The organism is Streptomyces sp. NPDC059169, from assembly GCF_042755225.1.
Taxonomy (GTDB): Bacteria; Actinomycetota; Actinomycetes; order Streptomycetales; family Streptomycetaceae; genus Streptomyces.
This window is the reverse complement of record NZ_JBHZCF010000003.1, coordinates 320512-432214: the sequence shown is the minus strand read 5'-3', so window position 1 is coordinate 432214 and position 111703 is coordinate 320512. Positions and strand designations below refer to the sequence as shown.

Below are 111703 nucleotides of genomic sequence, written 5' to 3'. Positions count from 1 at the left end.
CTCTCCGCGATCGAGGAGGCGGTGAGGGCTGTTCCGCCGGGACTGGCGGTGACCGCCGTCATGGTCATGGACGAGCCGGACGAGTTGGCCCCGTTGGCCCGCCTCCTCGTTGCGGAGCTCGCCGGCTTCGTCCGGGAGGCGTTCCCACGGTCGGCGTGGCCGCGACTGCGGGTCGTCTGCGACAGCACAGGGGCGTTCGCCGCCGCGGCGGGCGCCACCTCGCTCGGCGACGACACGGAGCTCGCCGTCCGCATCAGCGAAGGTCGGGTGGTCGCCCGGGCGGAAGGGTCGGGGGCGTGTCACGCCGCGGCGTCGGCGGCGCTGAGCCCGCGACTCGCGGTGCACCATCAGATGTAGCGGCACGGCCGTTCTGCACCCCGTGCGCGCCCGCCGGCGCGTGAACCGTCGCGCCGCCCCGCACCGGCGCGACGCCGGTTTCGGGTCCTCGGCGGACCGCCGGCCGGCGTCGACGAACCCCGCGCGGTCATCACGGCGGCGTCCACCGCCGCGTACGCGGCGGAGGGGTGCCGCGGGCCGCGGGCCGGCAGGCCGTCGGTCATCACGGGCGCATCCCGCGCGCTCGGCGTCGCCTCCCCGCCGGGCGGGCGCCTTCGGCACGCGCGTTCGCGAACCGGCGTCCCACAGGTCGACGTCCGGGCCCGGACGCCGGCACGCAGCGGCCCCTCACAGAACCTCGCTGTCCAGGTCGAAGAGGTCCAGCAGGGCCTCGCCGTCCGCGTCCAGCGGCGATCCCTCGCCCGGCAGGGGCTGCTCCGCCCAGATGATCTTTCCGTCCGTCGTGTAGCGGGTGCCCCATCGTTCGGACATTTGTGCGACCAGGAACAGTCCGCGACCGCCTTCGTCCGTCGTCGCCGCGTACCTCAAGTGGGGCGATGTGCTGCTGCCGTCGGCCACCTCGCACGTCAACCCCTGGTCGTGCAGCAGGCGCACCGTGATCGGCTGGGATCCGTACCGGATGGCGTTGGTGAGCAGCTCACTGAGGATCAGCTCGGTCCCGAAGGACAGGTCCGTGAGCTGCCATTCCGCAAGTTTGGCGACCGCCGCGGCCCGCATCCCCGCGACGGCACTGGGGTCGGACGGGACGTCCCATTCGGCGACCCGATCGGGTCCGAGCGCCCGGGTGCGGGCGATGAGCAGGGCCACGTCGTCCTTGGGGCGCGCCGGCAGCAGAGCGTCCAGCACGTCCTTGCAGGTCTCCTCCGGCGTGCGGTCGGCTCGGGAAAGCGCACTGCGCAGCAGTTCGATCCCCACGTCGATGTCCCTGGTGCGGTCCTCGATGAGCCCGTCGGTGTAGAAGACGAGCCGACTGCCCTCGGCGATGTCCAGCACCGCGGTCTCGAACGGCATGCTGCCCAGGCCCAGCGGCGGGCCGGCCGGGAGCTCGGGGAACTCGACGGTGCCGTCGGGACTCACCACGGCCGGTAGCGGATGGCCCGCGCGCGCCATCGAGCACCGCTGGGTGACGGGGTCGTAGATCGCGTACAGACAGGTGGCCCCGGTCATCGCCGGACCCTCCGAACTCCCGTCCAGGCCCGCCTCGTCCTGGTCGATCCGCCCGACCAGGTCGTCCAGGTGGCCGAGGAGCTCGTCGGGCGGCAGGTCGAGCGTCGAGAAGTTGTGCACGGCGGTGCGCAGCCGCCCCATGGTGGCGGCGGCGTGCAGTCCGTGGCCGACGACGTCCCCGACCACCAGCGCCACCCGGCTGCCGGGGAGCGGGATCACGTCGAACCAATCGCCGCCCACGCCCGACTGCGCGGGCAGATAGCGGTGCGCCACCTCGACCGCGCTGTGCTCGGGCAGTACACGGGGCAGGAGGCTGCGCTGCAGGGTGACGGCGAGCGCGTGCTCGCGCGTGTAGCGGCGCGCGTTGTCGACCGACACCGCCGCGCGGGCCACGAGTTCCTCGGCGAGGGAGAGGTCGTCCTCCTCGAACGGCCCGGGTTTCTCCGACCTCCAGAAGTTGGCCACACCCAGCACCACTCCGCGGGCCTGGAGCGGGACCGTGATGAGGGAGTGGATGCCGTAGTCGACGATCTCCTTGGTGCGCTCGGGGTCCTGCGCCCGCCAGCCGAGCGCCCGGGACAGGTCGGTCACCACTTCGGCGCGACCGCTGCCGAGGCCGCGCGCCTGCGGCGTGGAGGGGAGGAACTCGATCAGCCTGCCGAGCTCGTACAGCGGGTGGTCGCCCCGGATCCCGCTGACCGCCGTCCGGCGCATGTCCGCACGCGAGCCGTTCGGCTCGTCCCCGCGGAGGACCGGGTCGGCGAGGTCGACGGTGACGTAGTCGGCGAAGGAGGGGACGGCGACCTCGGCCAGCTCCTCAGCCGTGCGCGTGACGTCGAGCGTCGTCCCGATGCCCACCCCGGCGTCGTACAGCAGCTGGAGCCGCTTGCGCGCCACCTCGGCCCGGCCGGTGAGCGCCTGGAGCTCCGTGGAGTCGCGGATGGTCGCGACCGTGCCCATCGGACCGCCGGGACCGTCGGTCGGCCGCTGGTTCACCACCAGCATCCGGTCCCCGGCCGCGTACACCTCGTCCGTTGCCGCACGGCCGGAGACGAGCAGTTCCGCAGTGGCGGGGTCCAGCCCGCGGAGTTCGCCGACGGGCTTGCCCTCGGCATCGGGGGCCAACTGCAGCAGTCGCCTCGCCTCGTCGTTGGCCAGGAGCAGCTTGCCGTCGCCGCCGACGATGACGACGCCTTCCCGCACTGCGTGCAGCACCGCGTCGTGGTGCTCGTACATGCGGGTCATCTCTTCGGGCCCGAGCCCGTGCGTCTGCCGCTTGAGCCGTCTGGTCGTGAGGGCCGTACCCGCCGTGGCCAGGGCGAGGCCGGCCGCCCCGGTACCGAGGATCACGGGGAGCTGGTGGTTGACCGCGCCCGTCACGTTCCGCACCTTCAGCCCGGCCGACACCAGGGCGACCACCGTGCCGTCGGTGTCCCTGACCGGTACGACCGCCTGCACCTCGTGACCGAGGGGTCCTTGCACGCTCTCGAGGATCACCTTGCCCGCAAGCGACGGCTCGATGGTGCCGACGAAGCGCTTTCCGATCCGCTCCGGAAGGGGGTGCGTGTAGCGGATCCCCTTGGTGTCCATCACGACGAGGAAGTCGACGCCCGCCGCCTTGCGGGAAGCCTCGGTGATCGGCTGCAGCACGCGTGACGGATCGGGCGAGTCCAGGACGTCGATGAGCCCCGGTGCATGGGCGAAGGTTTCCGCGACCGCGACCGAGCGGTTCCTGGCCTCACGGTCGAGGTCGTGCCGCGTCTGCAGGACGAGGGCGAGTATCGCCCCTATGACGAGCAGGACCACGACCGCCACCTGGAGGATGAATACCTGCCCGGCGACGCTCCTGGGGCGCTTACCGATCAGTGGCCGAACCGACACGCCCCGCAATCGGTCGAAGCGCCTGATCACGTTGTCCTTTCTAGCACCGCTTGGCCCGATCGGGCCATACGCCGCAGAGGCCGGTTACGGACAGGAGTAGGTGAAGTCCACCGCGGCACGGTGCGGGGTGGGGGAGGTGACCCGTAGTTCGGCCCGGGCGGGGAAGCTGCCCTCGCCGTGGAAGGTCCAGGACAACCGCAGCTGGGCGCGGGTCTGGCCCCGGGCGAGCCGCTCGTGCAGGTCACCGGACGTGGTTCCGTCGTTGCGGACCCAGTGGTAGGTGAGGCCGCCGGGCCGTCCGTCGGTGTCCACCAGGCCCGTGATCACCGCCGTACCGTCACAGTCGGCAACCGAGGGGGCCACCGTCACCGCCACGTTCCGGACCGTGGGTCCCGGACCGAAGCGCTGCCACAGGAGGAGGCCGACGACGGCGATGAGGACGACGGCTGCCAGGGTGTAGCGGCGTAGACCGGCCAGTCGGGACGGGCGTCGCCCTTCTTGGACCAGGGGGGTGTTCCCGGGGAGGGTGCCGTGCCAGACGGTGGCCGCCTCGTCCCGTTCGTGGCGTGCGCGGACGACCGCCGTGACCCCCGGGCCGAAGCGGAGCACCGTGCCTTCGACCACGTCGGGAGCCACGTCGGCGACCGTGGTCGCGTTCACCGGGCCGGGGACGGTGCTGCGTGGCACCGTTTCCTCGCGCAGCGTCCTGCCGGGCGGTTCCGTCCCCAGCCGCAACGTTCCGCCGCCCGGCTGTCCGTCCTCACGCAGGGTGACGGGTTCGCCCGCCGGCTGTTCGTCCTCGCGCAGGGTGGTGGTGTCCGTCGGAGCCGACTCCTCGCGGAGCGTCTCGGAGACGGTCTCCCCGTCCGCGGCCGGACGCTCCACCCAGTGGCTCGCCAGCACGGTCGCGCTGTAGTCGTCCTCGCGTTCCCGCTCGGAGCCCGGACGCTTCGTCAGGGGAACGCCTGCGTCGCTCATGTGATCGTGCACCTTCTGGTCAGGATGTCCTGCTGGGAGCCGCCGTTCGCGGCCGTCGGTGACGTGCTCGCCGCGACCTTCCAGTAACAGCCGTTGCCCCGGAACGTGTGCTGGACGGTGACGGTGTAGTGCGTCGCTCCGCTGCGCAGGATGCTGTCGCTGCCGTCGCCGGCACCGGCACCGCCCTTGGTGTCACCGGTAGCCCAGTTCAGGGTGAGGGTCACCGGGCCCGTCCCGTCCGTGGCGATGTCGACGGTAGCGGTCGCGATCGTCAGACCGATCTGCCGCAGCGAGGTGACGTTCACGGACGTGACGCCCACGACGGGTGGCTTCGTCGTCGACGGGGGTGCGGAGGTCACCGGTGGTTCGGGCGACGTGGACGTCGGTGTCGCAGGCCCCGGGCTCGCCGTGGGCGGCGTGGGCGTCGTGCCCGGCGTGCTCGTCGCCGTCGACGGGGACGGCGACGTGGAGTCGGAAGGGGACGGCGACGGCGACGCTCCCGTCGACGGTGGGACGCTCCCGGTGGTGCTCGGAGCAGCACTCGAAGGTGCTGGGGCCGCGCTCGTCGGGACCGCGCTCGTGGTGGCGACCGCCTCGGCCGTCGTCCGCGCCGGCGCTTCCCCGGCGGCCTGGGCGGCCACGGCCAGCAGGAGCCCCAGGACCAGTGCGAGCGCGGCGGCGGAAAGCCCCGCTTTGCCCGGGGCCAGGGACCGGAGCCAGGCGCGGCGTCCCAGCGACGTCGTCGCCTGCGCGGACACGCCCGCGGGAGGGACAGCCGCCGAGGGGAACAGCAGCGGCAACAGCGCCGCGAGTGCGGCGAGTTTCCGCTGTCCCCGCTCCTCCCAGTCCGGTCCGAAAGCCGCGCAGGCGATCTGCTCCAACTCGGCGACGAACTCCTCGGCGTCCACCGGTCGCTGCTCGGGGGTCTTCGCGAGGCCGCGCCGTACCAGCGGACGCAGCTGCTCGGGGACGTCCCCCTCCGGCACCGGTGCGCTGGTGTGCTGTACCGCCAGCTCGGCGACGTTCTGGCCGGTGAACGGTTTGCGACCGGTCACGCACTCGAAGAACGTCGCCGTCGCGGCGTACACGTCGGCGGACGGGGAGGCGGGCTCCCCGCTCCACTGCTCGGGTGCCATGTACGCGGGGGTTCCCGCCACCCCCGGTGTGTCGCCACGCCCCGCAGCGATGCCGAAGTCGACGAGTTTGGACGACCCGTCGGGCGCCACCAGGACGTTCTCCGGCTTGTAGTCCCGATGGACGACGCCCGCCCGGTGTGCTGCCGCGAGCCCCAGCAGGGAGCCCTTGAGGACCACCAGGGCCGGTTCCGGGTCGGTGCGCCCCTCCCTGGCCAGGAGCGCGCGCAGCGCGACGCCGTCGACGAGCTCCATGACGATGGCCGCGCCTTCCGGTGCTTCCACGTACTCGTACAGGCGGACGACATGAGGGGTGTCGAGTTCACCGAGCAGCCGTGCTTCCGCCCGGAACACCCGGAGGAACGCCTGATCCGCACGCAGTCGCGCCGCGAGGTACTTGACGGCCACGGCCGTGCCCGTGGCGTCGTGCACGGCGAGTACGACCCGACCGCTGCCGCCTGAACCGAGCTCCCTGGCCTCCGTGTATCCGGGGACCACCCACGCACTCATTCCGCCCCCTCGGCGACCTGGCCCGCTGCGCGCGGCGGGCCGCCGCGCGCTCGCATTGTCCCCACAACAGACACACTTTCGCCATGGCCGGTTCCCGGCGGACCACCGTGTTGCGTACACCGAACGGCGTCCCGGTGTACGACCTCCCGGGCGCGGCCCGGACGGCACCCCTGCGGCCGGTCCCGCCGAGAGCGTTCCGTGGGCCCTCCGCGGTGCCGGCAGGGCCGGCCCCCGCTGCGCGGGCCGGCGGGCCGTGCTCCTGCGCGAGGTGCCCGGCGCCGTCGTTCCCGTCCGCGCCGCGCTGTCCGGCGATCCGGTGTCGGATCGTTCGATCGCGCCCGTCGGGCCGGGCTCCTAGGCTGGAGTCCCGGTGCCACCGTGGAGGTGCCCCATGGCCCGCAACCACCACTTCCACCTCGATCAGGGTCAGCACTCGATCGCCGTCAACGTCGGCCCGGGCCGGCACGGGGGCATCGAGCTCCTGGTCGACGGCAAGGTGATCGCCTACCGGCGCGAACACGGCAAGGGGACCACGGTGCTGAGCGGAGAGCTGCCGGACGGCCCGGCACGCCGCTTCGTGGTCCGCGTTCACCAGCCGCACCTCGTGCGGATGAAGCCCGGATGCACGCTGGAGCTGGACGGCGTGGAGCGGCCCATGCCGGAGCGGTACGCGGCGTTCTGAGCGGCCGGGCGCTCCGCCACGGAGCTGCCCCGTGCGCGACCGGCCGGCCTCCGTGGACGGAGCGCCGCGCTCCATGGGCGGGTCCGGTGCCCGGCGAAGGGGACGGGCGGCCTCTCTTCCCGTCTTCCGCCCCGGTCCTCGACCGCGCCGTCACGACCGGTGGCCTCGTCACCGGCGCAGCCGCGTTCGCTCAGCACCGACACCGCCGTGCCGGCCGTCTCCCTCGAGGGCCGCGCCGCCGATCGGTCGTCCCGGCGGTCGCTTTCGAGTGACGCCGACGGCTCCGCTCCGACCGGGGCGCGCGCGGGTGGCCGACGATCGCAGGCGGCCGGACCCCTCGCCGGCCGCAGCAGCCGCAGCCGGTGGAAGGCCGCCATGCACATCCTGCTCGTCGCCAGCGCCTACAACAGCCTCACCCAGCGCGTCCACGCGGAGCTGCGGGACCGCGGCCACGCCGTCTCCGTGGAGACGGTCACGGACGCCGCGGCCGTTCGGCAGGCCGTGCGCCGACACGGGCCGGAACTCGTCATCGCACCCATGTTGAAGACCGCGATTCCCCGTGACGTCTGGACCCGGCACACCTGCCTGGTCGTCCATCCGGGGCCCGTGGGGGACCGCGGACCGTCATCGCTCGACTGGGCCATCCACGAGAACGCCCGTACCTGGGGCGTCACCGTCCTACAGGCGGTCGAGGAGATGGACGCCGGGGACGTCTGGGCCACGGCGAACTGTCCGCTCCCGCCGGTGGGCAAGAGCGACCTGTACCGCAACGAAGTCGCCGACGCCGCGGTCACCGCCGTGACCGTGGCCGTCGAGCGGTTCGACTCGGGCGCGTACGCACCCACTCCGCAGGGCGGTCCGACGGACGCGGGGGACATCCGGGACCGTCCGTACTTCCGCCAGGGACGACGGCGCATTTCCTGGCAGGACGACTCCACCGCAACGGTCGTGCGCAAGCTGCGCGCCGCCGACTCGCAGCCCGGAGTCCTCGACGAACTGCTGGGCGGCGAGTGGTTCCTGCACGGGGGCCACCCGGAGCACCAACTGCGCGGTCGCCCCGGGCAGTTGTTGGCCGCCCGCGCCGGCGCGATCTGCCGTGCGACGGTGGACGGCGCGGTGTGGATCCCCGAAGTGCGCCCGCGTCGCGCCCCCGGGGGGCCCGCCACGTTCAAACTGCCCGCGACCGTGGCCCTCGCGGGCTGCCTGCCCGCCCTACCGGAGCTGCCCGCACCGCTCAGGCCCGACGAGCACCGCCGCACTTGGAGCGACATCCGGTACCGCGAGCAGGGACCCGCCGGGCTGCTGTCGTTCTCGTTCCCCGGCGGCGCCATGAGCACGTCCCACTGCCGGCGCCTGCTGCGGGCGTACCGCTTCGCGTGCTCCCGGCCCACCTCGCTGCTGGTGCTCGGCGGGGGCCGGGACTTCTTCTCCAACGGCATCCACCTGAACGTCATCGAGGCGGCGGCCGATCCCGCAGCCGAGTCCTGGGCGAACGTCAACGCGATGAACGACCTGGTGGAGGCCGTCATGACGACCACCGACCGGCTCGTCGTCGCAGCGGTCGGCGGTAACGCGGCAGCGGGCGGCGTGATGCTCGCCCTGGCCGCCGACGAGGTGTGGTGCAGGGCGGGTTCGGTGCTCAATCCGCATTACCGCCGGATGGGCCTGTACGGATCGGAGTACTGGACGTACTCCCTGCCCCGCAGGGTGGGCGCGGCGACGGCGGCGCGTCTCACCCAGGAGGCGCAACCCATGACGGCGGCCGCCGCGCGCCGGATGGGGCTGGTCGACCACGTCGTCGACTGCGCCCCGCAGGAATTCACTGCCGAAGTCACTCGAATGGCGGCACGGCTCGCCCTGTTCCCCGGGATCCAGTCCCGCATCGCGGCGAAGAAGGCCGAACGCGACCGGGACGAGGGCGTACGTCCGTTGGCCGTCTACCGGGAGGAAGAGCTGGCGCACATGCTCCGAGCCTTCTCCGACCCGAACGCTCCTTACCACGCCCTGCGCCGGGCGTTCGTCCACAAGGAGCCACCGGGCGGCGCCCGGTCGGACCGCGGCCCGGTGGCAGCAGAACCGGCCGCCTGTTAGCAAGAAGACAAAGACCCGCATACGGGTCTTTGTCGTATACCTCCCCGGGAGACCTCCACATGGATGCAGCAACGCCGACCACGGTCGACGCCGCGGCCTCGTCCGGCGCGGCGGGCACGGACGAGAAGCCGATCCACGTCCTCTGGATCAACGCGGGTCTGAGCTGTGACGGTGACTCGGTCGCCCTCACCGCCGCCATGCAGCCCAGCATCGAGGAGATCGCGCTCGGCGCGCTGCCCGGCCTGCCGAAGATCGCCGTCCACTGGCCGCTGATCGACTTCGAGTGCGGACCCGTCGGGGGCGCCGACACGTTCATCGAGTGGTTCTTCAAGGGCGAGCGCGGCGAGATCGACCCCTTCGTCCTGGTGATCGAGGGCTCCGTGCCCAACGAGTCGATCAAGCAGGAGGGGTACTGGTGCGGCTTCGGCGACGACCCGGAGACCGGCCAGCCCATCACCACCAGCGAGTGGATCGACCGGCTGGCGCCCAAGGCCCTCGCTGTCGTCGCCATCGGTACCTGCGCCACGTACGGCGGCATCCACGCGATGCAGGGCAACCCGACCGGCGCGATGGGCGTACCCGACTACCTCGGGTGGGACTGGAAGTCGCAGGCGGGAATCCCCATCGTCTGCGTGCCTGGCTGCCCCATCCAGCCCGACAACTTCGCCGAGACGCTGACCTACCTCCTCTACCAGGCCGCGGGCTCCGCCCCGATGATCCCGCTGGACGACAAACTCCGGCCGGCCTGGCTGTTCGGCGCCACCGTGCACGAGGGGTGCGACCGGGCGGGCTACTACGAGCAGGGGCAGTTCGCCGAGAACTACGACTCGCCCACGTGCCTGGTCAAGCTGGGCTGCTGGGGCCCCGTGGTCAAGTGCAACGTTCCCAAGCGCGGCTGGATGAACGGCATCGGCGGGTGCCCGAACGTCGGCGGAATCTGCATCGCCTGCACCATGCCCGGCTTCCCCGACAAGTTCATGCCTTTCATGGACGAGCCGCCCGGCGCCAGGTTCTCCACCACCTCCAGCGGCGCGTACGGCGCGGTCGTCCGCCGGCTCCGGAACATCACGGCGAGGACCGTCGACAAGGAGCCGAAGTGGCGGCACACCGGCGAAAAGATCACCACCGGCTACCGGCCCCCGTGGCCGCGCTGACCGGCCTGCAGGACACCGACCCACCACCCGCGTGAAATCCGCAGAAGGGCACCGCACACACGATGGCACCGAAGACGAAGACGGCCGGTGACGGCACCGGCCTGGTGGAGATGTCCTGGGATCCGATCACCCGGATCGTGGGCAGCCTCGGCATCCACACGAAGATCGACTTCAAGCAGAAGCGGGTCGCGGAGTGCTACAGCACCTCCTCGGTCTTCCGCGGCTACAGCGTCTTCATGCGGGGCAAGGACCCGCGTGACGCCCACTTCATCACCAGCCGCATCTGCGGCATCTGCGGCGACAACCACGCCACGTGCTCGGTGTACACGCAGAACATGGCCTACGGGGTGAAGCCCCCGCACCTCGGAGAATGGGTCATCAACCTCGGCGAGTCCGCCGAGTACATGTTCGACCACAACATCTTCCAGGAGAACCTGGTCGGGGTCGACTACTGCGAAAAGATGGTGCGGGAGACCAACCCGGGTGTCATGGAGCTCGCCGAGCGCACCGAAGCGCCCCACGCCGCGGAACACGGCTACCGCACCATCGCCGACATCATGCGGTCCCTCAACCCCCTCGAGGGCGAGTTCTACCGCGAAGCCCTCCAGGTCAGCCGCTACACCCGGGAGATGTTCTGCCTGATGGAGGGGCGCCACGTGCACCCGTCCACGCTCTATCCCGGTGGTGTGGGCACGGTCGCCTCCGTCCAACTGTTCACGGACTACCTCACCCGCCTGATGCGCTACGTGGAGTTCATGAAGCGGGTCGTTCCCCTGCACGACGATCTCTTCGACTTCTTCTACGAGGCCATGCCCGGGTACGAGGAGGTCGGCCGCCGACGCGTGCTGCTCGGCTGCTGGGGCGCCCTCAACGACCCCGAGTACTGCGACTTCACCTACGCCAACATGACGGACTGGGGACGGAAGATGTTCGTCACCCCGGGCGTCGTCGTGGACGGAAAGCTGGTCACCAACGACCTCACCCAGATCAACCTCGGCATCCGGATCCTGCTGGGCAGCTCGTACTACGAGGACTGGGAGGGGCAGGACCAGTTCGTCACGCACGACCCGCTGGGCAACCCGGTCGACCCGCGCCACCCGTGGAACCAGCACACCATCCCCGCCCCGCAGAAACGGGACTTCGACGACAAGTACAGCTGGGTGATGTCCCCCCGTTGGTTCGACGGCAAGGAGCACCTGGCGCTGGACACCGGCGGCGGTCCCATCGCCCGATTGTGGTCCACGGCCCTGTCGGGGCTCGTCGACATCGGCTACGTCAAGGCCACCGGGCAGAGCGTCGTCATCAACCTGCCCCGGACCATGACCAAGCCCGAAGCCACCTTCGAGTGGAAGATCCCGCGCTGGAGCAATGCGCTGGAACGCAACCGCGCCCGAACCTACTTCCAGGCGTACGCCGCCGCCGTTGCCCTGCACTGCGCGGAGAAGGGCCTGGAGGAAGTGCGCGCGGGACGCACCCAGACCTGGGAGAAGTTCGACGTGCCGGACGAGTCGATCGGCGTCGGTTTCACCGAGGCGGTGCGCGGGGTCCTCTCGCACCACATGGTCATCAGGAACGGCAAGATCGCCAACTACCACCCGTACCCGCCGACCCCGTGGAACGCGAGCGTGCGCGACAGCTACGGCACACCCGGCCCGTACGAGGACGCCGTGCAGAACACGCCGATCTTCGAGGAGAACCCGCCGGAGAACTTCAAGGGCATCGACATCATGCGCGCCGTGCGCAGCTTCGACCCCTGCCTGCCGTGCGGCGTCCACATGTACGTGGGCGGCGGGAAGACCGTGAAGTCGCTGCACGTTCCCACCGGACTGAGCGGCCTCGCCGGATGAGCGCGACGACCGCGGAGGAGGCCGGCCGCCGCGTCGAGGAGATCCTCGACCGGCTGGCCGCCTCCGGTGACGACCAGGCCCGTTCGCAGGCCGAGGAACTGGTGCGGGTCCTGATGGATTTCTACGGTGCCGGCCTGGCGAGAGCCCTCGAATTGCTCGGCCGACCCGCCGCGCGGGAACCCGGTGGCGACCCCGTCGCCGCACTGCTCGGGGACGAACTCGTCGCGGGTCTGCTCGTACTGCACGACCTGCACCCCGAGGACCTCGACGCCCGCATCGGGCGCGCCCTGCACAGCATCCGCCAGCATCCCGTCGAGGAGGTGGGCTTCGACCCGACGACGGGGGTCCTGCGGCTGCGGACCTCCGGTTCGGCGGGATGCGGTTGCCCGAGCACGCAGGAGACCGTGCGGCGGGCCGCCACGGACGCGGTGGCCTGCTTCGCGCCCGAAGTGACCGGAGTGGAACTGGAACCCGCCGCGGCCGCGGGCGAGCCGGCGCTCCTCCAGATCGGCAGCGGCCCGCCGCGCGGCTCGGCGCCCGGCCGGCCCTCGGCCACGGCCCTGTGAGCGCGATGCCCGCCGGGCCGGGCCGGACGCGCCCCGCCCCGGCCCCGCGAGGCCTGCGCCGCTTCACGGCACCCCACCCGCCCCGCGAGGAACGGTGCGAACTGTGCGGTGCGTCCCTCCCCGACGAGCGCCACAAGCACCTGGTGGACACCGAGAACCGGGCCCTGGCCTGCGCCTGTGACCCGTGCGCTCAGCTCCTGGACCGGCCCGGGGCGTCCAAGGGCCGCTTCCGTGCGGTCCCGGGCCGCTTCCTGACCGATCCCGGGCACCGCATCGACGCCGCCACCTGGGAGCGGTTGGGCATCCCGGTCGGCGTGGCCTTCTTCTTCCGGAACACCGCGCTCGACCGGCTCGTCGCGCTCTATCCGAGCCCTGCCGGAGCGACCGAGAGCGAACTGGAGCCCTCGTCCTGGCAGGGGGTGCTCGACGGGACCCACCTCGCCGCGCTCCTCGAACCCGACGTGGAGGCGCTGCTGTTGCGGCGCGCGGACGGACGCACCGAATGCCACCTCGTGCCCGTGGACACCGCCTACGAACTGGTGGGGCGGATGCGACTGCGCTGGCAGGGCTTCGACGGGGGAGCCGAGGCCCGCGCCGAGCTCGACGCCTTCTTCGACCACGTACGCCGGCAGGCAGAACCGCTGCGGGAGACCGGGTCATGACCGAATTCGGCTTCACGTGCACCGGGGTACGCGCCGATCCGTACGCGGCGGGCCCCACGCTGGTCTTCCGGTTGCGCATCACGGCTTCACCGGGCACCAGGGTCCACGCCCTCGCGCTGCGCTGCCAGTTGCGCATCGAGCCCGCCCGGCGCGGATACGAACCGGACGAGGCGGCGGGACTCAGGGACCTGTTCGGCGAGCGCTCCCGATGGGGCAGCACGCTCCACCCGATGCAGTTCGCCCAGGTCCCCCTCATGGTCACCGGCTTCACCGGAGAGACCGAGGCCGACCTGGTCGTGCCGTGCACGTATGACATGGACGTCGCCGCGACCCGTTACCTCCACGCGCTGTCCGACGGCGACGTACCGCTTCTCCTGCTCTTCTCCGGCACCGCCTTCACCGGGCAGGGCGGATTCCACGTCGAGCCGGTGCCCTGGGACCGGGAGGCCGCCTGCCCGATGCCCGTGAAGACCTGGCAGGAGATGCTGGAGCAGCACTTCCCCGGCTGCGGATGGATCCGACTGCCCCGGGACACCATGGACGCGCTGCTCGCCTTCCGGTCCCGCCGGGCCCTGCCCTCCTGGGAGGCCGCCGTGCGGGAACTCCTGGCGGCAGAGCCCGTCCGGCCGTCCGACGCAGCGGACGAGAGGACGACGGCACCATGACGACCGCCACCTTCTCCCCGGAGACGGAAACCCGGCTCGCCACCGCCCGCCAGGTGGCGGACGCCGTCCTCTTCGAGGGCTACGTCCTCTACCCCTACCGGGCCTCAGCCGCCAAGAACCGGCTGCGCTGGCAGTTCGGCGTGCTCGTGCCCCCGGCCTGGACCGCCGTCTGCGAGGAGCACGATTTCCAGCACACCGAGTGCCTCATGGAGCCCAAGCCCGGGGCCGTCCTCGCCGTGGAGGTGCGCTTCCTGCACACCCAGCGGCGGACCGTCCAGCGGGCCGGTGCGGACGGGCGGTTCGAGACCGCGTCCGAGCTGCACCTCGACGACCGCGTCATCGTCCCGTGGGACGAGGGAGTGGAAGAGCGCGTCGAACTCGCCGTGCCCGTAGCCGAGTTGACGGGAGACGGCAAGACGTTCCCGTTCAGCCGCGCGGCACGCGAGGAGACCGAGCCGGTGGTCGACTCGGCGGGCCGCACCGTGGGCCGGCTCGTCCGTCGCCGTGCCGAAACCCGCGGCGTGGTCAGGCTCTCCGCGCAGGAACTCGAAGGTCCCTACCGTGTGATGCGGTTGACCGCGGTCGTGGAGAACACCTGTGACTGGACGCCGGAACCGCCTGCCGACCGCGACGCCGCCCTGCCCCACTCGCTCGTCGCCACCCACCTGCTGTTGTGCCTGGACGCCGGGGCGTTCCTGTCGATGACCGATCCGCCGGAGTGGGCCAAGGGAGCCGTGGCGGCATGCCGGAACCTGCACACCTGGCCGGTCCTCGCGGGCGAGTCCGGCACGACGGACCTCGTGCTCTCCTCCCCGATCATTCTGGAGGACCATCCGGCGATCGCACCGGAGAGCCTCGGGGAGCTGTACGACGCCACCGAGATCGACGAGATCCTCGCGCTGCGTACCGCGGCACTCACCGAAGACGAGAAGCGCGAGGCCCGCGGCACCGACGAACGGGCCGCGGCCGTCATCGACCTGGCCGACTCCATGCCCCCGGAGGTGCTGGAGCGGCTGCACGGCGCGGTGCGGGGTCTGCGCGAGGTCACCGGCCCGGGACCCGCCGGACAGGTCACCGAGCGTCCCGCGACCCCCTGGTGGGACCCCGGGGGCGACACCGGAGTCGATCCGGAACACGACCGGGTCGTGGTGGACGGGGTCCCGGTCGGCGCGGGCAGCCGGGTCGTCCTCCAGCCCGGTCTGCGCCACAGCGACGCACAGGACCTCTTCCTCCGGGGGTGCAGCGCCCGGGTCGAAGCCGTCCTGTACGACGTCGACGGGGCCGTCCACCTCGCGGTCACCGTCGAGGGCGACCCCGGCGCCGACATCCGCCGCGAACAGGGCCGCTTCCTGTACTTCCAACCGGACGAGGTCACCCCCCTGGAGGACGAATGAAGCGTCCCGTGCAGGGCCCCCGGACGCTGGTCGCCGGGATCGGCAACATCTTCCTCGGTGACGACGGCTTCGGCGTCGAAACCGTGCGCCGGCTCGCCGGAGAGCCTCTGCCGGACCACGTCGAGGTCGTGGACATCGGCGTCCGGGGCGTCCACCTCGCCTACCAGCTGCTCGACGGGTACGACACGGTCGTCCTCGTCGATGCCACGGCCCGCGGCGGTGCCCCGGGAACCCTCTACGTCATCGACGTCGGCGCGGTGGGCGGTGCAGGCAACGGTGAGCCGGGCGCCGCACCCATCGACGGTCACCGGATGTCGCCCGACGCCGTGCTGGCCCTGCTCGGGACTCTCAGTGCCGGAACGGGCGGCACCCCGCCGCGGAGGATGCTGGTGGTGGGGTGCGAACCCGCCGACGTCGAGGAGGGGATCGGGCTCAGCCCGCAGGTGACCGCCGCGGTGCCCGAGGCCGTGCGACTGGTCGCCGACCTGGTGCAACACGAAGCCGTCAGATGAGGAGAAGACCATGATGAAGACCGTCATCGGCCTCACCACCGCCGCCGCGGCGTGCGCGGCCGTGGTGAGACTGTTCCCCGACCTCAGGCGCTACCTGCGCATCCGCATGATGTGACGGAGCCTTGGCCCGGGTGCGGACGCGGCCCGGGTGCGGACGCCGCGTGGGAGCGGCTGCACCGAACGGCGTACGCAACCGCGTGCCGTCGGCGTGCCGGTCGACCTCGCCCCCTGACCCCGCCCTCTAATGGGGTCGGGGCGGGCCGACCGCCGCGCAGGACGGAGACCCATGCACGAGATGTCCATCGCGCTGGCCGTCGTCGACCAGGTGGAGGAAGCGGCACGTTCCCACGGCGTGTCCGCGGTGCGCACCGTACGCCTCCAGGTCGGTGAACTGGCCGGGGTGGTGCCCGACGCGCTCGGCTTCTCCTTCGAACTGGCCTGCGCGGGCACCGTTCTGGAAGGTGCCGAACTCATCACGGAGCCCGTGCCCGGCCGGGCACGCTGTGCACCCTGCGCGGACGAGTGGGCCGTCGGCATGCCCCCGCGGCTGCGCTGTCCCGTTTGTGGTGAGGCGACCGCCGAGCTGGTCGCGGGACGTGAGCTGCGCATCACCGGCGTCGAGTGGGAGGAGACGGCGGTGGACCCCCGCATCCGCGACACGATCCCCGAGGAGAGCTGACCCATGTGCCGAGTCGTCGACCTGCAGCAGTCCGTGCTCGCCAAGAACGACGCGACAGCCCGCACGCTGCGCGCCGAACTCGCCGCCCGAGGCACCACCGTCGTGAACCTCCTGTCCAGCCCCGGCAGCGGGAAGACCGCGCTGCTCGAAGGTGAGCTCCTCCTCGCGGGAGAGCGGGGCGTACGGGTCGCCGCCCTGACGGCCGACCTGGCCACGGAGAACGACGCCGTGCGGCTCGCCCGGTCCGGTGCACCGGTCAAGCAGGTCCTCACCGACGGCCTGTGCCACCTGGAAGCCGCGATGCTCGCGGGCCACTTGGACGGTTGGTTGCCCGGGGACATCCAGCTGCTCTTCGTGGAGAACGTCGGCAACCTCGTCTGCCCCGCCTCCTACGACCTGGGGGAATCGCTGAGGGTCGTCCTCGCCTCGGTGACCGAGGGGGAGGACAAGCCGTTGAAGTACCCCACCGCGTTCGGCCTCGCCCAGCTCGTGGTCGTCACCAAGACCGATCTCGCCGAGGCCGTCGGCTTCGACGAGACGGCGTTCCGCGCCCACGTCGAGCAGGTCAATCCCGGCGTGGAAGTGGTCCTGACCTCCGTACGCACCGGTGAGGGCAGGGGGGTCCTGCTCGACCGGGCGACGGCCGCGGCCGGGGGAACCGGCGTGCACGCGCCGGTCATGGCACGGTCCCGGTCGTGACCGTCCCGCAGCCGGAGCTCGTCGTCACGAAGGACGTCCAACGGCGCAGGGTCACCGTACGGGGTGTGGTGCAGGGCGTCGGGTTCCGCCCCTTCCTCTACACCCTGGCCACCGGACTGGAGCTCGCCGGCCACGTGACCAACACCGGTGACGGCGTGGTCGCCGAGGTGGAGGGGACACCGCTCGCCGTGGCCCGCTTCTGCGCGCGCATCACCGAAGAGGCGCCGCCCCTGGCCCAGGTCGAGTCGGTCCACGACCAGGAGGTGCCCGCGATCGGCGGGAGCGGATTCACCATCGTCCCCTCACGGACGGACGGCCCCGTACGCACCCTGGTCTCCCCGGACACCGCCACCTGTGCAGCCTGCCTGACCGAGCTCGCCGACCCCTCCGATCGCCGCCACCGCCACCCCTTCATCACCTGCACGCACTGCGGGCCCCGCTTCACCATCGTCACCGGCCTGCCGTACGACCGCGACCACACCACCATGGCCGACTTCCCGATGTGCCCCGAGTGCGCCCGGGAGTACACGGACCCGGGTGACCGCCGCTTCCACGCCCAGCCGGTCGCCTGTCCCTCCTGCGGGCCCCGGCTCCGACTCGTCGTGGCACCCGCCGCCCCCGGGCTCCGGCCCCGTGTCGTCGTCGCCGCGGACCCCAACGACCGCAGCCTGTCGGGGCCGCTCGTCGAGGACCCCGTCGCAGAGGCACGGGAACTGCTGGCCGCGGGCGCGATCATCGCGGTCAAGGGACTCGGCGGCTACCACCTGGCCTGCGATGCGACCGACGCGGCGGCCGTGGAACTGCTGCGCCGCCGCAAGTCCCGCGGCGACAAGCCCTTCGCCCTCATGGCCCGCGAGATCGAGCACGTCGAACACCTCGTCCACATCGGTGACGCAGAGCGCGACCTGCTGAGCGGCAGCACCCGCCCCATCGTGCTGCTCCGGCGCCGGACAGTGCCGTCGGTACGCCCCGGAGCGCCGGAACCGGCGCACGCCGTGGCTCCGGGCAGTCCCGACCTCGGCGTCATGCTGCCGTACACGCCGCTCCACCACTTGCTCTTCGGCCTTCCCGGCGAGGAGGGGCCGGCGCCCCACCTGCTCGTCATGACCAGCGGGAACATCGCCGGGCAGCCGATCGTCACGGATGACGACGAGGCCCTGGACAAGCTGGCCCACCTCGCGGACGCCTGGCTGACCCACGACCGTCCCATCCACGTCCCGTGCGACGACTCGGTGGTCCGCGTCTGCGACGGAGAACCCCTCACATTGCGCCGCTCCCGCGGCCACGCACCGCTGCCCGTCACCCTGCCGGTACCGGTGCGGCCGGCCCTCGCCGTCGGCGGCGACCTCAAGAACGCCTTCTGCCTCGGGCAGGGCCACAAGGCGTGGATGTCCGCGCACGTCGGGGACATGGGCGACCTGGCGACCCAACACGCCTTCGCCTGTGCCGAGGAACAGTTGGAGACGATCACCGGGGTGCGGCCGGGGCTGTTCGCGGCGGACAGCCACCCCGGCTACCGCTCCGGTGCCTGGGCGCAGGTCCACGCCGCGGACCGGCCACTCGTCCGTGTCCAGCACCACCACGCGCACGTCGCGGCGACGATGGTCGAGCACGGACTCGACGGCAGCCGCCCGGTCATCGGGGTCGCCTTCGACGGCACCGGCTACGGCGAGGACGGCGCGGTGTGGGGCGGGGAGGTCCTGCTGGCCGACTACGACGGGTTCGTCCGCCACGCACACCTCGCCTACGTGCCGCTCCCGGGGGGCGATGCGGCCGTGCGGCGTCCTTACCGCATGGCACTCGCGCATCTCTATGCAGCCGGGATCGACCCGAGCGGGGACCTGCCCTGTGTCGCGGCCTGCCCCGCGGACGAACTGCGCGTCCTGCAAGCCCAGCTGACGCAGGGACTGAACTGCGTCCCCACCTCCAGCATGGGCCGGCTGTTCGACGCGGTGTCCTCCTTGGCCGGCATCTGCCACCGCGCCGGCTACGAGGCGCAGGCGGCGATCGAACTCGAAGCGGCGGCGCTGAGCGCCCTCGGCGACGACGCCGGCAGCTACCACCTCGCGCCGGGCGGTCCCGGAGCCGACCCCGACGCCCCCCTCACGGCCGATCCTGCACCACTGATCGCCGCCGTCGTCGACGACGTGCGCAGGGGAACCGCCGCGCCCCTCATCGCCGTGAGGTTCCACCACGCGGTGGCCCGTCTCGTGCACACCGCGTGCACCACCGCACGGGAGCGGCACGGGCTGGAGACGGTCGCTCTGACCGGGGGAGTGTTCGCCAACGCCCTGCTCTCCTCGGCCTGTGCGCGGGCCCTGCGGCAGGACGGCTTCACTGTGCTGCGCCACCACCGCATCCCCCCGAACGACGGGGGACTGGCACTGGGCCAGCTCGTCGTCGCCGCGCGCACCGCCGGCGGGGACCTCGCCGGCCCCACGGGCGAACCGGGGGGCCCTACGGCGGACGGAACCGGATGAACCGGTGCGACACGAGACCACGACAGCGAGGAGGAACGCATGTGTCTGGCGGTACCCGGCAAGGTGCTGGCCGTCGAGGACCGGGACGGTACCCGCATGGCCACCGTCGACTTCGGCGGGGTGGTCAAGGAGGTGTGCCTGGAGTACCTGCCCGACCTCCGGGTCGGTGAATACGCCATCGTCCACGTGGGGTTCGCCCTCCAGCGCCTCGACGAGGAGTCGGCCCGGCAGACGCTGGAGCTCTTCGAGAACCTCGGCATGCTCCAGGAGGAGTTCGGCGACCCCTGGGAACTGGCGGCGGCCGAGGCGGGGGCGGACGGGCCCCCCGCGGCACGGGAGACGGGCGACGGCGCCGCGGAGGGCGCGGCACGGGAGGCGCAGCGGTGAAGTACATCGAGGAGTTCCAGGACCCGGCACTCGCCGAGCGACTGCTCGACGAGATCCGCGCCACCGTCACCCGGCCGTGGGCGCTGATGGAGGTCTGCGGCGGCCAGACCCACACCATCATCCGGCACGGCATCGACCAGCTCCTCCCGGACGAGGTCGAGCTGATCCACGGTCCCGGCTGTCCCGTGTGCGTCACCCCGCTGGAAGTGATCGACAAGGCACTGGAGATCGCCTCCCGCCCGGAAGTGATCTTCTGCTCGTTCGGCGACATGCTCCGCGTCCCCGGGACCGGCCGCGACCTCTTCCAGGTGCGTGGGGAGGGCGGCGACGTACGCGTGGTGTACTCACCGCTCGACGCCCTGCGCGTCGCCCGTCGGAACCCCGACCGCGAGGTCGTGTTCTTCGGCATCGGCTTCGAGACCACCGCACCGCCGAACGCCATGACGGTGTACCAGGCGCGCAAACTCGGGATCCCGAACTTCAGCCTGCTGGTGTCGCACGTGCGAGTGCCCCCGGCGATCGAGGCGATCATGCAGTCGCCGAGTTGTCGCGTCCAGGCATTCCTGGCCGCCGGGCACGTGTGCAGCGTGATGGGGACCGGCGAGTACCCCGAGCTGGCCGAACGTTTCAAGGTGCCCATCGTGGTCACCGGATTCGAGCCGCTGGACATCCTCGAAGGCGTACGCCGGACCGTGTTGCAACTGGAAAGGGGCGAGCACACCGTGGACAACGCCTACCCCCGCGCGGTCAGGCCGGAGGGCAACCGCGCCGCACAGACCATGCTGGACGACGTCTTCGAGGTCACCGACCGCGCCTGGCGCGGTATCGGCGTCATCCCCGAGAGCGGCTGGCGGCTGTCCGCCCGGTACCGGGAGTACGACGCCGAACACCGCTTCTCCGTGACGGACATCGACACCCGGGAGCCCGCCGCCTGCCGCAGCGGGGAGGTCCTGCAAGGACTGCTCAAGCCCCATGAGTGCGAGGCGTTCGGAACCGTCTGTACCCCGCGCACGCCCCTCGGGGCCACCATGGTCTCCAGCGAGGGCGCCTGCGCCGCCTACTACCTGTACCGGCGGCTGGACCTGACGGCCGCGACCCTGGAAGGCACCCCCGTTGTCTGAGACCACCCGAGCGCCGCAGCGCGGCGAAACCGTCCCCGAGGCACAGTGCGCGACCGGTGTCCCGGAGAGCACGGCCCCCGTCGGACCGGACGTCCTCGCCTGGACGTGCCCCGTCCCCGTGCGCGAGCAACCACGAGTGGTGATGGGGCACGGGGGCGGCGGGGCCATGTCCGCCGAGCTGGTCCGTGACGTCTTCGCACCCGCCTTCGGCGGCACGGCGCTCGCCGGACTCGGCGACTCGGCGACGCTCGAACTGGGCGGTGCGCGGCTGGCGTTCTCGACGGATTCCTTCGTCGTACGCCCCCTGTTCTTTCCCGGCGGCAGCATCGGCGACCTCGCGGTCAACGGGACCGTGAACGACCTCGCCATGAGCGGTGCCCGTGCCGCCTACCTGTCCTGCGGGTTCATCCTCGAAGAAGGTGTCGAGCTGGAGGTCGTCACCCGGGTGGCGCAGGCCCTCGGCGCGGCCGCCCGCGCGGCCGGAGTGGAGGTGGCCACCGGCGACACCAAGGTGGTGGAAGCCGGTCACGGCGACGGGATCTTCATCAACACCTCGGGGATCGGCCTCATCCCGGCGGGCGTCGACCTGCGGCCGCAGCGCGTCGTCCCCGGCGACGCCGTGATCGTCAGCGGTCCGATCGGGGTGCACGGCGTTGCGATCATGAGCGTGCGCGAGGGGCTCGAGTTCGGGGTGGAGGTCGAGAGCGACTGCGCCGCCCTCGGCGGACTCGTCGAGGCGATGCTCGCGGTCACCACCGACCTCCACGTGCTGCGCGATCCGACGCGTGGCGGTCTGGCGGCGGCGCTCAACGAGATCGCCGCGGCCTCCGGCACGGGTGTGGTCATCCGGGAGCGCGCGGTCCCCGTCCCACCGGCCGTCGCCAACGCCTGCGCGGTCCTCGGCCTCGATCCGATGTACGTCGCGAACGAGGGCAAGTTGGTCGCGTTCGTCCCCAGGGAGCACGCCGACGCGGTCCTGGAGGCGATGCGGACCCATCCGCTCGGCGGGCAGGCGGTGCTCATCGGCGAGGTCGTCGAGGACCACCCGGGGATGGTCGTGGCCCGCACCGGACTCGGCGGTACACGGGTGGTGGACCTGCCGCTGGGCGAGCAATTGCCCCGGATCTGCTGAAGCGCGCCGGGCGGTACGCGCCCCGCACCGTGGTCGTACGCCAGGCGCTGCCGCGCGTCAGACGGTCCGTCGCCGCGACGTCCCGCCCCGTCCCAGCCGTCGAGGCACACACCGCAGCGCAGGGAGGGCGCGCAGAGAACGGCCGTCGGGCTTCCCGGTGTCGCCCGTTGCGGCCGACACCGGGACCGGGCGTCGTCGCCTCGCCGCGGAACGACAACGACGAACCGTGGGGGTGGCCGGATCTCCGTACGCACAGGCCATGGGCCTCCTCACCGGGGCAGGATGAGTCCCGTCACGACGGCGTGGGGCACTGCCGTCGGATCCGGCGCTTCCGTGGTGTCCTGACCGGACCCGGCGAGGGTGTCACCCGATCGCCGGAGCGTCCCCACCTCGGTGTTCGTCCGCGACCGTCTCACGCACGACCACACCCTGCCCACGGACACCACGGCGGGTACCAGGGCGGAGCCCACGGCGGGTACCACGGCGAGCGCGAAGCACCACGCCAGCGGAAGTCCGCCGATCAGGAGGCCGACCGCAGCCGTGCCGCTCGCCGATCCGGCGTTGATCGCCGTGTTCACCCAGGCGCCGGCCTGGGTGCGCGTCCCGGGAGCGGCGACCTCGTCCGCGATCAGGTAGGCCGTGGTCATGGCGGGGGACACGAACGGTCCGGCGAGCACCATGACGACGGCGAGGACCCACGGACCGGACGAGAACCCGGCCGCCGCCAGGGCGAGCCCCGAGGCCGTGACGAGCAGGGGCAGACGGTCCCGGGCCGGCGTGCGCCAGGACACCGCACCATGGGCCGGCCCGCCCGACACGCTCCCTGCAGAGAGCGCGGCCAGGATCCAGGGGACGGCTCCGGACCGGTGCCGGTGTTCGGCGAAGGCCACGACCAGCAGATCCAGAGCTCCCAGGCAGACCCCCGGCGGACGGTTCGGAGCGCGCCCGCTGCAGCGGTTGCCGGCCCGCAGCACCGACCGGAGCCTCGTGGCCTTCCTCTAGAGTGCTCCCGTCCCCCGCGCGTACGTGGCACCGGCCCGGCACGCATCGACCCTGCCCACGGGCACCACCGAGGAGCAACCGTGACCGACCTGGCGTCCACATCCGAGCAGCAGGACATCGCCCGGGACCTCCAGGTGAGCGCGTCCTTCGACGCACTGCGGGAGATCGAGCGCCGGGTGGCCTTCCTCGCCGACCAGTTGACGGCCACGGGACTGCGTTCCCTGGTGCTGGGCATCAGCGGGGGTGTGGACTCCACGACCACGGGCCGGTTGTGCCAGCTCGCGGTCGAGCGGGTCCGTGCCACCGGGCGCGAAGCCACGTTCTTCGCGATGCGGCTCCCGTACGGAGCCCAGGCCGATGAGAAGGACGCACAGCTGGCCCTGGAGTTCATTCGCCCCGACCGGGTCCTGACCGTCGACGTGCAGTCCGCCAGCGACGCCGCGTTGGAGGCGGCGCTCGCCGCCGGGACGGTCTTCCGCGACGCGCACCACCAGGACTTCGTGCACGGGAACATCAAAGCCCGACAGCGCATGATCGCCCAGTACGCGGTGGCGGGGGCGCATGAGGGCCTCGTGGTGGGCACCGACCATGCTGCCGAGGCGGTCTCCGGCTTCTTCACCAAGTTCGGCGACGGCGCGGCCGACGTGGTTCCGCTCACCGGTCTCACCAAGCGGCGGGTGCGTGCCGTGTCGCAGGTCCTGGGCGCGCCGGCCGAGCTGATCTGGAAGACCCCGACCGCCGATCTGGAGACGCTGGACCCGGGCAAGCCCGACGAGGAGGCGCTCGGGGTCAGCTACGACGCCATCGACGACTTCCTGGAGGGCGACCCCGTGGACGGGGCAGTGTCCGCGGCCATCGTCCGACGCTACCGGCTCACCGAGCACAAGCGGCGGCTGCCGATCGCACCGTGATCCCTCGGCATCGGGGTCTGCACGCGGTACCGTCCTCCACGGCCGTCCGGGGAGCGGCATACGGTCTGCTCCGGGGGAGGTCGACGGCCGGACGTTCCGTGCCGGATCACCGCGGGGCCGCGACGCACGCCGCAGCGCAGACCGCCTGCTGGAAGGGCCGCCTGCTGGAACGCCGTCCACGGATGCCGTCCACGGACGCCGTCCACGGACGTTCTGTGCGGCGGGAAAGGGCATGAGGGGCGAGGCGGGGACGGCGGGTGCAGACTGCGTCGGACGGTACTCCACTCGTCGCGTGCGACGTCCGCTCGTCCCGGGCCTCCGCTCGTCCCGGGCCTCCGCGCGGCCGAGGCAGCCCAACACACCCGTCCCCGGCCGAGCACCGCTGCGGTCCCCCGTGCGTGCTTCCGGGGCGGCCCCGACGTCGACACCCGCCCCGCCGGTCCGTGGGGTGTGGCAGGATCGCGCGGTGACCTCCAGACCCACCGGGACGGACCGCCTGCGCGACCTCGCGAGGTTGCGCCGCGTCCGGGACCGGATCGACCGGGACTACGCACAGCCACTGGACGTCGAGGCGCTCGCCCGCGGCGTGCACATGTCCGCCGGTCACCTCAGCCGTGAGTTCCGGCGCGCCTACGGGGAGTCGCCGTACAGCTATCTGATGACGCGGCGCATCGAGCGCGCGATGGCGCTGTTGCGTCGCGGCGACCTCAGCGTCACCGAGGTCTGCTTCGCGGTCGGCTGCTCGTCGCTGGGCACCTTCAGCACCCGCTTCACCGAGCTGGTCGGGATGCCGCCCGGCGCGTACCGGCGCCAGGCGTCCACCGCGTCGGCGGATATGCCGCCGTGCGTGGCGAAGCGGGTGACGAGACCGATCAGGAATCGAGAAGCACCGGTGCCGGGCGACACCTAGCATGACCGGCATGAACGTCACCATTCACGCGAGTTTCCTCCCCCATGACGACCCGGACGCCTCCCTGGCGTTCTACCGCGATTCCCTCGGCTTCGAGGTTCGCAACGACGTCGGACACGGCGGGATGCGCTGGATCACCGTCGGCCCCGCCGGGCAGCCCGAAACGTCCGTGGTCCTCCACCCGCCGGCCGCCGACCCCGGGATCACCGACGACGAGCGCCGTACGATCGCCGAGATGATGGCCAAGGGAACCTACGCCAGCATCATCCTGGCCACCCCCGATCTCGACGGCTTCTTCGACCGGGTGCAGGCCGGTGGTGCGGAGGTGGTCCAGGAGCCGACCGATCAGCCCTACGGAGTCCGTGACTGCGCCTTCCGCGACCCGGCAGGCAACATGGTCCGGGTCCAGGAACGTCGCTGAGCGGCCCTGCGCTCGCGTCCGTGAGGCACCCACGACCGTCCGTGAGCCGCCGCACGGCTCCCTGGCGGCACTGCCTCGGAGCCCTGGGGACCGCGCGCGCGGAGGGGGTGAGCCCGCGCGCCGGGACGGGTGGTGCCGTTCGGTGCTCGAACGGCGATCCCCTGGCGGATCCCGGTGAACCGGACGTCCGGCCGCGAGCACGCACGACCGGCCCGCCGGCGCCGGCGCGCGGACCACCGGCTACCCAGCCGCCCGCCGCAGTCGGGCCCGCCACGAGACGCATGGGATGTCCGACCGCGAGCTGGCGGGGAACGGGGGTGGCTCATCTGACTCCTCGGCCGGTCCGGTCCGGAGACCGAACCGCCGAAGAGCGCCCGGACGACAGGGCGATCGAGCCGAGTGCGCCCCTCGGAGCCGACCGGACGGCCGTGACCGGCGCCTGACGGCCGTGGAGCAGCCGGGCGGGCACCACGGTGACCCGCACCGACGCACGACGACCAGTCCCAGACCCGGGTCCGCCCGCAGCCGACGCGATGAGCAGGGCGGCGCCCGACGCGGACGACGAACGCTGCCCGCGCAGCAGAGGAGAGACGATGAGCATGGCCAAGAGCACGGACACGCAGCCGCCGGCGCCGCACGTCGCAGACGCCCACGACATGATCCGCGTGCACGGCGCGCGCGAGAACAACCTCAAGGACGTCAGCATCGAGATCCCCAAGCGCCGGCTGACGGTGTTCACCGGCGTCTCCGGCTCGGGCAAGAGCTCGCTGGTGTTCAACACGATCGCCGCGGAGTCGCAGCGGCTGATCAACGAGACGTACAGCGCCTTCGTCCAGGGCTTCATGCCGACCCTGGCGCGGCCCGAGGTCGACGTCCTCGACGGGCTGACCACCGTGATCACCGTCGACCAGCAGCGGATGGGGGCCGACCCGCGCTCGACGGTCGGCACCGCCACCGACGTCAACGCGATGCTGCGCATCCTCTTCAGCCGACTCGGCACCCCGCACGTCGGCCCGCCCAGCGCATACGCCTTCAACGTGCCCTCGGTCCGGGCGAGCGGCGCGATCACCGTCGAGCGCGGTGCCAGGAAGGCGGTGAAGGCCACCTTCTCCCGCACCGGCGGCATGTGCACGCACTGCGAAGGCCGCGGAGAGGTGTCCGACATCGACCTCACCCAGCTCTACGACGACACCAGGTCGCTCGCCGAGGGCGCGTTCACCATTCCCGGCTGGAAGTCAGACAGCTTCTGGACGGTGCGGGTCTACGCCGAGTCGGGCCTCCTCGACCCGCACAAGCCGATCCGCGAGTTCACCGAGAAGGAGATGCACGACTTCCTCCACCGGGAGCCGACCAAGGTGAAGGTCGAGGGGGTCAACCTGACCTACGAGGGACTGATTCCCAAGATCCAGAAGTCGTTCCTGTCGAAGGACAAGGAAGCGATGCAACCGCACATCCGGGCGTTCGTGGAGCGGGCGGTCACCTTCACCACTTGCTCTGCCTGCGACGGTACGCGGCTGAGCGAGGGCGCCCGGTCGTCCAAGATCAGGGGGATCAGCATCGCCGACGCCTGCGCGATGCAGATCAGCGACCTGGCGACCTGGGTACGCGGTCTCCAGGAGCCGTCGGTCGCGCCGCTGCTCGCGTCGCTGCAACAGAGCCTCGACTCCTTCGTCGAGATCGGTCTCGGCTACCTCGCGCTCGATCGGTCGGCGGGAACCCTGTCGGGCGGCGAGGCCCAGCGGGTGAAGATGATCCGTCACCTCGGATCGTCGCTCACCGACGTCACGTACGTCTTCGACGAGCCCACGGCCGGTCTGCACCCCCACGACATCCAGCGGATGAACGACCTTCTGCTGAGGCTGCGGGACAAGGGCAACACGGTGCTCGTCGTGGAGCACAAGCCGGAGACGATCGCGATCGCCGACCATGTCGTCGACCTCGGTCCGGGTGCAGGTACGGCAGGCGGAGCCGTCTGCTTCGAGGGCACCGTCAAAGGGCTGCGGGCCGGCGGCACCGTGACGGGGCGCCACCTCGACGACCGGGCCGCGGTCAAGGAGACGGTCCGCAAGTCCACCGGCACCCTGGAGATCCGCGGCGCCTCGACCAACAACCTGCGCGACGTCGACGTCGACATCCCGCTCGGGGTGCTCGCCGTCGTCACCGGCGTGGCGGGATCCGGCAAGAGCTCGCTCGTGCACGGGTCGATCCGTGCCGACGCGGGTGTGGTGTCGGTCGACCAGAGCCCGATCAGGGGCTCCCGGCGGAGCAACCCGGCGACGTACACCGGGCTGCTCGACCCGATCCGCAAGGCGTTCGCGAAGGCCAACGGCGTGAAGCCGGCGCTGTTCAGTGCCAACTCCGAGGGAGCCTGTCCCACGTGCAACGGCGCGGGCGTCGTCTTCACCGACCTGGCGATGATGGCCGGCGTCGCCAGCACCTGTGAGGACTGCGAGGGCAAGCGGTACCAGACATCGGTGCTCGACTACCACTTGGGCGGGCGGGACATCAGCGAGGTGCTCGCGATGCAGGTGACCGAGGCCGAGGAGTTCTTCGGTACGGGCGAGGCGCGCATTCCGGCGGCGCAGCGCATTCTCGGTCGCCTGTCCGACGTCGGGCTCGGCTATCTCACGCTCGGCCAGCCGCTGACCACGCTGTCCGGCGGCGAACGACAACGGCTCAAGCTGGCCACGCACATGGCAGACAAGGGCGGTGTGTACGTCCTCGACGAGCCGACCACGGGTCTGCACCTCGCTGACGTGGAGCAGTTGCTCGGGCTGCTGGACCGGCTCGTCGACTCCGGCAAGTCGGTCATCGTCGTCGAACACCACCAGGCGGTCATGGCGCACTCCGACTGGATCATCGACCTCGGTCCCGGTGCAGGCCACGACGGCGGCGAGATCGTCTTCGAGGGCACGCCGGCCGAGCTCGTCGCCGCCCGGTCCACCCTGACCGGCGAACACCTCGCGGCCTACGTCGGCACCTGACGTCCTGCGTGGGCGGTCCGGCTCCACGGCGTGACCGTGGTCCCGTCCGAGGCGCCCGTCCTGCGCGACCACTGCGGTCTGCCGGGGGGATCCGCGCAGGTGTCGGCTGCGTGGTGCGGCGGAGGCGCGTGGCACGTCCCATGAAGAAGTGCGCGATCACCCCGAGCTGGATATCACTCGAAAAGCGGGTAAAAGTCACATAATGGCCATCTAAGGGGTGAGTCTGCGCGTGGCAGACCGCAGAGGAGGGCGTTATGGTCCGGGACGAGGTATTCGAGCTGGTCTTCGCCGGTGCAGCGGCGGGGGTGCCGGGTGGCGAAGACGCCGTCGTGGTGCACCGCACCGACCGCAAGGGGGCGGGTGGGCATCCGATCTACGCCGACGACACGGGCATCGTGCAGGCGGAGATCAGCGACCGGGGTGAGGTACGCATGATCGCCAGCGGAGCGCACCAGCAGCCCCCGGCGGGTGTGGAGGTCCGCCCCGTCGTCCAGCCCTGACCAGCTGGACCAAGCCGCCCCGGCCTGTCCCGGCGGGTGGCGCCGGGCCGCTTTCGGTGCATCCCGATGCGGCAGGTCCCCCCGGGGAGCGGACTGCGCCGCAAGGGCACCTTCCCGGCGTGCCGCGGGTGAACCGCCGGGCGTCGACGACCGCCCGCGCCGCGGTTCCGCGGCGAACGGGGTGTCGTCGGCGTCGAACGGCGGGCCCCGCGGCACGTTGGAAGTCGATCGCCGAGGACTTCCCCGACCGGCTGGAAGGGACGGCCGTCGTGGATGCCGCCCACCGCGGCTCGTTCGCGGCCGGGACGTCGGGCCGGTCGGCTCGTCGCCGCACAGATCGGGTTCGCGCCGTCTTCCGGTGATGGAGTCGGCGAACGGGGGCGAGGCCACGACCGTGCTCTCCGCCCCGTTCGGACGCACGGCGGACTGTTGGCGACGCGCTTTCGGGTAGGCGAGGGCACATGCCCTTCAGATTCGGCGCAGACGACGCGGCGGCCCAGCACGGCCACTGGTTCGCGCGGCTGCACCGGCGCGTGCGCACCTCGGTGGCCGGGATCGTGTGGAATCGCGGCCGCGAGATGGAGCTGATGCACCGGGCCATGGGATTCGCGGCACTCTGCTTCCTGACCCTGGTGCCGCTGCTGGTCGTGGTCGCCGCGGCCGACCCGGCGAGCGGCCAGGGCTTCGCCAGGTGGCTCGTGCAGGGCCTCGGAGTGTCGGAGGTGTCCCAGGAAGAGGTCCAGGAGCTCTTCGCCCGCCCGGGGCAGGCCCTGCAGCGCACCACGGCGCTCGGTCTCGCCGCACTGGCGGCCTTCGGTGTGACGTTCGGGTCAGCCGTACAGACCGGGTACGAACGGGTGTGGGACTTGCCCACGGCGCGCTGGCACACGATGTGGCGCCACGTGGTGTGGCTCGCGGTGCTCGTCGTCGCGCTGCTGCTCTTCGTCAACGCGCCCCCGCCGAAGGAGTCGTCGGCGGGGGACACGGCCCTGGTCGCCGTGGGGGACCTGGTCGGCACCTTCCTGTTCTTCTGGTGGTCGCAACGGTTGTTGCTGTGCGGGCGGATCCGCTGGCGCGCACTGGCCCCGGGGGCCGTGCTCACCGCTGCGGGAATGTTCGGGTTGCGGATCTTCTCGCAGTTCGTCTTCTCGCCGCTGATCGCCGCCAACGCGGGTACGTACGGACCGATCGGGACCGTGCTGGTCGTCCAGTCCTGGCTGGTGGGCGTGGGGTTCGTGGTGTACGGCGGTGCGCTGGTGGGGCGGCTGTGGCACGAGCGCCAGGTGCAGCGCCGGCTGGAGCTCATGAGCTGACACCTGGGGCGCTCCGGGCCCGGGGCAGGCCCCTCCCGCACGCCGGCCGTGTCGTCGCGTGCCGCCCCCTGCCGCCGGGCGCTTCAGGAGCGGTACGTGACCACGTCGAACGCTGGATGGCCTTCCGTGCTCACCGGCTCCCGCCGCCGGACGCTCGCCGACGGCCGTCCAGCACGGCCCGGCGAAACTGCTCGCCGCCCGGGGCGACGACGGCACGTCGCTGTTCGCCGGGTACCGCCGGGCCTGGGCCACCCGTGCGGAGGAGCCGCAGGCGGGCTCGCGGACCGGGCGAAGCGGCTCCCCGGGACCGTCTCGTGGACCTCGGCCAGGGCTCCCGGGGAGGCGATCCCTGGGCCCCGCACGCCGTGGTCGACCGCACCCGCTACCCGGGCCGGGACCCGGCCCCTTCGGCCCCGCTCCCGGCTGAGACGGCCTGGGCCCCGGCTGATCCGCACGCCGTGCTCCGGGCCGGGGCGACTGCTCCACCAAGCGGTCGGCCCGGCCCGGAAGTATGATGAACGACGGATTTTGCAGGGTACGAGCCGATGCACCTCGGAGAGGCCCATGACGCGGCGTCGCCCCCCGCGGTCGGCGAGCGCTGACGACCTCCTGGCCACCCTCGGGTTGCTCACCGCGCAAGCGCGGGAAGGGGCGGAACTGCAGCGCGCGAGGGTCGACCTGGCCGAGGCACTGCAGCGCGAAATGCTCCCGGCCGCGCTTCCTGCGCTGCCCGGTCTCCAGGCCGCGGCCCGGTACACACCGGCGCGCGACGGCCTGGACGTCGGCGGCGACTGGTACGACGGCTTCGTGATGCCCGACGGATCACTCGCCTTCTCGATCGGCGACGTCCAGGGCCACGACGTCGAGGCCGCCGCCTTCATGGGGCAGATCCGCATAGGGCTGCGGGCCGTGGCCCTGGCGGCCACCGATCCCGGCGAGGTGCTCTCCCGGGCCAATGACCTGCTCGTTTCGGTGGCCCGCGAGCTCTTCGCGACCTGTACGTTCATCCGCTTCGACCCCCGCACGTCGACCCTGGAGAGCGCACGAGCCGGCCATGTGCCCGCGGTCTGGGCGTCCCCCGAAGGCCGCTACGGCACCGCGCAGGACGAGGGCGGGCTGCCCCTCGGCATCTATCCCGGCGAGGTGTACCCGGTGTCGACGCGCCGACTGGACCCGGGCGACGTCTTCGTACTGCTGACGGACGGGGTGATCGAGGGGCCGACCGTGCCCATCGAAGTGGGTCTGGCGTACGTGGCCAGGCTGGTCGGGGCGGGTGCCACGGCAGACGCGGACGCCGGCGAGCTGGCCACGGAAATCATGAAGGCCGCCGAGTTCACCGGGCACAAGGACGACGCCGCCGTCCTCGTGCTGCGCCGCGACGCGGCGGCCGGCACGGACGGGGCCCACGGCCAGGGCGCCCGACCGCAGGAGTAGTGCCCCGTCTCCCGTCGTCGAGCGTGTCACGAGCTGCGTCGGACGACGTGACGTTGTGTGATGCTGGGGTGCGCACCCTGGAACTCCGGCAACACGGCACCGTGGTCGTCCTGATGCTCGCCGTCGCCGTCGCCTACTTCATGGCGGCGCAGATCGGCCTCACGCTCCAGGTGGTGATCGAGGGCGCGGTCGTCACCCCGCTCTGGCCGCCCACGGGCATCGCCCTGAGCTGCCTCCTCTGGTTCGGGATCCGGATCTGGCCGGGAATCGCACTCGGCACCTTCTTCGTCATCCTGGCCATCAGTCCGCTCCGGGCTTCGGCACTCGGCATCGTGGCGGGCAATACCCTCGCGCCGGTCTGTGCCTACCTCATGCTCCGGCGCGTCGGGTTCCGCACCGAGCTCGACCGGCTGCGGGACGGGCTCGCACTCGTCTTCCTCGGTGCCCTCGCCGGGATGCTCATCAGCGCGACCGTGGGCGCCGGAGTGGTCGTCCTCTCGGGTCAGCTCGCCCCCAGCAGCTTCTGGCCGATCTGGTCGGCCTGGTGGGTCGGGGACGCGATGGGCGTCCTCGTGGTGACGCCGCTGTTGCTGATGTGCCGGACGTTCGGGGTGCCCCGTGGCGTCAGGCCGGCCCGTTGGGTGGAGGCCGGATGCCTCTTCCTCACGGTCGCCGTCGTCTCCTTCGTGGTGATGCACAGCAGCGTGGCTCTGCTGTTCCTGGTGTTCCCCCTGCTGATGTGGGCGGCACTGCGCTTTCAACTCCCCGGTGCGGCGCCGTGCGTGCTGATCGTGTCCGTGCTGGCCATCCACGCCGCCACCGAGCGAGCCGGACCGTACGCCGACCACGGTCTGTTCGCCGTGATGGGTACGCTCCAGGCCCTCAACGGGGCGGCGGCGCTCACGGGACTGCTGCTCTCCGCGATCGTGACCGAGCAGTACGGCGTCCGTCGCAAGATCGAACTGGCCTGCATGGAACTCGCGGACGTCGTGGAGCGGCTGGCGCCGGGCGCACCCCGGCGCTGGCCACCACGGGAGGACGAGGAGCCCTGAGGGACGTCAGGCCCACGGGGCGAAGCCCACGGCCTGGCCGCTCCCGTCGCGTTGCACCTCCAGCATGCCGACGACCGCCGATCGGTCGATCGGTCCGTAGACGTGGGGGAAGAGGGTGCCGGGGGCGACACCCGGGGGCGGGACCGAGCCGGCGGGCTCCCGGCGAACCGGGGCGAGGAGCTTGCCCTCGTCGATGAGCAGCGCCATCAACGGGCCGGTGGTCTCACGGTAGAAGGCGTTGACGACGGCGAGCGTCGTCCGCTCGTCGGGCGAGCAGTGCACGAAGCCCTCCGCGGCGAGCGAGGCGGGCGCGTACGGGCGTTCCGGGATGGCGAGCCAGTCGTCGAGCGGTGCCACGTGAATGATCATGATCCTGTTATAGCTCCTCCGAGCCGCTGCCCCGCGGGGACGTAGCGGCGTCTCAGACCGGGAGCACGGTCACGCCCGCCTCCGTGAACCGGGCGACCGTCGTGTCGGGCACGGCGGCGTCGGTCACCAATGTGTCGACCTGTTCCGTGGCGCAGATGCGGGCGAAGGCGCGCGCCCCCAGCTTCGTGGTGTCGGCGGCGACGACGACGCGTTGCGCGCGCTCGCACAGCAGCCGGTTGATCGCGGCTTCGTCCTCGTCGTGTGCGGCGGCGCCGTGCACCACGTCGAAGGCGTCCACGCCCAGCACCGCCACGTCCATGGTGATCTGGCCGAGCACGCCGTCCGCGAGCGGCCCGATGAGTTCGTAGGACTGGGGTCGGGCTACCCCGCCCGTGACGACGATCTTGAATTGGGGTCGGATCGCCAGCTCGTTGGCGATGTTGAGCGCGTTGGTGACGATGGTGAGCGCGGGGGACCCGGACGCGAGGTCGGGGCGCGCCGCCAGCGCACGGGCGACCTCGGTCGTCGTGGTTCCTCCGGTGAACCCGACCGTTTCGCCGGGCGAGATGAGTCCGGCGACCGCCACACTGATGCGCTGTTTCTCCGCGGCGCGCCGGGAAGTCTTGTAGCGCAGCGGGAGTTCGTACGAGACCCCGTGCACGACCGCGCCGCCCCGTGTGCGCACCAGCATCTGCTGCTCGGCCAGCTGGTCGAAGTCGCGCCGGATGGTGGCCGCCGAGACGTCCAGGGCCGCGGCGGCTTCCTCGACGTCCAGCCGGCCCCGCTCAACCAGCAGTTCCAGCAGCGTCTTCCAGCGCGCGTCGCGCGACATCGACCGCTCCCTTCCTCGGATCCCGGAGCTGACCCTAGCGCACGCCACACCACCAGGGATGCTTGAAGTTGCTCGAAAGTCGACGTTAACTTGCAGAAATGCGCACTCAATGGAGAGGGTGGAGCGGACATGAGTCATGTCGGCAACGAGCTGGCGAGCCAGCCGGAGTGCTGGGAGAAGGCAGCGGAACTCGCCGGCGTTCAGGGGGCGGTGCTACCGGCGGCCGGCGAGCGGGTGGCGTTCGTCGGCTGCGGCACGTCGCTGTTCATGGGACAGGCGGCCGCCGCGCTGCGTGAGTCGGCGGGGCAGGGTGAATCGGACGCCTTCGCGGCCTCCGAGTTCCCCGCAGGCCGCCATTACGACCGGGTCGTGGCGCTGACCCGCTCCGGTACCACCACCGAGGTGCTCGAACTGCTCGGCCGGCTGCGCGGACGGACGCGCACGACCGCGATCACGGCCGACCCCGCCACCCCCGTGACCACCGTCGCCGACGACACGGTCGTCCTGGACTTCGCCGACGAGGAGTCCGTCGTCCAGACCCGGTTCGCGACGACGGCGCTCACCCTCGTGCGCGCCCACCTCGGCCTGCACGGTGACGGTGTCGTCGAGGACGTCCGTGACGCCCTGGCCGAGCCCCTGCCCCCCTGGCTGGTCGGCTGCTCGCAGGTCACCTTCCTCGGTCGCGGCTGGACCGTCGGTCTCGCCCACGAGGCGGCGCTCAAGGTGCGTGAGGCGTCGTGCTCCTGGGCCGAGGCGTACCCGGCGATGGAGTACCGACACGGCCCGATCAGCGTCACCACGCGGGGCACGGCGACGTGGATGATCGGCGACGCGCCGGCGGGCCTGGCCGACGAGGTGCACGCCACGGGCGGGATGTGGGTGGCCGGAGGCCTCGACCCCCTCGCGGAGCTCGTGCGGGCCCAGCGCCTCGCGGTGGCCGTGGCGCAGGCCCGCGGTATGGACCCGGACCGTCCGCGCCACCTCACCCGGTCCGTCATTCTGGCCGGGGCGTGACCGATGCCGCTCGCAGAGACCGCGGCCCTCGTCGCAGCGGCAGCGGCGGAGCGCCGCGCCGTGGCCGCCTTCAACATCATCACGCTGGAACACGCCGAAGCCGTCGTGGCAGGAGCCGAGGCCGCCGGGGCCCCGGTGATCCTGCAGATCAGTGAGAACGCGGTGAAGTACCGCTACGGGCGCGTCCGTCCGCTCGCCCGTGCGGCGGCCGAGGCGGCTGCCGTTGCCGATGTTCCCGTCGCGCTCCACCTGGACCACGTCACGAGCGACCCACTGCTGCGCGCGGCGGCCGGTGCCGGGTTCAGCTCGGTGATGTACGACGCGTCGCACCTGCCGTACGAGGAGAACCTCTCCGCCACCCGCGCCGCCGCCGCATGGGCGCACCGCAACGGTCTGTGGGTGGAGGCCGAGCTCGGGGAGGTCGGCGGGAAGAACGGGGCGCCGCCCCTGGACGCCCATGCTCCCGGGGCGCGCACCGAACCGGAGGAGGCACGGGCGTTCGTCGAGGAGTCCGGCGTGGACGCCCTCGCCGTCGCCATCGGTAGCGCGCACGCCATGACGACCCGCACGGCCTCGCTCGACCACGGACTGCTGGCCCGGTTGGCCGGGACCCTCGACGTGCCGTTGGTCCTGCACGGCTCCTCGGGCGTACCGGATGCGGAACTCGCCGCCGCGGTCTCGGGCGGGATCGCCAAGGTCAACATCGGGACGGCGCTCAACCTCGCCATGACCGGAGCCATCCGCACGTACCTGGCCGCCAACGCCGACGCGGTGGACTCCCGCGCCTACCTCTCGGCGGGGCGTCTGGCCATGGTCGACACGGTCACCGCACTGATCGGGGTCCTGCGGGCGGAGGATCCGGTGCCCGCGGTCGGCTGACGCCCGGACGGGGTGCGGCAGGCGGGCGCCGGGCCGCACCTCCTCCGGAAGGACCTGCCGCCAGCGAGCGGCGAACCAGGCGACGAGCCCGAGCAACCGGTCGGTGGTCTTCAGGGCTCGGTGACGGACGGGAGAGCCGGCGGAGAGAAGGGCCCGCGATCGGTGCGGCGCGGATGCTGCCTCCGTCCCGCCGCCCGTTGACCCGGGCCACCCCTGTGCCCGCAGGCGTAGAACCGCCTACCGCGCGACAGCCGGAACTTCCGGGCGGGGGTCGACCGGCGTGAGCACGCTGAGACGGTTCTCGATCGCCTGGGCTGCGGCCAGGCAGAGGTCTTCTCGGAACGCGCGCCCGATGATCTGCACGCCGGACGGCAGTCCGTCGCTGACCCCGGTCGGCACGGCCACCGCGGGAACGCCCACGAAGCTGGTCACCGTGCACAGGCGCATGCCCGAAGCGACCCGCTCGTGTCCCGCTTCGTCGCGTGACTCCAAACCCGGCTCGACGGGCGGCTCGGTGAACACCGGTCCGAGCAACAGCGGGTACGCGTCGAGGAACTCCGCCCAGGAGCGGCGGATACCGAGCCAGGTCCCCATCAGCTTCGTGAGCTCTTCGGCATTCGCAGGAGGACTCTTCTCCATGGCCATCTGGATGTAGCGGTCTCCGCCTTCGCCGAGCAGCTTCCGCACCACTGGCCAGGTCGGCGTGAATTCGGTCACGGTGATCCGTCCGTATGCCTCGAGTGCCTCGTCCAACCGCGGAACGTCGGCCATCTCCCGCACGTCGTACCCGGCGTCGCTCAGGGCGTCGGCCGCGGCCGTGACAGCCGCGCGGACCGTGGGATGAACACCGTGGCCGCCGGGGTCGGTCACGACCGCGACCCTGACCGGCCTCGGCAGCGGCTCGCCGTACAGGGGTACCGGCACGGCCCGCGGGTCCCGCGGGTCGGTCCCGGCCAGTGCCTCGTATGCCAGCCGCAGGTCGGCGACCGTGCGGGCCAGGGGGCCGTCGGTGACCAGCATTTGTGAGGCCGGTCCCGGGTCGTCCGGGCCGAGGACGCGGTGGTCGGCGGGGAACCGCCCGGTGGTCGGCTTCAGCCCCGCCACGCCGCAGAACGAGGCCGGGATCCGTACTGAACCGCCGGAATCGTTGCCGAGACCGAGCGCGGCCATGCCGGTGGCGACGGCCACGCCGTCGCCACCACTGGTGCCACCGGGGGTCCGGCTCCGGTCCCACGGGTTGACGGTGTCGCCGAACAATTCGCTCCGGGTGTGCATCCCGGCCAGGATCAGGGTGGGCATGTTGCTGTGGCCGATCGGAATGGCCCCGGCCGTGCGGAGTCGTGCCACCGGGAGAGCGTCCGTCGATGCCACGTGGTCGCGGAAACGTGACGTTCCGAGCGTGGTCGGCACCCCTTCCACGGCGGTGGACTCCTTCACCGTGAACGGCACGCCGGCCAGCGGCCCGAGTGCTTCGCCCGCTGCCCTCCGTCGGTCCGTCTGCGCCGCGGCCTCACGGGCTCGTTCGGCCGTCAGCTGCGTGACGGCGTTGACCTGTGGGTTCACCTCAGCGATGCGTTCCAGGTGGCTGTCGACCAGTTCGAGGGCCGATATCTCGCCGCCTCGAACCGCTTCCGCCTGGGCGGCTGCCGTCCTTGCCCACGGGGTGTCATGCCTGATCATCGTGCTCCCTGTCCACCTGCCGAAGAGTTGGTGTCCGACCATACCCGGGAAGCGATACGATCGTATCGAAATAAGGAGGTCGACCGCGCATGCCCAAACAGGTGGACTACGAAGGCCGACGCCGCCGGATCGCCGAGGCCGTCTGCCTCCTTGCCGACGAACACGGGGTGGAGGGGGTGAGCATGCGTGACGTCGCCGCCCGCGCGCAGGTCTCCCTGGGCGCCGTTCAGCGCTGCTTCCGCAGCAAGGAGGAGATGCTCCTGTTCGCCGTCGACCACGTCGGCGAACGCATCACCGAACGCATGAAGGCACGGCTGGCCGCAAGCCCGGCCCAGTCGGTCGCCACCGCCCTGGGCCACGCGACCAACGAGATCGCCCTGCTCCGCGAGGAACACCGCACCGAAGCGCGGATCTGGCTCGCATTCGTCGCCCAGGCCACCGTCAACGAGTCACTCGCCCGCCCGCTGAGGAACAGCTACGCGGCCCTCCAGGACCTCCTCGCCCGCCTCATCACGGAGGCCGCCGAGGAAGGCGCCGTCGACGGAGGCACTGCACCGCCCAACCCGCAGGGCGAAGCTCGAACCCTGCTGGCCCTAGCCGACGGCCTCACCACCCACGTACTCATGGGCCACTTGACCACAGAGGAAGCCGAGGAAGTCCTGCACGCGCACCTGCTCCGCCTCTGGGAACGCCTCGGTAGCGCCCGCCCGTGAAAGGCCGTCCGGCAATGATGGTGCCCATCGCCTCGCGCGTGCCCCGTCGGCTGCACCGAACTGCCGGGTGTCCGCGGGCAACTGTTGAGAGCGGGGTGCACCTGGCAGTGCCCGTCCGGCAGACGCCCGGTCCCACACCGGGGCCCGGTGCCGCCGACACGGCCGAACCACCCGCGGTCCCTACCGGCGTCGCGGCGTGATCCGGGACACACTTTCCACGCAGCCCGTCGACCGCGGGCGCCGGGACGCGCTTGCTGGTACGGACGCCCGGACCACCGGGAGCCACGAGCCGCGAGCCGCGACGCCGCCGTACCCCACCGAACCGACAGGATTCCCATGGCTCTCATGACCTTCCCGGCCCTCCGGCGCAGGGGCGGGCTCGCCCTCGCCGGCGGGCTGGCCGCCGCGCTCCTGACCGGCTGCACCGGCTCCCCGGACGAGTCGGGCTCACCGGGGCCGTCCGGTGCGTCCGGCAATCCCGCGGGCAAGGGCGGTCCCCGCTCGGCCGTGCTCCTCGCGGACGCGCTCAGGACCGCGCTGATCACCGAGACCGAGCTGCCCTCGTACCAGGCCCAGGACATCAGTCCGTCGGAGCGCCGTCCCGAGACCGACCGCGCGGAGTGCAGCCCGCTGGCCGAGATGACGGCATCGGGTGCGGCCCGCACCCCCGAGGCGGCGGACTGGGCCAGCCGCTCGTTCCTGTCGAGCGGCACGCCGGGGCTCACCGTGACGGTCAGTCTGTTCTCGTACCAGGGCGAGGGCGCGCGCACGACGCTGGCGAACGTCCGCAAGGCACTGAAGGCGTGTGCCAACGGCTTCTCGACCTCGGGGAACACCGACGGCGGGACCGTCAAGTACGTCGACGTGAAGAGCGAGGACGCTCCGGAGGGAGGGGATGAGGCGGTGGCCTGGACCATGACGGGGACGACTCCGGGCAACGCGATGCCGGTACACCTCACGGCGGTGCGGCAGGGGAGGAACGTCGCGGTTTTCTTCGCGCTCAACCTGCTGGAGCCGAAGGAGGCGCAGTTGCCCGATGACCTGCACGCCCGTCAGGTCGCCAAGCTCGCGAAGGCGGTCGCGGCGGCGGGGAAGTCCTGACCGGGGCCGGTGGCGAGCGCCGTCGCCCTCGCCGTCGAGGCCCTGCGAGGTTCCGTGCTGCAGCCCGCGGGCCCGGCCCCTGCCGCTCTGAACGGCCCGGCGGGGCGCACGCCCGCACGTCAGGGGCTCCGGGGTGCCTGAAGGCGACATCACCGAGGGATGCACGTGGTTGGCGGAAAGTGATAGGTGTTGCTCAACTGGCATGGGGATAAGTCTGGTTGATCGTAAGATCTGATTGCTCCCGGTCGCCGGGAGAGCCCGTGTGTGCTCTGGAAGGAATGCATTCTCCGTGGTCGCGATATCCCGGAAGGCCGTGTCATGGACGTGCTACTGAGCGCGGGCTGTGGCGTGGCCGCCGCGCTGCCGCTGCTCCTCTGGGCGCTGCACCTGCGCCGTGCGCTGCGATCCGAACGCGCCGAACGGGCCCGCGCGGCACGGCTGGCGACGGCTCGCGGCGCGGAGGTCCTGCACCTGGCCGCGGCGCGAGTGCCTGCCATCGCCGAGCGGTTACGCAGCGGTCGACGGCTCGACACCGTTCCCGGAGCCCTCGGCCCGCAGAGCGAGATCGGGGAGGATTTCGCCCGGGCGCTCGACACCGTCGTCACGGCGCTCGGCTCCGACGAAGCGGTGCGCAGGGAGCGGGCCCTGCGCGACTCCGTCCAGTCCGCCTTCGAATCGGTCGCCCGCACCATGCACGCCATGGCCACCGTCCAGCAGCAGGTGCTGGACCACGTCGAGCGGTCGATCGAGGACCCGCGGCTGATGGCCGAAGTGATGAAGGCCGACCACGCCGCCGCCCAGATGACCCGCAAAGCCCAGACGCTGCTCGTGATGTGCGGGATCTGGCCGGCACGACGGGAGACCCGGCCGGTGTCCCTCTACGACTGCGTCCGCGGCGCCCAGTCCCGCATCGTGGAGTTCGGACGGGTCGAGGTCCACGGCGGACAGACGCTGCACGTGGTGCCTCCGGCAGTCGAGGGACTCATGCACGCCATCGCCGAACTCCTTGAGAACGCCACGGTGTTCTCCCCGTCCAGCACCCACGTCGTCGTCACCATCAGGGAGGTGGGCGCGGGGGCCGTCGTCGAGATCGACGACGCAGGGCTCGGCATGCCGCCCGACGTCCTCCAACACGCAACGGCCCAGCTCCGCGACGACCTCGACCTGACCCGGCTCGGCGCGGTGCCCCGGCTCGGGCTGGCCTGCGTCGGCCGGTGGACGCGGGAGCTCGGCTTCAACGTCGAACTCACGGGAGCGTCCGCGTACGGCGGCACACGCGCCGTCACCTTCGTGCCGCACCGACTGCTCACCGAGGCGCCCCCCTCCGCCGCTCCTCCGCAGCAGATCGCCTCGGCTGCGGCTGCACCGCGGGCCGCGTCGCACCAACCGCTGCGTCCTACGACGGACACCGTCGAGCCCGCGCACGAGCCCGCCGGCGCCGTGCCCCCGGCCGCCAGGGACGACACATGGGCAGCCGCTCCGGGAACCCTGCCGCGGCGCCGGAGCCGGCGTGCAGCCCGTGGCCCAGCCGTGGACGTGCCCGCGCCACCGCCCGCACCCGGTGACACCTGGACCCCGGAGGCCGCCCGCGCGTCGATCGCCAGCGTCGTCTCCGGAACGCGGCGCGGTCGCGCCGCCCTGGAGGACACGTCCCTGCCCGACGACACCGACCACGACGGAGGCCGGCCGTGACCGGAGCCATAACGAGACTGCCCGACCTGGGATGGATGCTCCGCCCGCTGACCGAGATCCCGGGGGTCCGGCACGCCGTGGTGGTGTCCGAGGACGGACTGCGGCTCGGCCACGCCTCCGCCGAGAACCTCGAAGGGCCCGTCGCCCGGCTCAGTGTTCCCGAAGCGGAATCGCTCTCCGCCGCGTGCGCGGCCATGACGATGACCGGACGCTCCACCGCGGCACTCCTGTTCGGCGGCGGCGCCGGCGTGCGCCAGTTGATGCTTGAGTCCGACCACGGGTTCGTCCTGTTCACCCACGCCGGGGTCGGGGCGCACCTGGGCGTCGCCACCGACGCCGGGGCCGACGTCGGTCTGGTGGCACAGCAGATGCAGCTCCTCGTGGCGAAGATCGGCGCGCACCTGAGCGCACAGCCGAGGGACCCAGTGGATCCGTCCTCATGACGGACCGTCCGCAGGAGAGGACCACCACCCGAGCGGTCCGCCCGTACGTCATCTCCCGCGGCAGGTCGGGCGCCGGTGGGAACCCGCTGCCCTGGGAAACGCTGGTGATGGCCGCGGACACCGCCGTGCCGGAGTCCCTCCAGCCGGAGCACCGCACGATCCTGGCGCACTGCCAGGGGCTGTTGTCGGTCGCCGAAGTGGCGGCACACCTGGGGCAGCCGCCGTCGATCCTCCAGGTGCTGCTCGCCGACCTCCTCGACTGGGGGCTGATCCTCGCCCGACCGCCCGTCCCCCCGGCCGAACGTGCCGATGTGAGCATGCTGAGAAAGGTCCTCCATGGCCTCGAAAGCCGTCTCTGACGCCCCGGTTCCCGGTGCGTCACCGGCCGCGTCCGCGCCGGCCCCACCGTCCAGCGGTGCTCCGGACGGCAAGTACCTCACTTCGGGCGTCGCCGGCGCGGCGAAGATCCTCGTCGTGGGCCCGCTCGGCGTCGGGAAGACCACGCTCATCGGGACCGTCTCGGAGATCCGGCCGCTGTCCACCGAAGCGGTGATGACGCAGGCCGGCGCGACGGTCGACACCGGCGGGGAGCGGTCCAAGACCACGACCACCGTCGCCCTCGACTTCGGCCGCATCACCCTCGACGGCGAGCTGGTGCTCTATCTGTTCGGCACTCCAGGGCAGCAGCGCTTCCTGCCGGCCTGGCGTGACCTCGCCAAGGGCGCTCTCGGTGCGCTCGCGCTGATCGACACCCGCGACCTGGCGGCCTCCTTCGACGCCCTCGGCAACCTGGAGGACCTCGACCTGCCGTTCGCCGTGGCGGTCAACGTGTTCCCGGGCAGCCCCCGGCACTCCGAGGACGACCTGCGCACCGCTCTCGACCTGCTGCCCAGTACACCGCTGGTGGCGTGCGACGCCCGAGACACCCGCTCCTCGGTGCGAGTCCTGATCGCCCTCGTACGCCACCTCATCGACGCCGCCACGGAGTCCTCATGACGCTTCCGCACGCCGGTACCGGCCCCGGCGGGCGATGCCCGGCCGCCACCGCCCTGTACGGCCCGCACCTCGACGGCGACGCGATGCCCGCGCTGTACGAGGAACTCCGCAGCGCACACGGCCCGGTGGCACCGGTGGTGGTCGCGCCGGGCACCGGGGCCTGGCTGGTGCTCGGGCACCGCGAACTGCTCCGAGTCACCCGGGAGGAGCAGGACTTCTCCCACGATCCGCGCCGCTGGAGCCTGCTGCGGGAAGGGAGGGTCCCCGCCGACTCACCCATCCTGCCGATGGTCGGCTGGCGGCCCGCGCTGCTGTACGCCGACGGGCAACAGCACCGGCGCATGCGGGCAGCCGTCTCCTACGCGCTCGCCAGGATCAACGGGCACGAACTGCGGCGCAGTGTACGGACGGCGGCCGAGCAGCTGATCGCCTCGTTCGCCGAACGCCGCAGGGCCGATCTCGTGCCGCACTACGCGCGCAGGCTCCCGATGCTGGTCATCACCGGACTGCTCGGCCTGGACGAACGCACGGGCCGGCAGCTCGTCCAGGACATCGCCGGCACGGTCGTTGCCAACGCCGACTCGGCCGGTGCGAGCAGGCGGATGGGCGCGACCCTCCTCCAACTGATCGAGGAGAAGCGGAGCAGGCCGGGCAACGACGTGACGTCGGCCCTGCTGCACCATCCGGCGCGGCTCACCGACGAGGAAGTCCTGCACAACCTCGTGGTCATGTTCGTCGCGGGGAACCAGACCACCGTGAACTGGATCGCCACGACGCTGCGCATCCTGCTCTGCGACCCGGCGTTCCGCTCCTCGCTCACCGGAGGACACCTCACCGTCGACGACGCCCTCGACCTGGTGTTGTGGCGCTTCCCCCCGACCCAGAACTTCCCCGCACGCTACGCGACGCGGGACCTGCACTTCGGCGGCCAGGACATCAGGGCGGGGGACATGCTGATCCTCGGGCTGGCCGCCGCCAACGCCGACCCGGCGGTGCTGCCGCCGGACGGCAGTCCGATCGCGGGCAACCGCTCCCACCTCGCCTTCGGCGCGGGCCCGCACACCTGCCCCGCCCAGGACCCGGCCAGACTGATCACGCGTACCGCGGTGGACACCATCAGGCACCGGCTGCCCGATCTGGAACTCGCCGTGGCCGAGTCCGACCTGTCCTGGATCTCGTCCCCGTGGAGCAAGGGTCTCGCCGCGCTCCCGGTCCGGTTCACCGACCCGCAGCTGCCGCGCGTACCGCGCCCGCCGCAGCCGCCCCGTGCAACACCATCCCCGTCAGCGCGAGCGACAGGAGGCCCACGTTGAACACGTCGTCTACCACCCCCCACCGGATGGACCCGGCCGGGGGATGCCCGCACGCGGACAATGCCCGGCTGCTCGCGCAGGGAGCGGTCACCCCGGTCGTCCTCCCCGGCGACGTGGCCGGGATGGCCGTACTCGGTCACGATGCGCTCAGGGAGTTCCTCGCCCACCCCGATGTCGCCAAGGGCGCCGCCCACTTCACGGCACTGCGCGAGGGAAGGATCGAGGACGGGTGGCCGTTGAAGACGTTCGCCACCGTGCAGGGCATGACGACGGCCGACGGCGCCGACCACCGCAGGCTGCGGTCCCTCGTGAGCAAGGCGTTCACCGCGCGCCGGGTGGAGGAACTACGACCGCGCATCGAAGCGGTGACCGCCGAGTTGCTCGACGCCCTCGGCCGGGCGGCGGCCGAGGGGGGCGGCGCCGCCGATCTGCGCCGGCACTTCGCCATGCCGCTGCCGATGGGGGTCATCTGCGAACTGCTCGGCGTGGACGTCGAGCACCAGGACCGGTTGCACCACCTCTCGAACCAGGTCGTCGCCACCGACATCGGTCCCGAGGAGGCCGTGGCCGCCAACAAGGAGCTGGTGGGGGTGCTGACGACGGTGGCGGCCGCCCGGATGCAGGACCCCGGCGACGACCTCACCAGCGCCCTGATCGCCGCCCGCGAGGAGGACGGCGACCGGCTCAGCCGGCACGAGCTCATCGGCACCCTGCTGTTGATGATCATCGCAGGTCACGAGACCACGCTGAACCTGATCACCAACGCCGTACGCGCCCTGTGCGGGCACCGGGACCAGCTCGCGCTGGTGCTGTCCGGCGGGGCGAGCTGGGCGGACGTGGTCGAGGAGACACTGCGTTGGGACAGCCCGGTGAGCTACTTCCCGTTCCGCTACCCGACCCGGGACCTCACCCTCGACGGGACGGTGATCCCCGAGGGCACCCCGGTGCTGGCCGGGTACTCGGCCGCCGGGCGCGACAAGGCCGTGCACGGCCCCGACGCCGACCGCTTCGACGTGACCCGGAACTCCGCGTCCCGACACCTCTCGCTCGGCCACGGCCCGCACTACTGCCTCGGTGCGCCGCTGGCCCGGATGGAGGCGACCATCGCCCTGGAGCAGCTCTTCGTCCGTTTCCCGGACCTGGACCTCGCGGTGCCGGAACCGGAGCTCACCCGGCACGCCAGCTTCGTCGGCAACAGCGTGCAGGAGCTGCCGGTGCGGCCGGTCCCGTAGCAGCGGGACGGGTGCGCGGTCCGCGGGGGCCGCAGGGGCCGGGGCCGTGCACGAGCACGGCTCGCCTCCGGTGCGGGGCCCGCGGACCGCGCCGGACGGCCGCAGCAGGCACCGCCGGCTCCCGACGGGTGCGGCCGCTCGAGGTCTGCGACCCTGGGGGAAGTGCGGTGCTCCTCGGCGAGCCGACCGCGTGAGCCGACAGGGAGAGACCGATGGCCGGACGGTTCGAGGCGACGGTCGTGATCGACCGCCCCGTCGAGGAGGTGTTCGCCTTCCTCGCGGACGGTGAGAACGACCCCGCGTTCAGCCCGAGGGTGCAGCAGATGGCGAAGACGACGGACGGCCCGACCGCCGTCGGCACGGTCTACCGGAGTACGGTCAAGGACGCCGGGATGACCACCCACCGGGAGTTCCGGATCAGCGAGTTCGACCCGCCCCGTCGGATCCGTTGGACGGAGTTGTCGAAGAACCTCGTGACGGCTCCCGAGGGCGGGTACGACGTGGAGCCCGTCGACGGCGGGCGCACCCGGCTGAGGGTCTTCAACACCCTGGAAGGACACGGCCTGGGCAAACTTCTCGTCGGCCTTGCGCTCGCGGCCGCCCGCAAGGACGCGGACGCCTTCGCCGGACGCATCAAGGCGGCCGTCGAGGCTTCCTGACGTCCCGGTTCCACCCGTCGGGCCCGCACACGCCGCGCCGCCCCGCCACGAGCGCCGGTCTGCCGGCACAAAGGACGGCACCGTACGGTCGGCCGGAGGACCGGGCCCCACGACCGCCGTCCGCGTCCGTCGCCGCGGGCCCGGTCCGGGAGACGCCGAACGACTCGATCGTCGCCGCTCGCGTGTGGTTCCGGCCGGACCGTGGATGGGAGCCGAAGGGGGACGCCCTCCGGCTCCGACACGCCGGTCAGGCCCGGCTCGACCGGTGGCGGGCGCGTCCGTTCGGCCCTGTCGGTCCGTGGCGGGCGCGTCGGGTCACCGGGCCTCAGGCGGCGAGGGCCGGCGCCGTGTCCAGCCGCAACCGGACCTGCTTCTCCCCGTCCCCCGAGGCCGTGAGCTCCACTTCGACGGCGAACCCCGAGGCGAGTGCCCTGGCGAGTTCGTCCACGGCGTGGTGGGAACCGGAGAGCTCGGCTGCCACGGATCCTCCGAGGCTGGTCGCCGCCACCGTCCCGACCGGTGCCCGGCACGCCACGTCGTAGGTGGCGATCCAGATCGTGGGGTGGCCGTGGCCGCCCTCATGGGGGTGCTCCTCGACGCCCCGGTCGCAGGGGTACGCCGTGTGCAGCGCGCCGAAGACCGCGTCCGCGTCCTCCGGCTTGCCGCTGATCTGCACCGATACTTCATGGTGGTGCTCGGGAACGGTCACGGTGATCGCCGTCCTCTCTCACGCTGGTCCCGGGGCCGGCACGGTGCCCGGGCGGCGGCTCTCCTCCAAGGTCGCACGCCACGGCCCGTACGGCACGGTCTGTGGTTTCGACGGCACGGGTAGGCCCACGGCAAGGGCAAGGGCAAGGGCAAGGGCAAGGGCAAGGGCAAGGGCCCGCGGGACGGCCGCGTGCCCGACACGCCTCAACCGCCCGGCAGCTCACGCGTGCGTGTCCAGCGCAACAGCTGCTGCACGCCCCAGGTGTTGATCACGCGGTCCTCCGGCACACCGCATTCCTCGGCTCGAGCGCAGCCGTTGATCAGCCAGTCGAGCTGTCCGGGGGCGTGGGCGTCGGAATCGACGGCGAAGAGCACCCCGGCCTGCACCGCCCGGCGCAGCAGTCGCCGAGGGGGATCCAGGCGGTCCGGACGGCAGTTGATCTCCACGGCCGTCCCGTATTCGCCGCACGCCGCGAAGACACGGTCCGCGTCGAACACGGACTCGGGACGGCCGCGCCCCGCAACCAGCCGCCCCGTGCAGTGACCCAACACGTCCACCAGCGGACTGCGGACGGCCGTGATCATCCTTCGGGTCATCGGCCGGGCCTCCATGCGGAGCTTGGAGTGGACGGAGGCGACGACCAGGTCCAACCGGTCCAGGAGCTCCGGTTCCTGGTCGAGGGTCCCGTCCGGGAGGATGTCGCACTCGATGCCGGTGAGCAGGCGGAACGGCGCCCAGGTCCGGTTGAGCTCGGCCACCGCGTCCAGTTGTTCGCGCAAACGGCCCGCCGAGAGCCCGCGTGCGACCGTCAGCCGGGGGGAGTGGTCGGTGAGCACGGCCCACTCGTGGCCGAGGTGCGCCGCGGTGCGTCCCATCGCCTCGATGGGACTGCCCCCGTCCGACCAGTCCGAATGCAGGTGGCAGTCGCCGCGCAGCGCCGCTCGTAGCCGGGCGCCCCCGCCGCCCTGCGGAGCCGGAGCCTGCGCGTCGTCCATCATCTGGAGCTTGTGCAGGTACGCGGGGACCCCGCCGGCCAGGGCCTCGCGCACGACCTGCGCGGTCTTCGGCCCGATCCCGCGCACCGTCTCCAGCGAGCCGGCCGCCGCACGTTCCCGGGTCTGTTGCTCGCCCAGTGCGCTGACGGCGGCAGACGCCGTCCGGAAGGCCCGCACCCGGTACGTCGGAACTCCGTCGCGTTCCAGTAGGAACGCGATCCGGTCCAGCGCCTCCACCGGATCCACGGCGGGCCCCGGCACCGTGCGACCGCCGTCAGGTCTGCCTCGGCGCCCCGGAAGGCGCGGGCGGTCCGAACACGGACGGGACACCGTCAGCCGGGTCCCTGCACCAGTCGTCAGCCGGGTCCCAGCGCCAGGGGATGCCGCGGCCGCGGGCGGACCCGTTCCCGTTGTGCTCGAAGTCCGTCGAGGGCCCGAACACCACCGCGCGGACGAGGAGTCCGACGCCGGCGGCGGACACGGCCTCCGCCGGGACGTCGAGAACGGCGAACGCGGCCGGTGCGCGGCCCCCGTCGGGGTGCACGAGGACGGTCGTGGCACCGGGCGGATGCAGCGACGGCCTCCTGCGGGCCCCGAACACCGTCTGCCGGGGCGTCCGGCCGACGAAGCCGCGGGCCTGCTCGACGCCGTCGAGCCGGAAACCACCAAATGCCCTGCTGCTACCCGACATCGCTGTCGCCTTCCGCTCCGGTCACGCCGTTGTCGTGTCCCGTCTTGCGGTACGGCCGGCCAAGGCCGTACCCCCATCCTCCTCCCGGGCGTCCCCCCGGGCGACCGACGCGCACGTCCGGTCCACCGCGCCAGGGATCCCGTGGGGTCAGCCCCTCCCTGATCTGGAGGAGTGCGGCGGGATCGGCGTCCGAACCCTCAGCGGCCCCCGTCCAGGAACGTGCGGAGCCGGTCGAGGAACACGCGCTGTCCTGGGACGAGGAGCTGCCCGGCGCGCTCCGGCGAGAACCAGCCGACCCGGTCGATCTCGGGGAACTCGCACAGCACGCCGGACCGCGGAGGCCACTCCATGCGGAACGTGCCAGGCACGATCCGGTCCGGATCCACATCACCCTCGACCGCCCAGATCGTCACGATCTTCCCGTTGCGCTGGACGCTCTCCCCGAGCGGGATCCGCTCCCCGTCGGGCGGCGGAACCCCGAGTTCCTCCTCGAACTCCCGGTACGCGGCGGCCTCGGGCAGTTCCTGCGGACCGTACTCGCCCTTCGGGATCGACCAGGCGCCCGCGTCCTTCGCCGCCCAGAACGGACCGCCCATGTGTCCGATCAGCACCTCGAGGCCCGGGTCGGCGACCCGGAAGAGCAGCAGACCAGCACTCCGTTTGTCCGACATGACGTCGAGTCTGGTGCCGCCCGCAGCGCACCGCCAGGGGGTGGGGGTCCCCACTCACCCCACCAGGTCCATCACGGTGGACAGGTCGACGGTGTCGCTCGCCGGCGGGGTCGCCGTGGGAACCGGCTCGTCGTAGTCGGTGAAGTCGACCGTCGCCTTGGCCGCGCCGGCGCTGGTCACGACCAGCCGCACCGGGTAGTGCTTGCCCTCGGTCGCGACGTACAGCGTCAGCGTCCTGCCGGCGTGCTTGCCCGTGACGGGGATCGCCGGGGTCCCGTCGACCTCGGTCTTCGCGCCCTTGGTCAGGGGGACCTGCGTGTCCTCGGCGCCCGTGAGCCGGTCGAGGAAGGTGTCGAGGTCGCACACGTCGGCCAGGCCCTCGAGCACGCTGTCGTTCGTGGAACCGCGCAGGTAGCGGTCGCCGAAGAGTTTCTGCGCCTCCTCGCCGTTCCCCGGCACCTGGCTCTTCCAGAAGGCCGCGTCCGGCTTCAACCACACCGTCTCGCCGCGCTTGATGATCTCCACGGACCCCTTGGAACCCATGCTCACGGTGCCGGCGCAGTTGCCCGCGCGGTCCAGACTGAGGTCCAGCTCGTCGGGTGCGTGCGGGTGGCGCAGATCGCCCGTGCTGGAGATGTGCACCGACCGGGCGTCCAACAGGGCTTCCCTGGCCTCGTCGGCGATCTGCCGTGCGGTCAACGAAGTGATGTCGTCGTCGGCCTGGGCTCCTGTCGCGCCGCCGGCCGCGAGTGCGACGGCGACGAGCGCGGTGAGGCACGCGGACGCCCGTGCGGAGCGGCGCTGTCCGGTCACGTCGCCTCCCTGGAGGAATGGCCCGGGGCAGCTGATCCGTACCCTGACGAGCCTACGTCGCGCACCCGCCGCCTGCTCGTTCGGCGGGCGTCGGGACTCCCCACGTGAGGCAGTCGGCCGGGAGGAGCGCCCGACCGGATCCGCGGACCGGAGGGAGCGACAGCACAGCCGCGTTGCGCCGACGCGCACCCCGCGGCAGGGTCGTAGGTGCCGGCCGAAGGAGGACACGCTCATGCCCATCGCCACCGTGAACCCCGCGACCGGCGAGACGCTCAAGACCTTCGAGCCCCTCGGACCCGAAGAGCTCGAGAGCCGCCTGGCCGCCGCCCATGAGGCGTTCCGCGCCTACCGCACCACCGGGTTCGGCGAGCGCGCCCGGATGCTGAAGCGGGCCGCCGCCCTGCTGGAGGAGGACCAGGACGACATCGCCCGCACCATGACCACCGAGATGGGGAAGACGCTCGCCGCGGCCAGGGCCGAGGCGGCGAAGTGCGTGAAGGCGATGCGCTGGTACGCCGACCACGCCGAGGAACTGCTGGCCGACGAGTACCCGTCCGAGGCCGACGTGGTGGACGCGGGCGCGTCGCAGGCGAGGGTCCACTACCGGCCGCTCGGCGTGATCCTCGCCGTGATGCCGTGGAACTTCCCCCTCTGGCAGGTCGTACGCTTCGCGGCGCCCGCCCTGATGGCGGGGAACACCGGGCTCCTCAAGCACGCTTCGAACGTTCCGCAGACAGCGCTCTACCTGGGGTACCTCTTCAACCGGGCAGGCTTCCCCGAAGGCTGCTTCCAGACCCTGCTGATCGACTCCCGTGCGGTCGAGGGAGTGCTCCGCGACCCCCGCGTCGCCGCGGCGACGCTCACCGGCAGCGAGCCCGCCGGTCGATCGGTCGCCTCGATCGCCGGGGACGAGGTCAAGAAGACGGTCCTGGAGCTGGGCGGCAGCGATCCGTACGTCGTGATGCCCTCCGCCGACGTGGACCGGGCCGCGCGGACCGCGGTCACCGCACGGGTCCAGAACAACGGGCAGTCGTGCATCGCGGCCAAGCGCTTCATCGTCCACGAGGACGTCTACGACGGTTTCACGGAACGGTTCGCCGCCAGGATGGAGGCACTGACCGTGGGGGACCCGCTGGAGGAGTCCACCGACATCGGGCCGCTCGCCACCGAACAGGGCCGTGCGGACCTGGAGGAACTCGTGGACGACGCCCTGCGGCTCGGCGCGGAGGCGCTGTGCGGCGCGGCACGCCCCGAGGACCGGCCACGCGGCTGGTTCTACCTCCCCACCGTGCTCACCGGCATCACCCCGCAGATGCGTATCGACCGCGAGGAGGCCTTCGGGCCGGTCGCGACGGTGTACCGGGTCGCCGACCTCGACGAGGCGGTCTCCGTCGCCAACAGCACGCCGTTCGGACTCAGTTCGAACGTCTGGACGCGTGACGCCGGCGAAATGGAGAGGTTCGTGCGCGACGTGGAAGCGGGCGGCGTGTTCTTCAACGGAATGACGGCTTCCCACCCGGCGATGCCCTTCGGCGGTGTCAAGCGGTCCGGATACGGACGGGAACTTTCCGGGCACGGCATCAAGGAGTTCTGCAACGCGACCACCGTCTGGACCTCGGCCTGAGTCCTGGCGGCCCGCCCCACCCCTCTCCGGCGTCGTCCTCGTGACCGTGCGGCGGTTCGTCGACCGTCGTGGGCAGCACGCCGTCCTCGTACGGGAAGGCCCGTGGGCGGGCGGGGATCGCCCAGGGCATCATCCGACGACGGACCGGCGCGCGGTGACGGCCGCGCTCCGGTCCGCCGTTCGTGCCGCGCGAACCGTGGGCAGGAAGACACCGCAGCGAGGTGCGGACGACGAGGAGCAGATCGATCATGGAGCGGCAGACGGGCTGGCAGTTTCTCGACGACCGTGGCCACATGGCGACGGCGGACCGGCGTCCGGTGAGGGTCGTCGCCTACGTGCAGGCCGGGGCGACCCTCTTCGACCACGGGATACGTCCGGTGGCGCTCTACGGCTCCCACCACGACGCCGCGGGGCCGGACCGGACCAAGACGGGAGCCCTGCCGCTCGAGGGCATCGCGTACCTCGGGTCCGGTGCGGCACTCGGCGCGGACGTCCTGCTCGGTACGCGCCCGGATCTGGTCCTCGCCGTCAGCTACGGCGGGGGCCAGGTGTACGGGCTGGCCCCGGAGACAGCCAAGCAGGTGGAGGAGCGTGTGCCCCTGGTGGTGCTCGACGTCGGGCCGGGGCGGGCCCCCGCCGACGTACGCACCCGGTTCACCGCGCTCGCGCGCGCCCTCGGCGCCGGAGAGTCAGACTCGGGCGCGGCGGCGCTCGGCCACGCCGCCGACCGGCTGCGTGCCGCGGCGCGACGCTGCGTCGCCCCACCGGTGGTGCTCGCACTCTCCCCGGCCTCCGCCGACGGCGCCCACCTGGCCAAGCCGGCTTCCTGGCCCGACCTCCGGGAGCTGACCGGGCTCGGTCTGCACCTGGTGGCTCCGGAGGGCGGGCCGAGTTCCAACTGGTTCACCACCGACTGGTCGTACGTCGCACGGGCCGAGCCCCGGGTCGTCCTCGTCGACGTGCGGGCCAATGCCTACCCCCTCGCCGCGCTGCGGGACGACACCGCGTGGCGGGCCGCGGTGGCGGGGGCCGTGATCGTCCCGTGGAACCCGGAAGCACCGTGCAGCGAAGCCGCCCACGCCCGGTTCTTCGACGAGGTCGCCGACGCCGTCGAGGCGTGCCGGAACGGCGGATCGGGCGGTGTGCGCGGTCCCGAGGGCGCCGGCGGTTGATCGTGAGGGGCGCCGCCTCCCGACAGTCCGTCCGTCATCGGCCGTTCTCCGCCGGCCCCGGATGCGGGGGCGGCCTGGCTGCAGGACGAGCGGGACGTGCCCGGGGTCGGCCGCGGCGGGTGCAACCGCCGCGGCGGTCGGTTCACTTCGTGGGGAAGTAGCCGAGCTGCTTCAGCAGTCCCAACTGGTCCTCGACGCCCCACCGCGCGGCGATCTTGCCGTCCGTCACGCGGAACATCGCCATCCCCTGCACGGTCACCCGCTTGCCGGTCGGAGCCACCCCGTGGAACTCCCCCTGGTGCGTGCCGGTGAAGGTGAACCGCTCCGCGACCGTCGGACCTTCGGCCACGAGCTCGTCGATGGCACAGGCGAGGTCCGGGAACCCCTTGCGCATGGCCGAGAAGACGGCCTTCACACCCTCGATCCCCGGCGCCACACCGGCCATCTTGCTGTCGAACTGCACATCGGGGTGCACGAGGTCCTTCAGCGCTGCGTAGTTGCCTTGGTTGACGACCTCTTCACTGAATCTGCGGATCACGCTCTTGGGCGAGACCTCGCTCGCCCGATCGGCTCCTGACATGGCTGCACTCTCTCGTCGGTGCTCGGTGCCTCGACGCTGAACCGGCACGATGCACAGGAAACGGACGTTCCCCGGCGCACACGATAGGGACGCGGCCCGAGAGCGACCACGACCGTCCGGCGATGTCCACGGCCTGTACCCGGATGGCCGGGTCGGCGGTACGGGGCGTACGAGGCTGCACGCCGTGCTGTGCCGGGGCGCAGGGAGCGTCGGCACGGCACCCCGTCAGGCGTCCGCATCCTCGCGGTGCATCGGCGGCGCGTCGGGAGTGCCGGCCGCGCCGCCGAAGAGCACCGCCCGCGCCACCTTCGGTGCGAACAGCGCGTTCACGGGCGCGGTGAGGGTCAGGACGGACCGGAAGGCCGCACCCACCAAGGCGTCGGACGGGTAACGCTGCTGAACGCGTCTCATGTACCAGGCGACGGGACGGTCGACCGCCCGTCGGCCGAGTGCGTTGCCCACCGCGCCCGGCATCTTCCGGTCCGCGCCGGCAGAGATGTCCCAGGCCTGCCGCGATGCTTCGAACAACGCCTGCTGGACGCGGTGCGTCGTCGGGGTGCGGCGTGCGTCGGCCAGCGCGTCGCGCAGGGCCACCGCGCCCATCGCGGCCACGGCCATGCCCTGACCGTAGATCGGGTTGAACGTGCAGAGCGCGTCGCCGGTGGCCAGGAACCCGGCCGGACGACGGCCGGGACGGTCGTACCGGCGCCGCAGGTTCGAGGTGCGGCGGAAGCCGAAAGGGGCGGTCTCCGGCTCCGCATCGAGGAGCCACTCGTGGATGAACGGGTGCGGAAGCCTCGAGGCGAACGCGGTGAACCCGGCGGCGTCCGTCGGCGGTTCGTCACCCCGCAGGCCGGACAGAACCACCATGTGGCGGCCGTCCTCCAGCGGAAGCACCCCGCCGCCGTACACCTGGGCGGGGTCGGGGACGACGTAGCAGCCGAGCGCATCGCTGCCCAGGTGGGGGCTCTTGTTGCGGTAGATGCGGGAGGCGTACGCGAGGCCGGTGTCGATCGTCTCCTCCTCCGGGGGCTCGGCACCGACCGCCGCCAGCCACTGCGGGGCCCGCGATGCCCGCCCGGAGGCGTCCACGACCAGGTCCGCCCGCAGCGGGTACGGCTCGGTGTCGGTGCTGCCGCCCCGTTCGCGCAGCATCACGCCGCGGACCCGACGGGCATCGCCCAGCAGGCCCACGGCCTCCGTGGAGTCGATGGTGGTGATCACCGGATTGGCCACCACCCGCTCGCGGACCAGGTGCTCGATCTGACCGCGAGATCCCGTATAGATGTACGTGGTGGCCTGCGTCCTGCGGAACCAGCGGCCGTTCTGCCACTGCACCATGTCGGCGGGCATACCCACACGGGGCGCGCCCGCCGCCCTCAATTCGGCCATGAAGCCGGGCAGCAGTGCATCCAGGGCGAGTTGTCCGCCCTCCAGCAGCACGTGGGCGTGCCGCCCCTGCGGTACACCGGGACGCGAGTCAGGGCCGTCCGGGCAACGGTCCCGCTCAACGACCGTCACCTTGTCCGCATGGCCGGCGAGCACCTGTGCCGCCAGCAGCCCGGCGAGGCTGCCCCCCACGACGACGGCGTGGCGCCCGCGCGCCCCCTGCTGCCATCCGCCCGTCTCCCGCGCTTCGTTCACCGTGTCCGCCCCTCGTCGTCGGCGACTTGATCCGGGCCGACCAGTATTCCGGCTGGGCGCCGGAAGATCACGAACGCCCAGCCGCGGACACCGGCTGTGGTATAGGCGATGCAGCCGCCGGCTCCCGCCGGGTCACCGGCCCAGTTCCGCCAGCGCATGGGTCAGCCAGCCGATCCAGAACCGTTCCAGGTCGATGCCACCGCGCAGCACGACATGGCGCAGACGGTCTTCGGGGGCGTCCCGCTCCGGTGGGAAGTGCCGCTCCTCGATGTCGAGGTACTCCGCCAACTGGCTCTCGTGGAGCGTGAGGTGGCGCCGCAGCTCGGCTTCGAGCCCGTCGGCCCCCACCACGGCGGCCGCCCGCAACCGCAGCAGCAGGGCGTCCCGGATCGGTTTGGGGTCCTCGGTCCTGCCCACCCATTCCGCCAGTTCCGCACGGCCCGCGGGCAGTACCTCGTACTCCTTGCGCCCGCCGCGGGTGGGCTGGGCGGAGGGCAGGGCACGGATGTGCCCCGCCTCCTCCAACTTCCCCAGCTCCCGGTAGATCTGTTGGTGCGTGGCCGACCAGAAGTAGCCGATCGACCGGTCGAAGCGGCGGGTCAGCTCCAGACCGGAGGACGGCTTCTCCAGGAGTGCGGTGAGGATGGCGTGCGGGAGTGACATGAGCGCATCCTAAGGACGGTCCCTAGACCGTCGCCGCCAGCCGGGTTCCCTGGTCGATGGCGCGCTTGGCGTCGAGTTCCGCGGCGACGTCCGCACCGCCGATGAGGTGCGCGGTCACCCCCGCGGCGGTCAGCTCCTCGTACAGGTCTCGGCGTGGTTCCTGCCCCGCGCAGAGGACGACGGTGTCCACGGCGAGCGTCGAGGACACGCCGTCGACGGTGATGTGGAGGCCCTCGTCGTCGATCCGGTCGTAGGTGACCCCAGCGACCATCGCGACACCGCGGTGCTTGAGTTCCGTCCGGTGGATCCAGCCCGTCGTCTTGCCGAGGCCCGCGCCGACCTTCGTCGTCTTGCGCTGCAACAGGTGGACCGTGCGCGGGGGCTTCGGGCGTTCGGGGGCCCGCAGCCCGCCGGGAGCCGTGTAGTCCGTGTCCACGCCCCACTCCCGGAAGTAGGTCTCCGGATCCAGGCTCGCCCCTTGGCCCCCGTCGGTGAGGTACTCCGCGACGTCGAACCCGATGCCCCCCGCACCGATGACGGCCACCCGGTCACCGACCTCGGCGCCGCCACGCAGCACGTCGAGGTAGCTGACGACGCTGGCGTGGTCGACGCCCTCGATCGCCGGGGTACGGGGTGTGACGCCCGTGGCCACGACGACCTCGTCGAAGCCGGTGAGCAGCTCCGGCGTCACCCGCGTCGCGAGCCGGACGTCGACTCCGCGCAGCGCCAACTGGGTGCGGAAGTAGCGGAGGGTCTCCTCGAACTCCTCCTTGCCGGGCACCTTCTTGGCGATGTTGAGCTGTCCGCCGATCTCGTCGGCGGCGTCGAAGAGGGACACGTGGTGTCCGCGCTCGGCCGCCGACACCGCGAAGGCGAGCCCGGCGGGGCCGGCGCCGACGACCGCGAGCCGCTTGGCCAGCCGGGTGGGGGAGAGGACCAGCTCCGTCTCGTGGCAGGCGCGCGGGTTCACCAGACAGGACGTGATCTTCCCGCTGAACGTGTGGTCCAGGCATGCCTGATTGCAGCCGATGCAGGTGTTGATCGTCTCGGCGCGGCCCTGACGGGCCTTGTCCACGAACTCCGGGTCGGCGAGGAACGGCCGCGCCATGGACACCATGTCGGCCCGCCCCTCGGCGAGCAGCCGCTCGGCCACCTCGGGCGTGTTGATGCGGTTGCTGGTGACCAGCGGCACCGACACGGCGCCCATCAGCCGCCGCGTCACCCACGTGTACGCGCCGCGCGGCACCGAGGTCGCGATGGTCGGGATGCGGGCCTCGTGCCAGCCGATGCCCGTGTTGATGATCGTCGCGCCCGCGGCTTCGACCGCCTTGGCCAACTGGACGACCTCTTCCAGGGAGGAGCCGCCGGGGACCAGGTCCAGCATGGACAGGCGGTAGATCAGGACGAAGTCCTCCCCGACCCGCTCCCGGGTGCGGCGGATGATCTCCAACGGGAAGCGGACGCGGTTCTCGTAGCAGCCGCCCCAGCGGTCGGTGCGCTGGTTCGTCGCACTCGCGATGAACTCGTTGATCAGATAGCCCTCGGAACCCATGATCTCGACGCCGTCGTACCCGGCGGACTTCGCCAGCTCCGCCGCCCGTGCGTAGTCCTCGATCGTCTGCTCGACCTCGTCGTCGGTGAGGGCGTTGGGGACGAAGGGGCTGATGGGGGCTTGGATCGCGCTGGGCGCGACCAGCTGCGGGTGGTAGGCGTACCGGCCGAAGTGCAGGATCTGCATGGCGATGCGCCCGCCCGCCGCGTGCACCGCGTCGGTGACGATCCGGTGCTGCGCGGCCTCCGCCTCGGTGGTGAGCTTGGCGCCGCCCTCGTACGGGCGTCCCTGGTCGTTCGGCGCGATGCCGCCGGTCACGATCAGTCCGACGCCGCCGCGCGCGCGGGCGGCGTAGAAGGCGGCCATGCGTTCGAAGCCGTTCTCGGCCTCCTCCAGGCCGATGTGCATCGAGCCCATCAGCACCCGGTTGGGCAGCGTGGTGAACCCGAGGTCGAGCGGGCTCAGCAGGTGCGGGTACGGGGTCGGGGTCATCGGGGCGCCTCCTCGCGCAGCGTTGCGTCGACCCCCTTTTTGTAGACGCCCCAGCCCCATTATGCAACTAGTTGCACAATGGGGCTGGGGTGATGTGCGCTACGCCGGTGCTGCCCAGCGGTCCAACTCCTCAGGGGTCCGCGGACCATCCGCGTCCGCCCCGAGCAGCCCATACCTGCGCAGCACCCCGGTAGCTGCCATCGCCCACGGCCGGCGCAAGCGGGCCGCCTCCAGCAGCTCCCGGTCGGCGAGGAGCGCGGCGACCGGGCCCGTCCGCAGGCCGGCGGGGGACAGGACGGCCGCGTCGTCCGCCCACCGCAGGGCGAGGTCCACGTCGTGGGTGGCCATCACCACGGTCGTTCCGGTCGCCCGCAGGCCGTCCAACGCCTCGAGCAGTCGCTCCTGGCCGTGGGGGTCGAGACCCGCCGTCGGCTCGTCCAGCACGAGCACCCGGGGCCGCATCGCCACCGCGCCGGCGATCGCGGCCCGCTTGCGCTGGCCGTACGAGAGCAGATGGGTCGGCCGGTCCCGGAGCGCGTCGATGTCCAGCGCGTCGAGGGCCCCGTCGACCCGGGCGCGTACCTCGGCTTCCGGAAGGCCGAGGTTCATCGGCCCGAACGACACGTCCTGGCCGACCGACGCGGCGAACAACTGGTCGTCCGGATCCTGCACGACCAGCTGCACGGTCGTCCGCAGCCGGGTCAGCCCCGCCCGGTCGTACGTGACGGGCTCGCCGTCCAGCAGCAGGCGTCCCCGGCTGCAGCGCAGCCCCCCGCTCAGCAGCCGCATCAGGGTCGTCTTGCCGCTGCCGTTCCGTCCGAGCAGGGCCAGCGACCGGCCCTCGGCGACGGTGAAGTCGACCCCGCTGAGCACGGGCGGACCGTCCGGGTAGGCGAAGCCGGCACCGGCCAGCTCCACCACGGCCGGCGGGCGGGTGGTCGTGCTCATGGAAGGAACCTTTCCAGGACGAGGGTGAGGATGACGATCCCCGTGAGCAGCCCGGCGGCGGCCGCGAGGAAGCGGGGCGACACCGCCGCGGGGGGCACCAGGACCCGCAGCGTCCCGTCGTAGCCGCGCCCGGCGAGGCCCGACTGCAGCCGTTGGGCCCGGTCGAAGGCGCGCACGAATGCGGTCGCCGCGAGGCCCGCGAGGGATCGCCAGGCCGCCGTGTGACTGGTGTGGCCCAGCCGCGCCGCCTGTGCCTGGCGGACGCGGTGCACGGCGTCCAGCAGCAGGAAGCTGATCCGGTACATGACGACCGCCACGTCCACCACGGGCGCCGGAACCCCCGCGCGCACCAGCCGGGGCAGCACGTCGGACACGGGAGTGGTGAACGCGAACAGCAGCACCCCGAGGGAAGCGGCAGACGTGCGCAGCAGCAGTCGGAGTGCGTGCAACGGCCCGTCGGGCGCGAGCGCCACCCACCCGTCCGGCCCGCCGACTGCGAACAGCAACGGCACCGCCCCCGTCACGCAGAACCCCAGGGGGATGCGCCAGGCCCGCCAGAGCTGCCGGGGCGCGACCCCTGCAGGACCCAGCAGGACCACGAGCGTGCCGGCGGCGACCAGCACGGCACCGGGCCACGGTGGCAGTGCGACGGCGCACAAGGTCAGCCCGAGCGCGAGTACGGCCTTCTCACCCGGATGGCGGCGGCGCCAGCGACTGCTGTGCGCCGCCGCGTCGATCGGCAGCATCGGCGATCAGGTCGCGGTGCTGCCGGCGCCGGAGCCCGCGTGGGCGTCCTTCGCCGCGGCCGCAGCGGCACGGACCTCACCCTGGCGACGCCCCCTGCGCAGACCGAAGTAGTACGCCAGCACCCCGGCGCCGAGGGCAGCCTGAAGGGCGAACAGCGCGGACTCGATCTCTCCGGACGGCGGTTCGTACAACGGTGAGAACCAGGGCTCGTAATGCGGTGCCATCTCCGTGATCGCCGTTTCCGCCTGGGCGTCGGCGCCGGTGAACGGCTCTTCCTTGTCGTCTCCGAGGCCGAGTACGAGCGGGAGCACGGCCAGCGCGGCCACAGCGATCAGCAACAGCGTATTGATCTTCGCGTGACGTGTCATCGGGCCACGGCCTCCTTCTCCTCGTCCCGGCTCTGGAGCAGCACGCCCAGTCGGGTCAGTTCACTCTTGCTGGACTGCACCAGCAACCGCGTCACCAGCACGGTGAGCAGTCCCTCGCTGACCGCCAGCGGGATCTGGGTGAGCGCGAAGATGCCGCCGAACTTGCCCAGGGCACCGAGGAATCCGCTGCTCGGGTCGGGGAACGCGAGCGCCAGTTGCACGCTGGTGACGCAGTAGGTGGAAAGGTCCGCCATGAACGCACCGAAGAACACCGCCACCATCAACGGCAGTTCGAAACGCCGAAGGAGCCGGTAGGCCCCGTAGCCCACCCAGGGGCCGACGATCGCCATCGAGAAGACGTTCGCGCCGAGCGTGGTGAGGCCGCCGTGGGCCAGCAACAGCGCCTGGAACAGGAGGGTGACGGTGCCCAGCACCGCCATGATCGGGGGCCTGAAGAGGATCGCGCCCAGGCCCGTGCCGGTGGGGTGCGAGCAACTCCCGGTCACCGACGGGATCTTGAGTGCGGACAGGACGAACGTGAAGGCGCCGGACGCCCCGAGCAGCAGCGTGGACTCGGGATGCGCCCTCACCTCCCTGCTGAGCGCTCGTGCTCCGTGGACGACGAAGGGGGCGGATGCGACGCCCCAGGCGGCCGCGTGCAGCGGGGGCAGATACCCCTCGGCTATGTGCATGGTCGGGAGACCTCTCCAACACCTCGTGGATGGACGACACGCCCTGGCCGGTCTCCTGGCTGACGGGTCCTGCCGCCCGAGCCCCGCCTTCCCGGACGCCGCGGTCTCCCGCGGGGTGTCCAGTGGCTTCCTCGCGGAGGGGGCCGGACTTCCCGATCACAGTGGCGAGGGCCGCACCGGTTCCGCACCGGTTTCCCGTCACCAAGGCGGTGCGACACTAGTGTGTTGACCACCTACATCACAAACCGCGCACGGTTGTGCGGGTATCACACCTTGCGGTAGCCGTACGCCTCTTGTGCAGCTGCCTCCACCGCGTCCAGATCCCCGCCCGCTGACGCGGTGACCACCGCGGCAACCGCACCCTCCACGAACGGGGCGTCCACGAGACGGGTCGCCTCGGGCAGCTCGTCGCCCTCGGCGAGCAGGGCCTTCACCGTCAGGACGGCACTGCCGAGATCGGCCAGGACGGCCACGCCCGCGCCCCGGTCGACCTGCCGCGCCGCGGCGGCGACGAGCTCCGAGCTGGTGCCCAGCCCCCCGTCCGGGGTACCGCCGGCGGGCGCGACCGGCACCGACGGGGCCCCGCCCGCGAGCCCTCGGGCGAGGTCGGCGACGGCCGAGGCGAGCTGGGCGCTGTGTGACACGAGGACGATGCCGACCTGGCTCATCGCGCCGCCTCCTCCAGCGCCGCGATCAGCAACGCGGACGACGTCGCCCCCGGGTCCTGGTGCCCGATGCTCCGCTCGCCGAGATAGCTCGCCCTGCCCTTGCGGGCCAGCATGGGTACGGTCGCGAGCGCGCCCTGCTCGGCCGCCTGCTCGGCCGCCGCGAACGACTCGCCGAGGGCTTCGGACGCCGGTTGAAGTGCGTCGAGCATCGTCTTGTCGCCGGCCTGTGCGCCGCCGAGCTGTGCCACCGCGGCCACGCCCGCACGCAGGGCGTCGGCGAGCTGCTCGCGCGACACCTCGGCCGCGTCGCCCAAAGCCTTGCCGGTCCGCCGCAACAGCGTCCCGTACAGCGGTCCTGACGCCCCGCCGACCGTCGAGATCAACTGCCTTCCGGACAGTGCCAGTACGGCTCCGGGAGTGTCGGGGGCCTCCCTGTCCAGGGCGTCTACGACGGCGGCGAAGCCGCGCCTCATGTTGGTGCCGTGGTCCGCGTCCCCGATCGCGGAGTCGAGTTCCGTCAGCCTGACGGCCTCACGGTCCACGGCGGCGGCCCCGGCGGTCATCCACCGGCGAAAGAAACCGGCGTCCAGCACGAGTTCTCCTTCGTCGTGTCCCACGGATCAGCGTCCCCAACGCAGCCCGGGGGTCGCCACTGGAGCGTCCCACAGCCGCAGCAGTTCCTCGTCCGCCTCGCACAGCGTGACCGAGCAGCCCGCCATGTCCAGGGAGGTCACGTAGTTGCCGACGAGGGTGCGGGCCACGGGAACACCGCGCTCGGCCAACACCCGGTGCACCTCCGCGTTGAAGCCGTACAGCTCGAGGAGGGGTGTCGCGCCCATACCGTTGACGAGCAGCAGCACGGGATTCGACGGCTGCAGGTCCTCCAGGACCGCTTCCACCGAGAAGTCCGCGATCTCCCGCGCGGTCATCATCGGACGCCGCTCCCGGCCGGGCTCCCCGTGGATGCCGATGCCCAACTCCAGTTCGCCCGACGGGAGGTCGAAGGTGGGGCTGCCCTTGGCCGGTGTCGTGGGCGCGCTGAGCGCCACGCCGAAGCTGCGCGACCGCTCGTTGACCGTGCGCGCGACGGACTCGACCCGCTCCAGGGGTGCGCCCTCGTCGGCGGCTGCCCCGGCGATCTTCTCGACGAACAGCGTCGCCCCCGTACCCCGCCGGCCCGCGGTGTAGAGGCTGTCCACCACCGCTACGTCGTCGTTCACCAGCACCTTGGCGATCTGGACGCCCTCGTCCTCGGCGAGCTCCTGCGCCATGTCGAAGTTGAGCACGTCACCGGTGTAGTTCTTGACGATGAACAGCACCCCGGCACCGCTGTCCACGGCCGCCGCGGCCCGGGTCATCTGGTCCGGGACCGGCGAGGTGAAGATCTCCCCGGGGCACGCCGCGGAGAGCATCCCGGGGCCGACGAACCCGCCGTGCAGCGGCTCGTGCCCCGATCCGCCCCCGGAGACCAGCGCCACCTTGCCCGCCACGGGTGCGTCGGCCCGGACCACGACGCGGTTCTCGACGTCCACTCTCAGCTCGGGGTGCGCGGCGGCCATCCCCCGCAGGGCATCCGCGACGACGGTCTCCGGGACGTTGATCAGCATCCGCATGGCTACCTCCTGCGTGAGAGTACCGACTCTATGCCGACTCCGCTGACGGCTCATCAGTGCCTGCACGTGTCGTTTCGTGTCTGGTCGCCTGGGTCCAGTATCGACCCGTGCCGTCATGATCACGCAGCGACGGCTCCCGGCGACAGGAGTCGTCGGACGTCGCTTCCGTCCGCCGGGCGCGCCGCCACGGGCCCGCCGGGATCGCACGCATCTCCACGATCAAGGAGACCGCCTGGTCGGGACGGGTTCCGCAGCTGCTCGCTCCGTCGGCGTCGTCCGTTCCGGGCAGTGTCCCGGCCGCGGCACAGCCGGACGTGGTGGCTGCGGCCCGGCGGGTCGTCCGCACGGGCCGGCTCAGGCGCTCGACGGGGAGCGCCTCGGCGCGGGGCCCCTGGCGGGCGTGTCCCGTGGGGCGGCGACACGGTCACTGCCGCTTCGCGGTCCCCGGGCGCCGCCCGCGGTCCCGCAGGAGCACGACGTCCCGCCCGCGGCCGCGGGCGGGACGCGTTTCCCGGGGTGTACGGGTGGTCCCGAGGGGGTGGCCGGTCACGGCCCTGATCCGCGCAGGGTCGGTGGTGCCGCGCGGCGTCGCCCGGCCCGTTCAGTAGCGCTGCGCCTTCGCGACCGTCGGGGTGAGGCCGGCCGGCTTCCGGCTGATGGCCAGTGCCTGTTCCCGCTCCCCGGGGGCCAGGTTCTGTGCGCCCACGACCCGGCTCTCCACGACCTCGCCCGATGAGTCGGTGAAGTCGATCTGCACGGCGTACGAGGCCGTTTGGTCCGTGCTGTTGCGGATGGTGACCACCACGGCCTGGACGCCCTGGGTGTTGGCCGTCGGCCTGCCGGTGAGCGAGACGTCGGAGCGCGCGTTGCCGCCGCCCTGCACGTTCTTGAGCTGCTCGGCGGCCTCGGCGTTGGCTCGTGCCACCTCGGCGGAGACCGATGCCTCGAAGGAGGACGCGGCAGCCGACGCGGACGACGCGGCGGCCGAGGCCTTGGCACGTGCCGAGGCCTCGACGGAGGCCAGGGCGGACGCCGCGGTGCCCGAGAAGGAGGCGGTAGCGGGTGGTGTCGGCCGTGGGCTGAACGGAGTACTGCTGCCGGACTCGCCGCTCCCGGTGCTGCACGCCACCAGGGCGGCCGCACCCAACGCCGTCATCATCACGGACAACGCCACCGTGACGGATCGCCGGGCCGTGTCGGCGGAGCTGGGGTGCGGGCGCATGGAAACCCTTTCGGAGCGTCAGAACCCCCGTCGGAGGGTCCGTTGATGCGTCGACCCGTGGTCCTCGGGGATCGACGCATCAGCAAAGAGAACCATATGTCCGTTTTCGTGCTCGGGCACCAGGGGGCGCGGCGGCATGGGCTCCCGTGGGTGCCATGGGCCCGGTGGCTCATCCACGGGGCCACTGGGGAGAGGTGACGTGGAAGCGCTGCCCCGACAGGCCATCGTCGAAGCCCTGGAAGGGCCGACGGCGGCGAGCGGTAGCGGTGCCGGCGGCGGCTCCCGAAGGACCCTCTTCGCCGGGACGATGCTCGGCTCGGTCCACCTTGACGATGACGACCGCCCCGCCCCGCCCCGTCCGCCCCGCCCGGTCCGTCTCGACCTGTGCCTCTCGACGGACCGCGTGCTGCGCCCGCGCGGCGCTACCGGAGCCCGGGCCACCAGCCGGAATCGGATCCTCGGACGCATCGACGCCCCGCACGCCGTGGGCGAGTTGGAGGTCTCCGCACTGCCCCCACCGCACCGCGGGCCCGTACGCTCGCCGAGCTGGACGACACCTCGCCCGCACCGGGACGGGGCAGCTGCACCTGTCGGCTTACCACCCCACCGGGACGGTTGCGGCGGGTGCCGATCCGGAGGTCTTCCGGGCCGACGTCGAGGGACGGCTCCGCGGCGTCGACGGGGTGTTGCTCGCCGACGCCTCGGTGCTCCCCGGGTGCCCCGAGGTGAATCCGCGGCTGAGCATCATGGGTCGGCACTTGCGGTCAGCGGGTCCTGGTTGGAGCGTTGAGAGGGTGGGGTGCACCGGTGTCCGCGGGAGCCGGGTCGACACGCCGACGCGTCGGGCCGAAGGGCCCGGACCGTCGCCGGACGGCCCCTTTCCCGCAGTCACCGGGGGTGCCACGGTTGGCAGCAGCCCCGCGTCACCCTGTCGGACGAAAGGCGGTGGCGCCCGATGGAGCTGCCCGTCGTCGTGGGCGTGGACGGATCGGACGCCGGGCTCCGCGCGGTCGACTGGGCCACCGACGAGGCGGCCCGTCACGGACTCCCGCTCCGCCTCGTGTACGCCAGCCGGTGGGAGCGCTACGACCTGGGCGCACTGGTGCACGGGCGCGACCGCCCGTCCGGTCAGGAGTCGGCCGAGGACGTGGTTGCGGCAGCGGCCGAGCGCGCGGGACGACGCGACCCCGACGTTCCGGTCACCACCGACGCCCTGGCCGAGGACACCGTGGCCGCACTGCTCGCCGAAGGACGCCGGGCCTCGATGCTGATCACGGGATCGCGGGGGCACGGTGCACTCACCGAGCGCCTCCTGGGTTCGGTCAGCCTCGCCGTGGCGACCCGGGCGCCGTGCCCGGTCGTCGTGGTCAGGGGCGACCCGGACGGGACCGGCGGGGCGCACGGGACGGTGCTCCTCGGCGTGCCGGATGCGACACACGGGCCGGCAGCGGTGGAGTTCGCCCTCCGCGAGGCCGCCGCCAGGGGCGCAGAGCTGGACGCCGTACGCACGTGGCGCTGCCCCGCCCACGCCGGCGCGGACCACCCGCGCCGACCGGGCGACCCGTGCCTGCCCTGCGAGAAGGAGGCGGCCACGCTGGTGGACGCGGCGCTGGACCTGTTCGCCGCGCGCGCCGGCACCGTCGTGCGCAGCTCCACCGTCGAGGGGGCGCCCCAGCGGGTGCTCCAGCGCCGTTCGGCGGACGCGGACCTCCTCGTCGTAGGAACCGGGCGACGCGCGAAGAGCCCCGATCCGCACCTGGGGCGCACCGCCCACTCCGTGCTGCACCACGCCCACTGCCCGGTAGCGGTCGTCCCGCAGCCGGAGTGAGAGACGTGCAGGGCCTACTCGGCCTGCCCGGTTCCGGCCCGCAGCCGCGCCGCGTGGTCGGGGACGTAGTGCTGGAGGTCCTTCGGTGGACGCCGGTAGCCGCTGCTCGGCGGGCGCTCCGGCAGGTCGATCACCGGCAGGGGCACCGCCTCGTAGGGCAGCGTCGACAACAGGTGCGCCATCATGTTCAACCGCGCGCTCCGCTTGTCGTCGCTCTCGACGACGTACCAGGGGGCCTCCGGGATGTCGGTGTGCACGAACATGTCGTCCTTCGCGCGGGAGTACTCCTCCCATCGGGTGATCGAATCGAGGTCCATGGGGGAGAGCTTCCAACGGCGGGTGGGGTCGGTCAGCCGTCGGCGGAACCGTTCCTCCTGCACGTCGTCGCTGACGGAGAACCAGTACTTGCGCAGCAGGATGCCGTCCTCCACGAGCATCCGTTCGAAGATGGGGCACTGGTGAAGGAACCGCTGGTGCTCCTCCTTGGTGCAGAAGCCCATGACGCGCTCCACCCCGGCGCGGTTGTACCAACTGCGGTCGAAGAGGACGATCTCCCCCGCGGCGGGGAGGTGTTCCACATAACGCTGGAAGTACCACTGGGTGCGTTCCCGCTCGGTAGGCTTCGGAAGGGCGACGATCCTCGCCACCCTGGGGTTGAGGTGTTCGGTGACGCGCTTGATCGCACCGCCCTTGCCGGCCGCGTCCCGCCCCTCGAACACCACCACCAGGCGCGCGCCTTCTGCCCGCACCCATTCCTGCAGTCTCACCAGCTCCGTCTGCAACCGGAGCAGTTCGCGCTCGTACGACGAACGCGACAGCGCCGCGTCCCGGCGCGCGTGCTTCTTGTCGGCCATACACCGACGTTACGGAGGCTTTGATGGGCGAGGTCAAGCGTCACGGCCGCACGGCACCCAGCCGTCAGGATCCGGAGGACCTCGACGCCCAGTGGCCGCGGACTGGAGGTGGAGCGGCTGACGGCGCAGTGCCGGGCCTTCCGGGGCGGCGGTGGTGGCCCCCGGGACGCCGGGCCGGCTGCGGCGGTCCGTGACCACGTGGACATGCACCGCGTGGCGGCTCCCGCGTGGCGGACGGCCCGGAGATAACGCAGCGTGGATGTCGGGGTCTGCGAGAAAGGTGGAACGGCATGGGTACGAGCGATGCGGCGCCGCGCGTCGTCGTGGGCATCGACGGCTCGCCGTCGTCGTACTCGGCGCTGCGCTGGGCCGTCAGACATGCCGGTCTCATCGGAGCGACGGTCGACGCCGTAGCGGCGTTCGAGGTCCCGGGGGCCCATGGTTGGTCGGCACCTGCGGTGGACGCCGACTTCGACGCGCACGAGGCCAAGCGGGGACTCGTCGCCGAGGTACGCGAAGTGCTCGGTGAGACGGGAGAGACCCAGGTGCACGAGCATCTCGTCCGGGGCAACCCGGCCGAGGTCCTCCTGTCCGCCGCCGAGGGGGCGGAGATCCTGGTCGTGGGCAGCCGCGGCCGCGGCGGGTTCGCCCGCGCGCTGCTCGGTTCGGTGAGCCAGCAGGTCGCCCTGCACGCGACCTGCCCCGTCGTCATCGTCCGCGAGGGCATGGACGTCCAGGGCGGTGCGGCGAAGGCCGCATGACGAGCTGACGGAGGCGAGCCCGCGCCCGTCCGCCGCACGGGTGCCGGGCCGTCCCGGGACCGCCCCGACGTCCGTTGCCGTCAGGGCGGCCCGCTCCCGGGGCTTCCCAGGCGGTCGTTCGGCAGGTTCCGGGTGAACGCGCAACCGACCAGGGTCACACCGGCAGCCGCGAGGATCGCCGCCTTGAGGCTGCTGAGCTGTGCCTCGGCGTACGAGTCCACGACCGCGTCCACTTCGGTCGGCGGGAGGCCGGCCTCCTCGGCCGCGGCGCGCACCTGCTCCGTGGTCACGAAGCTCACCCCGGCCTCGATCGAGATGCCCGCCTGCTCGCGGGCGGCGTCGGAGATCTGCGGGTCGTCGGCGATGCGACTGCTGAACACCCCGGCCAGGGCGCCGATCAGCAGCGACCCGATGAGTGCCGTGCCGAGGGACGAGCCGAGATTCTGCGCGGTGTACTGCAAACCGCCGGCCTCGCTGCGGTCCGCCTCACTGACGCTCGACTGCACCACGTTGCCGAGCTGCGAGGCGAGGAGCCCCATCCCGAGCCCCAGCGCACCCATGGAGAGGCCGAACTGCAGGTCGTTGAGCGCGGGGTCGATGACCGCGAGCAGCCACAGGATGGAGGCCAAGAGCACCAGCAAGCCCAGTCGTACGACGGTTCGCGGGCCGGCGACGCGGCCGAGGAGCGGTCCGCACATGGACGCCACGAGCATCGTGGCCGACACCGGTAGCAGCCGGACCCCCGTCTGGAAAGCGTCGAGTCCCTGGACCACCTGGAGGTACAAGGGGATGACGAAGAACAGGCCCAGGAGGATCAGGTTCTGGCTCAGCAGCATGGTGAGGCCCGAGCGCAGGGCGGGGACGCCGAACAGCGAGAACCGGACGAGCGGATCCCGTCCCCGCGCCTCCCGGTGACGCTCCCAGGAACGGAACAGCCCCAGCACCACACCACCTGCCGCGATCACGAACAGGGTGGGGGCGAAGCCGAACACCGTGAACGGGGAGTTCCGGGGCCGCAGCCAGCCCCACGAACTGCTCTGCAGCCCGCCCAGGACCACGAGGGCCAGCCCCAGGGCGGACAGGGCCGCTCCCACACCGTCCAGACGGACGCGCGGACCCGGGAGGGCGTGGTCCTCGATCCACCGCACGAACAGCAGGACGGCCACCACGACGACGACCTCGGCCGCGAAGACAAGGCGCCAGGTCAGATACGTCGTCACCCAGCCGCCGACGAGCGGCCCCACGGCGATCCCGGCCCCCGCCAGACCGCCGATGACGCCGTAGGCGACCGACCGGTCACGGCCGCGGTACGAGCCCGCCACGAGCGCCGCGAGGGCCGGCAGGACGAGGGCGGCGCCGAGGCCCTCGACCACCGACCAGCCCGCCGCGAGCACCCACAGCGTCGGGGCCACCGCGGTGATCGCCGACCCCGTGCCGTACACGACGAGCCCGACGGCGAACATCCGGCGCCGTCCGAACATGTCGCCCAGCTTCCCGCCGGTGATCATGAAGGCGGCCATGACCAGGGTGTAGAGGGTGATCACGCCCTGGATCGCGGTGACCTCGGTGTCGAAGTCCTCCACCAGCTGACTGATCGACACGTTCATCACGGAGGTGTCCAGCACCATGAGGAACTGGGCGGTGCCGAGGATGACGAGAGCCTTCCAACGTCCCACTGAGCACTCCTCCCGAGGAGGGTCAAAGGGCCTGGGTGCCCTTCCGCACAGCCAGGACACCCCCGGCCCAGCATCACAGCAGCAGCCGGCGGGGGGAGTGCGCAGCTGCCCGTCGCGCCCCGCGGAATCACCCCGTACGGGTGAGTCGCCGACCGGTGCGCGCCGGATACTGGAAGCCGACGAGGGAGGCACGATGACCACATCGTCGAATTTCGGGTCCGGTTCGTCCGGTTCGGCGTCGAAGGACCCCCAAGAGGTGCTCGGCGAGCTCGGGTCGTCGTGGTGGTGGGCGCTCGGCCTCGCCCTCGCCACGCTGATCCCCGGCATCCTGGTGCTCGTGTGGCCGGACGAGACACTGAAGGTCCTCGCCATCATCATCGGCCTGCAACTGCTGCTCACCGGCCTGTTCCGCTTCGTCACCGCGTTCTCCAAGAGTCGCGGTCGGGAGGGGAACCGGCTGTTCGCCGTGCTGATCGGCCTCGTCGCCGTACTGGCGGGCGTGCTCGTGCTCCGGCACCCGATGCAGACCATCGCCGCTCTGTCGCTGATCGTCGGCGCCTTCTGGCTGCTGTCCGGGATCCTGACCGCGTTCATCGCCGCGGCCGACCGGGAGCTCAGGCACCGCGGGCTGGCATTCGCGACCGGTGCGCTCGGAGTCATCGCGGGGATCGTCGTCCTCGCCTACCCGGTGAACTCCGCCGTGGCCCTCGCCCGGCTGCTCGGGCTGTGGCTCGTCCTGCTCGGCATCGTCGAGCTGGCGGGGGCGTTCGCCCTCCGTTCCGCCCTTCGGGACGCCACCCGCCAGAACAGTGTCGGGCCGCCCGGTCGATGAGGCGTGCCGTCCGGAGCCACGCCCAGAGGCACCCCCGTCCATGGCGGGAGCAGGCTCGAACCCGGCCCGGTCCCCGGAGGACGGGGCCGGACCGGTGGAAGGCCGCGCGGCCGTCCGCGACGGGGGATCCTGAATGCAGGACGCGACCGCACGCGGGTGAGGAGGAACCCATGGCACGGACGCTGGAGTGGAGGGTCCGCATGCGCCTGTCCGAGGACGAGGGCACGACGCGGGCGCGCGTGGACCTCGACACGGGAACGACGACCCTCACCGGTCACGGCACCGCCCGCTGCAACCCGGCGGACGTGGACGTTCCCGAGATCGGCGACGAACTCGCCGCGAGCCGGGCGATGGGCGACCTCGCCAGGCAACTGATGCGGGTGGCCGACCGGGATCTGGAGGCCGTCGGTGCGGGTCCGGCGAAGGCGGAGCCGGACCCCGGCTACGGCTGGCCCGGGGCCGGCTAGTGCGTCGGGCCCCGTGCGCCGGGGTGCCGGGGGCGGCCCCTACCGTCCGGGGTCCGGATGAGGACACGACGCCGGCTGGCGGAGCGGCCCGCCGGCGTCGTGCACGTCACCCCCGGGGTGCAGCGGCCGGGCCGTCGCCGCCGGCCGCTGCGTCCCGGGTGTCGTCCGACGCGAAGACGAGGCGGTCGGTCACGTCCACCACGCCGTCCACGCTCTCGCACAGCCGGAGGACGACGGGAACCATGCTCTTGTGCTCCACCGTGCCGCTCAGGGTGACCCGTCCGTCCGCGACGTCGACCGTGACCGCGGCGGGGGACAGCCCGAGGGTCCGGGTGAGCACGTCCTCCAGGATCTCCTCCTGGATCGCCCGGTCCCGGCGCAGGAACAGTTGCAGCAGGTCGCTTCTGCTGATCACTCCGATGATGCGGCCGTCGTGGTCCACCACCGGCAGCCTCTTGATCCTGTTCTCCTGCATCGTCCGGGCGGCCCGGATCACGCTCCAGTCGGGCAGCGCCACGACGGCGGGGGCGGACATCAGCTCCCCCGCCGTGCTTCCGATGTCCCCTGAGGTCTGTCTGCGCAGCAGGTCCGCCTCGGACACCACGCCGACGGGGCGCTCGTCGTCGTCCACCACCGGTACGGCGGTGATGCCGTACTCGTCGAGCAGCCGGGCGATTTCCTTGAACCCGGTGGCGGGCCGCACGGCGACGGCCTCGGGCGTCATCAGATCGGCGACATTACGGTGCCTCATGGCGTGCCAGTTCCTTCCGGACGTATCGCACCCACAGTGTGCCCCGTCCAGCCCGTCCCGGCCGCAGGAAGCCCGCGCACACCCTTGCGGCGCCTCCGCGCCCCGGGGCGTACCACGACGATCCGCGATGCCGCACGATCCGGCCGCCCCGCCCCCTCTGGGCCCGGCAGGGCGGGCGCACCGCCGGTTGTGCCGTGCCGCCCCTCCCCGTCCCGGAGCGTTGTCATGGGGCCCGCCCGGCGCAGCGCTCCGTCAGCCACGACCGGAGGTGGCTCTTCCGGCGGCAGCCCGCACGGCCCGCCGGCAGTACGCATCCGGACGCGCGCGATGGCCACGCCGGCAGGACCCGGGAGCTGGCGCAGCGCTAACGTTGAGGGAAGCGAAGTGCACCATGATCGTTCGACACCGGCGGAGGACTCATGGGCGGGGATCACCCGAGCGACACGACTCGCCTTCCTCGGCTGCGGCTCGACGAGCTGCTCGAGGAGCTCCAGGTGCGCATCGACGAGGTCCGCGGCACCCGCGACCGGCTCACCGGGCTTCTGGAAGCCGTCCTCTCCGTAGGCCGGGGGCTCGACCTTCCCCAGGTGCTCCGCGAGATCGTGGAGGCGGCCGTGGTCCTCGTGGACGCCGAGTACGGTGCGCTCGGGGTGATCGGGGAGGACGAACGACTGTCCCAGTTCCTCCCCGTGGGCATCAGCGACGAGCTGCACGCCCAGATCGGGGACCTCCCCACCGGGCACGGTCTGCTCGGCGAACTGATCAGGCACCCCAAACCCTTGCGCCTGGCTGAACTGTCCGTTCACGAGGCATCCTCCGGTTTCCCGGAGCACCACCCGCCGATGCACTCGTTCCTCGGCGTGCCCATCCGCGTCCGGGACGCGGTGTTCGGCAACCTCTACCTCACGGAGAAGCGCGGCGGCGCCGAGTTCGACGCGGAGGACGAGGCGGTCCTGTCGACGCTCGCCGTGGCAGCGGGAATCGCCATCGAGAACGCACGCCTCTTCGAGGAGGTACGGCTCCGGGAGCAATGGCTGGCCGCCAGCGCGGAGTTCACCAGCGCCCTGCTGTCCGGTTCCCCGGAGGGGCAGGTGCTGCGGTCCATGCTGGATCGTGCCCGGAAGATCACCTCGGCCCGGATGGGCGTCGTCTACTTCGCGGAGCAGGACGGACGACTGCGCACGGCCCTCGCCCTGGGCGAGGGCGCGGAGCGGCACCACGGCGTCGTCCTGCCCGATGGCGAAGGGGCGTCCGGTGGCGAGGGGACGCTCGTCCATGCCGCGCTGGTGAGCGACAAGGGGCTCGTCACCACCCCCGACGCGGCCAATGACCCCCGCGTGACCTTCCAGCCGGAGCGGTGGAAGGACTGCGGGCCCGCGGTGGCGGTCCTCGTGGGGGACCGACGGCACCTGCGGGGCGTCCTGATCCTGGCCCGTGCCGTCGGCGACCCCGCCTTCACCGACACCGAAACGGCACCCCTTTCCGGGTTCGCCGGGCAGGCGGCGCTCGCCCTGGAGCTGGCGGCGCGGCGGCGGGACGCCGAGCAGATGACCCTGCTGGCCGACCACGACCGCATCGCGCGTGATCTCCACGACCTCGCCATCCAGAGGTTGTTCGCCACCGGGATGACGCTCCAGAGCGCCCAGCGGTTCATCGAGCACCCCGAGGCGTCCGAGCGCCTGGGCCGGGCGATCGACGACCTCGACGCCACCATCAAGATCATCCGGTCGACGATCTTCGGGCTCCGTGAGCACGAGGCCCCCGGCTCGTCGCCGGGGCTGCGGATCCGCGCCGTACGGGCCGTCGAGGCGGCCGCACCGGCCTTGGGGTTCACCCCGGCACTGAGGATGGAGGGCCTGCTCGACACCGAGGTGCCGCGCACCGTCGCCGACCAGGTCGTGGCCGTGCTCGGCGAAGCCCTCGCCAACGTCGCCCGCCACGCCCGGGCTTCGCGGGCCGACATCTCGATCGGTGCGCACGCCGGGACGCTGACCGTGACCGTGGCCGACGACGGCGTCGGCATCTCCCCCCACGGCAGACGCAGCGGCCTGCGCAATCTGGAAGAGCGCGCTGGGCAGTTGGGCGGCGGGATGGACGTGGGGCCCGGTCCCACGGGCGGGACGCGGCTGGTGTGGCACGTACCCGTGTCCGCGGCCGGCGGTGATCCCGACGCGTCCGAGGGACGGTGACGTCGACGTGCCGGACGGAGGGTGGCCCTGTGCCCCGTCCCGGGAGCGCCCCACCTGTCCGCCACCGGTGCTTCAGGGGAGGGGCACGGCCCCGTCTGCGGGATGCACCGTCAGCCGTGCAGGTGTCCCTGGTCGTGGAACTGGGCCGCCAGGACCGCCGCCTGGACGCGGCGCTCGACACCGAGCTTCGACAGCATGCGTGAGATGTGGTTCTTGACGGTCTTCTCCGACAGGTACAGCCGTGCACCGATCTGACGGTTGGTCAGGCCCTCGCCGATCAGCTCCAGCACGGCCCTCTCCCGTTGCGAGAGCGCGGCGAGCCGCTCGTCCTCGCCCTCGTGGGGAGAGGCCGGAGCCCTCAGGGAGTGCATCAACCGGGCCGTCGTCGCGGGATCGAGCATCGACTGCCCGGTCGCGACCGTGCGCACCGCATTGACCAGATCGGACCCCTTGATCTGCTTGAGGACGTACCCGGCCGCCCCGGCCATGATCGCGTCCAGCAGCGCGTCGTCGTCGTCGAACGACGTCAGCATCAGGCAGGCGAGGTCCGGCATCCGCGACCGCAACTCGCGGCAGACCGTGATGCCGTCGCCGTCCGGCAGCCGGATGTCGAGCACCGCGACCCGGGGCCGCAGCGCGGGCCCGCGCGCCAGCGCCTGCTCGGCAGTGGCGGCTTCGCCCACCACGTCGATGTCGGGTTCGCCGTCGAGCAGGTCATGCAGACCGCGGCGAACGACCTCGTGGTCATCGAGCAGGAACACCCGAATGGGTGAGGCTGAGGAGGTGGTCGGTGCCTCGGACATCAGGAACCCCCTGCCGGTCGGTGGTGCCCATCCGCATCATGGCGGCCCGGGAGAGCCGCGCAATAGGGCCGAACGGTCCCCACGGACCGCTGTGCAGCCCTGCCCCGGCGGGCCGCCGGGGCAGGCGCGCACCCCCGGAACACGGGTGGCGGACCCCGCCGCGCCAGCCACCCGGCCGCCGCACGGGAGTCTCCCGACGATCCCCGCGGACCGCACCAGTGGCCGGTGGACACCCGCAGGCCGTAGGGGGGAACCGCGGCGGTGGCGCCGGGAGACGGTCGCCGGGGGGTGCCACGCCCCGGGTCCGTCCGTGCGCACCGGGACGTGCGGGGACTCCGCTTCGGGGCGGCATCACACCGGCCCCGCGAGCACCCCACCCCCCGCGAGCATTCCGCCCCCCACGAGCACCCCGCCGGCACCCAGCAGCGTCCCGCCGGCCCCGGTCACTTCCGCCGCCCGCTCCACACGGGCTCCGTACGGGCCCACTCCCGCTCCCACTCCGTCATCCTGTGCCGGTCGGCCGTCCGTCGTACCGCCAACCGCAGGCCGGCGGCGGACACCGCAGCGATGGCCGCGGCACCCGAACCGGCCGCGACGGTGTTCAACCAGACGTCCTCCACAGCGGCCGGAGCCTCCGTACCCCGCCCACGGTCGTCCAGCCACACGTCGACCGGGTCGCCCCGCTTCAAGCCCGCGGGCACCGGCGCGACGGCCTCGCGGCTCCCGCCCGGGTCGCTCCAGCGCACCGCGACGGGGTACTTCGCGTCGTCGGTGGTGCCGTCCGCCGACGGGTTCGGCGGTGGTGCGTCCTTGGCCAGCACGGCGTGGACGCGGTGCCTGGTCGCCGTCTGTTCGGCCACCGTCGCACGGCCCTCGGTGTACACCGTCCAGCCGGCTGCCAGCCCCGCCGCCGGGGCACCGAGGAAGAGCACGGCACCGAGGACGAGTGAGGCCCAGGCTTCCAGGACGTCCGATGTGCGGCGCAGCGGGGCTGACCGCCCCTGCCGCACGTACGACCGCCACGGAGCTATCACGGTTCAGTGCCGTTCCGGTTCGATCGCCACCAGATCGGCGGCGATGCGCTCGGCCCAGGCCGTGATCTTCGGGAAGTCCCGGAAGTCGCCGCCGCGGCCCTGTTCGAGGAGCAGCCGCGCCATGCGACCGCGCGCGCCCTCCTGGAGCCGGCCGCCGAACGTGACGTGCTCCTCGGCTCCCAGTCGCCTCTCGGCCCGGTGGGCGCTGCGTACCGGCGGGACGTCCCGCTGCGACGCGGAGAAGTCGAGCGGACCGCTGCTGAACAGCCACACCGGGATCGGCGCCAGCGCCCGGTGGTGACGGCGGGCGAAACGCCGGGCGTCCCGGTGCCAGCGTCCCTCGTACAGCGCACCGCCGAGGACGACCACGTCGTACGCATCGACGTCCTGTACCTCGGCGGCCGGCCGTACGTCGGTCCGGATGCCCTTGTCCCGTAGGACCGATCCGATGAATTCGGCGATTTCCGCGGTGGAACCGTTCGTGGTGCCGTAGGCGACCAGCGCCGAGCGGGTCATCGCGGCCACCTCCTTCGTCGCGGCGTCATGCGGTCCTCCGGCGTGTCCCACCAGGCGGCTGCTGCAGGGGCGAACAGGCAACGGGGTCGGGCCGGTGCCCATCGACCCGGGGCGCCCGCGCGGCACTGGTCGCAAGCGCCGCGGCCCGGTGGCGGTCGATCTCGCCCTCGACGCTCGCGGCGATCGGTTCGACCATGGCGGCGACGGCGGGGGAGAGCCCGGTGCCGAGGGAGGCGTCGGCGCCCTGAACCGCGTACACCACGAGCCGACGGGGCAGCCGTCCGAGCATCCGGGAAAGCTCGACGGCCTCGTGGAGCACGCGTCCGCAGACGCGGCGGTCCGCGGGCCGTACGAGGCGCTCGGCGTCCAGCTCCAGACGGGTCACCCGGCCCGGATGCCCCGGGTGGGCGTGGCAGGCGTCCACCACCACGGCCAGGTCCGCTTCGTGCCACAGGCCGACGAGGCGTACCGCGTCGTCGTCGCAGGTGCCCAGGGCGACCCCGGGCGGCAGCGGCTGCTCGACGGCCCGCCCGCACAGTGCGTCGACGACCGCCCGGCCGACTCCGTCGTCGCGCCGGAAGCCGTTGCCGAGGCCGATGAGAGCGATTCGTGTCCGGGGCTCCATGGCGCGTCCTCCCGTTCTATGACCACGCTTCCCGCTCCCCCGCCCCCCGCACATGGGCCGAACGGCCCATGTGCGGGGGGCCGGCCGCCCCTCCCGCCCGGCGGGCGCGGTGCACGACCCGAGGAGGCGTGCCGGGCGCGGCGTGGGAAAACCGCTGGTCCGACGGGAGCGAACCGGCCGGGTACGGGCCGGACCCACGCCCCGTACCATCGTGTGCACGCCGCGTGCCGGCGAGAGGTCCGGGCGGCCGCGCCGGGCCGCCCCCGGGCTCGCGCACCGGAGGGCCGCAGGGCGCGGCCGCAGACGAGCTTCAGTTCGCCAGCAGCGACTCCAGGACCGCTTCGTCCTGCCGTGCGGGCAAGGCCCTGACCGTGCCCGCCGGGCAATCCGGGTCGAGCTGGAATCTCGCCAGGTCGCGCCCGGAGACGCCCCAGGCGTGCCAGGACGTTCGCTCCCAGGCCAGCTGTGGGGGGTTGTACCAGCCGTCACCGAGACCGCCGAGTACCTGTCGTGCCTCCGGGAGGTCCGGTCCGATCCGGTACACCCAGCCCCCGAAGACGGAGGCGAACACCTCGCCGCGGTGCACGCTCAACTCGCCGTAGCTCGGTAGCTTCCCCGACCGCAGGACCTTCCGGGTCGCGAGGTCCAGGGCGAACCACGTCCCCGCGAGCCGCTTGTAGACCCCGTAGAGCACCCCGTCGTGGACCTCGATGTGCTGCAGGCTGGCGTAGCCCTCGAACGGCGCCACCTCCCACAGCACCTTGCCGCGCCACAGGTCGAAGGCGACGATCGTGGCACTCGGGCGCGTCGGGGTGACGCTTCCGCCGCCCCACGTGTCACCGGCGAGGTAGGCGATGCGGCAGCCCGGACGGTCGTCCAGTGCCACCGACATCACGCTCTGGTCCGAGATGACGTCGGGATAGACGGTCAGACGGCGTCTGAGCCGGTCCACCAAGGTGAGTGCGCCCTTGAGCCGCCCCGCGGGCGGTGCGCTGGACACCAGCAGGAGCCCCTCGCCGAGCACGGACACCATGTCCGTCGGCCGCTGCTGGTCGTGGTCGATGAAGCCGAGCGAGCGGACGAGGCCCGCGTCTGGGGTGAGTTCCAGCACCTCCGTGCTCGGGTACAGGGCTGCGTAGAGCCGGCCGCCGGCCACCCGAAGTTGCTTCGGCTCACCTGCGACGGGGATCCGGCGTCGGGTACCCAACCGCGGCCGGTGCGTCGTGACCGAGAAGTGGCCGCCGACGTGCACGACCCCGTAGGAGCCGTAGGCCATGGACTGCACCGGGTCGGGCCCCGACATGTCCGTGTCGATCAGTTCGAGGACGTGGGAGGTGCCGTCCGCCAGGTCCAGCCACCAGAGGCGTCCGCTCCCTGCGCCGCCCAGCAGCGTTCCGTCCGTCAGTGGGAAGAGCCCGCGGTGCTCGTCCGACCGGGCCGGTGCGGCGACCGGTACGAGCGCGTCGCCGTCGCGCCGGTAGACGGTGCCCGTCGGGCGGCCGATGCAGTACACCGTGCCGTCCGCGTCCGTCGTGATGGCGTCGACCAGCCGTTCGGCGGCCGGTATCGGGATGACCCGCGCGTCGGTGCCGTCGGGGGCCAGGTCGACGACGGACCTGCCGAAGCCGCCGACCACCCGCCCGCCACGGGCGAGCATGCAGGCCGCGCCCCCGTACGGCGTCGGCGTGATCGACTTCTTCGCCCCGGTCGCACGGTCGTAGGCGACGATGTGGCCCTGCGGCAGCGTGCCCGCGTAGACGAACCGATCGTCGGCGGCGATGGCGCGCACGTACTGCTCACCGGGCATCGCCACACCGAGGTTGCGCAGTACGCCGGTCGCCGGGGAGTACTCCCAGACCTCGCCCCGCGGGTACGTGCCGGCGTACACCGTGCCGTCGGGCGCCGTTGCCAGGCACCAGACGAAGCCGCCCGCCGGACCCACCGAGCCGATCGTCGTCACCGTGCCGGTGGCCGGGTCGAAGCGGTAGATGTCAGGGGACGGGTACGTCCCCACGTAAACCTGCCCCCCGGAGACGGTCGACGCCCAGCCCCCCTCGCCGCGGGGTAACCGGACCGTCCGGACGAGCTTCTTCGCGACCAGGTCGACCTCCCCCAGCAGCGGCGGGTTCTGACCGCGTGCCACCACGTACGCGCGGTCGCCGAGCACGGCCATGCCGACGATGGCTGCGGTGTAGGTGGCGATCCCGTAGGTCGAGACCGGAGGGCCGTCGCAGCGGCCGGGTGTCCCCGGCGTACCGGGTGCGCCCACCGTGCCCGGGGCACCTGACGTGCGAGCCGTGTCGGCGCGTGCCACGGCGGGGGTGGCCCGCCCCGCCAAGGACACCGCGACCAGCCCGGCTCCGGCGTGCAGTAACTGTCTGCGTTCCATGAGAGCCTCCCAGATGTGCGGACCGTTCCCTAGAGGATGGCCGGCCGGTCAGGGGGGAACACCCCGCCCCGTGCGGATTCTGATGCCTTGTCAGCCCACTGCATACTCGGGAAGCGGCATACGGGTGGCCGCCCCCGCCGGTGCGCGGTGCATCGTCACTCGGTCGGCTGCACCGGCGCCCGGCGCGTACGGCTCACGGCATCAGCCGCTCGACCGCCCCGACCACGGCGCCCGCACCGTCCTCCGCGGACATCCGGCGGGCGGCTGCGGCAGCTGCCGCGGCGTACGACGGATCGCCCACGGCGCGCACGAGGGCGTCGGCGAGCAGGTCGGCCGTCAGCCCGGCGAACGGCACCGGGGCCACTGCGGCTCCGAGGCGTGCGAGCCGGCCCGCCCAGAACGGCTGGTCCGCCGCAACGGGTACCGGAACGGATGCCACCCCGGCCCGTAGCGCGGCGGCGGACGTCCCCGCGCCCGCGTGGTGGACGACGGCCGCCGTCCGCGGGAACAGCAGGGCGTGGGGCAGCTCGCCGACCGTGAGGACCCCCTCGTCGCTCTCGGCGCGGAGCCCCGCCCGGCCCGACTGCAGGATGCCGCGCAGTCCCGCCCTTCGCAGCGCCGCCACCACCAACCCGCCGAGCCGTTCGCCCTCGCCGGCCGCCATGCTGCCGAACCCGATGAACACCGGTGGGGCGCCCACCGCCAGGAAGTCCTCGACCGCGGGCGGCAGCGTGCCCCCGGGATCGTGGTGCGGCCACCAGTTGCCGACCACTTCGAGACCCGGGCGCCAGTCCGCCGGCCGCGACACGACGGCCGTGCTGAACCCGTACAGCACCGTCCTGCCCTCTGCCGCCTCGCGTGCACGCAGCGCCCCCGCGGACGCCCGGGGCAGTCCGAGCCGCTCGCGCAGCTCCGCCTCCGCCGGGCCGAAGACGCGGTCCACCATGGCGAGCGCCGCCCGGCCCGCCCAGCGGTTGCCCCAGCGGCCCAACGAGCGGGCACCACCCACGGGCGGGGCGAAGTCCCCGGTGGGAGCATTCGGTTGGAGGGGGACGTCGAGCGACGCGATGCCCAGCGCTTCGGCGACGTGCCTGGCCAGCGGCGCCGTCGTGGTCGACATCAGCAGCATCTCGGCACCGGCCGGCACGGCCTCGGTGAGTGCCGAACCGAGCTCCTTCGCGAAAGTGGCCGCGGTGCGCACCAGGTCACGGCGGCGGACCGCAGGGCCCCGGCCGCTCGGCCCCGCCGGCAGCCGCCGGAACTCCAGCCCGGCGTCGCGGACGAGAGGGGCGTACGCGTCGTGCGCCGCGACGGCCACCTGGTAGCCGGCTTCACGCAGGCGGACGCCCAGACCCGTGTACGGGGCGACGTCCCCGTACGATCCGGCCGTGGTGATCAGTATGCTCATTCCGTTCCTCGATCGGGGCTTTCCCGGTTTCTCCGGGAGCGGGCTGACGGGTCGCGGCATTGGCGCGGATCGCGGTCCGCAGGTACGACGCGAGGCCGGGCCGCTGCTGTGACGGAGGCACGACCAGGGCGAACGCGCGCGGGTCCCCGGCGAAGTCGTCGGCGATGCGTACGTGCATCTCCGTGGGGCACGGGGTGAACCACCGGGCGATGTGCTGCCGGTGATCCTCCGCGAGATCCCGCGCCAGCTCGCCCTCGGGGCACTCCCCGCGGTCGAAGGCGGCCAGGAGCTCCTCGCGCCAGGAGCCCGCCTCGCCCATCAGCCGCGCCCAGCTCTCCTTGGTGTGCCCGGCTGCACTCGCCATCGCCTGCTGGTGGCCCTCGCTGTGCTGCCACTTCAGCTGGGCCTGTGTGGCGTAGCTCAGGTCGAAGGCGATCTCGCCGAACACCGAGAAACGCTCCTCGGGGGTCAGCCGCACGCCCGTCTGCTGGACCTCCATGGCACGCTCCGCGACGTCCATGAGTCGTTGCAGGGTCGCGATCTGCTCGGCCAACGCCCGGTGTCTCACGCGTAGTTGCTCCAGAACGTCGGCTCCGGGGTCCCGGAGGATCTCGGCCGTCTCGCCGAGCGAGAAGCCGAGCTCCCGGTAGAAGAGGATCTGCTGCAACCTGGCCAGATCGGCGTCGGTGTAGCAGCGGTAGCCCGCCGCAGTGCGCTTGGTGGGTGACAGCAGCCCGGTCCGGTCGTAGTGGTGCAGCGTGCGCACGGTGACCCCGGCGAAGCCGGCGACCTGGCCGACGGAGTAGTTCATGGACCTGCCTTTCGTCGGGGTACAGCATCCGGCCTGACGTGGCGTGAGGGTCAAGCTCCATCCGGACGGTCCGCCCGGTGCCCCGCTCCCGGGCGCATCCGGGTCGGGGCGCCGTCGGTCCTGCATGACGCCACGAGGACGCGATCCCTGCTCTCCGGTCGCGTTCCCCCGTGCCCACGACCCTTCCGAATTCTTGTAACGCGTTCTACTCTGTGCGCCGCCGCAGGGACTCCAGCGTGAGAAGCCGGGAGGCGCCGTGCACCTCGAATACACACCTGAACAGCAGCAGTTGCGCGCAGAGCTGTGCGCATACTTCGACGCCCTGGTGCCGGACAACGCCTACGCCCGCCACGCCGACCCCGCCGCCAGGAAGCGCTTCTACCGCGACACGATCCGCCGTCTCGGGGCGGACGGCTGGCTGGGTGTCGGCTGGCCCCGGGAGTACGGCGGCCGCGGACTGACGCCCATGGAGCAGTTCATCTTCTTCGACGAGGCCGCCCAGGCCGGCGTACCGCTGCCGCTGATGGCCCTCAACACGGTCGGTCCGACGATCATGCAGTACGGCACGGACGAGCAGAAGGCCTACTTCCTGCCGGGAATCCTCTCCGGCGAGATCGACTTCGCGATCGGCTACAGCGAGCCCGACGCGGGCACAGACCTGGCCGCGCTGAAGACGCGTGCCGTGCGTGACGGCGACCACTACGTGGTCAACGGACAGAAGATCTGGACGACCAACGGGGACACCGCCGACTGGGTCTGGCTCGCCGTCCGCACCGATCCCGACGCCCCGCCGCACAAGGGCATCACCATGCTGCTCGTCCCGACGTCGGACCCGGGCTACTCCTGCACGGTCATCAACACCCTGGCGTCCCACGACACCACCGCCAGCTACTACGAGGACGTCCGGGTGCCGGTCTCCCGCCGCGTCGGCGAGGAGAACAAGGGCTGGCGACTCATCACCAACCAGCTGAACCACGAGCGTGTCACCCTCGCCGCGCACGGCACCATGGCCGTGCGCGCCCTCCACGACGTCCGGCGCTGGGCTGCCGGAACCAAGCTGGCCGACGGGCGGCGCGTCATCGACCTGGGTTGGGTCCGCGGATGCCTCGCCCGCACGCACGCCCGGCTGGAAGCCATGAAGCTGCTCAACTGGCAGATGGTGGGGGCGGTCCAGGACGGTACCCTCACCCCGCAGGACGCCTCCGCCGTCAAGGTGTACGGGTCCGAGGCGCGACGCGACGCGTACGCCTGGCTGATGGAGGTCGTCGGGGCCGCGGGGGCCCTCAAGGAGGGATCCGCCGGCGCGGTGCTCCACGGGGAGCTGGAACGCGGCTACCGCTCGGCTGTGATCTTCACCTTCGGCGGCGGGAACAACGAGATCCAGCGCGAGATCATTTCCTGGATCGGACTCGGGATGCCACGGGTGCGGCGTTGACCTCGTTGTGACGAGGCTTTTCAGACCGTGTCCTATGTGGTGATCGGTCGTTCGGCTGTTCATGGCGCGGGGTACGTGGAGTTGGATTGTTCCGGACGGGCTGTGGGAGATCGCCGAGCCACTGATCCCGCCGTCGAAGGCGCGTCCGCAGGGTGGCGAAACATAGGACACGCCTGATGAGCCGCTGTTCGCGGCCATCATCTACGTGCTGGTCAGCGGCTGCGCCTGGCGGGCACTGCCACCGCGCTTCGGCATATCGAAGTCCACCGCACACCGACGGTTCCTGATCTGGTCCAGGGCAGGTGTGTGGGGCCGGCTGCACGAGGAGATCCTGCACCGACTCCACGACGCACAGCTCCTCGAACCCTCCCGAACCGTTCTCGACTCCGCCCACGTCAGGGCCACAAAGGGGGCGAACTCACAGGTCCGAGCCCCGTGGACCGGGGCAAACCGGGTTCCAGGATGCACGTCCTGTCGGACGCGAACGGACTGCTCCTCCTCGTTGGCATTTCGGCCGCCGACACCTCGGCACGCCGGCACGGTAGTCGTGCCCGCTGACAGGCACCGCACCGGACTGATGTCAGTACGTAGTGGCATGCTCGCGTCCATGAACAAGGAGCAGTTCTGGAAGCTGATCGAGAAAGCCCGTGAACACGTACCTGACACCAGGGACGGTTCCGATATCGCCTGCCGTGCCTCCGCGTTGCTTGCTCGCCGCTCAGCCCAAGAGATCACCACGGCACAGCAGACCCTGTGGGATCTCATGGCCGACTCCTACCAGAACCCGCTGTGGGCCGCCGCCTATGTCGTCAACGGCGGGTGCTCGGACGATGGCTTCGACTACTTCCGCGGCTGGCTGATCGCACAAGGACGCTCAATATATGAGCGCGTCGTCGCAGACCCCGACACCCTTGCTGAACTCCCCGGTGTCCTCACTGCCGTGGCTGAGGGTACCGACCTCGACTGCGAAGACATGCTGTGCGTCGCCTGGAACGCCCATCAGAAGGCCACTGGCCGGGAACTTCCCGCCGACGCCTTCACCATCCGGTACCCGGACCTGGACCCTGCCTGGAAGTTCAATTTTGACGACCGTGAAGAGATGGCTCGCAGGCTCCCCGCCTTGACCGCCCTGTATTCGTACTGACAGTAGTCGGCGACGTCCCGTGATTCCGACAGGGCCCAGCCTGAGCTGACCCACCGTAGCCGCTACTCGCGTCCTATCCGGAAGGCCATGATGAGCTGGGACGTGATCCTCCTTCGCCTGCCCGACGGCGTCACCTCGGTGCAGGAGATCCCCGCCGACTACACCCCGGACTCGCTCGGCCGGCGAGACGACGTACTCGCGGCTGTCATCCAGCCCGTGCCCGATGTTGATCTCTCGGACCCCGCGTGGGGTGAACTTTCCGGCCCCACGTGGTCCATCGAGCTCAACATCGGCTCAGAGGAGCCGGTGGACTCCGTCATGCTCCACATCCGGGGCTCCGGAGACGACGTGCTGACGCCCGTCATCCGTCTTGCCGAGGCTCTGCGGTGCAAGGTGCTCGACTGCGCCGAAGGGGACCTGATCACCCCGGGTCAGACATCGGACTGGCACGCTTTCCAGCAGTTCCGCGATCGAGTGGTGGGACCCTCTCAGTGATACCTCCCGGTCACCGCGCCGGCATCCACCCCATGGACCCCGGAGCCCGATCGGGCCTTCTGCCCGGTCGGATGGTCACGTCCGATGAGGGCGACGGAGATGTACAGCCCCTGTGGCTCAGTGACGGGCCGGCCACGGCCGAGCTGTGGACGCGGATGCACGCCGAACACACGCGCTCCGGCCTGTGGCCGCTGCTGCTCGACTCGCTGGATTCGAGCGACGGCGAATTCCGCCCATGGGGATCTGGGGAGGTTTTCCCCGAGCAGATGTCCTCCCCGGCAGGCCACGACCCTGCCAGCCTCCTCGCACAATGGTGGGCGACCCACACAGCCGTCGACGAAGGCGACGACATGCTCGACACCGACGGGCGCCTTGCCGTCACGGTTCCCTTCGGACAGACCTGGCCTGGCCTCGCGCCCAGCCGGGAGACGGCGACGAACCCCGATCAACTGGCCGACGAGTTCGCGCAGGCGTTCCTTGCCGACCGCCCACAGACACGTCTGGGGCTGGTCGCCGCAGCGTCCGGTGCCGAGGCGCTGACGGCCGTGGGCTGGGCCGGACCCTGCAACTACGACAACGACACCGCGAAGTTCTCCGCGGTCCTCCGTGACTGGGAATACCGGTTCGGTGCTCGTATCGTCGCGGTCGGGTTCTCCACGTTGCAGCTCAGCGTCGCCGCGCCACCGGCGGACGAGCACGAGGCTCTCCTGGTCGCGGCCGAGCACTTCGCCTTCTGCCCGGACAACATCTGGCAGGGCAGCAGGCCGTACACACTGGCCGCATACGCCGAGCGGATCACCAGTGCCCACCACTGGGACTTCTGGTGGGACTGATCCGCTACCCAGAAGACGTTCGACCGGGAAGCGGCCTTCAGAGTGCGGTTCTGGGCTGTCGGGCGGCTGGCGACAGCCTGTTCCACCAGTGACTGCACCCGCCAGAGCAGAAGCGCTCGCGGCGCTGCGCGTCGGCAATCGAGAGCACCGCCATCAGCAGCCTGAACGCCTTGCGGCGTTCGTCGTTGAATCAGCCGTTCAAGGCGTTGGACAGCAATCCTGCGATCACCAGGAAGACGACGGCCGCCGCGAGACCGACCCCCAGCATGGCTGCCACCTTGCCGGCAGTCGGCAGCTGGGTCTTGGCGATCTTCACGTTGGCGATCATGCCCAGAGCGCCCAGCCCACCGCCGATCGCGCCGCCTATGAGGAGCAGTCCCAGCGGGAGCAGGGAGAGGACCAGCTGCCACGGGGCGAGTCCGTCAAAGAACTTCTTCTTGGCGAGCGGCGTAGGGGGGCCGACCTGCGGCGACTTTGACATGGCTGGTCCTTCCGATGCGCCCAACGTGCGCAGTCGATTCAAAGCGGGCGGGCGCGAGATGGTGCGCCCGAGCAGAGGGTGCCCGCAGGACGTATCGCACGGGTGTTCGTGATCCTATCTACTTGATGCCGTGCATGCATGCGTCGTGTCGGCCTCCATTCGGGCACGATCTGCGCGCTCCTGGCCGATCTGGTGCTTGAATCGCCATCAATCCGGACGGATCCATTGAACGACGTCGCCTTGCTTCCTGGGGCGTGACCGTGCGACGCCGGGAAGATCGTGGCTCAAGTTGGCCAGGAATCCGATGCGGCCCAGAGCCTCGTCAGGGGAGTTGTCCTGCGCCACGTGCTGTGCGCTTCCGGCCAGATGGCGGATCTCGGTGAACGCCCTGGCCGCCAGAAGCGCGGCTATGTTCCGGTCGAGTTCGCCAAGCAGATGGCTCGCTGTCCTCAGGTCCGTGCAAGTGCCCACCGCCGGTGGCTATTACGCCCCGGGCCCGCTCGGACAGCGGCCGGCCCACCTGCGGCCAGTAGTCGATCCAGCCTGCCATCCCCAGCACGAGCATCCCGGAGGGCGCCGTGACGGTGCCAAGGTCGACATCAGTCTCAGTCATCTGCTGATTGAACAGGCACGAAACCGAAAGGATCAGGATACCGCCGCGTCCGCGGTCCGCGTGGCGCGCTCCTGCGGGGTGTGCTGCTGCGACAGGAGCGGGCCGAGGTGCAGGTGGCGGTCCCAGCGATGGGGCGGACAGGACTACAACCAGGACGACGGCATGGTCAACGTCCCCGGCCGGCCGACACGACTCCGCACCAATGTCGACGAAATCGCCGCCGCAGACCCCACAGGCGTCATCATCGACACGGACGACAACACCCCGCCCAACTCGCCGACACCATCACCGCCTACCTCACGGAAACGAGCCCATGCCCCAGCTTCAGGACGCCTCCGTGGTCGTCGCCCGCACCAATGACGGCCGGGGAGCCGTCCTGTCTCCCGCAGCGCCGGCCACGGGGAGATCTTCCTTCCCGGTGGCCGGCGCGATCCGGGGAAGACTCCCGAGGACTGTGCGCGGCGGGAGCTGAAGGAAGAGGCCGGGGTCGAGGCCACCCGGTGGCAGCATCTCGGCACCTACGCGATCACCCTCGGAAACAACGTCCGCCTGTCGCTGTTCCTCGGCTAACACCTCACGCTCGGACCACCGGAACTCAACGTCACCGAGGAGGACTTCAGGCTGTCCTGGTGGCCGATGAACGAGGTGATCCAGGCCGCGCAGGACGGCCGGCTCCACCTCCCCGGCGGTCCCCTCGCCCTGCTGTTCGCCGACCGCACCCAACCCAAGGAGCACCTGAATGCTGAAACGTACGGGAACTGTCGCGGCCGCTGCTGCCGTTGCCGCACTTGCCCTCCCCGCCGACGCCCACGCCGCCGCCATCGCCTGCGGCGGGTCCGTCTCGACCCAGGGCATCTCCGGTAACGGCTGTATCAGCGCGGAGCGGTGGAAGGACGGCCACGTCTTCATGCGCAACATCACCGCGCACACGGTCCTGACGAATACGCGCCCGCACGCCTCCTGGGTCGAGTACGAGGCGTACTTCCGCGTCGTCTCGGGCGGTCACTGGGTGAAGATCGGCAACGGGCGTACTGTCGTCCAGCGACGGTCCACGGCCGGCCCCATCGCCATCGGCTCCACGGACCGCGTCTGCGGCCCGGTCAACGTCAAGGTCGAGATCCGCGTCCATGTCAGGCCCGCAGGGGGCGCCTGGTCCAACTGGAGCAGCGCCGCGACCTCCCAGTGCCAGACCTGACGCTGCCAGACCTGAGCATCAGCACACGCAGCGCCCCCGCTTCCGCGACCAGGAGGACGGGGGCTCTCGCTGTTTTCTGCGGTGGTCAACCTCGCGCTTTCATGAAGCGGTCTGTCCGGCAAGTGATCAGGCAAGCAGAAGTTGGAGTCCAGCTCCTTCGACGCCAGCGCGAGCGCCTCTGCGATCCGGTCGACAATTCTGCCCACGGTTGTCATGTTGGTGTCAGTGCAGGCCGTGAACGTGGCCTGGTGCCAACGAGCGAGCCCGGTCACACTCGTATGACCACCGAGGCGCGTTGCCGCACGCCCCAGGTGGATGGCACCGAGAACCAACGGGATCTCCCGAAAGGCGAAACGGTGGAGAACAGTGGGCACTGCGACACGAGGACGGGAGTCGCCGTCGACTCGGACCCGACAGCGAGGTGGCCCGTTTCAAGAGCGAGTGGTTGCCTCCTTCTGGGCCGCGAGTTCTCCGGCCGGCGCACCGCGTCCGTGGTCGCCCGTGGAGCACACCTGCGGCAACGGGCCTTCTGGCGGGGACGGGTATCCACCCGCTCCCTTCCGCCCGCGAGCCGACGAGCGCGTCCAGGACGGTCCGCAACTGGCTATGCGGGTGGGGCGCTGGATGCCGTCGAGCGGCGGGGGGCGGCCGGGCGGAGCTCTTGTCCGGCGGCCAGTTCGCGGTAGGTGGAGCTGGTGCCGAGCAGTTCCTCGTGACGTCCGATAGCGGTGGCGTGGCCGTTGTCCAGCACGATGATCTGGTCCGCGTGCTGGACTGTGGAGAGGCGGTGGGCGATCACCAGGATGGCGCACTCCTGGGCGACGTCCTTCATCACCGTGGTCAGCGCCGTCTCGTTGATCGCGTCGAGGTGTGACGTGGGTTCGTCCAGCAGCAGGAGTTGAGGACGGGCCAGTAGGGCGCGGGCGAGGGCGACGCGTTGGCGCTCGCCTCCCGAGAGGGTGTTGCCGCGGTCGCCGAGCACGCCGGACAACCCGCCGCTGAGGCGGCGTACGACGTCGTCGAGCCGGGCGAGTTCGACGACGCGTTGCACGTCGGCGTCGGTGGCGTCGGGCACGGCGTAGGCGATGTTGTCGCGCAGCGTGCCCTGAAGGACATGGGTGTTCTGGTCGACGACGGCTATCCGCTGGCGGCATTCCGCGCGTGACAGTTCCGCGGCGGGCTGCCCGTCGAAGAGAACGGTCCCGGAGTCCGGTTCGTAGAACCTGGCTACCAGTGCGAAGATCGTGCTCTTCCCGGCACCCGACCGGCCGACCAGTGCCGTCTGGCAACGGTGCGGGACGTCGAAGGTCACGCCCTGCAGGACCGGCCGGTCGGGGACGTAGCCGAATGTCAGGTCCCGCACGGCAAGGGCCGGTCCCTCGTACGAGGGGCTCTGCCGGATCGCGGGTTCACGCGTCCGCACCCGTGCCTGTGCCGGTGAAGGCTCTGCGGGGAGGGCGAGGGCGTGTTCGATGCGCTGGTAGGCGCCCATGCCGCGCTGCATCAGGCCGACGGCACGGAAGACCGATGACAGCGGCAGGACGAGGTAGGAGGCGTACAGCAGGAAGGCGACCAGGTCGCCGAGGGAATTGGCGTGACCGGTGACGCTGAGTCCGCCGATGACCAGGACGATCAGGAAGGAGCCCTGGACGGCGAGTTCGACGGCCGGGCTCATCAGAGAGGCGAGCTTCGCCGTCCCTACGCCGGCATCGTGTGCGGATTCGATGCGTTCGCCGATGCGCTGTGCTTCCCGGTCTTCTGCGCGGTGCACCCGCACCATGGGGAGAGCGCCGAGCGCGCGCTCGAGGTCGGCTGCGATCGCGCCGACGGAATTCTGCATGCGTTCGGAGGCGGCCCTGATGCCCTTCAGCAGCGAGGCCACGACCGCTGCGGCCACCCCGACGGTCAAGGCGACCAGGACAAGCAGGAGCGGGGCGATCCACGCCATCAGGACGATCGCACCTGCCGCGACGAGGGCTCCGGTGACGAGTTCGACGAGGGCTTGGGACACCACTTCTCTGAGCAGGGCGGTGTCGGTGGTCACCCGGGAGATCAGGTCGGCGCTGCGGCGACGGTCGTACTCCCGCATTTCCAGCCGCAGCAGGTGCGAGACCAGCCCGTGGCGGAGCTGTCGTACGACTCCTTCGCCCATGCGTTCCAGGAGGAAACGGCCGACGGCTCCGGTGGCGGCTTCGGTGACGAACAGCGTGGCCAGCAGGAGGAGTAGCGGCCAGAACGCCCGCGCGGAGCCGCTCGTGTCGATGATCTGCTTGGCGACGAGTGGCTGGGCGAGCCCGAGGGCGGAGCCCGTGAGGGTCAGGACGGTGGCGACGATGACGGGGCGCCGGTGCCCGGTGGTCAGGTGGTACGTGGCGGCAACCGCGGCCCGGGTTGAGCGGTCCGGAGCCGATGCACGGGAGCACGTCATGGGCTGGGCGGCCGGTGCGCGGTGACGGGCTCCACGACGAGCAGCCGCGTGAAGTAGTCGTCGGGCACGCCTTCGCCGACGGGTCGGCCCTCTGCCTCGATCCACGCGTGCGCGTTGAACGGGGGCACCATGCTCGCGCCCGTGCACCACGTGGGCCAGCTGCCTGCCAGCCGGCACAGCAGGGCAGCGCCCAGCGAGCGGGGGAGACAACCCTTCGGCCCGGCGCAGAGCAGGCTGACTGCGCACATGGCGTCCCTGGCGTTCCTCGCCCGTGTGGTGGTGGCCGGCGCGGCTCCACGGCGTACGGCGCCGAGGACGGCGCGGATCCGGCGCGGTGGGAGAAGCGAGAGCGCGACGGCCGGGAGCAGCACGAAGCGGGCGGCCATGCGCCGGGAGAAGGGGACGCCGCTGGGCCGTTCCAGGGCGCTGGGTGTGGTCACGCGGCCAACCCTGCCTTCCGCAGTTCCTCCACGAGAGCCCTGACGTCCTGCGTCGCCCGCTCGTGCTCGATGTCGAACTCCGTGACGAGCGCGTTGACGGCTTCTGCCTCGTCGCCGCCTCCGATGAGGGTCTGCACCACCACACTGCCGGTGGGGTTGAGCTCCCAGTAGATTCCGCTGCGCTGATCCAGCAGGACTGTGCCGTAGTCCGTCTTCGCAGTGGAGACGTCCGAGCCGAACCGCAATGCCATGGTGGGTGAATGCTTTTCTCTGGACGCGAGGGCGTCTAGCGGGTGCGGGTGCGGGTGCGGGTGGGGGACAGGCCGCGCAGCCAGACCTCAGCAGCGATGGTGGAGTAGAGGATGGCGTCGCGCAGCCCGGGGGTGGAGGGGCGTTGGGCGAGGCTCCGCAGTACGTTCCCGTCCACCAGCCCGAGGTGTTCCAGCCGCGAGTCCTCCCACAGGGCAAGCAGGTCGGCTCGGTGCCGGCGTAGCCCGTCTGCGGCGTCCATGGAGGCCGCGGCCTTGTTGGTACGCCGCAGGCACGCCTCGGGCACGATGCCTCGCATGGCCTCGGTGAGGAGTGGTTTGTAGGTCCAGGGCGACACACGCTCGCTCGGCCGAACGGCGAGGCATGCCTCGATGACGCGGTCGTCGAGGAACGGAGAGGCCATGGGCACACCGGCCTTGGCGGCCATGCGGTCCCATTGGCGGATGATGCGGGTGCCGGAGCGGATCTGCTCCAGGTCGGCGTGCAGGCCGCGGTCCGGGTGGAGCGGCCTGGCCGTCACGGCCGCCCCGCGCAGTGCCCGCTGCGCCATCCGTTCGGCGTCGGGGGTGACCCAGTCGAAGAGTCGTGGGGGCATGCCCCAACCGAGGCTGGTGGTCACGGTGGCGGGGAGGGGGGCACGCAGGTGGTTGCTGGAGTCGGCGAGCCACTTTCCGTAGGGGCGGGAGTCGGTGAGGGCGCGGACCGTCGTGCCGAGAGGCCACTGCCAGAGGGCTCTGAAACCGCGCAGCTGTTTCAAGGCGAACAGGGGGCGGGTACGCGCCAGTCGGTGGTAGTACGCCTCCGAGCACCAGGCCACGTGGTCGCCGCCGATGCCGGTCAGGTGCAGCCGACTGCCCCGCTCGGCCATGGCCGGCAGGTGGTGAAGGACCCTCGAGCGGTCCATGACGCCGATGGTGGGTTCGTCCAGCAGGTCGTCGATGGCGAGCAGGTTGTCGTAGACCAGCGGTGAGGCGTCGGCGTCCCACACCACGTGTTCGACGTCCGGCAGGTGCTTTGCCGCCAACTCGGCCCAGTGCAGATCCGTGTCGGCGGGATCGCGTCCCGGCCAGGTGCTGGCCACCACTTTGGCGGGGGACTGGCTGGCGAGGAAACACATGGAGGTGGAGTCCAGGCCGCCCGAGAGGTCGCAGCTGACGGTGCCGCCCTGGGCGGTGCGGGCGTCGACGGCTTCGGTGAGGGCCTGGCGAACCAACGGGGCGCCGTCGGCAAGTGTGCGGACCGGCTCGGGCGGCGTCCACCAGCGCGAGTAGCGTACGGTCCGCCCGTCCGAGGCGACCATCAGCGCGTCCTGCGGAGGGACGGCCGCGACGTCACGCCAGAGCGACGTCTCGAGCAGCGGATGGGGGACCGGCCACAGCAGTCGCACCGCCAGCCGTTCTTCATCCGGCTCTGCACCGAGCGCCTCGGCGAGTACGTCCGCGCGGGAAGCGGCCACCTGTACGCCGTCCACAGCTGCGTGGAAGACCAACCGAAGCCCCGACGCCGTGCCCTGCACCCTGAGACCGCCGCCCAGCGCGGCAACCAGGTGGAAGCTGCCGGGCAGTGAGCGGGCCAGCGCGTCGAGTTCCGTCAGTGCGCGTAGGTGTTCCGCGTGGCGCTTCAGTTCGGTGGCGTCGATCGGGCAGCAGCCGACGACGGCGAGGGACGCAGGTCCGGCGTTTGCCGTGACGACTTCCTGGTCACCCCACTGCCCCACCAGCCACGGTCGGCCTGACGGGTGCTTGAGGATCCGTGCTCCGGGGTGGGCGAAGGAGCGGGCTGCGGCGGCAGCGTCTTCGCGATCGGTGAAGACCGCGAAGTACGCGTCACCGCAGCCCGTCCCCGCACTTGCGTGCGATGCAGTCATGACGTCAGGTCAGGAACCGTCCGTCGTCAGTTCTTGCTCAGGATCAACCGGTCGTTGCCGGAGCTCTGCAGGAGCCCGGTCTTCTTCCGGAACGTCCCGAGCCGGACCAGCGTCGGTGCTTCGTATGCCTTCTTCATGTCATCTCCTCAGGTGCGGATTGCACGACCGGGTCCCTACCGGCGGCGCACGGGAACTCCGTCCGCCGCCGGCCTGCCTCAGGCTCATGGGAGCCTCAGGAACGAGGAAGCGGGCGCAGCACATAGCTATCGGTATTACCCGGTGGTGAGACAAGTCCCCCAGAGAAAAACGGATGATATGCAAAGTTCGAATTCGACCAGACGGTGTGCCGTCATCATCTGCTTCGTCGAAGATTGCACAATTGAAGAAGGTTATCTGTGGGACCTGGCAGAATCGTTTCTACCAGTGTGGTGATCGCCGACCGCAGGTCCTGTTGCGCGAAGGCGGCGATGAGTAGTGCGCGAGGCTGTCGGGAGCGCGCGCCGCTCGCACGCGTGCGCTTTCCTTCTCGTTCCTTGCTCGAACGACCAGGATGCTTCCCGGCGTCGGCGGCCTGCCGCACGTCGATCTCCGCCACTCGTCCGAGGGGGGGATGTCGTCGTGCCGACTGCGACCGGGCAGTCCGGAAGGCCCGCGGGGCCAGACCCGCAACCGCGGGAAGCTCGGCTCCAGGGGCGGGCGGCCCAACCGCCGGGGTCGTTCGGCCCATGCGCGTGACGCCGGCCATCGTCGAGACTGGTTCCACAGCGGTCCCTTGCGCCGTGGCGCGGGCTGCCGGCGGAGTTCGTGGCTCCCGAGCGGAAGGGGCCTCCGTAGCGAACCGGCCTCCGTGGCGAGCGGGCCCGAGGGGACGGGGCGAGCAGCACACCAGGAGACGTGCGATGACCGATGCACCCCACACCGTGAGCGATGTCATGACCCGTGCGGCCATCGCAGTGGGACGCCGTGCCACCTACAAGGAGATCGTGGCGCTGTTGGAACAGTGGAAGGTCAGTGCGCTGCCGGTGCTGGAAGGCGACGGTCGGGTGATCGGTGTGGTTTCCGAGGCCGACCTGCTGCCGAAGGAGGAGCACCGGCTCGACGAACCCGCCCGGGAGGCGGGCGTTCCGGAAGACGCGGCGAAGGCGCACGCGGTGTCCGCGGAGGAACTCATGTCGACGCCCGCCATCACGGTGCATGCGGACGCCACGCTCGCCGAGGCCGCTCGGATCATGGCGCGGCGCGCGGTGAAGCGGCTCCCCGTGGTCGACGGTGTCGGGGTGCTCGAAGGTGTCGTCAGCCGCAGTGACCTGCTGAAGGTGTTCCTGCGTACGGACGAGGACATCGCCGACGAGGTGTCCCGGTGCGTCCTTGCGGCGCTTCCTCCCGCAGCCGGCGTCGGTGCGTCCGTGGACGACGGTGTCGTCACCCTGCACGGAGTCCTGCCGGACCCTGCACTCGTCTCGCTGCTCGCCCGGGCCGTGCGTGCTGTCGAGGGTGTGGTGGACGTGCGGATCGCCATGGCGTGACCCGAGGGGGCCTGCCCGGCTGCTGTCGCGGGCCGGTCTTCGGGCGCCTCCCGTGCTCCCGGCGGCGCCTGATCCCGTGCCTTCCACGGCAAGAGGCCGAGGGGGCCAGGCCCCCTCGGCCTCCTATCGGTTCGCTCGTGGTTCGCCCGAGGGGCTATTTCGACATGACCGCGCGGATCGTCCCCGCGGTGGTCGCCTCGAATTCGCCGAAGGCCGTCGTGCCGTCCGCGAACTGGGCGTAGGCCCGGGCACCGACGAGATCCAGCACCCTCACCCCTGCCGAGGGGGAACCGGTGAAGTCCGGGTCGACCCCGGAGAACGTCACCTGTTCCCCGGGCGAGAAGCCGGTGAAGTTGGCGATCACGACTTCGGTGTCCACTCCCACGGTGCTGGAGAGCGTTGCCGGGCCCGCGAAGGTGCCCATGCTGTCCCAGGTCACGGGGAACTTGGCCGTACGGCCGCTGATGCCCACCGACCGGACATCGGAACCACTCGCGTTGCTGAGGGTGAGGTTGATGGAGAACGAGTTGAGCGGACCAGCGAATGTGGCCACGACTTCTTCGGCCATGAGCGATCTCCTGTTCCGTCATTGCTGAGCCTCATTCGGCCCATGCGGTTACTCCCCATGGTGGACACAAAAGGGCCCCGAAGGTCATAGCTGAGGACAACCCGAAGGAAGCACAGTATTTCTGAAGGGGATTCAGGAGTGAGGTCGCGCATCCCCCGAATGCATCCATGCGCTGTTTCGCCGTGCCGTGGAACGGGAAATTCACGAGAAATTCTCGGACAATATGAAAAATAAAAGGCCGGGTGAAGTGTCGTCATGGGGCACACGTGCGGTGGTCGAGCATTTGTGCGCGTGACCGCGAAGGGTGTTCGGGGGGTCGACATGCCCGCCGATGTCGTCGATGCGAACGCCTCGACGGTCGTGTGTCGTTGCTCAGGGGAGCGGAACCCCCCCGGGAGTGTTCCTCGAACGGCGGTGCCGAATCCGCGCAAGGGGGGCGGCGTTCACGCAAAGCCCTCCGAGGGGATCGGCAGGTCGTTTCCGGGGCGGTCGTCGTGGTGGCGCTGTGGGGGGCGGCCGGACGGATGAACCGGATTTCTGGCGCGGCTCTGCGAATTGACACCCCATCGCATGATACGAACCCTGATGCTACCCATCGACTGTGTGCATCAGGGGAGGACGAAATGATTTCCCTTTCGAAATGGGGCGTGGTTGCGGCGACGGCGTTGTCGCTGGCGACCCTCGCGGGTTCCGCCGCGGCGTCCAACGACCCGTTCCCCCTGGGCTGGGGCGAGAGCGTCAGGCGCACCGAGATCATCAGCCTGACGTCGATCGGTACGGGCACCACCATGGTCGACAACGGGACCCCGGGACCGGGAACCGGGGACCAGATCATCATCACCGCAAAGCTCTTCCGCAGGGGCGCCGACTACGGCACCGAAGGAGCGGTGTGCACACGGGTCGCACCGCAGACCAGCCTCTGCACGGGCACCTTCATCCTTCCCCGCGGGCAACTGGCGTGGCAGCACCTGCACACCACCCCGGTGGGCGCCCCACCCAGCGACTTCGACATCGCCATCACCGGCGGGACCGGCGCCTACGCGGCCGCCCACGGCTACGCCCACGTCGCCCGCACCTCGGAACAGGGCGGCGCCCTCACCCTGCACCTGGTGCGGTACTGACCCGCGCACCCGCTACACAGGGCCGACACCGCTGCACCGGAAGACGCCGCCCCGCCGGGCTGTGCATCGGCTCGTAGGCGAGTCACCGGCCGGCCGGGCCCGCGACGACCCCGTCGGCATCACCCGGCGTCCCCCGGTTCCCTCCCACGGTGGGGCAACGTGCGTCAGGGAGCCGGGGAGGTTCCGAGCCAATGCCTGCTCTGGAGCGGCAGGGGTGCCGCCTGCGGGGCGACGCTGCTTGCCAGGGGCAGCCGCACGTCGATCCGGGCACCGGGGCCGTCCGGCTTGTCCCGGACGTCGATCCGCCCCGAGTGGAGCGCGGTCTGCTGGGCGACCAGGGTCAGGCCGAGCCCGGAACCCGGGCTGTCGGGACGCCGGTGGAAGCGCTCGAAGACGGCCGGGCGTTCCTCGGGAGCGATGCCCGGACCCTCGTCGTCCACGGTGAGCACGGCGACCGGACCGCCCACCTCCTCCACGCGGCGCAGGACCACCTCCGCCCGGAGGGGGCCGCCGTGGCTGCCGCCGTGCACGAGTGCGTTGGAGAGCAGGTTGTCCACCACCAGGCGAAGCCCCTCCTCCCAGCCCTGGACGACCAGGCCGGACGGGCTGTGCACCACCACCCGCGCCTTCGGGTGGCGGCGGCGCACATCCGCAACGGAGGCGTCGACCACCTCGGCCAGGTCCACGGGGCCGAAGGAGTCCGCCCCGACCAAGTCCCCGTCGGCGAGCGCCTTCAGCATCACCAGCAGCCCGAGCAGCCGGGCGTGCTCTCCCCGCAGGTCCTGGATCACTTCGTGCTGCTCGGTCCTGGGCAGGTCGGGATGGCGTGCCAGGACGTCCAGGTCCGTGCCCATGCTCATCAGGGGGTTGCGCAGCTCGTGGGAGGCGGAGGCGGCGAACGAGCGTGCGGTGGCCAGGGCCTCCGTGGTCCGCAGGGCCTGCTGGTCGTAGCGGGTGAGAGCGGTCTGCAGGGCGCGGGCGAGGTCGTCGACCTCGGTGATCCCGGTCGGTGCGTGGTCCAGGCGCGCGGTACTGGTGAACGGGTCGAGGCCGCTGGTGCGCTGCTGGAGCCGCCGCAGCGGGCGGGTCGCGCGCGCCGTGGCCGCCCAGGCCAGCAGCCCGGCCGCCGGAGCGGCGAGGACGGCGGTGGTGACCACGCGGCGGCGCACCGCGCCCAATTGGGCCCTGGCGGCCGTGTCCGGCGAGAACAGCCACAGCGTTCCGCGGGCCTGCGGGCGTGAATTGGCCACGGGCAGCGACAGCACCCGCCAGCGGGAGCCGGATGCCTCCAACGTCACGGGAACGGGCGCCCGCGCGGGCAGCGGCTCCGAGGAGTCGGGCTGGGGCCCGCCGGACACCGTGCCGTCCGGTCCGACCAGTCGGACGCCGACGTCCATGGCCGCGCTGAAGAGCTTGCGCTGTCGTGCCTGCTCCGCGGCTTGACGGCCGGTTGCCGTCGCCCGCAGCAGGGCTTGGGCGTCCTTCGCCACGGCGTCGGCGCGTTCACGCAGATGGGCGTCCTGCTGGGCGTGCAGGTCCCTGGTCACGAGCTGCAGCAGCAGGAAGCCCGAAGCCAGTACGAGCAGCGGCACGACCGTCCCCGCTGCCAGCGCGATCCGGGTGGACAGCCTCATCGTTCGACCTCCTCGGCAGCCGTGTCCTCGCGCAGGATGAATCCCACGCCCCGCACCGTGTGCAGGATCCGGGGGCGGCCACCGGCTTCGAGCTTGCGCCGCAGATAGCTGACGAAGGTGTCCACCGCATCGGTGCGTACGTCGAAGTCGTACCCCCAGACCCGCTCCAGCAGTTGGTCGCGGGTCAGCACCAGGCCGGCGTTGCGGGCCAGGACCTCCAGCAGCGCGAACTCGCGGCGGGTGAGGGCCAGGGGCACGCCGTCCAGACGGGCTTCGTACCGGGCGGGGTCGATGAGCAGCCCTCCGGTGCTCACCTGGGCGGCGGCCGGTGCCGGCCTTCGGCGCAGCAGGGCGTGCAGCCGCAGCACCAGCTCCTGCAGGGCGAACGGCTTGACCACGTAGTCGTCGGCACCGGCCTGCAGTCCGGCCAGCCGGTCCGCGAGTTCGTCGAGCGCTGAGAGCATCAGCACCGGCACGTCGTTGCCCCCGGCCCGCAGGGTGGCACACACCTCGATCCCGTTCACACCGGGCATCGACACGTCGAGCACCACTGCGTCCGGCGCCGCCTCCGCCACGGCCGCGAGCGCGCTGCGTCCCCCGTCCGCCTCCGCGACCGCGAATCCCTCCAGCCGAAGACCGCGCCCGAGTGCCCTGCGCACGGCCGCGTCGTCGTCGGCCACCAGCACCCGTCCCGCGTGCACGCTCCCTCGCATGGCGGCGATGATATGCGGGGCCGCCCACCACGGGCAGTCCCGTTCCGGGGCGGCACACGCACCGTTCGCATGCCCCCGAACCGTTCGCGGCGGGCGATCGGCCACCGAGGAGACCCGGTATTCCGGTCAGCGGCCCCAGCGGGGAGAGCGCAGCCGCGGCCGCCGCGAGAAGACGCGCCGCAAGGATCCCCTCCTGCACCGTCCCACCCGTAGCGGCGCGTGTGACGGCCCCAGCAGCGAGCGTCGGCACGACGACGATCCGGCAACGTCAGCAACTCCGCCCGGTGACGCGTCTCCTCTGTGAAAACGTGGATGCGGAAGCACAGTGGGCGAAGTCCCAAGACCGGTCCCGACCGGCTCCCGGGCTACTGGTGCCCTCGCGGGCCGGGCGTCGCCCGCGGGCACGCGTGCCGGATCCGTGCGACGCCCCACCATGCGGACGACGGTGTTCCGGACGTCTTGAGGATCATTTGAGACAGGACGGCTGTCGCGAGTGCACTCACCTGACCTACCGTCTCCTTGATCGTTTTCAGTTACGTCCAGGGGGAATCAACACCGTGTCCGACAGTACGAGCCAGGTCCCAGGCACACCACAGGCGTCACCGGCCCACAACGGATCCGCCGCGGCGATCGGGTGGATCCTCACCATCGGGCTCAACGTCGTCGCGCCGATCATCACCTACAACACCTTGGCCGACCACGGGTGGAGCGAGTTCGGTGCGCTCCTGGTCAGTGGCGTCTGGCCGGTGGTCGACAGTGCGATCCACATCGCCTGGCACCGCAAGCTCGACGAATTCGCCGTCGTGACCCTGGCGTTCATGTTGGTCACGGCCCTCGTCTCACTCGTCGGCACGCATTCGGCCCGTGCCCTGCTGGTGAAGGACTCCGCCGTCACGGGGCTGTTCGGAGCGCTGTGCCTGGCGACCCTGCTCGCGCGGCGTCCATTGATGTTCTACTTCGGCCGGAGGTTCGCCACCGACGGCACTGCGCAGAGCACCGCCTGGTGGAACGGCATGTGGCAGTACGAGGGCTTCCGCACCACCCTGAGGACGATGACGGTCGTGTGGGGTGTCGCCTACCTCATCGAGGCGGCGGTTCGTATCGGCCTGGCGTACGTCCTGGACACCGGGACCATGGCGTCGCTCAGCCCTGTCATGATCTACACCGTTCTGGGCGGTCTCATCCTGTGGACCACGCTCTACGGCAAGCGGTCGCGGCAGCGCGGGGAGGCCCGCGCGGCGGCGGTAGCGGAAGCCGCCTGACGCCGGCACCCGCCCGCGGAACCGGTGCGTGCCGACCCGGCCTCGGCCTCCGCTACCACTGTGCCCGGTCGAGGGGCTGCGGCCCGGGGTCGGCCCCGGGGCTTCCGGCGCCCTTCCCCGGCCCGGGGCCGTACGAGGGGCCGCTGCCCGCCGCCGGGTCACGAAGGGCGCGGCGGGGCGGAACAGACCGGAAGCGTTGCCTCCGTCGGGTGAAATACGGCCGAATCATGCGTAGACCAGATAGATGCCTGGGGCATGTAGTGGGGATCGGTATGCCGGATCTTCGGAAGCGAGGCCGTGATGGCGGAATCCGTTGCCTTCCCCCAGGACCGCACCTGTCCCTACCACCCGCCGGCCGCGTACGACCCCTTGCGGGAGGCCGGGCAGTTGGCGCGCGTGACCCTCTTCGACGGACGCACCGTGTGGGGCGTCACCGGACACACCGCGGCCCGCGCGCTCCTCGTGGACCAGCGGCTCTCCACCAACTCCACCCACCAGGACTTCCCCGCGCTCACCGAACGCTTCGCGGCCGTACGCAGACGCCGACGTGCTGCTCTGCTCGGTTTCGACGACCCTGAGCACAACCTCCAGCGCAGGAAACTCATCCCGAGTTTCAGCCTCCGGAGGATCGGTGAACTCCGGCCGCGCATCCAGGACATCGTGGACCGGCTCCTGGACGACATGGTCCAGCAGGGTCCCCCTGCCGAGCTGGTGGAAGCGTTCGCCCTGCCCGTGCCGTCCATGGTCATCTGCGAGTTGCTGGGCGTGCCCTATGCCGACCACGACTTCTTCGAGGAGCAGTCGCGCCGGCTGCTCCGCGGTCCCACGGCGGCGGACACGGAAGAGGCCCTGGATCTGCTGCGGGACTACCTGGGGGCGCTGGTCGAACGCAAGCGCCGCGAACCCGGTGACGGGCTCCTCGACGAACTCATCGCCCAGCAGGACGCAGAGGGGCAGTTCGACAGGGAGGAGATGATCGACCTCGGGTCGATCCTGCTCATCGCCGGCCACGAGACCACGGCCAACATGATCTCGCTCGGCACCTTCACCCTGTTGCAGCATCCGCAGCAACTGGCGGACCTTCGGGCGGACCCGGCGCTGCTGCCGGCCGCCGTCGAGGAGCTGCTGCGGTTCCTGTCCATCGCGGACGGGATGGTGCGGGTGGCGACCGCGGACATCGAGATCGCCGGGAGGACCATCCAGGCGGGCGAGGGCGTCGTCTTCCCCACGTCGGTCATCAACCGTGACGCCGGTGCCTACCTGTCCCCGGACGTACTGGACTGGCACCGTTCGGCCCGCCACCACATCGCGTTCGGATTCGGTATCCACCAGTGCCTGGGGCAGAACCTCGCTCGAGCGGAGATGGAGATCGCATTGGGTACGCTCTTCGGCCGTTTGCCCGGCCTCCGGCTCGCGGTGCCGCCGGCGGAGATCCCGTTCAAACCGGGGGACACCATCCAGGGGATGCTCGAGCTTCCGGTGGAGTGGTGAGAGCCGTGACGGTCAGGATCGAGGTCGACAGGGACGTGTGCATCGGCGCGGGGCAGTGCGCCCTGACGGCACCGAACACCTTCACCCAGGACGACGACGGCTTCAGTGCTCTGCTGGCCGGCAGGGAGGACGGGGGCGGGGACCCGCTGGTCCGGGAGGCCGCGCGGGCCTGCCCGGTCCAGGCGATCTCCGTCACCGCCGACCGGTAGCGAGGGTGCAGCACGGGCGGCGCGGCCCACCCACCTGGCCGGCCCGCGCGCGGCGGGTGCCGGCGCGCGCTCCCGTCCGCCCGTGGCGGGTGGCGCCGCGGTCGTCGCCCCGGCACCGCGGTGCGACGCGGGGACCCTGCCCTCACGGCGGGGGTGGGGGCCGCCGACCCTGCCGGCCGTGAGGGGGATCCCGTTCCTGCGCGGTCGGCGCGTGCCGACGACCCGTACGGGGAACGAGTGCCGCATGGGCATCGACGCGGCGGACCGCGACCCCGGTCTGTTCGGTCCGGGCTCCGTCACCTGGCAGATGCACGGTGACCCCATGATGTGGATCGCCGGGGTACGGGCGTTGTACCTCCAGGCCCTGCACCCCCGCGCGGTGCGCGGCGTCATGATCAACAGCTCCTTCACGGACGATGCCTGGGGGCGGCTGCTACGGACCGCGGACTTCGTCGGCACCATCACCTACGGCACCACCGCGGCGGCGGAGCGGGCCGGGGCGCGCGTCCGCAGGATCCACCGGCTGCTCGGCGTGGACGATCCCGAGCTGCTGCTGTGGGTGCACTGCGCCGAAGTGGACTCCTACGTCGACGTGCTCCGCCGCTCCGGGTTCCCGCTCGATGACGCCCAGACCGACCGGTACGTCGACGAACACCGGACCAGCGCCCGGCTCGTCGGACTCGACCCGGCGCGGGTGCCCGCCACCGCCGCGGAGCTCGCCGGCTACTTCGCGGCGGTACGGCCGGAGCTCGCCGCCGGTGCCGACGCCCGCACGGTCGACGCCTTCCTGCGCCGCCCGCCCGTCCACACCTGGCTCGTCCCGGCGCGCGAACTGCTCTGGCGGCGCGTTGCGGCCCTCGCCTACAACGCCCTGCCCCGCTACGCCCACGCGTTGTACGGCCGCCCGGCACCCCCTCCCGAACGGGTCACCCACCAGCTCATCGCCGTGGGGAACGCCCTGCGCTGCATTCCCGCAGGGTTGCGTTGGAAGCTGCCGCCGGGCCACATCCTCAGGGCGACGGCGCGACTCGGCCCCGACGCGCGGCCCGCCCCGTACACACTGCGCACCCAGGCGGCCATACTGGACGGGCCGGGGAGGGCGGAGCGAAACGACGGGGGCGACACCACACGATGGGGGAAACCAGGCTGATCCACGGCCGGTACCGGCTGCTCGACCTGATCGGGCGCGGTGGCATGGGCGAGGTGTGGCAGGCGCGCGACGAGTCACTGGGGCGGCGCGTCGCCGTCAAGTGCCTCAAACCGCTGGGACCGCAGCAGGACCCCTCGTTCGTCCAGGTGCTGCGCGAACGCTTCCGCAGGGAGGCCAGGGTGGCCGCGTCGCTGCAGCACCGCGGCGTCACCGTCGTGCACGACTTCGGAGAACACGAGGGAGTGCTCTACCTGGTGATGGAGCTGCTGGAGGGACGCAACCTCAGCCAGCTGCTCGAGGACAACAAGCAGCACCCGCTTCCGGTGCCCGACGTCGTCGACATTGCCGACCAGGTCGCCGACGCCCTCGCCTACACCCACGAACAGGGCATCGTCCACCGCGACTTGAAGCCGGCCAACATCATGCGGCTCACCGACGGCACGGTGAAGATCTGCGACTTCGGCATCGCCCGCCTGGGTCACGACATCGGCTTCACGTCACGACTCACCGGTACGGGCATCGCCATGGGCACCCCCCACTACATGTCGCCCGAGCAGATCAGCGGTGGTCAGATCGACCACCGCAGCGACCTGTACTCCCTGGGGTGCGTGCTGTACGAGATCGCCACCGGCGTCCCGCCGTTCGACCTGGACGACGCCTGGGGCATCCTCGTGGGCCATCGGGACACCCCGCCCGTACCGCCCCGCTCCCACCGGGCCGAACTTCCCGACTTCATCGACCGGATCGTCCTCGACCTGCTCGCCAAGACGCCCGAGGGCCGTCCCACGGACGCCAAGGACATGCGGCGCAGGATCATCGCGGCCCGGTCCGCCCCGGTGCCGGTCAGCCCACCGGTGGCGTCGCCCCGGCACCCGCACGCGGTGCGCGAACGACGGCTGCCGTCCTGGACCCACGGCATGACCACGGGCCACAAGGCCGTCGGCACCGCCGTGCTCGGCTCCGCCCCGCCGGACTACTCGGCGGGCCTCACCGGCGAGTGGACCACCCCGGTGGATCTGAGCGGGCGGTTCCCGGCCCGGCCGATCCGCTCGGAGCGTCCCACTCCGTCCCCGGACGTGCTCGCGGTCCTCACCGGCAGGCACAACGCGGCTCTCAGCCTGAGCCGGTTGGGCCGCTGGGAAGAGGCGGGCGAAGTGCACCGCGCGGTCGCCGCGGAACGGGAGTACGCGCTCGGTCCGGACCATCCCGACACGCTGGCCAGCCGTTACGAAGTCGGCTTCACCCTCGCCAGGACCGGGCGCACGGCGGACGCGCTGCGCGAGTTCGGTCGGGTAGCCGAGGGACGCGAGCGGACCATGGGCGCCGACCACCCGGAGACGCTGGCCGCGCGCCAGGAAACGGCGTACGTCCTCGGCCAGCTGGGCCGCCACTTCGAAGCGCACCAGGTCTACACGGCGGTGCTCGCCTCGCGGGAGCGGACCGTCGGCCCCGACCATCCCGACACCCTGCGCTGCCGCCACAACCTCGCGTTCAACCTGGGCCGGCTCGGCCGGCTCGAGGACGCGTACCGGATGGCGCAGGAGGTGGCTGACGCGCGCGCCCGGGTGCTGGGCGCCGGGCACCCGGACTCCCTCGTCTCGCGCTACGAAGTCGCCTACGCGCTGGGGCAGCTGGGCAGATGGGCGGAAGCGCTGCAGACCTACCACGAGGTGGCGGCGGCGCGTGCGCAGGTGCTCGGCGCCGACCACCCGGACACCCTCTCCGCGCGCTACGAGGTCGGGATCAGTCTCGGCCGGCTCGGTCGCAGCGCCGAGGCACTGGAGCTCTACCGCAGCCTCGTCGACGACCGGACCCGGGTGCACGGCGCCACCGACCCCGAAACGCTGCGCGCCCGGCACGGACTCGGTGTCAACCTGGGGCGGCTGGCGCGCTGGGAGGAGGCCCTCGCCGAAGCGCGGGAGGTCTACGCCCTCCGGGAACGGGCGCTGGGCCCCGAGCACCCGGATACCCTCGTCAGCCGCCGAGAGGTCGCCGTGGGCCTCGGCTGGCTCGGCCGGTGGAGCGAGGCCCTGGCCGTCTACCGCCAGGTCGCCGACGCCCGGGAGAAGGTGCTCGGCACCACCCATCCCGATGCCCTGGCCAGCCGCAACGACGAGGCGCACTGCTTGGAGCAGCTGGGCAGGCGGGGCGAGGCGGTCGACCTCTACCGTCGTGTCGCAGCGCTGCGACAGCAGTACGCCGGCCGCGGCCGCTGAAGCGCGTGCCGTACGAGCCTCGGCCCTCCTGACGGCCCGCCGGGCCCGCGGCCCCGCCCGCGGTCGCGCCGCCACCGGCCCGACCGCACACTGGCACCATGACGGACGTCGCCGAACAGGAGCGTCGCGGTCGCGCCGCCCGCAAGCGGGTACCCCGCTCCTCGCACGGTCGCTGGATACCCGCCGCGGACCGGCCGGAGCCGCTGGCCGTCCTCCAGGAGCAGGCGAAGAGCCGGGAGCCGGAGCTGGTCCCCATCCGCTACGGCCGGATGGCGGTGTCCCCCTTCACCTACTTGCGGGGCGCCCCGGCCGTCATGGCGGCCGACTTCGCCGCCCTCCCGCACAGCGGACTCAGCGTGCAGCTCTGCGGCGACGCCCACCTCCTGAACTTCGGAGTGTTCGCCTCCCCGGAACGCGTTCTCCTGTTCGACCTGAACGACTTCGACGAGACCCTGCCCGGCCCCTTCGAGTGGGACGTGAAGCGCCTGGTGGCGAGCGTGGCCGTGGCCGCGCGCGACAACGGCCACCCGGATGAGAAGGCCCGTCGTGCGGCGCTTGCCGCGGCCGAGTCGTACCGGGCCTCCATGCGCCGGCTCGCCGGCCTCAGCGAGCTCGAGGTGTGGTACGAGCGGATCGCCGCCGAGGACCTCTTCCCCCTCGTGCAGAAGCTGGAACGAGCCCGCTTGGAGGCGCGAATCGCCAAGGCGCGCCGGCGGACCAGTCTGAACGCCCTGGAGAAGCTGACCGAGGTCGTCGACGGTCGACGCCGCATCGTCCTGGACCCTCCGCTCCTCGAAGCGGTCGAAGGGCTCGACGCGGCCTCCGTCCGCAAGATCCTCAGCGACTACCGGAGCACGCTGCCCGACGACCGCCGCGTGCTGCTCGACCGCTTCCAGTTCGTCGAGGCGGCCCGCAAGGTCGTCGGGGTCGGCAGCGTGGGCACCCGCTGCTTCGTGGCGCTGATGACCGGCCGGGACGCGGACGATCCGCTGTTCCTCCAGATCAAGGAGGCCCAGAGGTCCGTTCTCGAGCCCCACCTCGCGCCGTCGACGTTCCGCCACCAGGGGCAGCGGGTGGTTTCGGGCCAGCGGCTCCTCCAGGCGGCGAGCGACATCTTCCTGGGCTGGGTCAGCGGTCCCCAGGGTCGCCACTTCTACTGGCGGCAATTGCGCGACATGAAGGGGTCGGCGGACATCGACGGCATGTCCCCGACGCTGCTGCGCGAGTACGCGGGGCTGTGCGGGCGGGCGCTCGCCCGCGCCCACGCCAGGTCGGGGGAGCGGATCGCCATCGCCGCCTACGTCGGTGCCTCCGACACCTTCGACCGATCCATGGCCGATTTCGCGATGGCCTACGCGGACCGAACGGCGGAGGACCACGCCGCCCTCCTGACGGCCATCGCATCGGGCGGCGTCCCGGCCCTCGCGGGCGTCTGACGATCGGGTACGGCCCGCCGTGCGCGGAGCCGGCCCGGGCACGTCCGTGCGGGGGGCCGTGCGGCGTCGGAGCTCCCCGGAGCAGGCCGAAGGGGGCGCCGGCCGGAGCGGCACGGGCGACACGTCGTGGCACGCGGCTGGCGGGTTGCGTTCACCGCGGATCTCCGACGGCTGCGCCGCAGGCGGCACCGGTGTGCCTCGCCTGACGGAGCGTCCGCCCCCTGGTCCGCGCGATCATCACGTGTTACCAAGAGGCATGCCAGCAGCCACTGCAGAATCGTTCGGTCGATCCGTGTACGACGTCGTCATCGTGGGCGGCGGTCACAACGGGCTCGTCGCCGCCGCGTACCTGGCCGGAGCCGGGCGCTCGGTGCTCGTCCTGGAACGCCTCGGGCACACGGGCGGGGCGGCGGTCTCCACCCGCCCGTTCGCCGGGGTCGACGCCCGGCTCTCGCGGTACTCCTACCTGGTGTCCTTGTTGCCGGACAAGATCGTCAGGGACCTCGGCCTGCGCTTCGCGGTGCGCAAGCGAACCGTTTCCTCGTACACGCCGGTGACCCGGGACGGCCGGGCGACCGGGCTGCTCGTGGGGAGTGGGCGGACCCGCGGTTCCTTCGCCGACCTCACCGGGTCCGACCGTGAGTTCGCGGCGTGGGAGTCGTTCTACGGTGTGACCCGGCGCGCGGCAGAACGGATCTTCCCGACGCTCACCGAACCACTGCCGGCCCGTGAGGACCTGCGGTCCCGGGTCGACGACGACGTGACCTGGCGGATGCTGTTCGACGAGCCGATCGGCGCCGCGATCGAGGAGCGCTTCACCGACGACCTGGTCCGCGGCGTCGTGCTCACCGACGCGCTCATCGGCACCTTCGCCGACGCCCACGACCCGTCCCTCGTCCAGAACCGCTGCTTCCTGTACCACGTCATCGGCGGCGGCACCGGTGACTGGGACGTGCCCGTGGGCGGCATGGGCGCCCTCACGGACGCACTCGCCGAAGCCGCCCGCGCGGCTGGGGCGGAGATCGTCACCGGACACGAAGCGGTCCGGATCGACACCGACGGAGTGGACGCCGAGGTCGCCTTCCGAACCGACCACGGGGAGGGCGCCGTCGCCGCCCGCACCGTGCTCGTCAACGCCTCTCCCCAGGCCTTGGCCGCACTGCTCGGCGACGAGCCGCCCGCGCCCGCGGAGGGAGCCCAGCTGAAGGTCAACATGCTGCTGCGCCGGCTGCCGCGCCTGCGCGACCACGCCGTCGACCCGCGCCAGGCGTTCTCCGGCACCTTCCACATCGCCGAGGGCTACGGCCAACTGGCGGCCGCCTACGCGCAGGCTGCGGCCGGGAGGCTGCCGGAGGCGCCGCCGTCGGAGATCTACTGCCACTCGCTCACCGACCCGTCCATCCTGGGCCCCGAACTGGTCGCACAGGGCTACCAGACCCTGACGCTCTTCGGCCTGCACGCTCCGGCGCGCCTCTTCGCCGACGACCACGACGCGACCCGCGACGCCCTGCTGAAGGCCACGCTCGCCGAGCTCGACGCCCATCTCGAGGAGCCGATCGCGGACTGCCTGGCGCTCGACGGCGACGGGCGGCCGTGCATCGAGGCCAAGACCCCGCTCGACCTGGAGCGCGACCTGCGGCTGCCCGGTGGCCACATCTTCCACCGCGACCTGTCCTTCCCCTACGCGGACGGAGCAACCGGGCGCTGGGGCGTCGAAACGGCGCGTGCGAACGTGCTGCTGTGCGGTGCCGGAGCGGTGCGGGGCGGCGGGGTCAGCGGTGTCCCCGGCCACAATGCGGCGATGGCGGCGCTGGGTCGGTAGTCGCCCCTCAGAGGGAGACGACGACCTTGCCCCGGGCCTGACCCCGCTGCGCGTACCGGATGGCCTCGGGCACCTCGGCCAGCGGGAACGTGCGGTCCACGACCGGCACGACGGTGCCGCTCTCGATGGCCTCCCGTAGGGACCGGAGGTCTTCCGGGCGTTCCACGGTGAACAGCGCGCGCAGCTTGTGACGCACGAACGGCGCCAGCAGGACCGCGCGGAGCACCCGCTCGGTCCCACCCAGCCACCTTCCCTCCCCCTCGCCCCCGATGATGACCAGGGTCCCCCCGGGGGCGAGGGCACGCCGCAGCTGCCGCAGGGGGCGGTTGCCCGCGGCGTCGAGGACGAGGTCGTACCGGGGCCCGTGTTCTGCGAAGTCCTGACGCGTGTAGTCGACGACCTCGTCGGCACCGATCGAGCGGACCAGTTCCGCCTTCGCCGTGCTGCACACCGCGGTGACACGCGCCCCGTACTCCTTGGCCAACTGCACCGCGAACGTGCCCACACCGCCGCCCGCACCGATGACCAGGACCTGCTGCCCCGGCTCCACCCGCCCCTTGTCGCGCAGCGCCTGCAGCGCGGTCAGGGCCGACACCGGGACGGCCGCGGCCTGTTCGAACGTGACGTTGGCGGGCTTCGCGACGAACCGGTCCTCCGGAGCGCAGGCGTACTCGGCGAAGGTTCCCTCGCTGGTGCCGAACACCTCGTCGCCCGCCCGGAACCGGGTCACGCCGTCACCGACGGCCTCGACCACGCCTGCGACGTCCCTGCCACGGATACGGACCTTCGGGCGCCGCAGCCCGAAGCCCATCGTGCGCAGCAGCAGGGGCAGGCCCGTCATGAGGTGCCAGACCCCCGGATCGACACCCGCCGCCCGGACCCGGACGAGCACGTCACCCGGACCCGCCACGGGCGTGGGGACGTCCCTGAGTTCGAGCACGTCGACCGGTCCGTACACGTCCTGGACGATCGCTTTCATCGGGGCCTTCTTTCGTGGATACCCCGGCCTTCAGGCCGGGGAGGAAGCGAAGCTCCTGCGGAGCAGGGCAGGGAGAGCCGGTTCGCCGCCGGGGCGGACCGGCGTCCACCGGGCACCGGTCAACAGCCGTCACGCACACGGAAGCTGATGCAATGTGAGGCATGGCGCAGTCCCGCCTCCAGGGCGGGGGAGGAAGTCAAGATGCGTCTCCTGCACTGTCGGGGTACTGGAACACCGCGTCGAGCGGCACCTTGAAGACCCGGGCGATCTGGAAGGCCATCTCCAGGGAGGGGGAGTAGCGTCCCCGCTCGATGGCGATGACGGTTTGCCGGGTCACTCCGATGCGTTCGGCCAGGTCCGCCTGCGTCATCTCACCGTGCGCGAAGCGCAGGGCGCGGATCTGGTTGGTGACCCTGGTCGGCTTCACCACGGGAAGCCCCGGCGGTAGGCGAAGATCTTGGCCACGGAGCCCAGGACCGCCGACAGGGCGAACGCCAGGTAGATCGCGTTGGCGATCCAGAACGGCGGCGTTTCGGCCATCGCCATGCCCATCGCCGCCAGGCCCCCGATGACGACGAAGGAGTGGCCGACGTACTCGCCGAACCGGCCGATCTCCTTGTCCCGCTGGTCCTTGCGGCGGGCGTTTCCCTTCGCGGTGAGCGAGACCGCGACCTCCAGCACGATCGACGCCGCGATTGCCGCGACGACCGTCCACACCAGCGTGGATACGTACGACACCTCGGCGAGGGGTGTGTGGTCGGCTCGGCTCAGGACGACGGTCAGGTAGACCGCGTACGTGCCGAGCGTGACGACGGCCATGATCCAGGCGCGCTTCTCTTCGAACGCCATGCCCTCTCCCATGTAAAAGAAAGTTGACATGAGAAAAGTAAAGCAGTGCGGACACGGTGTCAAACATTCTTTACCTCTCGCAGATGGTCCTCCCGCCGCGGCGACATCCGTCGCACGCCGTGTCCGGCGGTTCCTCGGTCGCTTCCGGGGCGGGTTCCTCAGTCGGCGGAAGGCGTCCAGCCGACGGCCCGGATGCGTCGCGCGTCGAACGGCCGCCGCTCGTCGAAGAGCACGTGCCCGCCGTCCTCGACCCGGAGGTCGTCGACGTACACCCCGCGGCCCACGTAGCGCTGGTCCGTGGTGTACCGCCAGCGCAGCCGGAGGGGGCGGCCGGCCCATGGTGCCAGCGAGGCTTCCAGCCGGTGCCAGGTACGTCCCGACCAGCCGCTCGCCGAGCCGTCGGGGTGGTGCCGCGGCTGCCGCCCGCCGTCCGTGGTCGTGAACGGCACCGGTCGCCAGGTCGTGCCGTCGTCCGCGGACGCCTCCAGGAGGGCGATGTCCGAGGCGGGTTCGGTGTCCCACCACACGGCGCAGCGCAGACGGGTGTGTTCGGACCGCGGGGCGAGCGGAGGCAGGGTGAGGGTGGCGGTCGCGGCGGAGTTCATGCCGGAGAACCAGGCGGTACGGCCGTGCGGTGGGCGCACCGGCACGGCGCGGGCCATCCGGTCGGCGGCGGCGACGCGCGGGGCGCTGCCCGAGCGCCAGGTGCGCACCGGATGCACGGAGTTGCCGAGGAGGACGAGGAACGCGTCGGTCGTCGGGTCGAGGACCACGCTCGTGCCGGTGAATCCGGTGTGTCCTGCCGTACGGGGCGTGGCCATCGCGCCCATGTACCAGTGCTGGTGCAGCTCGAAGCCCAGGCCGTGCTGATGGCCGGGGAACGCCGTGTTGGCATCGGTGAACATCAGCTCGACCGAGTGGGGGGCGAGGATCCGTGCGGCCCCGTAGGCACCGCCGTTGAGCAGCGTCCGGGCGAGTACCGCGAGGTCCCAGGCGCAGGAGAACACGCCCGCGTGGCCGGCGATCCCACCGAACCCGTACGCGTTCTCGTCGTGCACCTCCCCCCACACCAGGCCGCGGTCCAACCCCGACCACGGGGGGCGGGCGTCCTCGGTCGCGGCGATCTTCGGTTTCCAGGAGGAGGGCGGATTGAAGCGCGTGCGGTGCATCCCGAGGGGGGCGGTGACCTCGTCGTGCAGCAGTGTGTCGAGACCGCGGCCCGTGATCTTCTCCAGAACCAGCTGGAGCGAGATCATGTTGAGGTCGGAGTACAGGTAGGCGCTCCCGGGCGAACTGATCGGAGGCTCGTTCCACAGGCGCCGGAGTCGGCTCTCCCGCGTCGGCTCCTGGTACAACGGGAGCCACGCACGCAAGCCCGAGGTGTGGGTGAGGAGCTGGCGCACGGTGACGTCCTGCTTGCCGGCGGCTCCGAACTCCGGCAGGTACGAGGCGACTTCCCGCTCCAGCTCCAGCGCACCCCGTTCGATCTGCTGCACCGCGAGCAGGGAGGTGAACAGCTTGGACACCGAGGCGAGGTCGAAGACGGTGTCCTCGGCCATGGGGATCTGCCGGTCGGCGGGGAACTCCACCCCCCGGTCGGTGGTCTCGTCGTACGCCGCGTAGCGGACCGCCGTGCCGATCGGACGGTGCAGGGCGACCGTGCCGCCGCGGCCCGCGAGCAGTACGGCGCCGGCGTACCAGGGGTGCGTGGGGGACGGGGAGAGGTACGCCTCGGCGTCGGCGACCAGTCGGTCGAGGTGCTCGGTGAGGAGCCCCGCCCGACCGGGAGAGCCGCGGCGCAGCGTCGTGCACCGGCCTGCGCCCCCGCCTCCGGTGTCCGGTGCCGCGGATGCGCTCCCCGAGAGCGGTCCGATCACGAGAGCACCTCCCAGGGCCAGGACGGCGCCGCCCAGCCGGCGGCGGCTGATCCCTCGGTCTGCCGAAGCCTCCGTCATACCGCACCCTCTCGGGAAGAGACCATCGAAGAGCACGCAACACGTGGCACTTTCTTGCGGGCCGGATGAGGATTCAAGTAGCGGCACGTATCTGACAGTGCATCAGAAAAACTCTTCCCTCGGCCGTCCGGCTGCGGCATCCTGCCGCCATGGAAACGGAGCTCAGCAAGAGACTGGGAGTGGAGCACCCCATCTTCGGCTTCACGCCGTTCCCCGCGGTCGCCGCCGCCATCAGCCGGGCCGGGGGCTTCGGCGTCCTCGGAGCGGTCCGCTACACCGCCCCCGCGGCACTCGCCAGGGACCTCGACTGGATGGAGCAACACGCCGGGGGCGCGCCCTACGGCCTCGACGTGGTCATGCCCGCGAAGAAGGTGGAAGGTGTCACCGAAGCCGACGTCGAAGCGATGATCCCCGAGGGACACCGCCGCTTCGTCGAGGAGACGCTCGCCAAGCACGGGGTTCCCGCACTCCCCGAAGGTGAGGCGTCCGGTTGGCGGATCACCGGCTGGATGGAGCAGGTCGCCCGCAGCCAGCTCGACGTCGCCTTCGACTATCCGATCAAGCTCCTCGCCAACGCCCTCGGCTCCCCGCCGCCCGACGTCGTGCGCCGAGCACACGACCAGGGCGTCCTCGTCGCGGCGCTCGCCGGCAGCGCGAAGCACGCCCGCAGCCATGCAGACGCGGGCATCGACGTCGTCGTCGCCCAGGGCTACGAGGCCGGCGGTCACACGGGCGAGATCGCCTCCATGGTGCTCACACCCGAGATCGTCGAGGCCGTGGGGCCGCTGCCCGTCCTCGCCGCCGGGGGCATCGGCAGCGGCGAACAGATCGCCGCCGGGCTCGCCCTCGGCGCCCAGGGCGTCTGGCTGGGCTCGATCTGGCTCACCACCACCGAGGCGGACCTCCACTCCCGCGCCCTCACCGACAAGCTCCTCGCCGCGAGCTCGGGCGACACCGTGCGCTCCCGTGCGCTGACCGGCAAGCCGGCACGCCAGCTGCGCACCGAATGGACCGACGCCTGGGACTCCCCTGAAGGGCCGGGACCGCTGCCCATGCCCCTCCAGGGCCTGCTCGTCGCCGAGGCCGTGAGTCGCATCCAGAGGTTCGGGGTCGAGCCGCTGCTCGGCACGCCCGTCGGCCAGATCGTCGGCCGGATGACCTCCGAACGGAGCGTGCAGGATGTCTTCGACGACCTGACGCGTGGATTCGAACGCGC

107 protein-coding genes, 3 pseudogenes and 1 riboswitch (2 of these 111 running past the window's edge) are annotated in these 111703 nt (G+C 71.7%); of the genes and pseudogenes, 61 read left to right on the top strand and 49 right to left on the bottom strand.

What is annotated here, in order from left to right; genetic code table 11:
* A protein-coding gene (locus tag ACFXOM_RS08165; RefSeq protein WP_384944822.1) for a TetR/AcrR family transcriptional regulator crosses the window boundary here: on the top strand, positions 1–357 show its 3' portion. The gene continues 768 nt to the left of window position 1, outside the view; the window shows 357 of its 1125 coding nt (coding positions 769–1125); its start codon lies beyond the left edge, outside the window; it ends in the stop codon at positions 355–357.
* 327 nt (positions 358–684) lie between these two features.
* On the opposite strand, the gene ACFXOM_RS08160 is transcribed toward ACFXOM_RS08165, so the two are convergent.
* From ACFXOM_RS08160 to ACFXOM_RS08150, 3 genes are all read right to left on the bottom strand, one after another.
* A complete protein-coding gene (locus ACFXOM_RS08160; protein WP_384929013.1) occupies positions 685–3405 on the bottom strand; it encodes a SpoIIE family protein phosphatase in 2721 nt (906 codons plus the stop codon).
* 84 nt (positions 3406–3489) lie between these two features.
* Positions 3490–4383, bottom strand: a complete 894-nt coding sequence (locus ACFXOM_RS08155) for a hypothetical protein (protein ID WP_385037373.1) — start codon at positions 4381–4383, stop codon at positions 3490–3492.
* Positions 4380–6026 (bottom strand): serine/threonine-protein kinase, encoded by a 1647-nt coding sequence (locus ACFXOM_RS08150; RefSeq protein WP_384928578.1) that lies wholly within the window; start codon positions 6024–6026, stop codon positions 4380–4382. Before ACFXOM_RS08150 ends, ACFXOM_RS08155 begins: the two co-directional genes overlap by 4 nt.
* 391 nt (positions 6027–6417) lie before the next feature.
* Between ACFXOM_RS08150 and ACFXOM_RS08145 the strand changes: the two genes are divergently transcribed.
* The 16 genes from ACFXOM_RS08145 to hypE all read left to right on the top strand — a co-directional run bounded on the left by ACFXOM_RS08145 (position 6418) and on the right by hypE (position 22097).
* Positions 6418–6708 carry a hypothetical protein gene (locus tag ACFXOM_RS08145; RefSeq protein ID WP_384928576.1) on the top strand — a complete coding sequence of 97 codons (291 nt, stop codon included), beginning with the start codon at positions 6418–6420 and terminating at the stop codon, positions 6706–6708.
* 375 nt (positions 6709–7083) lie between these two features.
* Complete coding sequence (locus tag ACFXOM_RS08140; RefSeq protein ID WP_384944825.1) at positions 7084–8799, top strand: hydrogenase maturation protein; 1716 nt, start codon at positions 7084–7086, stop codon at positions 8797–8799.
* A gap of 59 nt (positions 8800–8858) precedes the next feature.
* Positions 8859–9953, top strand: coding sequence for a hydrogenase expression protein HypE (locus tag ACFXOM_RS08135; RefSeq protein WP_384928572.1), 1095 nt, complete (start codon positions 8859–8861; stop codon positions 9951–9953).
* A gap of 62 nt (positions 9954–10015) precedes the next feature.
* Positions 10016–11800: a nickel-dependent hydrogenase large subunit gene (locus ACFXOM_RS08130; protein WP_385037370.1), complete on the top strand. Its 1785-nt coding sequence runs from the start codon at positions 10016–10018 to the stop codon at positions 11798–11800.
* Complete coding sequence (locus ACFXOM_RS08125) at positions 11797–12366, top strand: hypothetical protein (RefSeq protein ID WP_384928566.1); 570 nt, start codon at positions 11797–11799, stop codon at positions 12364–12366. Before ACFXOM_RS08130 ends, ACFXOM_RS08125 begins: the two co-directional genes overlap by 4 nt.
* Before the next feature lie 5 nt (positions 12367–12371).
* Positions 12372–13028, top strand: coding sequence for a DUF5947 family protein (locus ACFXOM_RS08120; RefSeq protein ID WP_384929010.1), 657 nt, complete (start codon positions 12372–12374; stop codon positions 13026–13028).
* Positions 13025–13693, top strand: a complete 669-nt coding sequence (locus ACFXOM_RS08115) for a DUF6084 family protein (protein ID WP_384928564.1) — start codon at positions 13025–13027, stop codon at positions 13691–13693. Before ACFXOM_RS08120 ends, ACFXOM_RS08115 begins: the two co-directional genes overlap by 4 nt.
* Complete coding sequence (locus ACFXOM_RS08110) at positions 13690–15087, top strand: hypothetical protein (protein ID WP_384928561.1); 1398 nt, start codon at positions 13690–13692, stop codon at positions 15085–15087. The genes ACFXOM_RS08115 and ACFXOM_RS08110 overlap by 4 nt, the downstream gene beginning before the upstream one ends.
* Positions 15084–15599, top strand: a complete 516-nt coding sequence (locus ACFXOM_RS08105; protein WP_385037367.1) for a hydrogenase maturation protease — start codon at positions 15084–15086, stop codon at positions 15597–15599. Before ACFXOM_RS08110 ends, ACFXOM_RS08105 begins: the two co-directional genes overlap by 4 nt.
* A gap of 10 nt (positions 15600–15609) precedes the next feature.
* A complete protein-coding gene (locus ACFXOM_RS08100) occupies positions 15610–15714 on the top strand; it encodes a DUF6893 family small protein (protein ID WP_384928555.1) in 105 nt (34 codons plus the stop codon).
* Between the two features lie 171 nt (positions 15715–15885).
* Positions 15886–16278 (top strand): hydrogenase maturation nickel metallochaperone HypA, encoded by a 393-nt coding sequence (locus ACFXOM_RS08095; protein WP_384928551.1) that lies wholly within the window; start codon positions 15886–15888, stop codon positions 16276–16278.
* A 3-nt stretch (positions 16279–16281) separates the two neighbouring features.
* The gene (gene hypB / locus ACFXOM_RS08090; protein WP_384928548.1) at positions 16282–16977 is read left to right on the top strand and encodes a hydrogenase nickel incorporation protein HypB; all 696 of its coding nucleotides are present in this window, start codon (positions 16282–16284) and stop codon (positions 16975–16977) included.
* On the top strand, positions 16974–19457 hold the full coding sequence (gene hypF, locus ACFXOM_RS08085; RefSeq protein WP_384944827.1) for a carbamoyltransferase HypF: 2484 nt from the start codon (positions 16974–16976) through the stop codon (positions 19455–19457). The genes hypB and hypF overlap by 4 nt, the downstream gene beginning before the upstream one ends.
* 39 nt (positions 19458–19496) lie before the next feature.
* Positions 19497–19844 carry a HypC/HybG/HupF family hydrogenase formation chaperone gene (locus ACFXOM_RS08080; protein ID WP_384928542.1) on the top strand — a complete coding sequence of 116 codons (348 nt, stop codon included), beginning with the start codon at positions 19497–19499 and terminating at the stop codon, positions 19842–19844.
* Positions 19841–20965, top strand: coding sequence for a hydrogenase formation protein HypD (gene hypD, locus ACFXOM_RS08075; protein ID WP_384928539.1), 1125 nt, complete (start codon positions 19841–19843; stop codon positions 20963–20965). Before ACFXOM_RS08080 ends, hypD begins: the two co-directional genes overlap by 4 nt.
* A gap of 142 nt (positions 20966–21107) precedes the next feature.
* Positions 21108–22097, top strand: coding sequence for a hydrogenase expression/formation protein HypE (gene hypE / locus ACFXOM_RS08070; RefSeq protein ID WP_384929007.1), 990 nt, complete (start codon positions 21108–21110; stop codon positions 22095–22097).
* A 269-nt stretch (positions 22098–22366) separates the two neighbouring features.
* Here hypE and ACFXOM_RS08065 read toward each other — a convergent pair whose 3' ends face one another.
* On the bottom strand, positions 22367–23071 hold the full coding sequence (locus tag ACFXOM_RS08065) for an MFS transporter (RefSeq protein WP_385037364.1): 705 nt from the start codon (positions 23069–23071) through the stop codon (positions 22367–22369).
* A 108-nt stretch (positions 23072–23179) separates the two neighbouring features.
* Here ACFXOM_RS08065 and nadE point away from each other — a divergent pair, with 108 nt between their 5' ends.
* From nadE to ACFXOM_RS08025, 8 genes are all read left to right on the top strand, one after another.
* Positions 23180–24010: an ammonia-dependent NAD(+) synthetase gene (nadE, locus tag ACFXOM_RS08060; protein ID WP_384928534.1), complete on the top strand. Its 831-nt coding sequence runs from the start codon at positions 23180–23182 to the stop codon at positions 24008–24010.
* Positions 24011–24476: 466 nt separating this feature from the next.
* On the top strand, positions 24477–24920 hold the full coding sequence (locus ACFXOM_RS08055; RefSeq protein WP_385037361.1) for a helix-turn-helix transcriptional regulator: 444 nt from the start codon (positions 24477–24479) through the stop codon (positions 24918–24920).
* Between the two features lie 10 nt (positions 24921–24930).
* Complete coding sequence (locus ACFXOM_RS08050; RefSeq protein WP_384928528.1) at positions 24931–25341, top strand: VOC family protein; 411 nt, start codon at positions 24931–24933, stop codon at positions 25339–25341.
* 593 nt (positions 25342–25934) lie between these two features.
* On the top strand, positions 25935–28325 hold the full coding sequence (locus ACFXOM_RS08045; RefSeq protein ID WP_384928525.1) for an ATP-binding cassette domain-containing protein: 2391 nt from the start codon (positions 25935–25937) through the stop codon (positions 28323–28325).
* A gap of 254 nt (positions 28326–28579) precedes the next feature.
* Entirely contained in the window at positions 28580–28825 is a 246-nt protein-coding gene (locus ACFXOM_RS08040) for a DUF6296 family protein (protein ID WP_384928522.1), read from the top strand.
* Positions 28826–29286: 461 nt separating this feature from the next.
* Positions 29287–30138: a YhjD/YihY/BrkB family envelope integrity protein gene (locus tag ACFXOM_RS08035; protein ID WP_384928519.1), complete on the top strand. Its 852-nt coding sequence runs from the start codon at positions 29287–29289 to the stop codon at positions 30136–30138.
* Between the two features lie 564 nt (positions 30139–30702).
* A complete protein-coding gene (locus ACFXOM_RS08030) occupies positions 30703–31572 on the top strand; it encodes a PP2C family protein-serine/threonine phosphatase (protein WP_384944831.1) in 870 nt (289 codons plus the stop codon).
* A gap of 113 nt (positions 31573–31685) precedes the next feature.
* On the top strand, positions 31686–32624 hold the full coding sequence (locus ACFXOM_RS08025; RefSeq protein ID WP_384929004.1) for an MASE1 domain-containing protein: 939 nt from the start codon (positions 31686–31688) through the stop codon (positions 32622–32624).
* Between the two features lie 6 nt (positions 32625–32630).
* Here the strand turns inward: ACFXOM_RS08025 and ACFXOM_RS08020 are convergent, their stop codons facing one another.
* Together ACFXOM_RS08020 and ACFXOM_RS08015 are read right to left on the bottom strand one after the other, a co-directional pair.
* A complete protein-coding gene (locus ACFXOM_RS08020; RefSeq protein ID WP_384928514.1) occupies positions 32631–32993 on the bottom strand; it encodes a DUF952 domain-containing protein in 363 nt (120 codons plus the stop codon).
* 52 nt (positions 32994–33045) lie between these two features.
* Complete coding sequence (locus ACFXOM_RS08015; protein ID WP_384928511.1) at positions 33046–33825, bottom strand: DeoR/GlpR family DNA-binding transcription regulator; 780 nt, start codon at positions 33823–33825, stop codon at positions 33046–33048.
* A 129-nt stretch (positions 33826–33954) separates the two neighbouring features.
* On the opposite strand from ACFXOM_RS08015, the gene ACFXOM_RS08010 reads away from it, so the two are divergent.
* Both ACFXOM_RS08010 and ACFXOM_RS08005 read left to right on the top strand, forming a co-directional pair.
* Entirely contained in the window at positions 33955–34839 is an 885-nt protein-coding gene (locus ACFXOM_RS08010) for an SIS domain-containing protein (RefSeq protein ID WP_384928508.1), read from the top strand.
* 3 nt (positions 34840–34842) lie between these two features.
* The gene (locus ACFXOM_RS08005; RefSeq protein WP_384928505.1) at positions 34843–35718 is read left to right on the top strand and encodes a ketose-bisphosphate aldolase; all 876 of its coding nucleotides are present in this window, start codon (positions 34843–34845) and stop codon (positions 35716–35718) included.
* Positions 35719–35955: 237 nt separating this feature from the next.
* On the opposite strand, the gene ACFXOM_RS08000 is transcribed toward ACFXOM_RS08005, so the two are convergent.
* Positions 35956–37398 carry an amidase gene (locus tag ACFXOM_RS08000; protein ID WP_384928503.1) on the bottom strand — a complete coding sequence of 481 codons (1443 nt, stop codon included), beginning with the start codon at positions 37396–37398 and terminating at the stop codon, positions 35956–35958.
* 89 nt (positions 37399–37487) lie between these two features.
* Between ACFXOM_RS08000 and ACFXOM_RS07995 the strand changes: the two genes are divergently transcribed.
* From ACFXOM_RS07995 to ACFXOM_RS07955, 9 genes are all read left to right on the top strand, one after another.
* Entirely contained in the window at positions 37488–38111 is a 624-nt protein-coding gene (locus ACFXOM_RS07995) for a TetR/AcrR family transcriptional regulator (RefSeq protein ID WP_384944834.1), read from the top strand.
* Positions 38112–38447: 336 nt separating this feature from the next.
* The gene (locus tag ACFXOM_RS07990) at positions 38448–39212 is read left to right on the top strand and encodes a hypothetical protein (RefSeq protein ID WP_384928498.1); all 765 of its coding nucleotides are present in this window, start codon (positions 38448–38450) and stop codon (positions 39210–39212) included.
* A gap of 318 nt (positions 39213–39530) precedes the next feature.
* Positions 39531–40904, top strand: a complete 1374-nt coding sequence (locus ACFXOM_RS07985) for an ATP-binding protein (RefSeq protein WP_384928495.1) — start codon at positions 39531–39533, stop codon at positions 40902–40904.
* Positions 40901–41347, top strand: coding sequence for a roadblock/LC7 domain-containing protein (locus ACFXOM_RS07980; protein WP_384928492.1), 447 nt, complete (start codon positions 40901–40903; stop codon positions 41345–41347). Before ACFXOM_RS07985 ends, ACFXOM_RS07980 begins: the two co-directional genes overlap by 4 nt.
* Complete coding sequence (locus ACFXOM_RS07975; RefSeq protein WP_384928489.1) at positions 41344–41706, top strand: DUF742 domain-containing protein; 363 nt, start codon at positions 41344–41346, stop codon at positions 41704–41706. Before ACFXOM_RS07980 ends, ACFXOM_RS07975 begins: the two co-directional genes overlap by 4 nt.
* Positions 41684–42343, top strand: a complete 660-nt coding sequence (locus ACFXOM_RS07970) for an ATP/GTP-binding protein (RefSeq protein WP_385037358.1) — start codon at positions 41684–41686, stop codon at positions 42341–42343. The genes ACFXOM_RS07975 and ACFXOM_RS07970 overlap by 23 nt, the downstream gene beginning before the upstream one ends.
* Positions 42340–43656: a cytochrome P450 gene (locus tag ACFXOM_RS07965; RefSeq protein ID WP_384928483.1), complete on the top strand. Its 1317-nt coding sequence runs from the start codon at positions 42340–42342 to the stop codon at positions 43654–43656. Before ACFXOM_RS07970 ends, ACFXOM_RS07965 begins: the two co-directional genes overlap by 4 nt.
* Before the next feature lie 26 nt (positions 43657–43682).
* A complete protein-coding gene (locus ACFXOM_RS07960; RefSeq protein ID WP_384929001.1) occupies positions 43683–44888 on the top strand; it encodes a cytochrome P450 in 1206 nt (401 codons plus the stop codon).
* 212 nt (positions 44889–45100) lie between these two features.
* Positions 45101–45547 carry an SRPBCC family protein gene (locus tag ACFXOM_RS07955; RefSeq protein ID WP_385037355.1) on the top strand — a complete coding sequence of 149 codons (447 nt, stop codon included), beginning with the start codon at positions 45101–45103 and terminating at the stop codon, positions 45545–45547.
* A gap of 325 nt (positions 45548–45872) precedes the next feature.
* Here the strand turns inward: ACFXOM_RS07955 and ACFXOM_RS07950 are convergent, their stop codons facing one another.
* The 5 genes from ACFXOM_RS07950 to ACFXOM_RS07930 all read right to left on the bottom strand — a co-directional run bounded on the left by ACFXOM_RS07950 (position 45873) and on the right by ACFXOM_RS07930 (position 49426).
* Positions 45873–46256, bottom strand: a complete 384-nt coding sequence (locus ACFXOM_RS07950) for a hypothetical protein (RefSeq protein ID WP_384928479.1) — start codon at positions 46254–46256, stop codon at positions 45873–45875.
* A 203-nt stretch (positions 46257–46459) separates the two neighbouring features.
* The gene (locus ACFXOM_RS07945) at positions 46460–47497 is read right to left on the bottom strand and encodes a PHP domain-containing protein (protein WP_385037353.1); all 1038 of its coding nucleotides are present in this window, start codon (positions 47495–47497) and stop codon (positions 46460–46462) included.
* 28 nt (positions 47498–47525) lie between these two features.
* Positions 47526–47942, bottom strand: coding sequence for a hypothetical protein (locus ACFXOM_RS07940; RefSeq protein ID WP_385037350.1), 417 nt, complete (start codon positions 47940–47942; stop codon positions 47526–47528).
* Between the two features lie 197 nt (positions 47943–48139).
* A complete protein-coding gene (locus tag ACFXOM_RS07935) occupies positions 48140–48613 on the bottom strand; it encodes an NUDIX domain-containing protein (RefSeq protein WP_384928471.1) in 474 nt (157 codons plus the stop codon).
* A gap of 54 nt (positions 48614–48667) precedes the next feature.
* On the bottom strand, positions 48668–49426 hold the full coding sequence (locus ACFXOM_RS07930) for a hypothetical protein (protein WP_384928468.1): 759 nt from the start codon (positions 49424–49426) through the stop codon (positions 48668–48670).
* Between the two features lie 232 nt (positions 49427–49658).
* Between ACFXOM_RS07930 and ACFXOM_RS07925 the strand changes: the two genes are divergently transcribed.
* Both ACFXOM_RS07925 and ACFXOM_RS07920 read left to right on the top strand, forming a co-directional pair.
* Positions 49659–51050 carry an NADP-dependent succinic semialdehyde dehydrogenase gene (locus tag ACFXOM_RS07925; protein ID WP_384928465.1) on the top strand — a complete coding sequence of 464 codons (1392 nt, stop codon included), beginning with the start codon at positions 49659–49661 and terminating at the stop codon, positions 51048–51050.
* Between the two features lie 248 nt (positions 51051–51298).
* The gene (locus ACFXOM_RS07920) at positions 51299–52222 is read left to right on the top strand and encodes an ABC transporter substrate-binding protein (RefSeq protein WP_384944836.1); all 924 of its coding nucleotides are present in this window, start codon (positions 51299–51301) and stop codon (positions 52220–52222) included.
* Between the two features lie 142 nt (positions 52223–52364).
* Here the strand turns inward: ACFXOM_RS07920 and ACFXOM_RS07915 are convergent, their stop codons facing one another.
* The 12 genes from ACFXOM_RS07915 to ACFXOM_RS07860 all read right to left on the bottom strand — a co-directional run bounded on the left by ACFXOM_RS07915 (position 52365) and on the right by ACFXOM_RS07860 (position 63411).
* Positions 52365–52802, bottom strand: coding sequence for an ester cyclase (locus ACFXOM_RS07915; protein WP_384928460.1), 438 nt, complete (start codon positions 52800–52802; stop codon positions 52365–52367).
* A gap of 225 nt (positions 52803–53027) precedes the next feature.
* Positions 53028–54446 carry an FAD-dependent oxidoreductase gene (locus ACFXOM_RS07910; protein ID WP_384928457.1) on the bottom strand — a complete coding sequence of 473 codons (1419 nt, stop codon included), beginning with the start codon at positions 54444–54446 and terminating at the stop codon, positions 53028–53030.
* Between the two features lie 132 nt (positions 54447–54578).
* Positions 54579–55109, bottom strand: coding sequence for a PadR family transcriptional regulator (locus tag ACFXOM_RS07905; RefSeq protein ID WP_384928455.1), 531 nt, complete (start codon positions 55107–55109; stop codon positions 54579–54581).
* A gap of 22 nt (positions 55110–55131) precedes the next feature.
* Positions 55132–57153, bottom strand: coding sequence for an FAD-dependent oxidoreductase (locus ACFXOM_RS07900; protein ID WP_384944838.1), 2022 nt, complete (start codon positions 57151–57153; stop codon positions 55132–55134).
* Positions 57154–57252: 99 nt separating this feature from the next.
* Entirely contained in the window at positions 57253–58101 is an 849-nt protein-coding gene (locus ACFXOM_RS07895; protein WP_384928449.1) for an energy-coupling factor ABC transporter ATP-binding protein, read from the bottom strand.
* On the bottom strand, positions 58098–58847 hold the full coding sequence (cbiQ, locus tag ACFXOM_RS07890; RefSeq protein ID WP_384944839.1) for a cobalt ECF transporter T component CbiQ: 750 nt from the start codon (positions 58845–58847) through the stop codon (positions 58098–58100). The genes ACFXOM_RS07895 and cbiQ overlap by 4 nt, the downstream gene beginning before the upstream one ends.
* Before the next feature lie 6 nt (positions 58848–58853).
* Positions 58854–59216, bottom strand: a complete 363-nt coding sequence (locus tag ACFXOM_RS07885; protein ID WP_384928443.1) for an energy-coupling factor ABC transporter substrate-binding protein — start codon at positions 59214–59216, stop codon at positions 58854–58856.
* Complete coding sequence (locus ACFXOM_RS07880) at positions 59213–59908, bottom strand: energy-coupling factor ABC transporter permease (RefSeq protein WP_384928440.1); 696 nt, start codon at positions 59906–59908, stop codon at positions 59213–59215. Before ACFXOM_RS07880 ends, ACFXOM_RS07885 begins: the two co-directional genes overlap by 4 nt.
* Before the next feature lie 27 nt (positions 59909–59935).
* Positions 59936–60145: riboswitch (cobalamin riboswitch) on the bottom strand.
* A 29-nt stretch (positions 60146–60174) separates the two neighbouring features.
* Positions 60175–60576 carry a dihydroxyacetone kinase phosphoryl donor subunit DhaM gene (dhaM, locus tag ACFXOM_RS07875; protein WP_384928438.1) on the bottom strand — a complete coding sequence of 134 codons (402 nt, stop codon included), beginning with the start codon at positions 60574–60576 and terminating at the stop codon, positions 60175–60177.
* A complete protein-coding gene (gene dhaL, locus ACFXOM_RS07870) occupies positions 60573–61169 on the bottom strand; it encodes a dihydroxyacetone kinase subunit DhaL (protein ID WP_384928998.1) in 597 nt (198 codons plus the stop codon). Before dhaL ends, dhaM begins: the two co-directional genes overlap by 4 nt.
* Before the next feature lie 27 nt (positions 61170–61196).
* Positions 61197–62189 carry a dihydroxyacetone kinase subunit DhaK gene (gene dhaK, locus ACFXOM_RS07865; protein ID WP_384928995.1) on the bottom strand — a complete coding sequence of 331 codons (993 nt, stop codon included), beginning with the start codon at positions 62187–62189 and terminating at the stop codon, positions 61197–61199.
* Between the two features lie 601 nt (positions 62190–62790).
* Complete coding sequence (locus ACFXOM_RS07860; RefSeq protein WP_384928436.1) at positions 62791–63411, bottom strand: FxLYD domain-containing protein; 621 nt, start codon at positions 63409–63411, stop codon at positions 62791–62793.
* A gap of 155 nt (positions 63412–63566) precedes the next feature.
* On the opposite strand from ACFXOM_RS07860, the pseudogene ACFXOM_RS07855 reads away from it, so the two are divergent.
* Positions 63567–64100: pseudogene (locus tag ACFXOM_RS07855) on the top strand (hypothetical protein); the annotation flags it as partial.
* A 266-nt stretch (positions 64101–64366) separates the two neighbouring features.
* On the top strand, positions 64367–65239 hold the full coding sequence (locus ACFXOM_RS07850; RefSeq protein ID WP_384944841.1) for a universal stress protein: 873 nt from the start codon (positions 64367–64369) through the stop codon (positions 65237–65239).
* Between the two features lie 14 nt (positions 65240–65253).
* Here ACFXOM_RS07850 and ppk2 read toward each other — a convergent pair whose 3' ends face one another.
* A complete protein-coding gene (gene ppk2 / locus ACFXOM_RS07845; RefSeq protein WP_384928430.1) occupies positions 65254–66093 on the bottom strand; it encodes a polyphosphate kinase 2 in 840 nt (279 codons plus the stop codon).
* 290 nt (positions 66094–66383) lie between these two features.
* Here ppk2 and ACFXOM_RS07840 point away from each other — a divergent pair, with 290 nt between their 5' ends.
* Positions 66384–66854, top strand: a complete 471-nt coding sequence (locus ACFXOM_RS07840; protein ID WP_384928427.1) for a universal stress protein — start codon at positions 66384–66386, stop codon at positions 66852–66854.
* An 80-nt stretch (positions 66855–66934) separates the two neighbouring features.
* Here ACFXOM_RS07840 and ACFXOM_RS07835 read toward each other — a convergent pair whose 3' ends face one another.
* Positions 66935–68530 (bottom strand): MFS transporter, encoded by a 1596-nt coding sequence (locus ACFXOM_RS07835; RefSeq protein ID WP_385037347.1) that lies wholly within the window; start codon positions 68528–68530, stop codon positions 66935–66937.
* A gap of 193 nt (positions 68531–68723) precedes the next feature.
* Here ACFXOM_RS07835 and ACFXOM_RS07830 point away from each other — a divergent pair, with 193 nt between their 5' ends.
* Both ACFXOM_RS07830 and ACFXOM_RS07825 read left to right on the top strand, forming a co-directional pair.
* Positions 68724–69362, top strand: a complete 639-nt coding sequence (locus ACFXOM_RS07830) for an HdeD family acid-resistance protein (protein ID WP_384928422.1) — start codon at positions 68724–68726, stop codon at positions 69360–69362.
* A 170-nt stretch (positions 69363–69532) separates the two neighbouring features.
* A complete protein-coding gene (locus ACFXOM_RS07825; protein WP_384928419.1) occupies positions 69533–69829 on the top strand; it encodes a dsRBD fold-containing protein in 297 nt (98 codons plus the stop codon).
* A 106-nt stretch (positions 69830–69935) separates the two neighbouring features.
* Here ACFXOM_RS07825 and ACFXOM_RS07820 read toward each other — a convergent pair whose 3' ends face one another.
* Positions 69936–70580, bottom strand: coding sequence for a CBS domain-containing protein (locus tag ACFXOM_RS07820; protein WP_384928417.1), 645 nt, complete (start codon positions 70578–70580; stop codon positions 69936–69938).
* Between the two features lie 419 nt (positions 70581–70999).
* On the opposite strand from ACFXOM_RS07820, the gene ACFXOM_RS07815 reads away from it, so the two are divergent.
* Positions 71000–72769: a GAF domain-containing protein gene (locus ACFXOM_RS07815; RefSeq protein WP_384928415.1), complete on the top strand. Its 1770-nt coding sequence runs from the start codon at positions 71000–71002 to the stop codon at positions 72767–72769.
* Positions 72770–72879: 110 nt separating this feature from the next.
* Here ACFXOM_RS07815 and ACFXOM_RS07810 read toward each other — a convergent pair whose 3' ends face one another.
* The 7 genes from ACFXOM_RS07810 to ACFXOM_RS07780 form a co-directional block, all read right to left on the bottom strand.
* A complete protein-coding gene (locus ACFXOM_RS07810) occupies positions 72880–73572 on the bottom strand; it encodes a response regulator (protein WP_384928412.1) in 693 nt (230 codons plus the stop codon).
* A 443-nt stretch (positions 73573–74015) separates the two neighbouring features.
* The gene (locus tag ACFXOM_RS07805) at positions 74016–74606 is read right to left on the bottom strand and encodes a hypothetical protein (RefSeq protein WP_384928409.1); all 591 of its coding nucleotides are present in this window, start codon (positions 74604–74606) and stop codon (positions 74016–74018) included.
* Between the two features lie 3 nt (positions 74607–74609).
* Positions 74610–75122, bottom strand: coding sequence for a flavodoxin domain-containing protein (locus ACFXOM_RS07800; protein WP_384928407.1), 513 nt, complete (start codon positions 75120–75122; stop codon positions 74610–74612).
* Positions 75123–75147: 25 nt separating this feature from the next.
* Complete coding sequence (locus ACFXOM_RS07795; protein WP_384928405.1) at positions 75148–75747, bottom strand: hydrogenase maturation protease; 600 nt, start codon at positions 75745–75747, stop codon at positions 75148–75150.
* A gap of 310 nt (positions 75748–76057) precedes the next feature.
* The gene (locus tag ACFXOM_RS07790) at positions 76058–78136 is read right to left on the bottom strand and encodes a hypothetical protein (RefSeq protein ID WP_385037344.1); all 2079 of its coding nucleotides are present in this window, start codon (positions 78134–78136) and stop codon (positions 76058–76060) included.
* A gap of 193 nt (positions 78137–78329) precedes the next feature.
* Complete coding sequence (locus ACFXOM_RS07785) at positions 78330–79544, bottom strand: glycosyltransferase (RefSeq protein WP_385037341.1); 1215 nt, start codon at positions 79542–79544, stop codon at positions 78330–78332.
* Positions 79468–80355: a MerR family transcriptional regulator gene (locus ACFXOM_RS07780; protein WP_384928397.1), complete on the bottom strand. Its 888-nt coding sequence runs from the start codon at positions 80353–80355 to the stop codon at positions 79468–79470. The genes ACFXOM_RS07785 and ACFXOM_RS07780 overlap by 77 nt, the downstream gene beginning before the upstream one ends.
* Before the next feature lie 256 nt (positions 80356–80611).
* Here ACFXOM_RS07780 and ACFXOM_RS07775 point away from each other — a divergent pair, with 256 nt between their 5' ends.
* The 5 genes and pseudogenes from ACFXOM_RS07775 (at position 80612) to ACFXOM_RS07755 (ending at position 84262) form a co-directional block, all read left to right on the top strand.
* The gene (locus ACFXOM_RS07775) at positions 80612–81790 is read left to right on the top strand and encodes an acyl-CoA dehydrogenase family protein (RefSeq protein ID WP_384928395.1); all 1179 of its coding nucleotides are present in this window, start codon (positions 80612–80614) and stop codon (positions 81788–81790) included.
* 61 nt (positions 81791–81851) lie between these two features.
* Positions 81852–82315: pseudogene (locus ACFXOM_RS07770) on the top strand (transposase); the annotation flags it as partial.
* An 82-nt stretch (positions 82316–82397) separates the two neighbouring features.
* Complete coding sequence (locus ACFXOM_RS07765; protein ID WP_385037338.1) at positions 82398–82934, top strand: DUF4240 domain-containing protein; 537 nt, start codon at positions 82398–82400, stop codon at positions 82932–82934.
* A 102-nt stretch (positions 82935–83036) separates the two neighbouring features.
* Entirely contained in the window at positions 83037–83429 is a 393-nt protein-coding gene (locus ACFXOM_RS07760) for a hypothetical protein (protein WP_384944853.1), read from the top strand.
* A 71-nt stretch (positions 83430–83500) separates the two neighbouring features.
* On the top strand, positions 83501–84262 hold the full coding sequence (locus tag ACFXOM_RS07755) for a DUF4253 domain-containing protein (protein WP_384944855.1): 762 nt from the start codon (positions 83501–83503) through the stop codon (positions 84260–84262).
* A 37-nt stretch (positions 84263–84299) separates the two neighbouring features.
* On the opposite strand, the pseudogene ACFXOM_RS07750 reads toward ACFXOM_RS07755, so the two are convergent.
* From ACFXOM_RS07750 to ACFXOM_RS07740, 3 genes and pseudogenes are all read right to left on the bottom strand, one after another.
* Positions 84300–84434, bottom strand: a pseudogene (locus ACFXOM_RS07750) (DUF5958 family protein); the annotation flags it as partial.
* Positions 84435–84452: 18 nt separating this feature from the next.
* The gene (locus ACFXOM_RS07745) at positions 84453–84743 is read right to left on the bottom strand and encodes a hypothetical protein (protein WP_384944857.1); all 291 of its coding nucleotides are present in this window, start codon (positions 84741–84743) and stop codon (positions 84453–84455) included.
* A gap of 207 nt (positions 84744–84950) precedes the next feature.
* Entirely contained in the window at positions 84951–85214 is a 264-nt protein-coding gene (locus ACFXOM_RS07740) for a hypothetical protein (RefSeq protein WP_384944859.1), read from the bottom strand.
* A 547-nt stretch (positions 85215–85761) separates the two neighbouring features.
* Between ACFXOM_RS07740 and ACFXOM_RS07735 the strand changes: the two genes are divergently transcribed.
* Both ACFXOM_RS07735 and ACFXOM_RS07730 read left to right on the top strand, forming a co-directional pair.
* A complete protein-coding gene (locus ACFXOM_RS07735; RefSeq protein ID WP_384944922.1) occupies positions 85762–85926 on the top strand; it encodes an NUDIX hydrolase in 165 nt (54 codons plus the stop codon).
* A gap of 169 nt (positions 85927–86095) precedes the next feature.
* Positions 86096–86551: a hypothetical protein gene (locus ACFXOM_RS07730; protein WP_384944861.1), complete on the top strand. Its 456-nt coding sequence runs from the start codon at positions 86096–86098 to the stop codon at positions 86549–86551.
* 604 nt (positions 86552–87155) lie between these two features.
* Here the strand turns inward: ACFXOM_RS07730 and ACFXOM_RS07725 are convergent.
* From ACFXOM_RS07725 to ACFXOM_RS07705, 5 genes are read right to left on the bottom strand one after another with little or no spacing between them, the layout of a single operon-like run.
* Complete coding sequence (locus ACFXOM_RS07725) at positions 87156–88979, bottom strand: ABC transporter ATP-binding protein (protein WP_384928384.1); 1824 nt, start codon at positions 88977–88979, stop codon at positions 87156–87158.
* Complete coding sequence (locus tag ACFXOM_RS07720; RefSeq protein WP_384928381.1) at positions 88976–89419, bottom strand: lasso peptide biosynthesis B2 protein; 444 nt, start codon at positions 89417–89419, stop codon at positions 88976–88978. The genes ACFXOM_RS07725 and ACFXOM_RS07720 overlap by 4 nt, the downstream gene beginning before the upstream one ends.
* Positions 89416–89670, bottom strand: coding sequence for a lasso peptide biosynthesis PqqD family chaperone (locus ACFXOM_RS07715; RefSeq protein WP_384928379.1), 255 nt, complete (start codon positions 89668–89670; stop codon positions 89416–89418). The genes ACFXOM_RS07720 and ACFXOM_RS07715 overlap by 4 nt, the downstream gene beginning before the upstream one ends.
* A 35-nt stretch (positions 89671–89705) precedes the next feature.
* On the bottom strand, positions 89706–91556 hold the full coding sequence (locus ACFXOM_RS07710; protein WP_384928377.1) for a lasso peptide isopeptide bond-forming cyclase: 1851 nt from the start codon (positions 91554–91556) through the stop codon (positions 89706–89708).
* A 26-nt stretch (positions 91557–91582) separates the two neighbouring features.
* On the bottom strand, positions 91583–91693 hold the full coding sequence (locus ACFXOM_RS07705; protein ID WP_107050258.1) for a keywimysin-related RiPP: 111 nt from the start codon (positions 91691–91693) through the stop codon (positions 91583–91585).
* A gap of 762 nt (positions 91694–92455) precedes the next feature.
* On the opposite strand from ACFXOM_RS07705, the gene ACFXOM_RS07700 reads away from it, so the two are divergent.
* The gene (locus ACFXOM_RS07700; RefSeq protein ID WP_384928374.1) at positions 92456–93082 is read left to right on the top strand and encodes a CBS domain-containing protein; all 627 of its coding nucleotides are present in this window, start codon (positions 92456–92458) and stop codon (positions 93080–93082) included.
* Positions 93083–93236: 154 nt separating this feature from the next.
* Here ACFXOM_RS07700 and ACFXOM_RS07695 read toward each other — a convergent pair whose 3' ends face one another.
* Entirely contained in the window at positions 93237–93650 is a 414-nt protein-coding gene (locus tag ACFXOM_RS07695) for a hypothetical protein (protein WP_384928371.1), read from the bottom strand.
* 623 nt (positions 93651–94273) lie between these two features.
* Here ACFXOM_RS07695 and ACFXOM_RS07690 point away from each other — a divergent pair.
* The gene (locus ACFXOM_RS07690; protein WP_384928368.1) at positions 94274–94771 is read left to right on the top strand and encodes a hypothetical protein; all 498 of its coding nucleotides are present in this window, start codon (positions 94274–94276) and stop codon (positions 94769–94771) included.
* A 164-nt stretch (positions 94772–94935) separates the two neighbouring features.
* Here the strand turns inward: ACFXOM_RS07690 and ACFXOM_RS07685 are convergent, their stop codons facing one another.
* Positions 94936–96405, bottom strand: a complete 1470-nt coding sequence (locus ACFXOM_RS07685; RefSeq protein WP_385037335.1) for a sensor histidine kinase — start codon at positions 96403–96405, stop codon at positions 94936–94938.
* Positions 96402–97118 (bottom strand): response regulator transcription factor, encoded by a 717-nt coding sequence (locus ACFXOM_RS07680; protein ID WP_384928362.1) that lies wholly within the window; start codon positions 97116–97118, stop codon positions 96402–96404. The genes ACFXOM_RS07685 and ACFXOM_RS07680 overlap by 4 nt, the downstream gene beginning before the upstream one ends.
* A gap of 557 nt (positions 97119–97675) precedes the next feature.
* On the opposite strand from ACFXOM_RS07680, the gene ACFXOM_RS07675 reads away from it, so the two are divergent.
* The 7 genes from ACFXOM_RS07675 (at position 97676) to ACFXOM_RS07645 (ending at position 106704) form a co-directional block, all read left to right on the top strand.
* A complete protein-coding gene (locus tag ACFXOM_RS07675; protein ID WP_384928359.1) occupies positions 97676–98380 on the top strand; it encodes a VC0807 family protein in 705 nt (234 codons plus the stop codon).
* Between the two features lie 300 nt (positions 98381–98680).
* Positions 98681–99871, top strand: a complete 1191-nt coding sequence (locus ACFXOM_RS07670) for a cytochrome P450 (RefSeq protein WP_384928356.1) — start codon at positions 98681–98683, stop codon at positions 99869–99871.
* A 5-nt stretch (positions 99872–99876) separates the two neighbouring features.
* Positions 99877–100080 carry a ferredoxin gene (locus ACFXOM_RS07665; RefSeq protein WP_384928354.1) on the top strand — a complete coding sequence of 68 codons (204 nt, stop codon included), beginning with the start codon at positions 99877–99879 and terminating at the stop codon, positions 100078–100080.
* Between the two features lie 244 nt (positions 100081–100324).
* Entirely contained in the window at positions 100325–101230 is a 906-nt protein-coding gene (locus ACFXOM_RS07660) for an oxygenase MpaB family protein (RefSeq protein WP_384944924.1), read from the top strand.
* Positions 101212–103446: a tetratricopeptide repeat protein gene (locus ACFXOM_RS07655; protein ID WP_384928351.1), complete on the top strand. Its 2235-nt coding sequence runs from the start codon at positions 101212–101214 to the stop codon at positions 103444–103446. Before ACFXOM_RS07660 ends, ACFXOM_RS07655 begins: the two co-directional genes overlap by 19 nt.
* A 98-nt stretch (positions 103447–103544) precedes the next feature.
* Positions 103545–104882, top strand: coding sequence for a DUF2252 domain-containing protein (locus ACFXOM_RS07650; RefSeq protein ID WP_384928348.1), 1338 nt, complete (start codon positions 103545–103547; stop codon positions 104880–104882).
* Positions 104883–105138: 256 nt separating this feature from the next.
* Entirely contained in the window at positions 105139–106704 is a 1566-nt protein-coding gene (locus tag ACFXOM_RS07645; protein WP_384928345.1) for a phytoene desaturase family protein, read from the top strand.
* A 7-nt stretch (positions 106705–106711) separates the two neighbouring features.
* Here the strand turns inward: ACFXOM_RS07645 and ACFXOM_RS07640 are convergent, their stop codons facing one another.
* From ACFXOM_RS07640 to ACFXOM_RS07625, 4 genes are all read right to left on the bottom strand, one after another.
* Positions 106712–107683, bottom strand: a complete 972-nt coding sequence (locus tag ACFXOM_RS07640) for an NAD(P)-dependent alcohol dehydrogenase (protein ID WP_384944867.1) — start codon at positions 107681–107683, stop codon at positions 106712–106714.
* Positions 107684–107879: 196 nt separating this feature from the next.
* Positions 107880–108113 (bottom strand): helix-turn-helix transcriptional regulator, encoded by a 234-nt coding sequence (locus ACFXOM_RS07635; RefSeq protein ID WP_384944869.1) that lies wholly within the window; start codon positions 108111–108113, stop codon positions 107880–107882.
* On the bottom strand, positions 108107–108562 hold the full coding sequence (locus ACFXOM_RS07630) for a hypothetical protein (protein WP_384928337.1): 456 nt from the start codon (positions 108560–108562) through the stop codon (positions 108107–108109). Before ACFXOM_RS07630 ends, ACFXOM_RS07635 begins: the two co-directional genes overlap by 7 nt.
* 128 nt (positions 108563–108690) lie before the next feature.
* Entirely contained in the window at positions 108691–110487 is a 1797-nt protein-coding gene (locus ACFXOM_RS07625) for a serine hydrolase (RefSeq protein WP_385037332.1), read from the bottom strand.
* A 149-nt stretch (positions 110488–110636) separates the two neighbouring features.
* Between ACFXOM_RS07625 and ACFXOM_RS07620 the strand changes: the two genes are divergently transcribed.
* A protein-coding gene (locus ACFXOM_RS07620; protein WP_384944871.1) for an NAD(P)H-dependent flavin oxidoreductase crosses the window boundary here: on the top strand, positions 110637–111703 show its 5' portion. The gene runs 43 nt beyond the window's last position; 1067 of the gene's 1110 nt are visible here — the first part of the coding sequence; the start codon lies at positions 110637–110639; the stop codon falls past the right edge of the window.

Bases quoted from the DNA above. Each gene is read 5' to 3' on its own strand.
- ACFXOM_RS07815 (WP_384928415.1), top strand. From the start codon at position 71,000: ATGGGCGGGGATCACCCGAGCGACACGACTCGCCTTCCTCGGCTGCGG.
- ACFXOM_RS07630 (WP_384928337.1), bottom strand. From the start codon at position 108,562: ATGTCAACTTTCTTTTACATGGGAGAGGGCATGGCGTTCGAAGAGAAG.
- ACFXOM_RS07730 (WP_384944861.1), top strand. From the start codon at position 86,096: ATGCTGAAACGTACGGGAACTGTCGCGGCCGCTGCTGCCGTTGCCGCA.
- ACFXOM_RS07935 (WP_384928471.1), bottom strand. From the start codon at position 48,613: ATGTCGGACAAACGGAGTGCTGGTCTGCTGCTCTTCCGGGTCGCCGAC.
- ACFXOM_RS07825 (WP_384928419.1), top strand. From the start codon at position 69,533: ATGGCACGGACGCTGGAGTGGAGGGTCCGCATGCGCCTGTCCGAGGAC.
- ACFXOM_RS07925 (WP_384928465.1), top strand. From the start codon at position 49,659: ATGCCCATCGCCACCGTGAACCCCGCGACCGGCGAGACGCTCAAGACC.
- ACFXOM_RS08150 (WP_384928578.1), bottom strand. From the start codon at position 6,026: ATGAGTGCGTGGGTGGTCCCCGGATACACGGAGGCCAGGGAGCTCGGT.
- ACFXOM_RS07785 (WP_385037341.1), bottom strand. From the start codon at position 79,544: ATGAGCATACTGATCACCACGGCCGGATCGTACGGGGACGTCGCCCCG.
- ACFXOM_RS07680 (WP_384928362.1), bottom strand. From the start codon at position 97,118: ATGCGAGGGAGCGTGCACGCGGGACGGGTGCTGGTGGCCGACGACGAC.
- ACFXOM_RS07880 (WP_384928440.1), bottom strand. From the start codon at position 59,908: ATGCACATAGCCGAGGGGTATCTGCCCCCGCTGCACGCGGCCGCCTGG.
- ACFXOM_RS07860 (WP_384928436.1), bottom strand. From the start codon at position 63,411: ATGCGCCCGCACCCCAGCTCCGCCGACACGGCCCGGCGATCCGTCACG.
- ACFXOM_RS08135 (WP_384928572.1), top strand. From the start codon at position 8,859: ATGGATGCAGCAACGCCGACCACGGTCGACGCCGCGGCCTCGTCCGGC.
- ACFXOM_RS07745 (WP_384944857.1), bottom strand. From the start codon at position 84,743: ATGTCAAAGTCGCCGCAGGTCGGCCCCCCTACGCCGCTCGCCAAGAAG.
- ACFXOM_RS07920 (WP_384944836.1), top strand. From the start codon at position 51,299: ATGGAGCGGCAGACGGGCTGGCAGTTTCTCGACGACCGTGGCCACATG.
- hypB (WP_384928548.1), top strand. From the start codon at position 16,282: ATGTGCCGAGTCGTCGACCTGCAGCAGTCCGTGCTCGCCAAGAACGAC.
- ACFXOM_RS08005 (WP_384928505.1), top strand. From the start codon at position 34,843: ATGCCGCTCGCAGAGACCGCGGCCCTCGTCGCAGCGGCAGCGGCGGAG.
- ACFXOM_RS07915 (WP_384928460.1), bottom strand. From the start codon at position 52,802: ATGTCAGGAGCCGATCGGGCGAGCGAGGTCTCGCCCAAGAGCGTGATC.
- ACFXOM_RS07685 (WP_385037335.1), bottom strand. From the start codon at position 96,405: ATGAGGCTGTCCACCCGGATCGCGCTGGCAGCGGGGACGGTCGTGCCG.
- ACFXOM_RS08045 (WP_384928525.1), top strand. From the start codon at position 25,935: ATGAGCATGGCCAAGAGCACGGACACGCAGCCGCCGGCGCCGCACGTC.
- hypE (WP_384929007.1), top strand. From the start codon at position 21,108: ATGGGGCACGGGGGCGGCGGGGCCATGTCCGCCGAGCTGGTCCGTGAC.
- ACFXOM_RS07830 (WP_384928422.1), top strand. From the start codon at position 68,724: ATGACCACATCGTCGAATTTCGGGTCCGGTTCGTCCGGTTCGGCGTCG.
- ACFXOM_RS08115 (WP_384928564.1), top strand. From the start codon at position 13,025: ATGACCGAATTCGGCTTCACGTGCACCGGGGTACGCGCCGATCCGTAC.
- ACFXOM_RS07995 (WP_384944834.1), top strand. From the start codon at position 37,488: ATGCCCAAACAGGTGGACTACGAAGGCCGACGCCGCCGGATCGCCGAG.
- ACFXOM_RS07625 (WP_385037332.1), bottom strand. From the start codon at position 110,487: ATGACGGAGGCTTCGGCAGACCGAGGGATCAGCCGCCGCCGGCTGGGC.
- ACFXOM_RS07645 (WP_384928345.1), top strand. From the start codon at position 105,139: ATGCCAGCAGCCACTGCAGAATCGTTCGGTCGATCCGTGTACGACGTC.
- ACFXOM_RS07985 (WP_384928495.1), top strand. From the start codon at position 39,531: ATGGACGTGCTACTGAGCGCGGGCTGTGGCGTGGCCGCCGCGCTGCCG.
- ACFXOM_RS07795 (WP_384928405.1), bottom strand. From the start codon at position 75,747: ATGGAGCCCCGGACACGAATCGCTCTCATCGGCCTCGGCAACGGCTTC.
- ACFXOM_RS08000 (WP_384928503.1), bottom strand. From the start codon at position 37,398: ATGATCAGGCATGACACCCCGTGGGCAAGGACGGCAGCCGCCCAGGCG.
- ACFXOM_RS07900 (WP_384944838.1), bottom strand. From the start codon at position 57,153: ATGACCCCGACCCCGTACCCGCACCTGCTGAGCCCGCTCGACCTCGGG.
- ACFXOM_RS07975 (WP_384928489.1), top strand. From the start codon at position 41,344: ATGACGGACCGTCCGCAGGAGAGGACCACCACCCGAGCGGTCCGCCCG.
- ACFXOM_RS07700 (WP_384928374.1), top strand. From the start codon at position 92,456: ATGACCGATGCACCCCACACCGTGAGCGATGTCATGACCCGTGCGGCC.
- ACFXOM_RS07990 (WP_384928498.1), top strand. From the start codon at position 38,448: ATGGCTCTCATGACCTTCCCGGCCCTCCGGCGCAGGGGCGGGCTCGCC.
- ACFXOM_RS08095 (WP_384928551.1), top strand. From the start codon at position 15,886: ATGCACGAGATGTCCATCGCGCTGGCCGTCGTCGACCAGGTGGAGGAA.
- ACFXOM_RS07960 (WP_384929001.1), top strand. From the start codon at position 43,683: ATGGACCCGGCCGGGGGATGCCCGCACGCGGACAATGCCCGGCTGCTC.
- ACFXOM_RS07710 (WP_384928377.1), bottom strand. From the start codon at position 91,556: ATGACTGCATCGCACGCAAGTGCGGGGACGGGCTGCGGTGACGCGTAC.
- ACFXOM_RS07725 (WP_384928384.1), bottom strand. From the start codon at position 88,979: ATGACGTGCTCCCGTGCATCGGCTCCGGACCGCTCAACCCGGGCCGCG.
- ACFXOM_RS07650 (WP_384928348.1), top strand. From the start codon at position 103,545: ATGACGGACGTCGCCGAACAGGAGCGTCGCGGTCGCGCCGCCCGCAAG.
- ACFXOM_RS08145 (WP_384928576.1), top strand. From the start codon at position 6,418: ATGGCCCGCAACCACCACTTCCACCTCGATCAGGGTCAGCACTCGATC.
- ACFXOM_RS07695 (WP_384928371.1), bottom strand. From the start codon at position 93,650: ATGGCCGAAGAAGTCGTGGCCACATTCGCTGGTCCGCTCAACTCGTTC.
- ACFXOM_RS07895 (WP_384928449.1), bottom strand. From the start codon at position 58,101: ATGAGCACGACCACCCGCCCGCCGGCCGTGGTGGAGCTGGCCGGTGCC.
- ACFXOM_RS07755 (WP_384944855.1), top strand. From the start codon at position 83,501: ATGGTCACGTCCGATGAGGGCGACGGAGATGTACAGCCCCTGTGGCTC.
- ACFXOM_RS08110 (WP_384928561.1), top strand. From the start codon at position 13,690: ATGACGACCGCCACCTTCTCCCCGGAGACGGAAACCCGGCTCGCCACC.
- dhaK (WP_384928995.1), bottom strand. From the start codon at position 62,189: ATGCGGATGCTGATCAACGTCCCGGAGACCGTCGTCGCGGATGCCCTG.
- ACFXOM_RS08105 (WP_385037367.1), top strand. From the start codon at position 15,084: ATGAAGCGTCCCGTGCAGGGCCCCCGGACGCTGGTCGCCGGGATCGGC.
- ACFXOM_RS08050 (WP_384928528.1), top strand. From the start codon at position 24,931: ATGAACGTCACCATTCACGCGAGTTTCCTCCCCCATGACGACCCGGAC.
- ACFXOM_RS08040 (WP_384928522.1), top strand. From the start codon at position 28,580: ATGGTCCGGGACGAGGTATTCGAGCTGGTCTTCGCCGGTGCAGCGGCG.
- ACFXOM_RS07705 (WP_107050258.1), bottom strand. From the start codon at position 91,693: ATGAAGAAGGCATACGAAGCACCGACGCTGGTCCGGCTCGGGACGTTC.
- ACFXOM_RS07885 (WP_384928443.1), bottom strand. From the start codon at position 59,216: ATGACACGTCACGCGAAGATCAATACGCTGTTGCTGATCGCTGTGGCC.
- ACFXOM_RS08035 (WP_384928519.1), top strand. From the start codon at position 29,287: ATGCCCTTCAGATTCGGCGCAGACGACGCGGCGGCCCAGCACGGCCAC.
- ACFXOM_RS08120 (WP_384929010.1), top strand. From the start codon at position 12,372: ATGCCCGCCGGGCCGGGCCGGACGCGCCCCGCCCCGGCCCCGCGAGGC.
- ACFXOM_RS07690 (WP_384928368.1), top strand. From the start codon at position 94,274: ATGATTTCCCTTTCGAAATGGGGCGTGGTTGCGGCGACGGCGTTGTCG.
- ACFXOM_RS07955 (WP_385037355.1), top strand. From the start codon at position 45,101: ATGGCCGGACGGTTCGAGGCGACGGTCGTGATCGACCGCCCCGTCGAG.
- ACFXOM_RS07965 (WP_384928483.1), top strand. From the start codon at position 42,340: ATGACGCTTCCGCACGCCGGTACCGGCCCCGGCGGGCGATGCCCGGCC.
- ACFXOM_RS08100 (WP_384928555.1), top strand. From the start codon at position 15,610: ATGATGAAGACCGTCATCGGCCTCACCACCGCCGCCGCGGCGTGCGCG.
- ACFXOM_RS07840 (WP_384928427.1), top strand. From the start codon at position 66,384: ATGGGTACGAGCGATGCGGCGCCGCGCGTCGTCGTGGGCATCGACGGC.
- ACFXOM_RS08025 (WP_384929004.1), top strand. From the start codon at position 31,686: ATGCTCGCCGTCGCCGTCGCCTACTTCATGGCGGCGCAGATCGGCCTC.
- ACFXOM_RS07715 (WP_384928379.1), bottom strand. From the start codon at position 89,670: ATGGCATTGCGGTTCGGCTCGGACGTCTCCACTGCGAAGACGGACTAC.
- ACFXOM_RS07765 (WP_385037338.1), top strand. From the start codon at position 82,398: ATGAACAAGGAGCAGTTCTGGAAGCTGATCGAGAAAGCCCGTGAACAC.
- ACFXOM_RS08125 (WP_384928566.1), top strand. From the start codon at position 11,797: ATGAGCGCGACGACCGCGGAGGAGGCCGGCCGCCGCGTCGAGGAGATC.
- ACFXOM_RS08010 (WP_384928508.1), top strand. From the start codon at position 33,955: ATGAGTCATGTCGGCAACGAGCTGGCGAGCCAGCCGGAGTGCTGGGAG.
- ACFXOM_RS08080 (WP_384928542.1), top strand. From the start codon at position 19,497: ATGTGTCTGGCGGTACCCGGCAAGGTGCTGGCCGTCGAGGACCGGGAC.
- ppk2 (WP_384928430.1), bottom strand. From the start codon at position 66,093: ATGGCCGACAAGAAGCACGCGCGCCGGGACGCGGCGCTGTCGCGTTCG.
- ACFXOM_RS08030 (WP_384944831.1), top strand. From the start codon at position 30,703: ATGACGCGGCGTCGCCCCCCGCGGTCGGCGAGCGCTGACGACCTCCTG.
- ACFXOM_RS07790 (WP_385037344.1), bottom strand. From the start codon at position 78,136: ATGGAACGCAGACAGTTACTGCACGCCGGAGCCGGGCTGGTCGCGGTG.
- ACFXOM_RS07780 (WP_384928397.1), bottom strand. From the start codon at position 80,355: ATGAACTACTCCGTCGGCCAGGTCGCCGGCTTCGCCGGGGTCACCGTG.
- ACFXOM_RS07640 (WP_384944867.1), bottom strand. From the start codon at position 107,683: ATGAAAGCGATCGTCCAGGACGTGTACGGACCGGTCGACGTGCTCGAA.
- dhaM (WP_384928438.1), bottom strand. From the start codon at position 60,576: ATGAGCCAGGTCGGCATCGTCCTCGTGTCACACAGCGCCCAGCTCGCC.
- ACFXOM_RS07655 (WP_384928351.1), top strand. From the start codon at position 101,212: ATGGGGGAAACCAGGCTGATCCACGGCCGGTACCGGCTGCTCGACCTG.
- ACFXOM_RS07810 (WP_384928412.1), bottom strand. From the start codon at position 73,572: ATGTCCGAGGCACCGACCACCTCCTCAGCCTCACCCATTCGGGTGTTC.
- ACFXOM_RS08155 (WP_385037373.1), bottom strand. From the start codon at position 4,383: ATGAGCGACGCAGGCGTTCCCCTGACGAAGCGTCCGGGCTCCGAGCGG.
- ACFXOM_RS07940 (WP_385037350.1), bottom strand. From the start codon at position 47,942: ATGTCGGGTAGCAGCAGGGCATTTGGTGGTTTCCGGCTCGACGGCGTC.
- ACFXOM_RS07820 (WP_384928417.1), bottom strand. From the start codon at position 70,580: ATGAGGCACCGTAATGTCGCCGATCTGATGACGCCCGAGGCCGTCGCC.
- ACFXOM_RS07905 (WP_384928455.1), bottom strand. From the start codon at position 55,109: ATGTCACTCCCGCACGCCATCCTCACCGCACTCCTGGAGAAGCCGTCC.
- ACFXOM_RS07670 (WP_384928356.1), top strand. From the start codon at position 98,681: ATGGCGGAATCCGTTGCCTTCCCCCAGGACCGCACCTGTCCCTACCAC.
- ACFXOM_RS07850 (WP_384944841.1), top strand. From the start codon at position 64,367: ATGGAGCTGCCCGTCGTCGTGGGCGTGGACGGATCGGACGCCGGGCTC.
- ACFXOM_RS08130 (WP_385037370.1), top strand. From the start codon at position 10,016: ATGGCACCGAAGACGAAGACGGCCGGTGACGGCACCGGCCTGGTGGAG.
- cbiQ (WP_384944839.1), bottom strand. From the start codon at position 58,847: ATGCTGCCGATCGACGCGGCGGCGCACAGCAGTCGCTGGCGCCGCCGC.
- ACFXOM_RS08015 (WP_384928511.1), bottom strand. From the start codon at position 33,825: ATGTCGCGCGACGCGCGCTGGAAGACGCTGCTGGAACTGCTGGTTGAG.
- ACFXOM_RS07970 (WP_385037358.1), top strand. From the start codon at position 41,684: ATGGCCTCGAAAGCCGTCTCTGACGCCCCGGTTCCCGGTGCGTCACCG.
- ACFXOM_RS08140 (WP_384944825.1), top strand. From the start codon at position 7,084: ATGCACATCCTGCTCGTCGCCAGCGCCTACAACAGCCTCACCCAGCGC.
- ACFXOM_RS07660 (WP_384944924.1), top strand. From the start codon at position 100,325: ATGGGCATCGACGCGGCGGACCGCGACCCCGGTCTGTTCGGTCCGGGC.
- ACFXOM_RS07800 (WP_384928407.1), bottom strand. From the start codon at position 75,122: ATGACCCGCTCGGCGCTGGTCGCCTACGGCACCACGAACGGTTCCACC.
- ACFXOM_RS08020 (WP_384928514.1), bottom strand. From the start codon at position 32,993: ATGATCATTCACGTGGCACCGCTCGACGACTGGCTCGCCATCCCGGAA.